Source organism: Brevundimonas diminuta 3F5N, assembly GCF_900163625.1.
In the GTDB taxonomy this organism is placed as follows: domain Bacteria; phylum Pseudomonadota; class Alphaproteobacteria; order Caulobacterales; family Caulobacteraceae; genus Brevundimonas; species Brevundimonas diminuta_A.
Window position 1 is genome coordinate 1 of the sequence record NZ_FUIE01000049.1, and the last position, 112357, is coordinate 112357.

107 protein-coding genes, 5 tRNA genes and 1 other RNA gene (1 of these 113 cut by a window edge) are annotated in these 112357 nt (G+C 66.0%); 60 read left to right on the plus strand and 53 right to left on the minus strand.

All coding sequences use genetic code 11. The annotated features are described in order from the left end of the window. Nucleotides 1-40: 40 nt before the first annotated feature. On the minus strand, nt 41-1963 hold the full coding sequence (mutL, locus tag FM111_RS09160; RefSeq protein ID WP_087140749.1) for a DNA mismatch repair endonuclease MutL: 1923 nt from the start codon (nt 1961-1963) through the stop codon (nt 41-43). A 213-nt stretch (nt 1964-2176) separates the two neighbouring features. Between mutL and FM111_RS09165 the strand changes: the two genes are divergently transcribed. From FM111_RS09165 to FM111_RS09220, 12 genes are all read left to right on the plus strand, one after another. Further along, nucleotides 2177-2890 carry a YceI family protein gene (locus FM111_RS09165; protein WP_087140750.1) on the plus strand — a complete coding sequence of 238 codons (714 nt, stop codon included), beginning with the start codon at nt 2177-2179 and terminating at the stop codon, nt 2888-2890. A gap of 76 nt (nt 2891-2966) precedes the next feature. Next, entirely contained in the window at nt 2967-4271 is a 1305-nt protein-coding gene (locus FM111_RS09170; RefSeq protein ID WP_087140657.1) for a YceI family protein, read from the plus strand. Nucleotides 4272-4356: 85 nt separating this feature from the next. Continuing rightward, entirely contained in the window at nt 4357-5652 is a 1296-nt protein-coding gene (gene serS, locus FM111_RS09175) for a serine--tRNA ligase (protein WP_087140658.1), read from the plus strand. Then, nucleotides 5652-6443 carry a 5'/3'-nucleotidase SurE gene (gene surE, locus FM111_RS09180; RefSeq protein WP_087140659.1) on the plus strand — a complete coding sequence of 264 codons (792 nt, stop codon included), beginning with the start codon at nt 5652-5654 and terminating at the stop codon, nt 6441-6443. The genes serS and surE overlap by 1 nt, the downstream gene beginning before the upstream one ends. Next, nucleotides 6440-7084 carry a protein-L-isoaspartate(D-aspartate) O-methyltransferase gene (locus FM111_RS09185; protein WP_087140660.1) on the plus strand — a complete coding sequence of 215 codons (645 nt, stop codon included), beginning with the start codon at nt 6440-6442 and terminating at the stop codon, nt 7082-7084. Before surE ends, FM111_RS09185 begins: the two co-directional genes overlap by 4 nt. Nucleotides 7085-7212: 128 nt before the next feature. Further along, complete coding sequence (locus FM111_RS09190) at nt 7213-8298, plus strand: peptidoglycan DD-metalloendopeptidase family protein (protein ID WP_087140661.1); 1086 nt, start codon at nt 7213-7215, stop codon at nt 8296-8298. Nucleotides 8299-8444: 146 nt separating this feature from the next. Next, entirely contained in the window at nt 8445-8759 is a 315-nt protein-coding gene (yajC, locus tag FM111_RS09195) for a preprotein translocase subunit YajC (RefSeq protein WP_087140662.1), read from the plus strand. 48 nt (nt 8760-8807) lie between these two features. After that, the gene (gene secD, locus FM111_RS09200) at nt 8808-10406 is read left to right on the plus strand and encodes a protein translocase subunit SecD (RefSeq protein WP_087140663.1); all 1599 of its coding nucleotides are present in this window, start codon (nt 8808-8810) and stop codon (nt 10404-10406) included. Next, nucleotides 10406-11398 carry a protein translocase subunit SecF gene (gene secF, locus FM111_RS09205; protein WP_087140664.1) on the plus strand — a complete coding sequence of 331 codons (993 nt, stop codon included), beginning with the start codon at nt 10406-10408 and terminating at the stop codon, nt 11396-11398. Before secD ends, secF begins: the two co-directional genes overlap by 1 nt. Before the next feature lie 105 nt (nt 11399-11503). Then, nucleotides 11504-12130, plus strand: coding sequence for a squalene/phytoene synthase family protein (locus FM111_RS09210; RefSeq protein WP_087140751.1), 627 nt, complete (start codon nt 11504-11506; stop codon nt 12128-12130). A 50-nt stretch (nt 12131-12180) separates the two neighbouring features. Then, nucleotides 12181-12498 carry an ArsR/SmtB family transcription factor gene (locus FM111_RS09215; protein ID WP_087140665.1) on the plus strand — a complete coding sequence of 106 codons (318 nt, stop codon included), beginning with the start codon at nt 12181-12183 and terminating at the stop codon, nt 12496-12498. Nucleotides 12499-12527: 29 nt separating this feature from the next. Beyond that, a complete protein-coding gene (locus tag FM111_RS09220; RefSeq protein WP_087140666.1) occupies nt 12528-13061 on the plus strand; it encodes a rhodanese family protein in 534 nt (177 codons plus the stop codon). Here the strand turns inward: FM111_RS09220 and FM111_RS09225 are convergent. Next, entirely contained in the window at nt 13058-13549 is a 492-nt protein-coding gene (locus FM111_RS09225) for a MarR family winged helix-turn-helix transcriptional regulator (RefSeq protein ID WP_087140667.1), read from the minus strand. The two genes, FM111_RS09220 and FM111_RS09225, sit on opposite strands and share 4 nt — an antisense overlap. A 64-nt stretch (nt 13550-13613) precedes the next feature. Between FM111_RS09225 and FM111_RS09230 the strand changes: the two genes are divergently transcribed. Next, on the plus strand, nt 13614-14819 hold the full coding sequence (locus tag FM111_RS09230; RefSeq protein ID WP_179205068.1) for an MFS transporter: 1206 nt from the start codon (nt 13614-13616) through the stop codon (nt 14817-14819). On the opposite strand, the gene trmFO is transcribed toward FM111_RS09230, so the two are convergent. Beyond that, nucleotides 14816-16234, minus strand: a complete 1419-nt coding sequence (gene trmFO, locus FM111_RS09235) for a methylenetetrahydrofolate--tRNA-(uracil(54)-C(5))-methyltransferase (FADH(2)-oxidizing) TrmFO (protein ID WP_087140668.1) — start codon at nt 16232-16234, stop codon at nt 14816-14818. The two genes, FM111_RS09230 and trmFO, sit on opposite strands and share 4 nt — an antisense overlap. A gap of 43 nt (nt 16235-16277) precedes the next feature. Here trmFO and FM111_RS09240 point away from each other — a divergent pair, with 43 nt between their 5' ends. Beyond that, nucleotides 16278-17285 carry a hypothetical protein gene (locus tag FM111_RS09240; protein ID WP_143276081.1) on the plus strand — a complete coding sequence of 336 codons (1008 nt, stop codon included), beginning with the start codon at nt 16278-16280 and terminating at the stop codon, nt 17283-17285. Between the two features lie 21 nt (nt 17286-17306). Beyond that, a complete protein-coding gene (locus FM111_RS09245; protein WP_087140670.1) occupies nt 17307-18197 on the plus strand; it encodes a hypothetical protein in 891 nt (296 codons plus the stop codon). Between the two features lie 63 nt (nt 18198-18260). Here FM111_RS09245 and uvrA read toward each other — a convergent pair whose 3' ends face one another. Together uvrA and FM111_RS09255 are read right to left on the minus strand one after the other, a co-directional pair. After that, nucleotides 18261-21200, minus strand: a complete 2940-nt coding sequence (gene uvrA / locus FM111_RS09250; RefSeq protein ID WP_087140671.1) for an excinuclease ABC subunit UvrA — start codon at nt 21198-21200, stop codon at nt 18261-18263. 98 nt (nt 21201-21298) lie between these two features. Then, nucleotides 21299-21826, minus strand: a complete 528-nt coding sequence (locus FM111_RS09255; RefSeq protein WP_143276090.1) for a group III truncated hemoglobin — start codon at nt 21824-21826, stop codon at nt 21299-21301. A 166-nt stretch (nt 21827-21992) separates the two neighbouring features. On the opposite strand from FM111_RS09255, the gene FM111_RS16375 reads away from it, so the two are divergent. Both FM111_RS16375 and FM111_RS09260 read left to right on the plus strand, forming a co-directional pair. After that, entirely contained in the window at nt 21993-22130 is a 138-nt protein-coding gene (locus FM111_RS16375) for a hypothetical protein (protein WP_003165247.1), read from the plus strand. Further along, a complete protein-coding gene (locus FM111_RS09260; protein ID WP_087140672.1) occupies nt 22096-23697 on the plus strand; it encodes an ABC-F family ATP-binding cassette domain-containing protein in 1602 nt (533 codons plus the stop codon). Before FM111_RS16375 ends, FM111_RS09260 begins: the two co-directional genes overlap by 35 nt. On the opposite strand, the gene FM111_RS09265 is transcribed toward FM111_RS09260, so the two are convergent. The 4 genes from FM111_RS09265 to FM111_RS09280 are packed head-to-tail and all read right to left on the minus strand — an operon-like array spanning nt 23670 to nt 27182. After that, the gene (locus FM111_RS09265; RefSeq protein ID WP_087140673.1) at nt 23670-25271 is read right to left on the minus strand and encodes an EAL domain-containing protein; all 1602 of its coding nucleotides are present in this window, start codon (nt 25269-25271) and stop codon (nt 23670-23672) included. The two genes, FM111_RS09260 and FM111_RS09265, sit on opposite strands and share 28 nt — an antisense overlap. Before the next feature lie 47 nt (nt 25272-25318). Then, nucleotides 25319-25759: a flagellar basal-body protein FlbY gene (locus tag FM111_RS09270; protein WP_087140674.1), complete on the minus strand. Its 441-nt coding sequence runs from the start codon at nt 25757-25759 to the stop codon at nt 25319-25321. Then, nucleotides 25756-26064 (minus strand): rod-binding protein, encoded by a 309-nt coding sequence (locus FM111_RS09275; RefSeq protein ID WP_087140675.1) that lies wholly within the window; start codon nt 26062-26064, stop codon nt 25756-25758. Before FM111_RS09275 ends, FM111_RS09270 begins: the two co-directional genes overlap by 4 nt. Further along, a complete protein-coding gene (locus FM111_RS09280; protein WP_087140676.1) occupies nt 26064-27182 on the minus strand; it encodes a flagellar basal body P-ring protein FlgI in 1119 nt (372 codons plus the stop codon). The genes FM111_RS09275 and FM111_RS09280 overlap by 1 nt, the downstream gene beginning before the upstream one ends. Nucleotides 27183-27366: 184 nt before the next feature. Between FM111_RS09280 and FM111_RS09285 the strand changes: the two genes are divergently transcribed. The 4 genes from FM111_RS09285 to gltX all read left to right on the plus strand — a co-directional run bounded on the left by FM111_RS09285 (nt 27367) and on the right by gltX (nt 30451). Next, nucleotides 27367-27795 (plus strand): flagellar assembly protein FliX, encoded by a 429-nt coding sequence (locus FM111_RS09285; RefSeq protein ID WP_087140677.1) that lies wholly within the window; start codon nt 27367-27369, stop codon nt 27793-27795. A 220-nt stretch (nt 27796-28015) separates the two neighbouring features. After that, the gene (gene dksA, locus FM111_RS09290; protein WP_087140678.1) at nt 28016-28417 is read left to right on the plus strand and encodes an RNA polymerase-binding protein DksA; all 402 of its coding nucleotides are present in this window, start codon (nt 28016-28018) and stop codon (nt 28415-28417) included. Between the two features lie 133 nt (nt 28418-28550). Next, entirely contained in the window at nt 28551-28925 is a 375-nt protein-coding gene (locus tag FM111_RS09295) for a DUF4377 domain-containing protein (protein WP_087140679.1), read from the plus strand. 191 nt (nt 28926-29116) lie between these two features. Further along, nucleotides 29117-30451, plus strand: coding sequence for a glutamate--tRNA ligase (gltX, locus tag FM111_RS09300; protein WP_087140680.1), 1335 nt, complete (start codon nt 29117-29119; stop codon nt 30449-30451). Nucleotides 30452-30540: 89 nt separating this feature from the next. Here gltX and FM111_RS09305 read toward each other — a convergent pair whose 3' ends face one another. Both FM111_RS09305 and FM111_RS09310 read right to left on the minus strand, forming a co-directional pair. After that, the gene (locus FM111_RS09305) at nt 30541-30834 is read right to left on the minus strand and encodes a CC_3452 family protein (RefSeq protein ID WP_087140681.1); all 294 of its coding nucleotides are present in this window, start codon (nt 30832-30834) and stop codon (nt 30541-30543) included. A gap of 115 nt (nt 30835-30949) precedes the next feature. Continuing rightward, the gene (locus tag FM111_RS09310; protein ID WP_087140682.1) at nt 30950-31555 is read right to left on the minus strand and encodes an LOG family protein; all 606 of its coding nucleotides are present in this window, start codon (nt 31553-31555) and stop codon (nt 30950-30952) included. Between the two features lie 132 nt (nt 31556-31687). On the opposite strand from FM111_RS09310, the gene FM111_RS09315 reads away from it, so the two are divergent. Next, complete coding sequence (locus FM111_RS09315) at nt 31688-32446, plus strand: hypothetical protein (RefSeq protein WP_087140754.1); 759 nt, start codon at nt 31688-31690, stop codon at nt 32444-32446. Nucleotides 32447-32682: 236 nt separating this feature from the next. Continuing rightward, the gene (locus tag FM111_RS09320; protein WP_087140683.1) at nt 32683-33999 is read left to right on the plus strand and encodes a DUF5690 family protein; all 1317 of its coding nucleotides are present in this window, start codon (nt 32683-32685) and stop codon (nt 33997-33999) included. A gap of 10 nt (nt 34000-34009) precedes the next feature. Here the strand turns inward: FM111_RS09320 and FM111_RS09325 are convergent, their stop codons facing one another. From FM111_RS09325 to FM111_RS09335, 3 genes are all read right to left on the minus strand, one after another. Next, nucleotides 34010-34777, minus strand: a complete 768-nt coding sequence (locus FM111_RS09325; protein ID WP_087140684.1) for a UTRA domain-containing protein — start codon at nt 34775-34777, stop codon at nt 34010-34012. 138 nt (nt 34778-34915) lie between these two features. Beyond that, the gene (locus FM111_RS09330) at nt 34916-37753 is read right to left on the minus strand and encodes a TonB-dependent receptor (RefSeq protein ID WP_087140685.1); all 2838 of its coding nucleotides are present in this window, start codon (nt 37751-37753) and stop codon (nt 34916-34918) included. Between the two features lie 203 nt (nt 37754-37956). Continuing rightward, entirely contained in the window at nt 37957-38487 is a 531-nt protein-coding gene (locus FM111_RS09335) for a phosphonate degradation HD-domain oxygenase (protein ID WP_087140686.1), read from the minus strand. Nucleotides 38488-38639: 152 nt separating this feature from the next. Between FM111_RS09335 and FM111_RS09340 the strand changes: the two genes are divergently transcribed. Beyond that, on the plus strand, nt 38640-40439 hold the full coding sequence (locus FM111_RS09340; protein ID WP_179205069.1) for a metallophosphoesterase: 1800 nt from the start codon (nt 38640-38642) through the stop codon (nt 40437-40439). 71 nt (nt 40440-40510) lie between these two features. On the opposite strand, the gene FM111_RS09345 is transcribed toward FM111_RS09340, so the two are convergent. Both FM111_RS09345 and FM111_RS09350 read right to left on the minus strand, forming a co-directional pair. After that, complete coding sequence (locus FM111_RS09345; RefSeq protein WP_143276082.1) at nt 40511-40723, minus strand: hypothetical protein; 213 nt, start codon at nt 40721-40723, stop codon at nt 40511-40513. A 152-nt stretch (nt 40724-40875) separates the two neighbouring features. Continuing rightward, nucleotides 40876-40950, minus strand: a tRNA-Asn gene (locus tag FM111_RS09350). Between the two features lie 111 nt (nt 40951-41061). Between FM111_RS09350 and FM111_RS09355 the strand changes: the two genes are divergently transcribed. Then, entirely contained in the window at nt 41062-41871 is an 810-nt protein-coding gene (locus tag FM111_RS09355) for a TrmH family RNA methyltransferase (RefSeq protein ID WP_087140689.1), read from the plus strand. Nucleotides 41872-41924: 53 nt separating this feature from the next. Here FM111_RS09355 and FM111_RS09360 read toward each other — a convergent pair. Further along, nucleotides 41925-41998, minus strand: a tRNA-Cys gene (locus FM111_RS09360). 131 nt (nt 41999-42129) lie between these two features. On the opposite strand from FM111_RS09360, the gene FM111_RS09365 reads away from it, so the two are divergent. The 3 genes from FM111_RS09365 to FM111_RS09375 all read left to right on the plus strand — a co-directional run bounded on the left by FM111_RS09365 (nt 42130) and on the right by FM111_RS09375 (nt 45203). Further along, nucleotides 42130-42759 (plus strand): protein-L-isoaspartate O-methyltransferase family protein, encoded by a 630-nt coding sequence (locus FM111_RS09365; RefSeq protein ID WP_087140690.1) that lies wholly within the window; start codon nt 42130-42132, stop codon nt 42757-42759. A gap of 137 nt (nt 42760-42896) precedes the next feature. Then, the gene (locus FM111_RS09370; protein WP_087140691.1) at nt 42897-44471 is read left to right on the plus strand and encodes a TolC family outer membrane protein; all 1575 of its coding nucleotides are present in this window, start codon (nt 42897-42899) and stop codon (nt 44469-44471) included. A gap of 159 nt (nt 44472-44630) precedes the next feature. Further along, nucleotides 44631-45203: a DUF2497 domain-containing protein gene (locus FM111_RS09375; protein ID WP_087140692.1), complete on the plus strand. Its 573-nt coding sequence runs from the start codon at nt 44631-44633 to the stop codon at nt 45201-45203. 34 nt (nt 45204-45237) lie between these two features. Here FM111_RS09375 and recG read toward each other — a convergent pair whose 3' ends face one another. Beyond that, the gene (gene recG, locus FM111_RS09380; RefSeq protein ID WP_087140755.1) at nt 45238-47328 is read right to left on the minus strand and encodes an ATP-dependent DNA helicase RecG; all 2091 of its coding nucleotides are present in this window, start codon (nt 47326-47328) and stop codon (nt 45238-45240) included. Nucleotides 47329-47415: 87 nt separating this feature from the next. On the opposite strand from recG, the gene FM111_RS09385 reads away from it, so the two are divergent. Both FM111_RS09385 and mfd read left to right on the plus strand, forming a co-directional pair. Next, nucleotides 47416-47745 carry an FAD assembly factor SdhE gene (locus tag FM111_RS09385; RefSeq protein WP_087140693.1) on the plus strand — a complete coding sequence of 110 codons (330 nt, stop codon included), beginning with the start codon at nt 47416-47418 and terminating at the stop codon, nt 47743-47745. Continuing rightward, nucleotides 47745-51194, plus strand: coding sequence for a transcription-repair coupling factor (gene mfd, locus FM111_RS09390; protein WP_087140694.1), 3450 nt, complete (start codon nt 47745-47747; stop codon nt 51192-51194). The genes FM111_RS09385 and mfd overlap by 1 nt, the downstream gene beginning before the upstream one ends. A 10-nt stretch (nt 51195-51204) precedes the next feature. Here mfd and FM111_RS09395 read toward each other — a convergent pair whose 3' ends face one another. Next, nucleotides 51205-53481: a spermidine synthase gene (locus tag FM111_RS09395; RefSeq protein WP_087140695.1), complete on the minus strand. Its 2277-nt coding sequence runs from the start codon at nt 53479-53481 to the stop codon at nt 51205-51207. 73 nt (nt 53482-53554) lie between these two features. On the opposite strand from FM111_RS09395, the gene FM111_RS09400 reads away from it, so the two are divergent. Next, nucleotides 53555-54049: a CinA family protein gene (locus tag FM111_RS09400; RefSeq protein WP_179205070.1), complete on the plus strand. Its 495-nt coding sequence runs from the start codon at nt 53555-53557 to the stop codon at nt 54047-54049. Next, nucleotides 54046-54291, plus strand: a complete 246-nt coding sequence (locus FM111_RS09405) for a sulfurtransferase TusA family protein (protein ID WP_087140697.1) — start codon at nt 54046-54048, stop codon at nt 54289-54291. Before FM111_RS09400 ends, FM111_RS09405 begins: the two co-directional genes overlap by 4 nt. On the opposite strand, the gene FM111_RS09410 is transcribed toward FM111_RS09405, so the two are convergent. Next, on the minus strand, nt 54257-55186 hold the full coding sequence (locus FM111_RS09410) for a YihY/virulence factor BrkB family protein (protein ID WP_256968171.1): 930 nt from the start codon (nt 55184-55186) through the stop codon (nt 54257-54259). The two genes, FM111_RS09405 and FM111_RS09410, sit on opposite strands and share 35 nt — an antisense overlap. A 177-nt stretch (nt 55187-55363) precedes the next feature. Here FM111_RS09410 and FM111_RS09415 point away from each other — a divergent pair, with 177 nt between their 5' ends. Further along, nucleotides 55364-56662, plus strand: a complete 1299-nt coding sequence (locus tag FM111_RS09415; RefSeq protein ID WP_087140698.1) for a diguanylate cyclase domain-containing protein — start codon at nt 55364-55366, stop codon at nt 56660-56662. Between the two features lie 4 nt (nt 56663-56666). Here FM111_RS09415 and FM111_RS09420 read toward each other — a convergent pair whose 3' ends face one another. Together FM111_RS09420 and FM111_RS09425 are read right to left on the minus strand one after the other, a co-directional pair. After that, on the minus strand, nt 56667-56855 hold the full coding sequence (locus FM111_RS09420; protein ID WP_087140699.1) for a DUF4169 family protein: 189 nt from the start codon (nt 56853-56855) through the stop codon (nt 56667-56669). Continuing rightward, nucleotides 56855-57448, minus strand: coding sequence for a glutathione S-transferase family protein (locus FM111_RS09425; RefSeq protein WP_087140700.1), 594 nt, complete (start codon nt 57446-57448; stop codon nt 56855-56857). Before FM111_RS09425 ends, FM111_RS09420 begins: the two co-directional genes overlap by 1 nt. Before the next feature lie 85 nt (nt 57449-57533). Between FM111_RS09425 and FM111_RS09430 the strand changes: the two genes are divergently transcribed. Together FM111_RS09430 and FM111_RS09435 are read left to right on the plus strand one after the other, a co-directional pair. Next, nucleotides 57534-57767, plus strand: a complete 234-nt coding sequence (locus FM111_RS09430) for a DUF2171 domain-containing protein (protein ID WP_087140701.1) — start codon at nt 57534-57536, stop codon at nt 57765-57767. 96 nt (nt 57768-57863) lie between these two features. Next, the gene (locus tag FM111_RS09435; protein WP_087140702.1) at nt 57864-58259 is read left to right on the plus strand and encodes a YccF domain-containing protein; all 396 of its coding nucleotides are present in this window, start codon (nt 57864-57866) and stop codon (nt 58257-58259) included. A gap of 95 nt (nt 58260-58354) precedes the next feature. Here FM111_RS09435 and fumC read toward each other — a convergent pair whose 3' ends face one another. Then, the gene (gene fumC / locus FM111_RS09440; RefSeq protein WP_087140703.1) at nt 58355-59746 is read right to left on the minus strand and encodes a class II fumarate hydratase; all 1392 of its coding nucleotides are present in this window, start codon (nt 59744-59746) and stop codon (nt 58355-58357) included. Nucleotides 59747-59851: 105 nt separating this feature from the next. Here fumC and FM111_RS09445 point away from each other — a divergent pair, with 105 nt between their 5' ends. Beyond that, nucleotides 59852-60202, plus strand: a complete 351-nt coding sequence (locus FM111_RS09445) for a RusA family crossover junction endodeoxyribonuclease (RefSeq protein ID WP_087140704.1) — start codon at nt 59852-59854, stop codon at nt 60200-60202. Between the two features lie 64 nt (nt 60203-60266). On the opposite strand, the gene FM111_RS09450 is transcribed toward FM111_RS09445, so the two are convergent. The 4 genes from FM111_RS09450 to miaA all read right to left on the minus strand — a co-directional run bounded on the left by FM111_RS09450 (nt 60267) and on the right by miaA (nt 62707). Further along, nucleotides 60267-60758 (minus strand): hypothetical protein, encoded by a 492-nt coding sequence (locus FM111_RS09450; RefSeq protein WP_087140705.1) that lies wholly within the window; start codon nt 60756-60758, stop codon nt 60267-60269. An 87-nt stretch (nt 60759-60845) separates the two neighbouring features. Beyond that, entirely contained in the window at nt 60846-61343 is a 498-nt protein-coding gene (locus FM111_RS09455) for an SspB family protein (protein WP_046652932.1), read from the minus strand. A gap of 100 nt (nt 61344-61443) precedes the next feature. Next, nucleotides 61444-61812, minus strand: a transfer-messenger RNA (tmRNA) gene (gene ssrA / locus FM111_RS09460). Nucleotides 61813-61825: 13 nt separating this feature from the next. Then, nucleotides 61826-62707 (minus strand): tRNA (adenosine(37)-N6)-dimethylallyltransferase MiaA, encoded by an 882-nt coding sequence (gene miaA / locus FM111_RS09465; RefSeq protein WP_087140706.1) that lies wholly within the window; start codon nt 62705-62707, stop codon nt 61826-61828. A gap of 87 nt (nt 62708-62794) precedes the next feature. Here miaA and FM111_RS09470 point away from each other — a divergent pair, with 87 nt between their 5' ends. Continuing rightward, nucleotides 62795-63862, plus strand: coding sequence for an Mrp/NBP35 family ATP-binding protein (locus FM111_RS09470; RefSeq protein ID WP_087140707.1), 1068 nt, complete (start codon nt 62795-62797; stop codon nt 63860-63862). Nucleotides 63863-63873: 11 nt separating this feature from the next. Next, entirely contained in the window at nt 63874-64302 is a 429-nt protein-coding gene (locus FM111_RS09475; protein ID WP_087140708.1) for a universal stress protein, read from the plus strand. On the opposite strand, the gene FM111_RS09480 is transcribed toward FM111_RS09475, so the two are convergent. Continuing rightward, on the minus strand, nt 64299-64619 hold the full coding sequence (locus FM111_RS09480; RefSeq protein ID WP_087140709.1) for a YbjQ family protein: 321 nt from the start codon (nt 64617-64619) through the stop codon (nt 64299-64301). The two genes, FM111_RS09475 and FM111_RS09480, sit on opposite strands and share 4 nt — an antisense overlap. Nucleotides 64620-64636: 17 nt before the next feature. Further along, a complete protein-coding gene (locus tag FM111_RS09485; RefSeq protein WP_373407970.1) occupies nt 64637-65149 on the minus strand; it encodes a dihydrofolate reductase in 513 nt (170 codons plus the stop codon). A gap of 70 nt (nt 65150-65219) precedes the next feature. Between FM111_RS09485 and FM111_RS09490 the strand changes: the two genes are divergently transcribed. After that, nucleotides 65220-65819 carry a hypothetical protein gene (locus FM111_RS09490; protein WP_143276083.1) on the plus strand — a complete coding sequence of 200 codons (600 nt, stop codon included), beginning with the start codon at nt 65220-65222 and terminating at the stop codon, nt 65817-65819. Here FM111_RS09490 and FM111_RS09495 read toward each other — a convergent pair whose 3' ends face one another. The 6 genes from FM111_RS09495 to FM111_RS09520 all read right to left on the minus strand — a co-directional run bounded on the left by FM111_RS09495 (nt 65820) and on the right by FM111_RS09520 (nt 70009). Next, nucleotides 65820-66491 (minus strand): aquaporin, encoded by a 672-nt coding sequence (locus FM111_RS09495; RefSeq protein WP_087140712.1) that lies wholly within the window; start codon nt 66489-66491, stop codon nt 65820-65822. It lies immediately after the preceding gene. A 91-nt stretch (nt 66492-66582) separates the two neighbouring features. Beyond that, the gene (locus FM111_RS09500; protein ID WP_087140713.1) at nt 66583-66882 is read right to left on the minus strand and encodes a phosphoribosyl-ATP pyrophosphohydrolase; all 300 of its coding nucleotides are present in this window, start codon (nt 66880-66882) and stop codon (nt 66583-66585) included. A 16-nt stretch (nt 66883-66898) separates the two neighbouring features. After that, the gene (locus FM111_RS09505) at nt 66899-67756 is read right to left on the minus strand and encodes a thymidylate synthase (protein WP_087140714.1); all 858 of its coding nucleotides are present in this window, start codon (nt 67754-67756) and stop codon (nt 66899-66901) included. Between the two features lie 124 nt (nt 67757-67880). Further along, on the minus strand, nt 67881-69230 hold the full coding sequence (locus tag FM111_RS09510; protein ID WP_087140715.1) for a hypothetical protein: 1350 nt from the start codon (nt 69228-69230) through the stop codon (nt 67881-67883). Nucleotides 69231-69308: 78 nt separating this feature from the next. Beyond that, nucleotides 69309-69857, minus strand: a complete 549-nt coding sequence (locus tag FM111_RS09515; protein WP_087140716.1) for a DUF924 family protein — start codon at nt 69855-69857, stop codon at nt 69309-69311. A gap of 75 nt (nt 69858-69932) precedes the next feature. Then, nucleotides 69933-70009: transfer RNA gene (locus FM111_RS09520), tRNA-Pro, on the minus strand. A 219-nt stretch (nt 70010-70228) separates the two neighbouring features. On the opposite strand from FM111_RS09520, the gene FM111_RS09525 reads away from it, so the two are divergent. Together FM111_RS09525 and FM111_RS09530 are read left to right on the plus strand one after the other, a co-directional pair. After that, a tRNA-Gln gene (locus FM111_RS09525) sits at nt 70229-70302 on the plus strand. A gap of 313 nt (nt 70303-70615) precedes the next feature. Further along, nucleotides 70616-71962 (plus strand): metal-dependent hydrolase family protein, encoded by a 1347-nt coding sequence (locus tag FM111_RS09530; protein ID WP_256968172.1) that lies wholly within the window; start codon nt 70616-70618, stop codon nt 71960-71962. A 21-nt stretch (nt 71963-71983) separates the two neighbouring features. Here the strand turns inward: FM111_RS09530 and FM111_RS09535 are convergent, their stop codons facing one another. From FM111_RS09535 to FM111_RS09550, 4 genes are read right to left on the minus strand one after another with little or no spacing between them, the layout of a single operon-like run. Continuing rightward, the gene (locus FM111_RS09535) at nt 71984-72994 is read right to left on the minus strand and encodes a DUF2891 domain-containing protein (RefSeq protein ID WP_087140718.1); all 1011 of its coding nucleotides are present in this window, start codon (nt 72992-72994) and stop codon (nt 71984-71986) included. Next, nucleotides 72991-73962: a DUF979 domain-containing protein gene (locus FM111_RS09540; RefSeq protein ID WP_087140719.1), complete on the minus strand. Its 972-nt coding sequence runs from the start codon at nt 73960-73962 to the stop codon at nt 72991-72993. The genes FM111_RS09535 and FM111_RS09540 overlap by 4 nt, the downstream gene beginning before the upstream one ends. Continuing rightward, nucleotides 73959-74693: a DUF969 domain-containing protein gene (locus tag FM111_RS09545; RefSeq protein ID WP_087140720.1), complete on the minus strand. Its 735-nt coding sequence runs from the start codon at nt 74691-74693 to the stop codon at nt 73959-73961. The genes FM111_RS09540 and FM111_RS09545 overlap by 4 nt, the downstream gene beginning before the upstream one ends. A gap of 60 nt (nt 74694-74753) precedes the next feature. Further along, the gene (locus FM111_RS09550) at nt 74754-78395 is read right to left on the minus strand and encodes a hydantoinase B/oxoprolinase family protein (protein ID WP_087140721.1); all 3642 of its coding nucleotides are present in this window, start codon (nt 78393-78395) and stop codon (nt 74754-74756) included. A 186-nt stretch (nt 78396-78581) separates the two neighbouring features. Here FM111_RS09550 and FM111_RS09555 point away from each other — a divergent pair, with 186 nt between their 5' ends. Both FM111_RS09555 and FM111_RS09560 read left to right on the plus strand, forming a co-directional pair. Further along, the gene (locus FM111_RS09555; protein WP_179205072.1) at nt 78582-80789 is read left to right on the plus strand and encodes a TonB-dependent receptor; all 2208 of its coding nucleotides are present in this window, start codon (nt 78582-78584) and stop codon (nt 80787-80789) included. Between the two features lie 98 nt (nt 80790-80887). Beyond that, nucleotides 80888-81622 (plus strand): TetR/AcrR family transcriptional regulator, encoded by a 735-nt coding sequence (locus tag FM111_RS09560; protein ID WP_087140723.1) that lies wholly within the window; start codon nt 80888-80890, stop codon nt 81620-81622. Here FM111_RS09560 and FM111_RS09565 read toward each other — a convergent pair. The 3 genes from FM111_RS09565 to FM111_RS09575 are packed head-to-tail and all read right to left on the minus strand — an operon-like array spanning nt 81619 to nt 85096. Next, the gene (locus FM111_RS09565; protein ID WP_087140724.1) at nt 81619-82989 is read right to left on the minus strand and encodes an MFS transporter; all 1371 of its coding nucleotides are present in this window, start codon (nt 82987-82989) and stop codon (nt 81619-81621) included. The genes FM111_RS09560 and FM111_RS09565 overlap by 4 nt on opposite strands. Further along, nucleotides 82989-84623, minus strand: a complete 1635-nt coding sequence (locus FM111_RS09570) for a class I adenylate-forming enzyme family protein (protein ID WP_087140725.1) — start codon at nt 84621-84623, stop codon at nt 82989-82991. Before FM111_RS09570 ends, FM111_RS09565 begins: the two co-directional genes overlap by 1 nt. Then, complete coding sequence (locus tag FM111_RS09575) at nt 84623-85096, minus strand: MaoC/PaaZ C-terminal domain-containing protein (protein WP_087140757.1); 474 nt, start codon at nt 85094-85096, stop codon at nt 84623-84625. Before FM111_RS09575 ends, FM111_RS09570 begins: the two co-directional genes overlap by 1 nt. Nucleotides 85097-85381: 285 nt before the next feature. On the opposite strand from FM111_RS09575, the gene FM111_RS09580 reads away from it, so the two are divergent. The 8 genes from FM111_RS09580 (at nt 85382) to FM111_RS09610 (ending at nt 95041) form a co-directional block, all read left to right on the plus strand. After that, the gene (locus FM111_RS09580) at nt 85382-86089 is read left to right on the plus strand and encodes an SDR family NAD(P)-dependent oxidoreductase (protein ID WP_087140726.1); all 708 of its coding nucleotides are present in this window, start codon (nt 85382-85384) and stop codon (nt 86087-86089) included. 314 nt (nt 86090-86403) lie between these two features. Then, nucleotides 86404-86490, plus strand: a complete 87-nt coding sequence (locus tag FM111_RS16200; protein ID WP_256968182.1) for a potassium-transporting ATPase subunit F — start codon at nt 86404-86406, stop codon at nt 86488-86490. Between the two features lie 16 nt (nt 86491-86506). Continuing rightward, on the plus strand, nt 86507-88219 hold the full coding sequence (gene kdpA, locus FM111_RS09585) for a potassium-transporting ATPase subunit KdpA (protein WP_087140727.1): 1713 nt from the start codon (nt 86507-86509) through the stop codon (nt 88217-88219). A gap of 13 nt (nt 88220-88232) precedes the next feature. Next, nucleotides 88233-90299: a potassium-transporting ATPase subunit KdpB gene (gene kdpB, locus FM111_RS09590; protein ID WP_087140728.1), complete on the plus strand. Its 2067-nt coding sequence runs from the start codon at nt 88233-88235 to the stop codon at nt 90297-90299. Between the two features lie 30 nt (nt 90300-90329). Beyond that, nucleotides 90330-91088 carry a TorF family putative porin gene (locus FM111_RS09595; RefSeq protein ID WP_087140729.1) on the plus strand — a complete coding sequence of 253 codons (759 nt, stop codon included), beginning with the start codon at nt 90330-90332 and terminating at the stop codon, nt 91086-91088. Then, a complete protein-coding gene (kdpC, locus tag FM111_RS09600; protein WP_087140730.1) occupies nt 91088-91678 on the plus strand; it encodes a potassium-transporting ATPase subunit KdpC in 591 nt (196 codons plus the stop codon). Before FM111_RS09595 ends, kdpC begins: the two co-directional genes overlap by 1 nt. Beyond that, nucleotides 91675-94344: a sensor histidine kinase gene (locus FM111_RS09605; RefSeq protein ID WP_087140731.1), complete on the plus strand. Its 2670-nt coding sequence runs from the start codon at nt 91675-91677 to the stop codon at nt 94342-94344. Before kdpC ends, FM111_RS09605 begins: the two co-directional genes overlap by 4 nt. A 10-nt stretch (nt 94345-94354) precedes the next feature. Continuing rightward, complete coding sequence (locus tag FM111_RS09610; RefSeq protein ID WP_087140732.1) at nt 94355-95041, plus strand: response regulator; 687 nt, start codon at nt 94355-94357, stop codon at nt 95039-95041. 91 nt (nt 95042-95132) lie between these two features. On the opposite strand, the gene FM111_RS09615 is transcribed toward FM111_RS09610, so the two are convergent. The 8 genes from FM111_RS09615 to copC all read right to left on the minus strand — a co-directional run bounded on the left by FM111_RS09615 (nt 95133) and on the right by copC (nt 101531). Next, the gene (locus FM111_RS09615) at nt 95133-95519 is read right to left on the minus strand and encodes a copper resistance CopC family protein (RefSeq protein WP_087140733.1); all 387 of its coding nucleotides are present in this window, start codon (nt 95517-95519) and stop codon (nt 95133-95135) included. Between the two features lie 21 nt (nt 95520-95540). Beyond that, entirely contained in the window at nt 95541-96887 is a 1347-nt protein-coding gene (locus FM111_RS16540; RefSeq protein ID WP_256968173.1) for a copper resistance protein B, read from the minus strand. Further along, nucleotides 96884-98668 (minus strand): copper resistance system multicopper oxidase, encoded by a 1785-nt coding sequence (locus FM111_RS09625; protein WP_087140759.1) that lies wholly within the window; start codon nt 98666-98668, stop codon nt 96884-96886. The genes FM111_RS16540 and FM111_RS09625 overlap by 4 nt, the downstream gene beginning before the upstream one ends. A 143-nt stretch (nt 98669-98811) precedes the next feature. Next, nucleotides 98812-99339, minus strand: coding sequence for an RNA polymerase sigma factor (locus FM111_RS09630; protein ID WP_256968175.1), 528 nt, complete (start codon nt 99337-99339; stop codon nt 98812-98814). A gap of 34 nt (nt 99340-99373) precedes the next feature. Continuing rightward, complete coding sequence (locus FM111_RS09635) at nt 99374-99814, minus strand: Spy/CpxP family protein refolding chaperone (protein ID WP_087140735.1); 441 nt, start codon at nt 99812-99814, stop codon at nt 99374-99376. Beyond that, nucleotides 99811-100092 carry a hypothetical protein gene (locus tag FM111_RS09640; RefSeq protein ID WP_087140736.1) on the minus strand — a complete coding sequence of 94 codons (282 nt, stop codon included), beginning with the start codon at nt 100090-100092 and terminating at the stop codon, nt 99811-99813. The genes FM111_RS09635 and FM111_RS09640 overlap by 4 nt, the downstream gene beginning before the upstream one ends. 169 nt (nt 100093-100261) lie before the next feature. Continuing rightward, entirely contained in the window at nt 100262-101167 is a 906-nt protein-coding gene (copD, locus tag FM111_RS09645) for a copper homeostasis membrane protein CopD (protein WP_087140737.1), read from the minus strand. A 1-nt stretch (nt 101168) separates the two neighbouring features. After that, nucleotides 101169-101531 carry a copper homeostasis periplasmic binding protein CopC gene (gene copC, locus FM111_RS09650; RefSeq protein ID WP_087140760.1) on the minus strand — a complete coding sequence of 121 codons (363 nt, stop codon included), beginning with the start codon at nt 101529-101531 and terminating at the stop codon, nt 101169-101171. A gap of 270 nt (nt 101532-101801) precedes the next feature. On the opposite strand from copC, the gene FM111_RS09655 reads away from it, so the two are divergent. Beyond that, nucleotides 101802-102494 (plus strand): IS6 family transposase, encoded by a 693-nt coding sequence (locus FM111_RS09655; RefSeq protein ID WP_046652995.1) that lies wholly within the window; start codon nt 101802-101804, stop codon nt 102492-102494. A 433-nt stretch (nt 102495-102927) separates the two neighbouring features. Here FM111_RS09655 and FM111_RS16460 read toward each other — a convergent pair whose 3' ends face one another. After that, entirely contained in the window at nt 102928-103635 is a 708-nt protein-coding gene (locus FM111_RS16460) for a hypothetical protein (protein WP_218779196.1), read from the minus strand. Between the two features lie 441 nt (nt 103636-104076). Between FM111_RS16460 and FM111_RS09665 the strand changes: the two genes are divergently transcribed. The 4 genes from FM111_RS09665 (at nt 104077) to FM111_RS09680 (ending at nt 108011) form a co-directional block, all read left to right on the plus strand. Continuing rightward, entirely contained in the window at nt 104077-105399 is a 1323-nt protein-coding gene (locus FM111_RS09665; RefSeq protein ID WP_087140738.1) for a site-specific DNA-methyltransferase, read from the plus strand. Then, nucleotides 105396-105830, plus strand: a complete 435-nt coding sequence (locus FM111_RS09670) for a DUF5681 domain-containing protein (protein WP_087140739.1) — start codon at nt 105396-105398, stop codon at nt 105828-105830. The genes FM111_RS09665 and FM111_RS09670 overlap by 4 nt, the downstream gene beginning before the upstream one ends. A gap of 160 nt (nt 105831-105990) precedes the next feature. Continuing rightward, the gene (locus FM111_RS09675) at nt 105991-106398 is read left to right on the plus strand and encodes a DUF2924 domain-containing protein (protein ID WP_256968177.1); all 408 of its coding nucleotides are present in this window, start codon (nt 105991-105993) and stop codon (nt 106396-106398) included. Beyond that, a complete protein-coding gene (locus tag FM111_RS09680; RefSeq protein WP_087140740.1) occupies nt 106395-108011 on the plus strand; it encodes a recombinase family protein in 1617 nt (538 codons plus the stop codon). Before FM111_RS09675 ends, FM111_RS09680 begins: the two co-directional genes overlap by 4 nt. A 470-nt stretch (nt 108012-108481) precedes the next feature. On the opposite strand, the gene FM111_RS09685 is transcribed toward FM111_RS09680, so the two are convergent. Further along, nucleotides 108482-108571 (minus strand) — tRNA-Ser (locus FM111_RS09685). Nucleotides 108572-108636: 65 nt separating this feature from the next. Further along, nucleotides 108637-109575 carry a DMT family transporter gene (locus tag FM111_RS09690; protein WP_087140741.1) on the minus strand — a complete coding sequence of 313 codons (939 nt, stop codon included), beginning with the start codon at nt 109573-109575 and terminating at the stop codon, nt 108637-108639. 133 nt (nt 109576-109708) lie between these two features. Here FM111_RS09690 and FM111_RS09695 point away from each other — a divergent pair, with 133 nt between their 5' ends. The 4 genes in view from FM111_RS09695 to FM111_RS09710 are tightly spaced (at most 40 nt apart) and all read left to right on the plus strand, a layout consistent with a single transcriptional unit that may run on beyond the window. Continuing rightward, nucleotides 109709-110602 carry a septal ring lytic transglycosylase RlpA family protein gene (locus FM111_RS09695; protein ID WP_087140742.1) on the plus strand — a complete coding sequence of 298 codons (894 nt, stop codon included), beginning with the start codon at nt 109709-109711 and terminating at the stop codon, nt 110600-110602. Nucleotides 110603-110642: 40 nt separating this feature from the next. Then, nucleotides 110643-111269 carry a dTMP kinase gene (gene tmk / locus FM111_RS09700; protein ID WP_087140743.1) on the plus strand — a complete coding sequence of 209 codons (627 nt, stop codon included), beginning with the start codon at nt 110643-110645 and terminating at the stop codon, nt 111267-111269. Continuing rightward, nucleotides 111266-112246, plus strand: a complete 981-nt coding sequence (locus FM111_RS09705; protein WP_087140744.1) for a DNA polymerase III subunit delta' — start codon at nt 111266-111268, stop codon at nt 112244-112246. Before tmk ends, FM111_RS09705 begins: the two co-directional genes overlap by 4 nt. Nucleotide 112247: 1 nt before the next feature. Continuing rightward, nucleotides 112248-112357: the start of a TatD family hydrolase gene (locus FM111_RS09710; protein WP_087140745.1), read on the plus strand. Its footprint extends 676 nt past the window's final position; only the first 110 of its 786 coding nucleotides appear in the window; it begins with the start codon at nt 112248-112250; its stop codon lies off the right edge, out of view.

The following is a 112357-nucleotide window of genomic DNA, read 5'->3' on the forward strand; positions in this document are numbered from 1 at the left end:
ATCTGGATCCCGGCCTTCGCCGGGATGAGCGAGGGGAGGGTCAGCGTCGCCCGAACAGCTTTTCGAGATCGTGCAGCTTCAACTCCACATAAGTCGGGCGGCCGTGGTTGCACTGGCCGGAGTGAGGTGTGGCCTCCATCTGGCGCAGCAGGGCGTTCATCTCAGGCGCCGACAGGACGCGGCCCGAGCGCACCGAGCCGTGGCAGGCCATGGTGCCGCAGACCTCGGCCATCCGTTCCTTCAACGACAGGGCGGCGCCGTGTTCGGACAGGTCGTCGGCGATGTCGCGGATCAGTCCCTGAACGTCGGTGTCGCCCAGAAGGGCCGGGGTTTCGCGCACCAGCACCGCGCCTGCGCCGAAGGCTTCGACGATCAGCCCCATTTCGGCCAGCTCCTCGGCCTTGGCGGCGACGCGCTCGGCTTCGGCGGGGTCCAGTTCGACCACTTCAGGCGTCAGCAGGGCCTGGCGGGTGACGGCGCCGTCGGCCATCTGGGCCTTCATCCGCTCATAGACGAGGCGTTCATGCGCTGCGTGCTGGTCGACGATGACGAGCCCGTCGCGGGTCTGGGCGACAATGTAGTTGGCGTGAAGCTGCGCCCGCGCAGCGCCCAGCGGATAGTCGATCAGGTCGATGGGGGCTGGAGCGCCGGGCGCGATCTGGCCGGCGTGTTCGGCCTGGATTTCGCCCAAGGTGCGGAAGCTGGCGGCGGCGGCTTCGCCGTTCCACGTATGTTCGACGCGCCCGGAGCGTTCGTTGAGGCCGGGCAGGTTCTGGGCGGCGGCGGCCGGTTGCGACCAGCCTTGCCAGCCGCTCCAGCCCGGCGCGGCGTTGCTGAACGATTGCGGGGCGGCGGGGTTGTAGAGGGCCTCGCCCGTATGAGGACGGAACCCCGACAAGGCGTCGGCGGCGACCGTGGTCGAGGCGCGGTGTCCCGCCGCGTGCAGGGCGTGACGCAGGGCGCCGACAATCAGGCCGCGCACCAGCGCCGGATCGCGGAAGCGCACCTCCGCCTTGGCCGGGTGGACGTTCACGTCGACATACAGCGGGTCGATGTCGATGAAGAGGGCCGCCGCCGGGTGCCGGTCGCGCGCCAGGAAGTCGGCGTAGGCGCCGCGCAGGGCCCCTTGCAGCAGGCGGTCCCGCACCGGGCGGCCGTTGACGAACAGGAACTGGTGCGCCGCATTGCCGCGCGAATAGGTCGGCAGGCCCGCATAGCCGGACAGGCGCACGCCGTCGCGTTCCTGATCGATCAGGAGGGCGTTGGCCTCGAAGTCGCGGCCCAGCAGGGCGCCGAGGCGTTTCAACCGTCCTTCGTCGCCGGGATGTTCGGCGGGGAGACGCAGGGTCGTCTTGCCGTCGAGGCTGAGGGTGAAAGCCACGGCCTCGTGCGCCATGGCCTGGCGCTTGATCTCTTCTGAGATGGCCATGGCCTCGGCCCGCTCGGACTTCATGAACTTCAGCCGGGCAGGGGTGGCGTAGAAGAGGTCGCGCACCTCGACCCGCGCGCCGTGCGGGCCGGGGAAGGCGGCGGGCGACAGGGGCCGCTGGGCGCCGCCCTCGACGGAGATGGCCCAGGCGTCGTTCTGGGGCTGGCCCGTCTCGACCCTGGCGCGGGTGGTGATGTTCAACCGGGCGACCGAACCGATGGAGGGCAGGGCCTCGCCCCGGAAGCCCAGGGTGAAGATGCGCAGCAGGTCCACGTCGCCCGCGTCGTCCGGCTCAAGCTTCGACGTCGCGTGGCGCTCGATGGCGACGGGCAGTTCATCGCGCGGGATGCCCTTGCCGTCGTCGGCGATCAGGATGCGGGTCAGGCCGCCGCCGTCCGCCTGAATCTCGATGCTGCGGGCGTCGGCGTCGATGGCGTTCTCGACCAGCTCCTTGATGGCGCTGGCCGGGCGTTCGACCACTTCGCCGGCGGCGATGCGGTTGACGGTTTCGGGGGGGAGACGGCGGATGGTCATGTGAGTCGCGAAGATAGGCGCCGTCGCCCAAGGACGCACCTCAATCCTTTTTTCGTGAGGCCTGAGGCGGATTTCGTGATCAGGGGGGTTGAAGCGCGTGAATGGCAACTTATACTGTTGCAGTCCGACGGCGAGGCCGGATGGACACTCGACCTGTTTCCGGACTGTCTGTCCAGTTTTCGTTTCAACCGTTTGATTGAGGTTTCCTCTCACATGAAGATCAAAGCCGCCCTGATCGCCGTATCGGCCGCCGCCCTGCTGGCCGCCTGCAGCCAGCCCGCTGACACCGCCGGCGCCCCGACGACCGACGCCGCCTCGACCGCCCCGGTGGCGCTGAAGGCCACCTCGGGCGTCTATGTGATGGACCCGACCCACGCTTCGCTGCAGTGGTCGCTGCCGCACAACTCGATCTCGAACTACACGGCGCGCTTCAACAAGTTCGACGCCAAGATCACCCTGGATACCGCCAACCTGGCCAACAGCACGGTTGAGGCGACCATCGATCCGACCTCGGTCGACGCCAACTATCAGGGCGACTACGTCGGCACCCACGCCGCCACCGGCTTCAAGAGCTGGAGCGAGGACATCGCCAAGAACAAGAACTTCCTGAACGCCGGCGCCTTCCCGCAGATCACCTTCAAGTCGACCAAGGTCGAGCTGACGGGCACGCGCACCGCCAAGGTGACGGGCGACCTGACCTTCCTGGGCGTGACCAAGCCGGTGACGCTGGACGCGACGTTCAACGGCGATCTGGAGAAGCACCCGTTCGTGCCGGCGCCGGCCATCGGCTTCTCGGCTGAAGGCAAGTTCAAGCGCACCGATTTCGGCATGGCGCTGGGCCCGGTCGGCGATGAGGTGACGATCCGCTTCGACGCCGAGTTTATCCAGGAAGTCGCCCCGGCGGCCCCGGCGGCTCCCGCCGCCTGATAGGCGAAAGCACGACGAAGGGGCGGGGCCGTTGGGTCCCGCCCTCTTCATGTTCAGACCGAACGCGAGACTTCCCATGACCCGCCGCCCGAGCCGATACAGCGCCGTCGCCATCGCCCTGCACTGGCTGATCGCGATCGCCATCCTGTCGATGATCCCGATGGGCTGGTGGATGAGCGACGCCATCGTTCAGCCCGACAGCCAGGCGCTGGCCTATCGCGTTTTCCAGATTCACAAGTCGATCGGCTTTCTGATCCTGGCGCTGACGGTGCTGCGGATCGTGTGGCGGCTGACGCACCCGGTTCCGGCTCTGCCGGGCGCCATGAAGGGGTGGGAGCAGTTCGCCGCGCGGGCGACGCACGCCGCATTCTACGCCCTGATGCTGGCCCTGCCGCTGACGGGGTGGGTCTATGTCTCGACCGGATGGGCTGTGGTCACGGACACGCCGCTGGCCGTGGCGACCAGCTGGTTCGGCCTGTTCACCATTCCGCACCTGCCCTTCATCGAGCACGCTTCCGAAGCCGCCCGCCGCGCGACGGCCTGGATGGCTATGGGCGCGCACAGCAAGCTGGCCTGGGGCGCGATCGTGCTGGTCGCCCTGCACGTCGGGGCGGCGCTGAAGCACCAGTTCTTCGACCGCGACGGGGTGCTGTCGCACATGATCCCGGTCCTGCCGCATGGCGACGACAGTCACGGCCTTGCGCCCGAGCCGACCCCGGCCCTGCGCGGGGCCGAGCGGCTGGCGGGCGTGGCCTTTGTGGTCGTGATTGGCGCCGCCTTCGGTCTGGCCGCCAGGCCGGCGCCCAAGGTGGAAGGGCAGGCGGTCGCCTCGGCCCCCGCCGCTGCGCCTGCGGCCGACGCCGCCGTGACGCCGGGCACAGCCGCCGCCTGGACCGTGGACAAGGCCGCCTCGACGATCCAGTTCACCGGAACCCATACCGGCAAGGCCTTCACCGGCCGGTTCGAGCAGTGGGATGCGCAAGTCTGGTTCGATCCGGCCGATCTGGCCGGCTCCAAGGCTGTGGTGACGGTCCAGACCGGCACGGCCAAGACCGGCGACGCCACCCAGGAAGGCAGCCTGCCGGGCGCCGAATGGTTCGATACTTCGACCTATCCGACCGCGCGCTTTGAGGCGACGGCGTTCAAGGCGCTGGACGGAAACCGCTATGAGGCGACGGGAATCCTGCGCATCAAGACGACGACGATCCCGGTCGTTCTGCCCTTCACCTTCGACGAGGCGAGCGGCGCGGCCACGGTCGCGGGCAAGCTGGAGCTGGACCGCACGGCGCTGAACATGGGCATGGCGTCCGACGCGGGCGGCGACTGGGTGTCCAAGGCCATCGGCGTCGAGATCAAGGTGAAGGCGACGCGTCAGGGTTAAGAAATCGGGCGCGGGGTTTGCCCGACTCCGCGTGGGGCGCTACAGCCTTCGGCTCTCCTTCCTTGAGCGCCGAAAGAGCGACGCCATGCACGATATCCGAGCCATTCGCGACAATCCCGAAGCCTTCGTTGCGGGCTGGTCGTCGCGCGGCGTGGATGACGCCGCCGATGTCGTCGCGCGCATACTGGCGCTGGACGTTGACCTGCGCGCCGCCCAGACGCGCGGCCAGGACGCCCTGGCCAAGCGCAACGCCGCCTCCAAGGCCATCGGCGCCGCCATGGGCCAGAAGGACATGGCCGAGGCCGACCGCCTGAAGGCCGAGGTCGAGGCCCTCAAGGGCGAAATCGCCGATGCGGGCGACGCCGAGACCGCTAAAGGCGCCGAACTGCGAGACCTGCTGGCCGGATTGAAGAACCTAGCCGCTGCCAATGTGCCGGACGGCGAGGACGAAAACGACAACGTCGAAGTCCTGAAGTGGGGCGTGCCGCGCACGACGGGGCCGGCCAAGGACCACGCCGATCTGGGCGAGGCGCTGGGCCTGCTGGACTTCGAGGCTGCCGCCAAGATGTCCGGTTCGCGCTTCGCCGTGCTGAAGGGCCATCTGGCGCGTCTGGAGCGCGCCATCGGCCAGTTCATGCTGGATATGCAGACGGACAAGCACGGCTATCAGGAGGTCGCACCGCCCTACATGGTCAAGGACGACGCCATGTTCGGCACTGGTCAACTGCCGAAGTTCGAAGAAGACCTGTTCCGCGCCGGTGAGCATCTGCTCATCCCGACCGCCGAAGTCTCGCTGACCAACCTCGTGCGCGAGCAGATCCTGTCCGAGGACGAGGTGGCGACGCCCTTGCGTTTGACGGCGCTGACCCCCTGCTTCCGGGCCGAGGCCGGCTCGGCGGGGCGTGATACGCGCGGCCTGATCCGTCAGCATCAGTTCTCCAAGGTCGAGATGGTCTCCATCTGTCGCCCTGAGGACTCCGAAGCCGAGCATGAGCGCATGACCGGCTGCGCTGAGGCGGTGCTTCAGGCGCTGGAACTGCCCTATCGCAAGGTGCTGCTGTGTAAGGGCGACATGGGCTTCGCGGCACAGAAGACCTATGACCTCGAGGTCTGGCTGCCTTCGCAGAGCACCTATCGCGAGATCAGCTCCTGCTCGAACTGCGGCGACTTCCAGGCCCGGCGCATGGATACCCGATTCAAGCGTGCGGGTGAGAAGAAGACCGAGTTCCTGCATACCCTGAACGGCTCGGGTCTGGCGGTCGGCCGCACCCTGGTCGCGGTGATGGAGAACTATCAGCAGGAGGACGGGACCATCGCGGTTCCGGCTGCCCTGCAGCCCTATATGGGCGGACTCAAGACTGTAGGCGTGGCGTCCAACTGATGCGTATCCTTCTGACCAACGACGACGGCATCGAGGCCGAGGGCCTGGCGTGCCTGGAGAAGATCGCCCGCACCCTGTCGGACGACGTCTGGATCGTCGCGCCCCAGACCGAGCAGTCGGCCAAGGGGCGGGGCATCACCCTGACCGAGCCTCTCCGCGTCAATCAACTGGGCGACAAGCGGTTCGCGGTGACCGGCACCCCGACGGATTGCGTCATCCTGGCCGTCAACGACATCATGCCCGAGAAGCCCGATCTGGTGCTGTCGGGCGTCAATCGCGGCCACAACGTGGGCGAGGACGTCAGCTATTCCGGCACGGTGGCGGGCGCGCTTCAGGGCATGGCCTTCGGCATCCGCTCCATCGCCCTGTCGCAGTCGCTGGAGCGTTTCCATGACGAGGCGATCGCCCATTGGGAGACGGCCGAAGCCTTTGGTCCTGGCATCGTCGCTCGCCTGCTGGAGCAGAAATGGGGGGAGGGCGTGGTCATGAACGTCAACTTCCCGCGCCTGCCGCCCGAACTGGTCAAGACGGTCGAGGTGACGCGCCAGGGCTTCCGCGACATCGGCGAGATGCACGCTATCCGCCGCACGGACCTGCGCGGTCGCGACTACTACTGGATGGCCTTCCGCGGCGCGCCGCAGGAACACGCCGACGGCACCGATCTGCGCGCCATGGACGAGGGCCGCATCTCGGTCACGCCGCTGCACATCGACCTGACGCATATGCAGTCGGTCAACGATCTGAAGAAGGTGCTGGGCGGCGCTCCGCCCAAGGGGCCGCAGGAAAAATGAGTCTCAAGGACGACCGCGCGGGCCGATTGATCCTGTCGCTGCGGCGTCAGGGGGTGACGGACGCGCGGGTGCTGAAGGCGATGGAATCCATCGACCGCGCCGTCTTCGTCCATGAGAAGTTCCTCGATCAGGCGTGGGAGGATCAGGCCCTGCCGATCGACTGCGCCCAGACGATCAGCCAGCCTTTCATCGTCGGCCTGATGACCCAGGCGCTGGACGTCCAGCCGCGCCACCGCGTGCTCGAGATCGGCACCGGCAGCGGCTATCAGTGCGCGGTGCTCAGTCGTATGGCGCGCTTCGTCTATTCGGTCGAACGCTACAAAAGTCTCTTAAATGAGGCTGAAAACCGATTGAAAATACTCGGCATCGACAATGTCTTCACCCGCCATGGCGACGGCGGACAGGGCTGGATGGAACAGGCGCCGTTTGACCGGATCATGGTCACGGCCGCTTCGCCGCACGAGCCGACCGAGCTGCTGAAGCAGTTGAAGCCGGGCGGCGTCCTGGTCGCGCCGGTCGGGCGCACCTCGGTGCAGATGCTGAACCGCTACACCGGCCAGCCGGACGGCAGTTTCCAGCGCGAGAGTCTGTGCGAAGTCCGTTTCGTGCCGCTGGTCGAGGGCACGGCGAAAGAGGGTTGAGGGGCGAAATCTCACCGCTCCATTAACCTTTCCGCCCCACTTTCGCGCGGGTTACCGGGTTGGATTCGGCTACGGGTCGGGGCAAACCGGGCCTTCAAGGTTGAACCAAGGTTAATACGGAGAGACGCATGAGCGGCTTCACAGGCTGGATCAGGGCGGCGGTCGTCGTCGGCGGGGCGCTGGCGGTTACGGCGTGTTCGACCTATCCGAGCGAGCCGCGCTATTCGACCCGGCCGACCACGCCGGGCGCCTATCCGCAGCAGCCGGGTCAACCTCAGGGTCAGCAGCCCGGCGCCTATCCGAACAATCCGTATTACCAAGGGCCGGCGACGCAGCCGCAGCCGCCAGTGCAGCCGCCGATCCAGGAAGGGCCGCGCGCCCCGGCCGGCGATATCGAAGGCGGCGGCCTGCCGCCGGCGGGCGGTCCCGCCTATCCGTCGACGGGCGCGCCGATTTCGGTGACGCCGCCCCCCGCTGCGGGCAATCCTTCGATGCCGGGCGCGACCTATGTGATCCAGCCGGGCGACACCATTTCGGGCGTGGGGCGTCGTTTCCGTACGCCTGTGCAGATTCTGATCGACTTGAACGGCCTGGGGCCGCGCGGCGCGATCTCTGCGGGGCAACGCATCATCCTGCCGGACAGCGCGGTGGATGCAGGTACGGATCCCTACGCCATGGGCCCGTCGCCGGTCGGCGTGCGTACGCCGAACAGCGGGGTGATCCCGCCGCCTCCGCCGCCGCCAAGCGGTAATGCGCCGCTGCCGCCGACCCGTACGCCCGCTGCGGCGGCGCCGGCGCGCACGCCCTCGACGGCGGTTGGTCAACCGCTGGCCCTGCAATGGCCGGTGCGGGGCGATATCCTGCGCCGCTTCGGCCCGGTGGGCATGGGCGAGCGCAACAACGGCATCAACATCGGCGCTTCGGCCGGAACCGAGGTCAAGGCCTCGGCCGACGGCACGGTGGCCTATGTCGGCGACGACATCGTGGGGCAGGGGCTGACGGTCCTGGTCGTTCACCGCGACGGTTGGCGCACGGTTTACGGCCATCTGGGTTCGGCCACGGTGCGCGACGGGGCGCAGGTTCGCGCCGGTCAAGCCATCGGCACGGTCGGTCTGACGGCGGGCGATGGACGCCCGTCGATCCACTATGAAGTGCGTCAGATGCGCGGCGACGACCCGGTCGCCCTGGATCCGCTGACGGTCCTTCCGCGCTGATCGAATGAAAAGTGGTGTCCGGACGGCAGCGTCCGGACAACCTTGTCACTGCGTCGCGTTGCAAATCGGCCCGGCGCGCCCTAGGTTCCGCGCCTTGTTTTTGATGGGCCCCCGATGAAGGCGCGGCCCGCGTCGGGGAGTTTCCAATGACTGCAACCCAAGACGGCGGCCTGATGGCCCTTGTCATTCAGATCGCACCGATCGTCGCGATCTTCATCCTGTTCTATTTCCTGATGATCCGTCCGCAGCAAAAGCGGATGAAGGCTCACCAGGCCCTGATCGCCGGCGTCAAGCGCGGCGACGAGGTCGTTCTGTCGAACGGCATGGTCGGCAAGGTCACGCGCGTCGAGGACGCCGAGGCCATGGTCGAGATCTCGCAGGGCGTGAACGTCCGCGTGGTCAAGTCGATGATCGCCGAAGTGCGCAATCGCACCGCCATCGCTGCGAACGATAAGGGCTGATAGCCTCGCCTCGGCGCGGCGCGCGCCGGCCCTGAAGAGAACCGAGACATGATTCAGCTTTCACGCTGGAAGATCACCCTGGTCGCGCTATCGCTCGTCATCGGGTTGTTCCTGGCCTATCCGAGCGTGCTGTCGCCGGCGCAGCGCGAAGCTCTGCCGAGCTGGCTGCCCAGTAACGGCCTGAACCTGGGCCTGGACCTTCAGGGGGGCTCCTACCTCCTGCTCGAGGTCGATGTGCCCGAGATGCGCGCCAAGCGCATTTCCAACCTGATGGAAGACGTCCGGGTTTCCCTGCGGGAAGACCAGGTCAACATCATGGGCATGCAGCGCGAGGCAGGCGGCGTCGTCGTGACCGTCGCGGAAGGCGCCGCCTATGACACGGCCTTCAACACCCTGCGCACTATGGCTCAACAGGGCGTCGGCCCCACCGGGCAGCCGGACCGCGTGGCGACCAAGCTGGGTGGCGGTCGTATCCGCTACGCCTTCACCGACGCCGCCTTGGCCAGCATGGGCGCGACCGCCGTTGATCAGTCGATCGAGGTCGTACGCCGTCGTCTGGACAGCTCGGGCACCAAGGAAATCGCCATCACCCGTCAGGGTGCGGACCGTATCGTCATCCAGGCGCCGGGCCAGAGCGATCCGGCGGAGCTGGAACGTCTGGTGGGTCGTACGGCTCAACTGACCTTCCAGATGGTCGACACCTCGCCGACGGGGCTGAACGACGCCCTGGCCGGTCGCGTGCCGCCGGACGCCGAACTGCTGGTGGATGACCTGGGCACCCCCTACCTGGTCAAGCGCCGTATCCTGGTCTCGGGCGAGAACCTGACCCGCGCCGGCGTCGGCGCCGATCAGAACAACCGCCCGGCCATCGACTTCCAGTTCGACAGCCAGGGCTCGCGTCGTTTCGGCGAGGCGACGGCCCAGAACCTAGGCAAGCCCTTCGCTATCATCCTGGACGGCAAGGTTATTTCGGCTCCGACCATCCAGTCGCCGATCACCGGCGGGCGCGGTCAGATCACCGGCAGCTTCACCATCGCTTCGGCGTCTGAACTGGTGAACCTGCTGAACGGCGGCGCTCTTCCGGCTCCGCTGAAGGTCGAGGAACGCCGCGTCGTCACCGCCGAGCTGGGCGCAGACGCCGTGGCCGCTGGCGCGCTGTCGACGGCCCTGGGCTTCGTCGTCATCGTGGTGTTCATGATCCTGGCCTACGGTTTCCTCTTCGGCGGCATTTCGGTGATCGGCCTGGTGCTGAACGGCATCCTGATCGTCGCGGCCATGTCGCTGACCCAGGCCACGCTGACGTTACCGGGCATCGCGGGTCTGATCCTGACCTTCGCGGTGGCCGTTGACGCCAACGTGTTGATCTATGAGCGGATGCGTGACGAGGCGCGTCAGGGACGTTCCGTGGTGGCGTCGATGGATGCGGGCTTCAACCGCGCCATGGGCACCATCATCGACGCCAACCTGACCACCCTGGTGGCGGCCATCATCATGTTCATGTTCGGCGCCGGCCCCGTGCGCGGCTTCGCCTGGACCCTGACCATCGGCGTCTTCACCTCCGTCTTCTCTTCGGTGCTGACGGCCCAAGTCCTGCTCGGCTACTGGCTCAAGATCGCCAAGCCGAAGAAACTGCCGATCGCGGAGTGATGTCGATGAACGGTTGGCCTCTTATCAAACTGCTGCCGCACAAGACGAACTTCCAGTTCGTCAAATACGCCAAGGGTTTCGCCGTCCTGTCGGCGATCCTGACGGTGGCGGCGATCATCGGCTGCTTCTACCCCGGCCTGAACCTGGGCATCGACTTCCGGGGCGGCGCCTCGATGGAAGTCGCCAAGCCTGCTGGTCAGGCGCTGGAGCTGGACAAGCTGCGCGGCGCCGTCAGCGGCTTGGACCTGGGCGATGTCCAGGTGCAGGGCATCGCGCGGCGCGACACCAACCTGGATGACGGCTCGACGGCTATCGTTCGCTTCCAGGTGCCGGAAAACGAAGACCAGACGGCCGTTGTCCAGAAGGTCGAGGGCGCGATCAGCGAGGCCGTCGGCGATGTCGCCTATTCGGGCGTCAGCGTCGTGGGCTCGAAGGTTTCGGGCGAGTTGCTGAGCAATGGGGTGATGGCCCTGCTGGTGGCTGTGGTGCTGATGTTCCTCTACATCGCCTTCCGCTTCCCCTGGCAGTTCGGCATCGGCGCCGTGGCGGGCCTGCTGCATGACGTGGCGCTGACGTTCGGCTTGATCGTCGCCCTGCGGATGGAGTTCAGCCTGAACTTGGTCGCTGCCTTGCTGACGGTCATCGGCTATTCGATGAACGACACCGTCGTGGTGTTCGACCGCCTGCGTGAGAATCTGCGCAAGTACAAGGTCATGCCTCTGCGCGAGGTGATCGACCTGTCGATCAACGAGACTCTGTCGCGGACCATCATCACCGGGGTGACCACGGTCATGGTGTTGATCGTTTTGGCTGTGTTCGGCGGCGAGGCCCTGCGCGGCTTCTCGATCACCCTGGCCTTCGGCGTCGTGATCGGCACCTTCTCGTCGATCTATGTGGGCGCGCCGATCATCCTGCTGTGGGGCGTGGACCGTAGCGGCGGGAACAAGGCCGACACGACTCCGGTCAAACTGGGCATGGCCAGCCGCCCGTAAGGACGTCGTCTGCCCTGAACCACGGCCCGTCTTCCGAAAGGGAGGCGGGCCGTGTGCGTTCGGGGGCTTGATGCGGGCGCTTCAATGGTCGAAGGGCCTGTCGTCATGACTGTTGATCTTGATGCTCAGGTTCGCGCCGCCGACCTCGACCGCTGGCTGGCCAGCCGCTTTGTGGCGGACGAACAGGCGCGGGCCGACCTGATCGCCCTCTACGCCTTCGAGACGGAGCTGATGGCCATTCCGACGCGCGTGACCCAGCCGCTTCTGGCCGAGATGCGTTACGCCTGGTGGGGCGAGCAGATGGAGGGCGTCTTCACCGATACGCCGCGCGTCGGCCATCCCGTTCTGGAGGCCCTGACGACGGCGGTGACGCGGCATGGCCTGGAACGCGCGTCGTTCGACGCTCTGATCGAGGCCCATATCGGTCGCGTGCATGGCGAGCCGCACGATCTGGACGCCTTCTATGTCGGCCCCATGCAGGCGGCGGTGCGCGTTCTGGCAGGCGAGGGGCATGAAGCGTCTGCTACCGCCGCCGGACGATTGCGAGGACTGGCTCAGACCGGACGACTGGATGAAGCGCAGGTTGCGCGTGCTGAGACCAATAGAGCGCTTAGGACTTTGCCTGCAGCGGCTTTTCCTGCTGTGGCGGCTGCGGCGCTCACCCGTGCAGATGAGCCGGAGCCTTTCAAAAGGCTGCGCCTGTTCTGGGCCGTCCTGCGTGGACGGGTCTGATTTTATATATTAGGCATTGCTAATTTAGTGCCATAGCATATATCGATGCCATGGTTGACTTCGAACGTATGGGGCTGGAGCGCTTTCAAGCCAACGCGGGCGACGCGTCCCGGCTGCTGAAAGCGTTGTCAAACGAACATCGCCTGATGATCCTGTGTCAGATCGGCGAGGGCGAGCGTCAGGTGTCCGATCTTCAGGTCGGTTTGTCGCAATCGGCGCTGTCGCAGCATCTGGCTCGCCTGCGTGAAGACGGTCTGGTCAGCGCGCGTAAGAGCGGCACCGCCGTCTTTTACCGCATAGCTGATCCCGCCGCCCTGAAGGTGATCGGGGTGCTGGCCGAGATTTTTTGTCCGCCCGAGGCGCGTTGAGCTGCGCCGCCTCCTTGAAGGAATCGTCGATGAATTCGCTGATCTCTCTTTCGCCCGCTGACGTAGCCGCTCGCTTGAAGGCGGGGCGAGCCGTGTTGATCGACGTGCGCGAGCCGGATGAGCACGCGCGCGAACATATCGCGGGCGCCGTCACCGCGCCCCTGTCGGCTTTTGAGGGCGCCGATCTGGGCCTCAAGCCCGGCGGCGACGTGATCTTCATGTGCCGCAGCGGCAACCGCACGGCTGGGAACGGCGACCGATTAGCCGCGCGCATCGACGGCCCGGCGCACGTTCTGGCGGGCGGTCTGGACGCCTGGAAGAAGGCGGGCCTGCCGGTCGTCGCCGATCGCAAGCAGCCGCTGGAGCTGATGCGCCAGGTGCAGATGGCGGCGGGCGGGTTGATCCTGTTGGGCGGGGCGCTAGGCGTTATGGTTCACCCCGGCTTCTGGGGGATCAGCGCCTTCGTCGGCGCGGGCCTGTTCGTGGCGGGCGCCACCGGATTCTGCGGCATGGCGCGGTTGCTGGCGGTCATGCCTTGGAACCGCCGGATGAAGCGCGCCTAGGACTGCAACGCGCCGATCAAACGGGCGAGCAGGGCGCCCAGCGTGGCCTGCTCTTCGCGCGACAGGTCGGCCAGCATGGCCTGGCTTTCGGCCATGTGCAGCGGCATCAGGCCGTCGATGAGGTCGAAGCCCTTGGGCGTCAGCCTGACCAGTGAGGCGCGGCGGTCGCTGGGGTGGGGCGTGCGCTCGATCAGGTCGGATTTCTGCAGCCGGTCCAACCGCGCCGTCATGCCGCCGGACGACATCATCGTCGCCTCATAGAGGGCCGTCGGCGTCAACCCGTCGGGCGAGGGCGCGCGGCGCAGGGTGGCCAGGACGTCGAACTCGCCATGCTGCAAGCCATGGCGGGCGTAGAGCGGCGCTTGCCGCTCGCGCGTCACCAGGATGGAGGCCTCATGCAGACGACCGAGCGTCTCCATGGCCAGAAGGTCGAGGTCGGGGCGCGCGACCGCCCATTGGGCGGCGGCGCGGGAAGCGCGATCGGTCATTGTCTTGACATCAAGATATTTGATATCGAGATACTATCGCCTTCTGCCGCCGGAGTCACTTCGTATGGATCAGTCGAACGCCTCGCCGTCGTCACGCGGCGCGGGTCTGCTGCTGATCGCAGCCATCTTCGCCCTGGCGCTGAACCTTCGCCCGGCGATGGCGGCGGTCGGGCCGCTGCTGGACCTGATCGAAGCGGCGACCGGCATGGATTCGACCACGGCCAGCCTGCTGACCACCCTGCCGGTGGCGATGATCGGCGTCGGCGCTCTGTCGATCCGGCCGTTGAGACGGCGTCTGGGCGAGCGCAAGGGTATCCTGCTGGGCGCGGTGCTCATCGGCCTGGCCTGTCTGGCGCGGGCGGTTTGCGACGGCGCGGCGGGTCTGATCGCCAGCGCGGTCGTGGTGGGTGTCGGGGTAGCCCTGATCCAGGCCCTGGCGCCCGTGGTCATCAAGCGGGCCTTCCCGTCGCGCTTCGGCACGATCATGGGCGTCTATACGACCGGCATCATGGGCGGCGCGGCCGTGGCGGCGGCGACGGCGGCCGGTTTGGCGGAAGCGGTCGGCTGGGCCGGGGCGCTGGCGCTATGGGCGGTCCCGGCTTTCCTGGCGGCGGGTGTCTGGATCATCGCCGCCCGCGACCCAACGGCTGAAGAGGCGAACCGCGCCGCCGTAGCCGAAGGAACCCACCCCGAGGTTCCGTTCTGGAAGCAGCCTAGGGCATGGGCGCTGGTGCCGATCCTGGGACTGGGCACCTCGGCCTATACGCTCGTGCTGGCCTGGCTGCCGCCCTATTACGTCGACATGGGCCAGGCGCGGTCAACGGCGGGCTTTCTGCTCAGCGGCATGACCGGGGCTGAGGTCGCGGCGGGCGTGCTGGTGTCCCTGTTCATCGCGCGCTTCCCCGACCGGCGCGGGCCGATGCTTTTGGCTGTCGCCCTGGCTCTGGTCGGTCTGGCGGGGCTGGTTCTGACGCCGGTCAGCCTGGCGGTTCCGGTCATGCTGCTGCTGGGCCTGGGGATCGGTGCGGTGTTTCCGCTGACCCTGATCCTGGCCATGGACCAGATCGACGATCCGGTGCGATCAGGCGACCTGCTCGCCTTCGTCCAGGGCGGCGGCTACATCATCGCCAGCCTGTCGCCGCTGGCGGCCGGGCTGCTGCGCGACCGCCTGTCGGACCTCAGCCAGGCCTGGATGCTGATGGGACTGGGGCTTGTCGCCATGGCCGTGATGACCCTGGCCTTCAAGCCCGGCGGCGCGAAGTTGCGTTAGGCCGCAGCGTCCCGCCAGGCTTTCAGGGCGTCCATGGCGCGGATGCTCTGCAGGCGCTTCTTGGCGCGACCGCGCTCCTTGGGATGAATGCGCTTGCCGTCTTCATCGACCTTGGGCGCTTCCAGCGGCGGCAGCAGGCCGTAGTTGATGTTCATCGGCTGGAACTTCGACCCTTCCAGGTGGCCGCCGGTGATGTGCTCGACCAGGGCCCCCATGGCGGTTTCTGGCGGCGGCGGGGTCAGGTCGCGACCCAGCGCCTGGGCGGCGGCTAGACGGCCGGTTAGCAGGCCCATGGCCGCGCTCTCGACATAGCCCTCGACCCCTGTCACCTGACCGGCGAAACGCAGGCGCGGAAGGGCCTTCAGCCGCATCTGCTTGTCCAGCAGCTTCGGGCTGTTCAGGAAGGTGTTGCGGTGCAGGCCGCCCAGACGGGCGAACTGGGCGTTCTCCAGGCCGGGGATCATGCGGAACACATCAGTCTGGGCGCCGTACTTCAGCTTGGTCTGGAAGCCGACCATGTTGAACAGGGTGCCGAGCGCGTTGTCCTGACGCAGTTGGACGATGGCGTAGGGCTTGACCGTCGGGTTGTGCTGATTGGTCAGGCCGACGGGCTTCATCGGGCCGTGGCGCAGGGTCTCGCGGCCGCGCTCGGCCATGACCTCGATCGGCAGGCAGCCGTCGAAATAGGGGACGTTCTCCCATTCCTTGAACTCGGCTTTCGGGCCGTCCAATAGGGCGTCGATGAAGGCTTCGTACTGGGCCTTGTCCATCGGGCAGTTGACGTAGGCGGCCGCGTCGCCGCCGGGGCCTTCCTTGTCATAGCGCGACTGGCGCCAGGCCACGTCGAAGTCGATGCTGTCGGCGTGCAGGATCGGCGCGATGGCGTCGAAGAAGCTGAGGCTTTCTTCGCCGGTCGCCTTCAGGATGGCGTCAGCCAGGGCGGGCGAAGTCAACGGGCCGGTGGCGACGATGACGTTGTCCCAGTCTTCCGGCGGGATGCCCGCGATCTCCTCGCGCACGATGGTCACCAGGGGGTGAGCCTCAAGATTGGCCGTCACGGCGTCCGAGAAGCCGATGCGGTCGACCGCCAGGGCGCCGCCCGCCGGCACCTGATTGGCGTCGCCCGAGGCCATGATCAGGCTGCCCAGCGCCCGCATCTCGGCGTGCAGCAGGCCAACGGCGTTGTATTCCCAATCGTCCGATCGGAAGGAGTTGGAGCAGACCAGCTCGGCCAGGCCCGCGGTGTGGTGGGCGTCGGTGCGGACCTGTTCCGGCTCGTCCCGCCGCATCTCGTGCAGGATCACGGGCACGCCCGCCTGGGCGATCTGCCAGGCGGCTTCGGATCCGGCGAGACCGCCACCGATGACGTGCACAGGAGCGGGGGCGGGGCGGGGAGCAGGAGACGCGTTCGACATGGCGGCCTAATAGCCGTCTGGCGTGGTCCTGTCATGCAAACCTGTGTGGCGTGATGCGGGCGGGGTGTCCCGGCCGCGGCTTCCCCCCTATAGAAAACGGCGGAGGCTGTTCATGACCCAAGGATTCTCGATCGGCGATGCGCTGACGGACGGATTTCGTCTGATCGGGCGCAAACCCCTCAACGTGCTAGCTTGGGGCATATTGCTGACCCTGCCGATCCTACTTTCGGTGTTTCTGGTGGTGGACATGATCGCCGCAATTGGCGTCGATGCGATGGCCGCCCAGGAGCCGGGGCCAGAGGCGTTCGCGGTCATGATGCGGATGCAGGCGCTGTCTGGGCTGGTGAATCTGCTGCAGCTGTGCGGCTATGTCCTGATCATCGCGGCGATCTGTCGAGCGGTGCTTTGGCCTGAACGGACGCCGGGGCGCATCTTCGATCTCCGCATCGGCATGGACGAGGCTCGGGTGGCCGTCGCCTGCGTGGCCCTCATGATCGGCTGCTACGGGGTTCTGTTCGTCATCCTGCTGTTGGCCTTCGCGTTTGGCGCTGCCTTGTGGATGGTGTCCGAAGCGGCGGCGGTGAGCCTGGGCGTGATTGTCGGCCTGGCGGGGCTAGTCGGCGTGGCCTGGGCGGCGCTGAGGGCGTCGATGATCATCCCGGCCAGCGTGGGGCTGAAAGACTTCGCCTTTGTCGACGGCTGGCGTTTGACGAAGGGACGGGTCGCGCCGTTGCTGGGGCTGGCCGTGACGACGCTTCTGCTGGCCCTGCTGGTTCAGATCCTGATCATGACGATCATCGCTGTCGTAGCGTTCGCGATCAGCATTCCCTTCTGGCCGCAATTGCTCGCCTGGGCTGAGGGGATGGAGGTCGGCGCGGCGCCGCAGTTCAACGTCGGCGTCGTCATGGCTATGAGCCTAGCCCTGTTTCCCGTGATTGCGGCCTATTACGGCGCGATCACCGTGATCACGACCGCGCCCTGGGTTTCGGCCTGTCGTCAGATGCTGGATGCGAAGGCGGGGGACGAAACTTCCGCCGCTGCGTTAAGCTGAACGGGAATCATGAGGAGCAGCATGAGCTTCAACGCCACCGAATCCGCCTTTGAGGGCTTCCGTCTGGCGCGCCGCGCGCCGTTGGCCATTCTGGCCTGGGCTGCAGCCTATGTGATCTTTTTCGCCGTCTTCTTCGCCGTGGCGGGGGGCAGCTTGATCAATGTCGTCTCCCTGGCCGAACAGCTTGAGCAAAGCGCCGAGCCGTCGATGGAGCAGGTGACGACCATACTGCGGGCCTATGGGACGCTGATGTTCCTGGTCCTGCCTTTGTCGATGCTGTTCAGCGCCGTGCTGAGTACAGGTGTCGCCCGCGCCGTCATTCGCCCGCAGGAAGGGCGTTTCGGCTATCTGCGACTGGGCAGGAACGAACTGCGGATTCTGCTGGCGATGCTGGCGGTCGGTCTGCTCATGCTGGGCGTGACGGTCGGCGGCATGGGCGTGGCGAGCGTGCTGGGCGGATTGGCGGCGGAGACGAATACGCCGCTCCTGATCTTGCCGGCTGTGCTGGTCGGGCTGGCGACGGTCGGCGTGTCCATCTGGTTGGCCGTTCGCCTTAGCCTGGTCGTACCGATCAGCTTCGCCGAAGAGAAGATCGCTCTCAAGGAAAGCTGGGTCATGAGCAAGGGGCGCTTCTGGCCGCTGCTGGGCATGGCGGTGCTGGCCGGCGTGATGTCCATGCTGGTGGGGCTGCTGGGCTCCATCGTCATCGCGCCGCTGAACCTGATCTTCGGCGGTCTGGAGAGCCTGGCGGGAGCGGAGACGACAAATATCGCTACGCTTTTCGTGAAGTTCTGGCCGGCTCTGCTGGTGTGGGGCGTCGTCAACGCCCTGCTGTCGGCGGCGCAGGCGGCCATCATCTATGCGCCGTTCTCTGCGGCCTATCTGGGCATCAAGGGCGTGTCGCGCGTCTGACCCGACGACCGCCGCTGGAATGAAAACGCCGCGCTCCGAGAGGGGCGCGGCGTTCTTTTTAGGTCAGGCGCTCTTGCGGGCCTTGGCGCGTTTGGCGGGCGCGGGTTCGGCGGTCAGGGCGGCGATGCGGCCCTTGCGGCGCTCCTCATGCCGGTCCAGCACTTCCTTCAGATAGCGGCCGGTCCAACTGGCGGGGTTCTCGGCGACCTGTTCCGGGGTGCCGACGGCGACGATCTCACCCCCGCCGTCGCCGCCCTCGGGACCGAAGTCCAGCAGGTGGTCGGCCACCTTGATGACGTCGAGGTTGTGCTCGATCACCACGATGGTGTTGCCGTTCTCGACCAGTTCCTGAAGCACCTCCAGCAGCTTGCGCGTGTCCTCGAAGTGCAGGCCGGTCGTCGGCTCATCGAGGATGTAGAGGGTCTTGCCGGTGGCCCGTTTCGAGAGCTCTTTCGACAGTTTGACCCGCTGGGCCTCGCCGCCGGACAGGGTGGTGGCGGGCTGGCCGACCTTCACGTAGCCCAGACCCACGCGCTCCAGCGTCAGCATCTTGTCGCGGATCGAGGGCACGGCGGTGAAGAAGCGCGCGGCCTCTTCAACCGTCATGTCCAGAACATCGGATATGCTCTTACCCTTGAAGACGATTTCCAGTGTTTCGCGGTTGTAGCGCTTGCCCTTGCAGACGTCGCAGGTGACGTAGACGTCGGGCAGGAAGTGCATCTCGATCTTGATGACGCCGTCGCCCTGACAGGCCTCGCAACGGCCGCCCTTGACGTTGAAGCTGAAGCGGCCGGGGCCATAACCGCGCGCCTTGGCCTCGGGCAGGCCCGCATACCAGTCGCGGATCGGGCCGAAGGCGCCGGTGTAGGTCGCCGGATTCGAACGCGGGGTGCGGCCAATCGGCGACTGGTCGATGTCGATGACCTTGTCGAAATGCTCCAGCCCCTCGATCCGGTCGAAGGGCGCGGGGGCGTCGGACGCATTGTTCAGGCGACGCGCGGCGGCCTTGTACAGGGTCTCGATGGTGAAGGTCGACTTACCGCCGCCCGACACGCCGGTGATGCAGGTGAAGACGCCGACCGGGATCTCGCCCGTGACGTTCTTCAGGTTGTTGCCCGTGGCACCCGAGACCTTGAGCATCCGCTTGCGGTCGACCGGGCGGCGGCCTTCGGGCGGCAGTTCGATCTCTCGCGCGCCGGTCAGATATTGGCCGGTCAGGGAGTTGGGGTTGGCCATGACCTGCGCGGGCGTGCCCTCGGCGCAGACCTGGCCGCCGTGGACGCCAGCGGCCGGGCCCATGTCGATGACGTAGTCGGCCGTCAGGATGGCTTCCTCGTCATGCTCGACGACCAGGACCGAGTTGCCGAGGTCGCGCAGCCCCTTCAGGCTGTCCAGCAGGCGGGTGTTGTCGCGCTGGTGCAGGCCGATCGACGGCTCGTCCAGCACATAGAGGACGCCGGTCAGCCCCGAGCCGATCTGCGACGCCAGACGGATGCGCTGGCTCTCGCCGCCCGACAGGGTGCCGGACGAACGCGACAGGTTCAGATAGTCGAGGCCGACATTGTTCAGGAAGCGCAGCCGGTCGGTGATTTCCTTCAGGATGCGCCGGGCGATCTCGATCTGCTTTTCGGTCAGATCGTCTTCCAGCGTCGAGAACCACAGGAAGGCCTTGGAGATCGACAGGTTGGAGATGTCGGCGATGTCCACGCCGCCGACCTTGACCGCCAGGGCCTCGGGCTTCAGGCGCTTGCCGCCGCAAACCTCGCACGGGGTTTCCGACTGATAACGGCCCAGTTCCTCGCGCACCCAGGCGCTGTCGGTCTCGCGCCAGCGACGCTCAAGGTTCGGCAGCACGCCCTCGAACGGTTTCGAGACCTCGTATTTGCGGGCGTTGTCGTCATAGACGAACTTGATCTTGTCGCCGCCCGAGCCGCGCAGGATGACGCTTTGCGCCTTCTCCGGCAGGTCGCGCCACGCCTTGTCCATCGAGAAGCCGTAGTGCAGGGCTAGCGACTGCAGCGTCTGCGTATAGAGGGGCGAAGGGCCGCGCGCCCACGGCGCCACCGCGCCCTTGTGCAGGGTCTTGTCGCGGTCCGGGATCACCAGATCGGCGTCGAAGGCCAGCTTGACGCCCAGACCGTCACAGGCCGGGCAGGCGCCGAACGGGTTGTTGAACGAGAACAGCCGCGGCTCGATCTCGCTGATGGTGAAGCCCGAGACGGGGCAGGCGAACTTTTCAGAAAAGACGATGCGGCGGGGCTCTTCCCCTTCGGGCGCGCTCGCCCATTCCGCTGTGGCGATGCCCTCAGCCAGACCGAGTGCAGTCTGGATGCTGTCGGCGTATCTCGGTTCAAGACCTGCTTTGGTTACAATGCGGTCCACGACAATATCGATGTCGTGCTTGAACTTCTTGTCGAGCGCGGGGGCGTCCTCGATGGCGTAAAATTCGCCGTCGATCTTCAGCCGCTGGAAGCCCTGCCGCTGCCACTCGGCCATTTCCTTCTTGTATTCGCCCTTTCGGCCGCGAACGACGGGCGCCAGCAGCAGAATGCGCTCGCCGTCGGGCAGGGCGGTCAGCTTGTCGACCATCTGGCTGATGGTCTGGCTCTCGATTGGCAGGCCGGTGGCGGGCGAATAGGGAACACCCACGCGCGCCCACAACAGACGCATGTAGTCGTGGATTTCCGTGACGGTTCCGACGGTCGAGCGCGGGTTCTTCGACGTCGTTTTCTGTTCGATGGAGATGGCCGGGGACAGGCCCTCGATCAGGTCCACGTCTGGCTTGCCCATCAGTTCCAGGAACTGCCGCGCATAGGCGCTGAGCGACTCGACATAGCGGCGCTGGCCCTCGGCGTAGATGGTGTCGAACGCCAGCGAGGATTTGCCCGACCCCGACAGGCCGGTCATGACCACCAGCTGCTCACGCGGAATGTCGAGATCGACGCCCTTGAGGTTATGCTCGCGGGCGCCGCGAACGCGGATGAAGTTGTGCTTTTCGATCATGTGATCCGAGGAACGCGGGAGACCCCGAAAACGGTCCGGGGCGACGACACTATATGGGGATCAATTCGCCCGAAACAGCAAGAACAATATGAGAACTTTTAGCCGGCTTCGGGCGTCCAGGGCGTTTCGGGTCGGCGATAGCGCTCACCGGGACCGACCAGGACGCCGTTGGCGTTGGCGACGCCCAGCTCAAGGCTTTCGGCGATGCGGTGCGCGCGGACGATGAAGTGTTCGGCGGCGACGGGCGGGCATAGTTTGCGGGCGGTCGCCTCGAACAGGTCAAGCCAATGATCGAAGTGGCGCGAGTCGATGGGCAAGGGCAGATGTTTCGGCATCGGCCGTCCCTGATAGGCGCCGGTGGACAGGGCCACAGACGACCAGAACAGTTTCATCTGCTCCAGATGCGGGCCCCAGTCGTCGATGTGGGCGGCGAAGATAGGGCCGATGACGTCGTCTTCGCGCACCTTGGCGTAGAAGCCCTCGACCAGGGCGTCGATCATGGCCTCGTCGATGCCCGTTTCGGCGCGGATGCGGGCGACAGCGGCTTCACGACGGGCGGCGGCCTCGACGCGATCCGGCGCAGGACGGTCGATGCGGAAGGCGACGGGGCGATCGGGCGTGCTCATGATGGCAAGATAGGAAGCGACGGTACAGAAGACCATGACGCCGATTGTCCAAGGCGGGCGCCGTTGCTGCATTGCGAAAGCTGTGCTGCAAATTGGGGGTTGCGTTACGAAACGTCCGTCCCCATCCTTCAATCAGCCAACGCATCAGTGAGGAGGCGCGACGATCATGATCAGCACCCTGGAAATCGGTTTCGCCCTTTCCGTTCCGCTGCTCGTGTTCGCCTATGTCCTCGCACAACCCAAGCCCAAGCCGGTCCGCATCCGCGCTCGTGACGCTCAACAGCGTCGCGGCCCGCACGCCTGACGGCAGAGGCCTCTTCGACAATCTGACGCTCGCCTTCGGGCGCGAACGCACGGCCGTCGTGGGCCGCAACGGCGTGGGCAAGACCACGCTGCTGCGCCTTGTCGCCGGTCTGGCTGAACCCGCCGAGGGCGCCATCTCGCGTGCTGGAACGGTCGGCTGGCTGGCGCAGGCCCAGATGCCGGGGGATGACGAAACAGTGGCGGATACACTGGGCGTTGCAGCGCCGCTAGCGATCCTGCATCGCGTGCTGGCGGGCGAAGGCTCGCTGGACGACATGGCCGAGGCGGACTGGACGCTGGAAGAGCGTCTGCAGGCGGCTCTGGCCGAGGTCGGGTTGGCCGATCTGGCGCTGGATCGCCGCACGGCCGACCTCAGCGGCGGCGAGCAGACGCGGCTGCGGCTGGCGGGCTTGAAGCTGGCCGCGCCGGACCTTCTGGTGCTGGACGAGCCGACCAACCATCTGGACGCCGAGGCCCGCGCCATGATCGCCGATGTGGTGGCCGACTGGCCGGGCGGCGTGGTGCTGGTCAGCCACGACCGCGCCCTTCTGCGCCGCGTGGATCGCATCGTGGAGTTGTCCAGTCTGGGCGCGCGTGTGCATGGCGGCGGCTGGGATCTGTATGTCGAGCGGCGCGACGCTGAACGGGCCGCCGCCGAACGCGATCTGGAACAGGCCGAGCGCGCCATCGGCCGTGTCCAGCGCGAGACCCAGATCGCACAGGAGCGTCAGGCAAGGCGTGATCGGGCGGGCAAGGCGGCGCGCGCCAACAGCTCCGATCCCAAGATTCTGCTCGATGCACAGGCTCAGCGGGCCGAGGAGAGCGGCGCGCGCGGCCAGCGTCTGGCCGAACGCAAACGTCAGACGGTCGAGGCCGATCTGGCCGAGGCGCGCGAACGGGTCGAGCGGGTGCGCCAGATGGCGCTGGCCATGCCGCCGACGGGCCTGCCTGCGGGCCGCATGGTGCTGAACCTGAATGAGGCGGTCGTGAGGGCCGACGAAGGCCGCTGTTTATTGGGGCCGATCTCCCTGCGCCTGACCGGACCGGAGAGGGTGGCTGTGGTCGGTCCCAACGGTGCGGGCAAGACGACCCTGTTGAAGCTGATCGCGGGGTTGACCGAACCATCGGCGGGAACGGTCGAGCGGCCGGTTCGCGCGGCCCTGCTGGATCAGCAGGCGGCCATGCTGAAGCCTGACGAAACACTCGTCGAAGGCTGGCTGCGGTTGAACACGCAGGGGACGCCCAATGCGGCGCGGGCGGCTCTGGCGCGGTTTCTGTTCCGTAATGTGCAGGCGGACCGCAAAACCGGAGACCTGTCCGGCGGCGAGCGGCTGCGCGCGGCCCTGGCCTGCGTCATGACCGGAACCCAGCCGCCGCAACTGCTTGTGCTGGATGAGCCGACCAACCACCTGGACATCGATTCCGTCGAGGCGGTGGAGGCGGCGTTATCAGGCTATGACGGCGCTCTGGTGGTGGTCAGCCACGACACTGATTTTCTGGATAATCTGGGCGTCGAACGGACGATCATGCTGAAGGACGGTCAGCTCCAGCCTTCGACCACGCCCTGACGGCGCCCCCGGATCGCGGAGCTGTTCAGGATGGTGCGGGGCTCGGCCTCGGCCCGACCGAACAACCACCCCTGACCGTGGGTGACGCCCAGATCGCGCAGGGCGTCGGCGACCTGATCCGTCTCGATCATCTCGGCGATGGTCTCAAGGTCTAGCGACCCGCACAGTTCGACCAGATGGGCGAGCAGGGTGCGCGTGCGGGTGTCGATGTCGATATCGCGCACCAGAGCGCCGTCGATCTTCACCGCATCGACGGACAGGCCGCGTAGATAGTCGAACGAGGCCGAACCTGCGCCGAAGTCGTCGATGCAGACCTTGATGCCTGCATTACGCAGAGCGCCCAGACGCCGGTCGGCGGCGGCCAGATCGGCCAGGGCGGCGGTCTCGGTCACTTCGACCATCAGACGCCGGCGATCATCGGGCGCCGAGGCGGTCATTTTCAGCAGGGCGGCGACATAGGCGTCGTTGGCCAGAGATGCGCCCGAGACGTTGACGGCGATCTTCAGCAGGCCGCCGCCCGGCTCGCGTAGGCGCCGCACCGCCTTTTCCGCCACGGCCAGATCGAAGCCGTCGATCAGCGCCAGTTCCTCAGCCATGCGGATGGCGGCGGCGGGACCTGATCCCTTGCCGAAGCGGGCCAGCGCTTCGAAATGGTGCACGGCTCGCGTCTTCAGGTCGACGATGGGCTGGTAGTAGAGGGCGAACTCACGGTCGCGCACGATGCTGCGGAAACGTTCGGCGTCTTTCAGCGTGCGTTGCAGGGAATCGGCGAAGGACATTTCGGGCTGATCCAGTCCGCCGTCCTTCAGGCAGCCCTCGATGGCGAAGCGCATGGCGCGCAGGGCCGAGGCGGCGTCGCCGCCTAGGGCGCTTTGCGTGGCGACGGCGGACAGGGCCAGGCCCTCGGCTTGACCGACTTTCTGCATTTCCGCGGCCAGCTCGCGCGTATCGTCCAGATCGCGGATCAGGGCGTAGCGGTCGGGCGTCAACTGACCCGCGCTGGCGCCGTCATGCGAGGCGGCGTTCAGGGTGGCGCCGATGCGGTTGTGGACCCGCCCCAGCGTGGCGGGATCGACGCCCTGCAGGCCGTTCACGTCGATGAAGGCCAGGGCCAGCCGCTGAAGGGCGCCGGCCTCGCCGCCTGCCAGGCTGACGCGGGCATGGTTGAGGAAGCCTTCGGCGTCTCTGGTCGGGGCGCCGACGGGGAGGGGCGTGTCCTCGACGACGAAGGGCTCGCCTTCATAGGACAGGGCGCAGGACTGCGCCGGCGCGATGTCGGGCAAGGCGAAGGCGCGCAAGGTGGCGCGGCGCATCCGGCCGTCGCCGCAGTCGACCAGCACTTCGGCGGCCGGACTGCGCTGGCCGGGGCGAAGCCCGCCCAGCAGGTTCTGAAGGGCGGCGGCGCTGTTGATCGACAGGCGGTCGCTGAGGGGGTGGCCGACCCAGGCGGCCGTCTGCTGGCCCGCAACGGCGCCGGAGCCCAGGGCGAAGCGCACCACGCCATGCTGATCGACTTCGATCAGGGCGTCGGCGGCGGCGAAAGCCAGGCCCAAGAGGCGCGGGGTCAGGGTCATGCCAAAGCCATAGGACGCGGGCTGTTAAAGAATAGCGACGGTTGGCTTCAGGCTGTGCGGTTCAACGCTACCGCCCGTCCGTCGCCCTGCATGGCCTGACCCGAGGCGCCATAACCCACACCCTGTGCGCGTGCGCCCGCCACTTCGGCGGCGATGGTGCGGACCAGGCCTTCGGAGACCTGGCGCGCCGCTTCCACGGTCACGGCGTGCTCGCCCAGCACCTCTTCAAAGGCCTCGGTGGCCTTGATCAGGGCGCGGCGATCGGCCTCTGGCGCGGCGACGATGGCGGCTGGATTGGCTTTCACCTGGGCGGATTCTCGACGGTAAAGATTGGCCATCTCCTGCGTCTGCGCCATGCCCTCGTTCAGATCCTGAGGGCGGTGGGCGCGCAGGGCTTCCATTTCCAACGACAATCGCTCGGTCAGGTCGTAGGTCAGGCGCGTCAGGTGTTGCACGCGCAGGGTGGCGGTTTCGACATCGGCGGTCATGCGCCTTGCTCCTGCATCTTGATCATCTGGGCCAGAACGCTGTCGGCCAGGCCGACGCCGCCCGCTTTCACGGTCTGCTGGGCCATGGCGTCGACCAGGAAGCCGCGCCAGGCGGCCTCGCCCGCGCCGCCGCCGAAGGGGGCCTCTGTGCTCAGGCCTTCGAACATGGGTTTCATCATCTGCGACAGGAAGCTGGCTTCGAAGGCTTCGGCCGTGCGGCGCATGGCTTTCTGGTTCTCAGACTGGTCCGGGCTGGCGGGGACATTGGCGCGCAGCAGGTCGGGAGAGACGGCGAGGGGGCTCATCAGATCACCTCGATTTCGGCCTGCAGGGCGCCGGCGGCCTTGATGGCCTGAAGAATGCTGATCATGTCGCGCGGGCTGACGCCGAGGGCGTTCAGGCCATTGACCAGGGTGGACAGAGAGGTCGAGCCGCCGACGATCCGCATCTGGCGTCCGGTTTCCTCGGAGATGCTGATGTCCGACTGGGGCACGACGACCGTTTGGCCGCCGCGGCTGAACGGCTCGGGCTGGCTGACCAGCGGAGTCTCCTGGACAGAGACGGTCAGATTGCCCTGCGCAACGGCGACGGTGGAGATGCGGACGGCTTCGCCCATGACGATGACGCCGTTGACCTCGTCGATGATGACCTTGGCCGGGGAATCGATCTGGACCGGCAGGTTCTCGACCCGGCTGAGGAAGCCCGCCATGCCGAAGTTCTGGGGCGCGCGGATGGCGACGACGGTGCCGTTCTCGGCGAAGGCGGTCTGGGGGTAGGTCTGGTTAATGGCGGCGGCGATACGTTGGGCTGTGGTGAAGTCCGGATTGCGCAGGTTCAGGCGCACCACCGGCATGGAGCCGAGGTCGAAACCAGTCTCGCGCTCGACCACGCCGCCGGAAGCGATGCGGCCCGCCGTGGGAACGCCGCGGGTGATCGAGGAGCCGGAGCCGCCCGAGGCAGAGACGGCGCCGGTCTGAACCGAGCCTTGCGACACGGCGTAGATTTCGCCGTCAGCGCCTTGCAGGGCGGTGACCAGCAGCGTGCCGCCCAGCAGGCTCTTCGCGTCGCCCATGGCCGAGACGCTGACGTCCAGCCGCGAACCCGGCGTGGCGAAGGGCGGCAGCTCGGCCGTGACCATGACGGCGGCCACATTCTTGGTGTTCAGGTTGGCGCCGCGGATGTTGACGCCCTGACGCTCCATCATCCCTTCCAGCGACTGGCGGGTGAAGGGCGAGTTGCGGACGCTGTCGCCGGTGCCGTTCAGGCCGACCACCAGGCCGTATCCGACCAGTTGGTTCGAGCGGACGCCTTCGATGGAAACGATGTCCTTGATGCGCGACTGGGCCTCGGCCGCATCCGGCTGGGCGGCGAGAACCAGGGCCGCGATGGCCGGGCCGATAAGGGCGGTAAGCAACTTCTGCATACGACAGACGTCCCTGCGTGAGCGTTCGTGATTAACCATGCGAGGATCATGCCGGACAAAAACACTATTGAATTCAATATCGATCGATCTTTGGCCCTGCGCTCCGCGGCAGGTTTTGCCGGGTCGTTAACCAAGACTTCAGCCCCTGAGGGCATGATGCGAAGCATAGAAGGAGACGTCTTGCATGAAGGTCACCGGACCGTTGGGCGCCGCTTCGACGCCGACCACGCGCCCCGCTGCACGCGCGGCGGGCGGTTTCGCCTTGCCGACGACCGGAGGCGCGGCCTCTGCGGCTCAGGCCGGCGCGACCTCATCCGCATCGGGCGTCGCGAGCGCTGCGGCGCTGATGGCTTTGCAAGGCGTGGAAGACCCGACGGAGCGCCGCCGCCGGGCCATTAGGCGGGGCTCTGGTCTGCTGGATCGACTGGACGAGCTGAAGCTGGCGCTGCTGGGCGGTCAGGACGGGGCGACGGCTCTGGGACGTCTGGCTCGTGATTTGCGCGAAGAGCGCGATGAGGATTCTGAGCCGGGCCTGAAAGCTGTGCTGGACCAGATCGACCTGCGCGCTTCGGTAGAATTGGCAAAAGCGGAAATGAGCCGATCACGCGCCTAAAGACGTTGAAACTTCGGCTGAACCCTGCGTTTCCGGGGCTTTGTGAGGATAATTCGCCACACTAACCCCGCGTAAGCGCAGCTTAGCCATATCACGGACTCGCGAACGCCATTGCCGCGACTCTTGCGCTTGCCTATACGGCCCATGCGCCGCAGGGGGGCGCGATTAGGGAATGAGTGTGAGTGCGATGACCGCATTGGCCTCTGTAGTGTCCGGGGACATGGCTGTGTATCGGCCGACCGACGACGAGCCGTTCATGAACGAACGGCAGGTCGCCTATTTCAAGACCAAGCTTCTGTCCTGGAAAGACGACATTCTTCGCGAGTCGAAGGGCACCGTCACCAATCTGAAAGCCGAGACCGAGAACCACCCCGACCTGGTGGACCGGGCATCGTCGGAATCCGATCGCGCGCTGGAGCTTCGAACTCGTGACCGGCAACGTAAGCTGATCTCCAAGATCGACGACGCGCTGCGCCGGATCGAGGACGGCTCCTACGGTTATTGCGAGGATACCGGCGAGCCGATCGGCCTGGGTCGCCTGGAAGCTCGGCCGACAGCCACCTTGTCGGTGGAGGCTCAGGAGCGGCATGAACGTCGTGAGCGAGTTCACCGCGACGACTGATTGGCGATGCAAACTTTCGTCAAATGACGAAAAGTTCGGGTTTGCTCCAAGTTTGAGCCATGTTGCGCCTGCAATAGGCGGGCGACGGCGGTTGATCTGCCGCTGTCGTCCATAACTTGCGCAAGGATATTTCATGACCCGTACGTTTGCTTCTCTTTCGGCTGTCGCTTTGTTGGCGCTCGGCGCCTGCGCCCAGACCCCTGCTGTCGAACCCGCGCCGCTGGTTCCCGCAGGCCAGGGCGACGTCGTGGAGAAGGTTGTGTACGTGGCCTCTGAGGTGCGCCCATGCACGGCGGGCGTGGCGCGGACCACTTGCCTGCAGGTGCGGGAGACCGAGAGCCAGCCTTGGGAACTGCACTATTTCGGCTATGAAGGCTTTGAGCATAAGCCGGGTGTTGAATACCGCCTGCGCGTTCGTGGCACGCCGGTCGCCAATCCGCCGGCCGACGCCTCGTCTGTGCGCTGGTCGCTGATCGAAATCCTCGACCAGAAGCCTGCTCAGCGCTGATCAGGTTTCCACACGCGCCTCTCTTGACTTCGAGGGGGCCGTGATCGACCTAGACCCCTATCGGAACGGCGTCACGCCCGCGCGGGTGCGACGCCTTTTCGACGTTTTCAGAGACTGGACGCTCTGCCCGGATCATCATGGTTCGCGGCGGGCCGCCCGGCCGCCTTCGCTTTCAGGCTCGCAGGATCCTCATGTCCGTCAAGGTTCGTTTCGCTCCGTCTCCCACGGGTAAGCTGCACGTCGGCAATGTCCGCACGGCTCTGGTGAACTGGCTGTTCGCCAAGGGGCAGGGCGGCTCCTTCGTGCTGCGGATCGACGACACCGACCTGGTCCGTTCGACGCAGGAGTCGGAAGACAACATCGAGATCGACCTGAAGTGGCTCGGCCTGACCTGGGACGAACGCTACAACCAGTCCAAGCGGTTCGACCGCTATGAAGAGGCTGCCGCCAAGCTGAAGGCTGAAGGTCGCCTCTACCCCTGCTATGAGACCGCCGACGAATTGGACCGCCGCCGCAAGGTGCAGCTGTCGCGCGGCCTGCCGCCCATCTACGACCGCGCCGCCCTGTCGCTGACTGAGGCCGAAAAGGCCGCCCTGGAGGCCGAAGGCCGCCGCCCGCACTGGCGCTTCAAGCTGGAAGGCAAGCGCGTCGCCTGGGAAGACCTGGCGCGCGGCCATGCCGAGGTGGACACCGCCTCCATGTCCGACCCGGTGCTGATCCGCGAGGACGGCCTGTTCCTCTATACGCTGCCGTCGGTCGTCGACGACATCGACATGGAGATCACTCACATCATCCGGGGCGAGGACCACGTCACCAACACCGGCGCACAGATCGAGATTTTCGAAGCGTTGGGGGCCAAGGTTCCGGGCTTCGCCCACATGCCGCTGCTGGTCGACGCCGACGGCACGGCCCTGTCCAAGCGTCTCGGCTCGCTGGCCATCATGGACATGCGCGCCGATGGTTATGAGCCGATCGCCATCACCAGCCACCTGGGCAAGATCGGCACTTCGGACAATCTGGAGGTCGCCGCCTCGCTGCAGGACCTGGGCGAGGCCTTCGCCTTCTCCAAGATGGGCCGCTCGCCCGCCCGTTACGACACGGCCGATCTGGATCGTCTGAACGCGCAGGCGGTTCACGCTATCGACTACGCCGCCGCCAAGCCGCGCCTTGAGGCTCTGGGCGTCGACCTGGGCGAGACCTTCTGGAACACCGTGAAGGGCAACCTCAGCAAGTTTGGCGATGTCGTTGAAATGGCGAAGATCGTCATGGGGCCAGTGGCGCCGGTGATCGAAGACGCCGCCTTCGCCGCCGCGGCTCTGGACCTGTTGCCTGAGACCATCGACGCCGAGGCGTGGTCGGCCTGGACGGCGGCGGTGAAGGACAAGACCGGCGCCAAGGGCAAGGGCCTGTTCATGCCGCTGCGCCTGATCCTGACGGGGCAGGCGCATGGGCCGGATATGGCCGCGATGATCCCGCTCATCGGCCGCGAACGCATGGTTCAGCGACTGAAGGGCGAAACCGCCTGACGGCTCGCCCAGCGCAAACAAGCCAGCGCAAACAAGAAAGGCCGCCTTCATCGTGAAGGCGGCCTTTTTCGTTCAGGACTGAATCTGGATCAGCTTGCGTTGCAGGCGGCGACCTCTTCAGCGCTCAGGGCCTGGCCCTTGTAGGAGAAGCTGGTCACCGGACCCAGCTTGGCCACCACGCGGCGGCAGGCGCGCGTCGCGGGTTGGTTGGAGCCGCCGGTGGCGGTGCAGGCGTCGCCCTCGCAGCGCCAGGTGGCGCCGTCGACGATCACACGGCCGGTCGGGGCCTTGGCGGCGTCAGCCAGGGTGGCGCTGGTGGCCGGGGCCTGGGCGAAGGCAGGAGCGGCCGCGAACAAGGCGACGGCGGCGAGAAGAGCACGCATGAACAGTCTCCGATAAGGGTGGGGCGCACGCCCAGCATCGCCATAGGCCGTTTTTTAAGAAAACTGTCAATCCAGCTTCTCGCCTGACGGACCGGCGTTACTGACGCACGTTTACTTACCGACGATCATGTTGCAAGTGCGGCGTGTCCTGAGCTGATTTCATGGCCTCGATCGCACCCTCGACCGAATCGACGCTGACATAGGCCTCCAGGAAGCTGGCCGGCGTCATGCCCTTTTCGACCGTGTGTTCGATCAAGGTGAAGAATCCGTCCCAGAAGCCGTCCAGATTCAAGAAGATGACGGGCTTGGCGTGCAGATCCAGCCGCTTCCATGACAGCAGCTCCACGACCTCTTCCAGCGTGCCGACACCGCCGGGTGCGACAACGAAGACGTCGGATTCGTCGTACATGAGCTGTTTACGCTCGTGCATGGAGGTGACGACGATCGTCTCCACGTCATCGAACAGGCGCTCGCGGCTGCGCAGGAAGGCGGGCATGATGCCGACGACGCGGCCGCCTGCTTCATGTGCCGCGCGAGCCGAGGCGCCCATCAGGCCTACGCCGCCGCCGCCATAGACGAAGCGCCACCCCGCTTCGGCCGTCGCCTTGCCGAACTCCGAAGCCGCCTGGATGTAGCGCGGATCGGTCCCATCGGAAGAACCGCAGAATAGGCAGACGGATTGGCCCTCGAACGGGGCGATATTGACGGAGGGCAGGGACATGGGACCTTTGGTGACCTCAGGCGGGCAAGTGAAGACAGGCGGGGAGCGCCAAGCGGGTTGCGCCGAAGGGGCTGGGCCAAGCGAACGGAGCCGTCTATCTGGACACACAGCCTTATAGCGATGCGGGACAGGATGGAACGAAGGATCGGCCTGCGATTGAGTTTGAGCCTGGCGCTGGGATTGGCGACGGCGCTTTCGGCATGCGGCGCCCCCAAGAGCGATGCGGAAGCTGATGCGGCCGAAGTGCAGGACGGCGACTGGATGGCGACGCCGCGCATCACCAGCGTTCTTTCTCAGGCGTCTGGCGGCGTCTTGGTGCGGGGAGAAGCCGCGCCAGGCGCGCGCGTGATCCTCGGCGGGACGGACGGCTCGGTTGTGGCCGCTGCTGCGGATGCGCGAGGACGGTTTGAACTGCATGTCAGTCCGGCGGCGGTCGGGCAAATTCTGACGCCTGAGATCCAGATCGGCCAGGCGACGACGCCGGGCCCAGAGCGCCTGCTGGTGGTTGGAGGGACCGGAGGCCTGGCCGCTCTTCTGACGGACGGCGGCGCCAGCCTGCGTCTGACGCCGGGGCCGACCTTGGACGCCCTGGACGGTGACGGGCGCGGTCTGATTGCCTCCGGCCGCGCCGACCCTGGCAAAAAAGTCGCCGTGCGGGCCGGTGGAGGGACGGCTCATGGCGTGGCGGATTCCCATGGTCGTTGGGGCGTTGTCGTCCCTGTTGTAGGAGATCGGGCGAGCGACATCGAGGTAGAGGGACGCGTCTTCCACTATCCCGGCCCTGGCGTGTCCGCTGACCGAGCCGAGCGGGCAGGAGAGGGGTGGCGGGTCACGCGTCAGTTGTCGAGCGCGGCGCGTCAGACGACTTGGTTTCCCGATCCAGATGCCTGAATTTCGGAGCGGATCGTCGTTAATGCGGCATTAACCAAACCAGTTGATCAAGAGAGGGTCTTCCTTCTTCGAGGACACCCACCATCACCAAACGACTTTCAGCCCGATGCTCAGTGCGTCGGGCTTTTTTCTTATGCCGGGCCCGATACGTGACGCACGATCGTGAGCGGCGCTGTCACCGAGTTGCAGTAAATTTGGTCTAGACCAATATCTCGTACGAGAAGGTTGGTCCGGACGTGAAATCTCTAACGCAAAAATTGAAGGATGCGGGTCCGATCGGTTTCTCGATCTTCGCGGGCCTGGCGGGGTTTTGCGCCTACTTCTCCATGTACGCCTTCCGCAAGCCGTTCTCAGCGGCGACGTTCGAAGGGGTAGAGGGCTGGGCCTTCGTGCTGGACTACAAGGTCGCCCTCGTGATCGCCCAGGTCATCGGTTACGCCCTGTCCAAGTGGATCGGCGTCAAGGTGATCGCCGAGGCGGACGGTCAGGGACGCGGCCGCGCCATCCTTATGCTGATCGGCGCCTCATGGCTGGCGCTAGTGGCGTTCGCCCTGATCCCGGCACCGTGGAATGTGGCGGCCCTGTTCTTCAACGGCCTGCCGCTGGGCCTGATCTGGGGGCTGGTGTTCGCCTATATGGAAGGGAGGCGGGTCTCCGACGTGTTGGGCGCCGTGCTGTGCGCCAGCTTCATCCTGTCGTCGGGCGTGGTGAAGGCGGTCGGCAAGCTGCTGCTTCAGGCGGCCGTCAGCGATCTGTGGATGCCGGCGGCGGCGGGCATGGTCTTCATGCCCCTGTTGCTGGTTTCGGTCTGGGGACTGGCGCAACTGCCCGGCCCTAACGCAGATGACGAACGCGAGCGCATTCGCCGCGCACCGATGAACAAGGATGATCGGCGCCACTTTCTGGCCGACTACGGGCTGGGACTGGCCGCGCTGATCGCCGCCTATGTCCTGTTCACCGCCTTCCGGGATTTCCGCGACAACTTCTCGGCAGAGGTTTGGGAGGCGGTCGGATATGGCGATGCGGCGGGCGTCTTCGCCGCCAGCGAACTGCCGGTGGCGGTCATCGTGCTGATCGTGCTGGGCAGTCTGATCCTGATCCGCGACAACCGGCGTGCGCTGATGGTGATGCATGGCGTGGTGATCGCGGGCGCCGCCCTGATCGGCCTGTCGACCCTGGCCTTTCAGGCAGAGTTGGTGTCGGCGCTGACATGGATGATCCTGAGCGGCGCGGGCCTCTACATGGCCTACACCCCCTTCAACGCCATGCTGTTCGACCGGATGCTGGCGGCGACGCGCAGAGTCGGGACGGCAGGCTTCCTGATCTATGTGGCCGATGCGTCAGGCTATATCGGCAGCGTCATCCTGTTGCTCTATCGTAGCTTCGCGGCGCCACAACTGGATTGGCTGCAGTTCTTCATCGGCGCAGCATATGCCTCAGCAGCGGCCAGCCTGGTTCTGACCCTGGCGTCGGCGGTCTATTTCGGGCGGAAGCTGGGACGAAAGCATCAGGTCCAGATGGCGCAGGCCGCACCAGACGCGGCGGCCTCCTGACCACCTGGCGTCAGGGCGTGACGTCCAGATCGACCTTCACGCGCAGGGCGTCGTGGCGCCAGTATTCGTGGTCGTATTCGACGATACGGCCGGCCGCGTCGAAGCTGGCGCGGATGACCAGAAGGCCCGGCGTGCCTGATTTGACGCCCAGAGCCTCGGCCTCTTCCTGGATCAGGGCGCAAGGCTGCATCTCGACCCGGTTGCGCGTCACCGCCAGCCGATAACGGCTCTTGAGGATCTGCGTCAGCGAGCCGTCCAGATCGTGCGCCAGCAGATCCGGCGCCCGCTCCGCCTCGACATAGATGCGCTCGACCAGCACAGGCCGCCCGTCGATCAGACGCCGCCGCCGGATCAGATGCACCGGCGCGCCCAGCGGCAGGCCCATGGCCTTGGCGACCCCGTCCTGCGCCTCGACCGAGGCGGTCGACAGGGTCTCGGTCGCGGGCTGGCGGCCCTGTTCGGCGACATAGGTCATGAAGCCCGCCCATCGGGTCGGATCATAGGTCACGGGCTCGGGCGAGACATACCAGCCGCTGCGGTCGCGGCGGAAGATCATCCCCTCAGACTCCAACTGGAACAGGGCTTCGCGGATCGTGCCGCGTGCGACGCCCAGCCCATCCTGAAGCTGGCGTTCCGACGGCAGCTTGGCGCCCGGCTTCAGTGCGCCGCTGTGGATCTGGCGGGCGATATGGTCGCGGGCCACCAGATAGCGGCCCCGATCGCCCGCAGGCGTTTCGGTCGGTGCGTTCCACCAGGCAGGCGCAGGGGCGGCGGACATAAAGGCTCGTCGGCTGAGAAGTCGTTGACGCCTTATCGCGTCTTCGCGCCCCGGCGTCGATCCTTTGCGCCGCCCGTAACGAAAACGGCGGCGACCCTTTCGGATCGCCGCCGCCAGAACATCGGACTGCCGATAACCTCAGTAGCTGTAGCTCATGCGGAACAGGAAGGTCCGGCCCGGCTCCATGTAGTCCTTCATGTAGCTGGGGCTTTCGCCCTTGGTCGTATAGTAGCGGTGGCCGTCCAGAATGTTCTGCACGTCGAAATCGACCGCCAGTTGTTCGTTGACGTGATAGCGCGAGTGGAAGTCCAGCGTCTTGGTCGGCTGCACCCATTTGTCGACGGCGTTGTCGCGCAGATCCTCAATATACTCGCCCTGATAGTTGTAGGACAGGCGCGCCTCGAAACCATATTTCTGATAGGTCAGAGAGGCGTTGTACATCAGGTCCGGCGCGCCGACGAAGGAGATCGGACGGCCCTTGCGGTAGTCTAGGCCCGTCTCGCCCTCGCTGGTCTGCAAGGTCAGATTGCCCTCGAAACCGAAGCCGTCCAGCGGCGCGGCCAGGCCGTCGAAGCTCTTGATGAAGTTGAACTCGACCCCGGCGATCTCGGCGGTGTCGCCGTTCTTGGGCTGGGTGATTTCGATGAAGCCCTCGGTCGTGGTGGCGTCGACCTGGCTGCCGTTGGTGAAGATGAAGTTGTCAATCTTCTTGTAGAAGACGCCCGCCGACAAGACGCTGCTGCGGTCGGGATAGAACTCGGCCGACAGGTCCAGGTTCAGCGCTTCCGCCGGTTTCAGGTCCGGATTGCCGCGGCTGATGGCCAGGATCTCGTTGGTCACCGGATCGCGCGTTACCGATTGCCCACCCGAGATGTAGCCGTACTCGGGCCGCGAGAAGCTGGTCCACAGGGCGGCGCGATAGACCCACTGCTCGTTCGGACGATAGGTCGCCGTCACGCTGGGCAGGAAGACGCCGTAGTCTGCGTCGCTGGTGTCAAACCCGCTGGCGTCGCCGTCGTCCGACCAGAAGGTGTTCTTGATGTCAGTCTGTTCGTACCGGCCGCCCGCGATGACCTGCAGGTCGCCCCAGCGCAACTGCGCCAGGGCATAGGCGGCGTAGATGCTTTCCTGGCCCTGCTTATCGTCCTGGCTCAGGCGCTCATAGGACATGGTCGCCGGATTGGCGGCCTCGGCCGCGTGGATGGCGGCGATCACGCGGTCGCGGTTGAAGACGGCGCCATAGTAGTAGCGGCCGCCCAGGATGCGATCCACCTCGCGTTCGATCAGGCCAGACGCCGCCATGGACAGACCGTCCAGCGCCGTGCCGGCGAAGTCGCCGTCCCAGATCGGGGTGCTGTCGTATTCACGCTCGGATTTCAGGTATTTGGCGCCGAAGCGGACCTGTTCCAGCGGGCCGCGATCGACCTGGTAGCGAGCGTCGATCTTGAAGGCGAGGCGGTCGTCCTTCTGGCGCGAACGGCTGTGGCCCAGACCGTCCAGCGGCAGCAGCGACGGGTCGCGTTCAACATGGGCGGCGAAGGCCGGCAGTTGCGGCATGGGGAATCGGCCGTCGTAGGACGACCACAGAAGGCCGGTCCCGTTCAGCGGCCAGGCGCAGGCGTCGCAGTTATAGCCGATGGAGTAGTTGTCGGGGTTTTCGCGTTCGCCGAAGCTGTAGCTCAGGTCATAGCTCAGCTCGAGCGCGTTCAGGCGACTGACGCCGCCCAGGTTGACGGTGGCCAGGGTCTGGTTCTCGTCGGAAATGTCCATGTTGCGCGAGAACTGGAAGGCCTGAGGATCCCACACGCCCGAGCGGCCGTGCAGGGACCAGTAGGATTTACGCGTCCGGTCCGCATCGGTGATGCGGCCGTCGCCGTCGGCGTCGACGATCTGACCGGTCGTGTAGCCGTAGATGGCGCCCAGGGTCGCGTCCTGGCCGATGATCATCTTTTCCGGCGCCGACAGGCTGCGGTCTTCGTCGTTCACCTGCACCAGGCGCGTGGTCGGGCGGCTGCGATAGTCGGTCCAGTCATTGGTCGAGGCGCGCTCGAAGCGGTTGTACTGGCCGCGCAGATAGAGGTCATGATCGCCGCCGCGATAGTCGAAGGAGACGTTACCGCCATAACGCTCCTGCTCGTTGCGGCGGTAGTCCAGGTCAATGCCCGGCAGATACATGGAGCGTTCGTCGATCGCCTCTTCGGCGTTCTTGCGCCAGATGTAGGGCTCCCATTCGCCGTCGTTCTCGGTCTCTTCGGTGACGCCGTTCGAGCGGCCGTAGTTGACCGAGGCGAAGACGCCGAAGCGTTCGTCCTTCAGTCGACGGCCGAAGTCGGCCTGCAGCAGATAGTTATCCGAGGCCTCGCCCTGATCCTTGGCGCGGTCGTTGAAACCGTAGCTGGCGAACAGGCGCGCGACCGGGGCGTTGAAGTCGAAGGCGTTGGGCGTGCGGAAGTCGATCGAGCCGCCGATGGCGTCGCCGTCCATGTCGGGCGTCAGCGTCTTGGACACCGAGATCGCCTGCAGGCCGTTGGGCGGCAGGACGGTCATCGACATCTTGCGGCTGTCGGTGTCGGTCAGGGCCACGCGCACGCCGTTGATCGAATAGGCGTTGAAGGTGCCGGCGAAGCCCCGGACGGTGACGTATTCGCCCTCGCCTGTCGTCTGGTTGACGATTACGTTGACCCCCGGCAGGCGGGCCAGGGCGTCGGCGACGTTGGCGTCGGGCAGCTTGCCCATGTCATCGGCCGACAGGACGTTGACCACGCCGTCGGCGCGGCGCTGGGCCGAGATGGCGTTGGCGGTGCCCAGACGCTGACCGGTCACCACGACTTCACCGACGACGGTCGGCTGGGCTTGATCTTCTTCAGAAGAGGCGGCGACGGCTGCGCCCGAAACGGCCCAGGCCAGGGCCAGGGCGCTGACGCCCGCGATGCGGTTCGCCGTGCGTGGTGCAACGGCGGCGGAATATAATGACATTGGTGATCCCCACCCAGAGTCCAGAAATCTTGGCTGGGGGAGGGCGCTGCTCGGGCCGTCCCCCGTCCGCATCGGCGGACGAGGGCGGGGTAGCCTCAAGCCAAACTGGTGTAAACCAGTTGCTTTGATCTACACAAAACATTCACGCTCTGAATGTTTGCATATATGAGTATTGTTATCCGACTTCGGATATATGCGTGTTTCTATTTCATCGCCGCCTGGATGATGTCGATATAATGCGAGACATCAGGCGTAATAACGCCGGGCTGCTTGCCCAGGTCGTCGTAGCGGCGCAAGCGAAGGGCCTCCTTGAAAAACGGGTGCGCCTCAAAGGCCGTGCATTCCGCCTCGTCGAACGGGCCGCCTTGAAGGTTCAGGCTTAGCGCCGATGCGCCGCTCAGGCCCTCAAGATAGCCTGGTTCAACGGCGCACAGATAGCGTTTGGCGGCGACATGCAAGGCGATCGGGGCCGTCACCGCTTCAGGAAACCATTGAGATAGAAAGACTTCACCCAGCTTTTCATGAGCGGCGTCATAGCCGTGATCCTCGGCCGCATCGCCCGCGCCTTCAAGGAACTGCCCCACGTCATGCAGCAGGGCCGCTGCGATCATAGCCGGGGTGTCTCCGGCGTCTTCCGCCAGCTTGGCGCATTGCAACATATGCTCGCGCTGATTGACGTGCTCGCCATATCGGCTCTCGCCATGGCGGTCGAAGAGGTCGGTAATCTGCTTCACAGGCGTAGCCCTCGCCGTCGACCAGAGGTCGCAAACGGCTGTTCAGTTGTTGTGGGGTGTTTCTGCGCTCGCCTAGTCATCAAACAGTCATGGCGAACCCTTATTGGTCTAGACCACAAAATCGTCTCCAGCAAGACCACGGACAGATTGTCATGAACCGCACGCTCCTCGCCGCCCTGCTGGCTTCAGCCTGCCTGATCCCGACTGGCGTTCAGGCGATGCAAAGCCAGGCCTGGGATTTCACGCCGCGCTACGAACTGCCGCGTGGCGCCGGGTCGCAGCGTGCAGACACGCCGCCGCCGATAGCGAGTCTGACCCCGTCCGCGACCTCCATGCGGTTCAACGGCATGACGCCGACGGAAAGCCGAATCCTGGAAACGACTTTTGATTCTAGACGCGATTTCACCGTCGAGATGTGGATTCTGGATCATGTGAATCACCCGGTCGCCGCTGTCCTGACGCCGGGCGACGCGAACGGCGCGACGCCCTGGCTGCTGTCCTATCGCGACGGCCGGGCCTCGTTCGGCCCGGCGGGCGCGGCCATGGTCGACGCCCCCGACTACAAAGACGTCTGGCGTCACGTCGTGGGGGTGCGTCAGGGCGACGCCTGGCGCCTTTACGTCAACGGCGCCCTCGCTGGATCGACGTCGGCGCGCATGACCGGCGCCTCGGAGAGCTCATTGGCGCTGACGGCCTATCTGGAAGCCGAGCCTTATATGTCGCTGCCGGACCTGGTGCGCGGCGCAGCCGTGCATGACCGCGCCCTCAGCGCCGCAGAGGTTGAGGCCGCCTTCGCCGCCCGCGCCGCCCTGGTCGATCAGGGCCGCCTGAACGCGGAGAGCTTCCACTTCACCCAGCCGCCTTATCTGAACGCCCCGACGACGCAGGACATCCAGCTGTCGTGGGAGACGGATCGTCCAGCCCGCTTCACGGTCGCCTGGGGCGAGGCGGAGGCTCAGATGCGTCGCATCGAGGTTCCCGCCGCCGAAGAGGGCCGCCTGGGCGGCGCGACGCTGGACGGTTTGAAGGCCGACACGCCCTATTTCTACCGCGTCACGGCCTCGACCGAGGATGGGCGGACGCTGGACTCCGGTCTGTTGTCGTTCCGCTCGGCGCCGCTGCCCGGCGCGCCCTTCGTCATCGCCGTTTCGGCCGACACAGAGGCGCGCCCCCATATCAACAACCGCATGAGCCAGCTGATCTGGGAGGAGCGGCCGAATCTGCTGCTGCTGGCCGGCGACCTGACCGACGGCGGCGACATCGAGCGCCGCTATCAGTGGACGCACGAGTACTTCCTGGGCATGGGCGGTCTGTTCGGGCGCGTGCCGATCATCACCGCCCCCGGCAACGGCGAGGGCGAGCAGCACTGGTTCCGCCGCTATCATCGTCAGCCAGGCGACGAGGCCTATTTCAGCCACCGCTACGGGGATGTCGAGTTCTTCGTCCTCGACAGCAATCTGGAGGATAGCGAGGAACGGAAGCCTGGCTTCCGGGCGCGACAGGCCGCCTGGCTGGATCAGGCCCTGGCCCGTTCCACTGCCCGTTGGAAGATCGCCATGCACCACCATGACGTCTTCACCAGTGATGAAGACGATCACGGCGATAGCTGGGCCGCTCGCTCAACCTACGGCAGCGAGACGATGCAGCGCGAGTTCACCTCGATCTTCGAGCGTCATGGAGTCGATCTGGTCATCTACGGCCACTTGCACGCCTATGAGCGCACCTGGCCGATGACGCAGGGCTCGGTCGATCTCGAAAACGGCGTCACCTATGTTCAGGTCGGCGGCATGGGCGGCAATCTGGAAGACTTTGCGCCGAACAAGCCGGCCTTCAGCGCCAAGACCGCCCGGACGCACCACTATGTCATGTTGCGCGGGGCAGGCGATCGGATCGAGGTCGAGATGATCGATATCGAAGGCCGGTCGCGCGACCGCTTCAGCTTGACGAAGTAGTCTGCGTTTCAGTCTGGTCGGGTGAGGCGTCGATCCGGGGCGGCGTTAGCGAGGGAGGGCTATCAAGGCTCTCACCTTGGGCTGACGAACTGGCCGAACTCGATCTGAGCTATCTGCACGTCGCCCACGGGGGAGATGACGACCTGTTGAGGCGTATCCGCGAGATCTGCCCTAAGGCCCTGCTGGTCAACCGGATCAATCGGCTGCTCGAAGCCGCCGTGTCGGATATGGAAGCGGCCTGGCGCCGGTCGAGCGCTGCGCGTCGTGGTGGCTGCCTTGACCACGGCAAGGACTCTCAAACGCATAACGGCTTGAGATGCGGTGCAAAAAGCCATGCAAGCGAACGTGAGTTCGTGAACGTCCGTCGTGGCTGCTAGGTGGGAGGCCTGACGAGCTAAAAACAGCTTATCGATCTTTTGGGCTAAATGCCCCCGAGTGGCTCCGCGGGTAGGATTCGAACCTACGACCAGCCGATTAACAGTCGGCTGCTCTACCACTGAGCTACCGCGGAACATCCCCTCGGGGGAGGCCGGCGTATAGCAGCGCCTTTTCGATTCATGCAACGGGTAAAAGGCAGAAATCGCCAAATTTTTTCGCAAAGCCCTGCGCTACAAGGCTCCGCATGACTCCAATCCATGTGAACGACCCCGAGGACCCACGCATCGCTGCCTTTCGCGATGTGAGGGAGCGCGATCTGACCGGTCGGCAGGGGCTTTTCATCGCTGAGGGCGAGGTGGTGTTGCGCGTGCTGGCGTCCGAGGCCTCGCGCTGCACGCCGGCGTCCGTTCTGATCGCTGAGAAGCGCCTGGAGAACCTGCGAGAACTGCTGGAGCGTCTGCCGGGCGACGTGCCGGTTCATGTGGCGTCGCAGGCCGTCTTGAACGCTGTGGCGGGCTTTGACCTGCATCGCGGCATTCTCGCCCTGGGGTGCAAGCCTGAGCCCCTCGAACCGGAAGCCCTGCTGGACAGCTTGCCGGAGCGGGCCGTGGCGGTCGTGGCGAGCGGAATCGGCAATCACGACAACATGGGCGGGTTGTTCCGCAACGCCGCCGCCTTTGGAGCTGGAGCGGTGCTGCTGGATCAGACCTGCTGCGATCCCTTTTACCGCAAGGCGATCAGGGTCTCGGTCGGCGCCGTGCTGCGGACGCCCATGGCGACGGGCCTGGACGTTGAAGCCATGATCGAGCTGTTGCGGGGCAGGGGCTTTGAGGTGCTGGCGCTGACGCCGGCGGCGGAACAGACGTTGGCGGAGCTGAAGCCGGGGAAGCGCACGGCGCTCCTGTTGGGCAGCGAAGGGCCAGGGCTGCCGCGAGAGATCATCGCGCGCTGTCGTCCGGTCGGCATCCGGATGGCGGGCGGATTCGATTCGCTGAACGTCGCCACGACCAGCGCTGTCGCCCTGCATCATCTGACGACGGCGGGAGCGGGGTAGATCAGAAACAAGAAAGCCGCCCCGGAGGGCGGCTTTCTCGATGTTCATCGCGATGGAGGCCTGACCGGGAATCGAACCCGGGTGCAAGGATTTGCAGTCCTCTGCGTCACCACTCCGCCATCAGGCCGTGACCTCGTATTTCAGAGGCCCCGCCATCGCGAGGGCCGTCAGCTATCAGATCGGATTGTCCGCTGCAACGCACGGACCTATAAGCGCGTCACATTTCTTCGCCTAAGCCGACCTGAAGGACTTCGGATTATGGATTTCGCCGCCGCCCGCAAGGTGATGCTGGACTCGCAGGTCCGCGTGAACGACGTCACCGACCGCCAACTGCACGCCGCCATCGGCGCTGTGGAGCGCGAGCGATTCTGCGCTGCCGACCGCGCCTTCTCGGCCTACGCCGATGTCGAGCCGGAAATCACAGGCGACCGCCGTCTGATGCTGCCGCGCGACGTGGCCAAGCTGCTGCAGGGGCTGGACGCCCGCGCTGGCGAAAAGGCGCTGGCTATCGCGGGGCCGTACGCCGCCGCCGTCCTGGCGCACATGGGCCTGTCGGTGACGGCCCAGGAATCGGACGCGGCCGTATTTGACGTGGTCGGCGCCGCCCTGGCTGACGCTGGGGTCGAGACCGTTGTGGCGCCGCTGAGCCAGCCGCAGGGCGAAGGCTACGATCTGATCATCAGCGAAGGCGCGGTCATCGCGCGCCCCGAATCGTGGATTGCAGCTCTGCGTCAGGGCGGCCGTCTTGCCGTGGTGGAGCGCGACGGCGCCAGCGGCGCGGCGGTCCTTTATGTGCGCGGTCGTGAAGGCGTCTCGCGACGCGAGCTGTTCGACGCTGCGCCGGAGTTACTGGCGGAAATGGTCCCGGCGCCTGCGTTTGCGCTTTAAGGTCATTCGCGGCGACGGAAGGGGCGTCGCTCTGCGTGAAAAAAACTTAACTGGCGTCGGGCGGGCCTAGCCTCCAACTACGCGGATACAAGGCACTACAGGCGCGCCGGATGGGGGCGTCAGGCAGGGACAGGTTCATGTTGAAACGCTCGCGCGCGCTCGCTTCGGTCGCACTGGTCGCATTGACGATGGGGGCGACGCCGGTCTTCGCCGAGTCGTTGCAGGAAGCCATCGGTCTGGCCTACCGCACCAACCCGACCCTGTTGGCGCAGCGGGCGAATCAACGGGCTCTGGATGAGAGCATCGTCCAGGCGCGCGCTGGACTGCGTCCGACCGTCAACGCTTCGGCGGGTGTCGATTACAGCCGGACGCGCACTGATCGTGTGACGACGACGATCCCTGGCCAGACCTTCTCGATCGACACCAATGGCGATGGCGTGCCTGACGCCACCGGCACGTTGCCGGGCAACAGCAGCACCAGCGGCGGCACGATCGAAAGCGACGGCGCCAGCGCCAGCGTCAGCCTGACGCAGAACATCTGGACGGCCGGACGCGTGTCGCACGGCATTTCTGCGGCCGAGGCCAATGTCCTGGCCGGTCGCGAGAACCTGCGTCAGGTTGAACAGCAGGTCATGGTGACGGTCATTCAGGCCTACGCCGATGTCACCCGCGATCTGGAAGTCCTGCGCATCCGCCAGGAGAACCTGAAGGTGTTGCGTCGCCAGTTGGACGAATCGAACGCTCGATTCGAGGTCGGCGAGATCACCCGCACTGACGTCGCCCAGTCCGAAGCCCGTCTGGCGCAGTCCGAATCCGATCTGGCCGGCGCTCAGGCGCAACTGTCGGTGTCGCGCGCGGCTTACGCCGCCGTGGTGGGGCAGGCGCCGTCCAACCTGCAGACTCTGCCGACGCTGCCGGGCCTGCCGACTGATTTCGACAGCGCCATGGACGTCGGCCTTGCCGAGAATCCCGGCGTGCTGTCGGCCGTTCACGCACAGCGCGCGGCCGAGGCCAATGTGGCGGCCGCGCGGGCGGAATATCTGCCTTCGGCGCGTCTGAACGCCTCCTACGGCGGGACGGCCAACGACTTGTCGGGCTTTGACCTCGGGGATCGCACCAGCTTTACGGCCGGCGCCACCGTCTCGGTGCCCTTGTTCACGGGCGGCTTGAACCGTTCGCGCGTAGCCCAGGCTCTGGAGCGCGCCAACGCCGCCCAGATCAACGTCGAGGGTGAACGTCGCACGGTTCTGCAATCGGTCAGTTCGGCCTATGCCCAGAGCACTTCGGCGCGTTCCAGCGTTCAGGCGGGCGAACAGGCGGTGCGCGCCGCTTCGGTCGCCGCCGAGGGCGTGCGCCAGGAAGCGCAAGTCGGCCTGCGCACCACCCTGGACGTGCTGAACCAGGAGCTCGAACTGCGAAGCGCAGAAGTCGCCCTGACCAGCGCTCGTCGCAATGAGTATGTGGCTCAGGCCCAGCTTCTGGCGGCTATGGGCCGACTGGGCGGTCCCAACCTGGATCCGACGATCGAGGCCTATGATCCGTCCGACAACTATCGTGCGGTGCGTAATCGCGGCGCCCTGCCGTGGGATGGCGTGATCGAGGCCATCGACCGTGTGGCCGCCCCGGCGACGACGCCTGCCGTCGACGTCGAAGACGCCCCGGTCGACCGCCAGTTGAAGGGCGAAGTCGTTCGCACTGCTCCCCAGGGCTGAAGACTGAACGACAAAACGTCCGTTGATTCCGACGGGCGTTGATGCGACGACAGGATTCAAGGGGGAGGCGAGTCTGACAACTCGGTCCCCATCGTCGCCTGCCTAGTCCGCATCGGTTGGCGAATGTCCCCGTTCGAGCGCCCAGGTTGAGGTTCCGACATGACCGAACAAGCCGCCCAGGAACCGACGATGGAAGAGATTCTGGCGTCGATCCGCCGGATTATCTCTGAAGACGACGCTCCGGCCGAAACCGCTCCCGCAGCGGAAACGGATCCCGAGCCCGCGCCGGAGCCAGAACCCGTCGTTGCTGCACCTGAGCCCGTGCCGGCGGAAGACGAAGTGCTGGAACTGACCGAGCCGTATGAGGCGCCGGCCGCTGAAGCCATCGGCGATCTGGACGTTGCGGACGCCGCGCCGTTCCCGATCGAGCCCACGCCGACAGCGCCGCAGCCTGTAGTCGATGCGGCAAAGGTCGAGACCCTGGTCGGTGAAACGGCCGCCGCCAGCGCCGCCTCGGCCTTTGCCGGACTGGCCGCCAGCTTCCAGAAGCCTGAACCTGCGCCTGTGGCGTCGGCTGCCGACATGAACTTCATGAGCGGCAATACGGTCGAGGCCATGGTCCGTGAGATGCTGCGCCCGATGTTGAAGGACTGGCTGGACGCCAATCTGCCGACCATCGTCGAGGCGCAGGTCCGCAAGGAAGTCGAACGCATCGCCCGCAACGCAGGCTGATCGCTTCAAAATCTCGCTGAGTTTACGACGCCCCTCAGTCCGCTGTGGGGCGTTCGTTTTTCCAGTCGAACAAGGCTTCCAGCAGGCGCACGGCCTGACCGCGCTCGCTGGCCAGTTCTGGATCTCGCCCCAACAGCAGGCGTGCATCGTCCGCCGCCGCCAGCAGCAGCGAGCGATGGCGGATCGGGTCTGCGAAGCGATAGGCCGGGAAGCCGCTTTGTTTCAGACCCAGCGGATCGCCGCCGCCCCGCAGGCGGAAGTCCTCTTCGGCGATGACGAAGCCGTCCTCGGTGCGGCGCAGGGTCTCCAGCCGCTCCTTCGCCGTTTCGCCCAGCGCGCCGTCCTCGCCGCCGTACAGCAGGATGCAGGAACTGGCCTTGGCGCCGCGTCCCACGCGCCCGCGCAACTGGTGAAGCTGGGCCAGACCGAAGCAATCGGCGTGTTCGATCACCATGATGGAGGCGTTGGGCACGTCGACGCCGACCTCGACCACGGTCGTGGCGACCAGAACGGGCAGGCGGCCCTGCGCGAACTCGGCCATCACGGCTTCGCGCTCGGCGCCCGGCATCTGGCCGTGGGCCAGGCCGACCTCGGTTCCCAGGTACTTGCGCAGGTCATTCGCCCGATCCTCGGCGGCGGCCAGGTCGATGGCTTCGGATTCGGCCACCAGAGGGCAGATCCAATAGGCTTGCGCGCCGGCCTCGACCGCCGCCTTCAGCCGCTTCGCCACCTCGCCGATACGCGCCAGCGGCAGGACAGCCGTGGTCACGGGCGTGCGGCCGGACGGCTTCTCCATCAGACGGCTGACCTCCAGTTCGCCGTATTGCGTCAGTTCCAACGTGCGCGGGATCGGCGTCGCCGACATGGTCAGCAGATGGACGCCGCCCAGAGCGGGATCGCCCTTGGCCTGTAGTCGTTGGCGCTCACGCACGCCGAAGCGATGCTGCTCATCGATGACGGCCAGGGCCAGACGGTCGAATTGCACCGCATCCTGGAACAGGGCGTGCGTGCCGATGGCGACCTGGGCGTCGCCCGAGGCCAAGGCAGCCAGTTTGCCACGCCGCTCAGCCGCCGTGTCGCGTCCGGTCAACAGCAGGCTGGACACGCCCGCCTGATCCAGCAGGGGCGACAGCTTGTCGTAGTGCTGTCGCGCCAGAATCTCGGTCGGCGCCATCAGGGCGGCCTGGAAGCCGCTGGAGGCCGCATCGGCCAGCGCCAGCGCCGCGACGGCGGTCTTGCCCGAGCCGACATCGCCTTGAAGCAGCCGGCCCATCTGTTCGCCGGACGCCAGATCGGCGCGGATTTCCGCGACTGCCTGTTCCTGCGCGCCGGTCAGGGTGAAGGGCAGGGCGCCCAGCAGCCGGGCAGAGGCCTCGCCGGGCGTGATGCGGGCGGCGGGCGTGATCTGGCGCGCGCGGCGACGGCGCGCCAGGGCCAGTTGGTGGGCGAACAGTTCGTCATAGGCCAGGCGCTGGCGCACCGGCGTGTCGGGCGTGAGGTCCGATTCGTTCGCGGGGGCGTGCAAGGCCTCCAGAGCCACGCGCCAACCGACCCAGCGCCGCGCCGCCAGCCAGTTCGGCTCCTGCCATTCCGGCAGTTCGGGCGCGAGGGCCAGCGCGCCCTGCGCCAGCTTGCGGATCTGGCGCGAGGTCAGCCCCTGCGTCGCCGGATAGACAGGCTCGGACAACGGAATTTCATCCGCCTTTTCGACGGGCAGGATGTAGTCCGGATGGGCGATCTGGACTTCGCTGTTGAAGCGCTCGACCTTGCCGGTCACCAGTCGTCGCGATCCGCGCGGGGCCAGGCTCTCGATATGGCGCGGCGAACCGGCGAACCAGATCAGGTGAATGAAGCCCGTGTCATCGATGGCGCGCACCTTGATGGGGGCGCCGTGTTTGTGCGGGGGGATCAGACGGTCGATCGTCACCTCGAAGACGCCGATCTCGCCGTCGACGGCCTCCATCGCCGTGGTGCGCCGACGTTGGATCACGCCGCTGGGCGACAGGAACAGCACGTCGCGCACCAGCGGACCCGCCACCTTCTGCACCAGAGGGGCGCTGCGCGGCCCCACGCCTTTCAGCGTGGTGACGTCCGCGAACAGGGGAAAGAGAATCTCGGGCCTCATCATTGGACAGCATAGCTGGCGAAGCGGCGTCTGGAACGCTATCTGATCGGCCTCTTACCGAAGTGAACGGACAGGCAAGGAAACCGCGTGGCCGATATCGACGCACGTCCCGAGGACGCCCTGAATTCTGACGACCGCAAGACGCGCCTGGGCCGCATCGTCTTTCGCGCCTGGCGCCGGGGCTTCCGCGAGGCGGACATGGTGCTGGGCCCGTTCGCCGATCAGGTTGCGCCGACGCTGAACGACAATGAACTGACCGAGTTCGAGCGTTTGCTGGATGAAGAGGACCAGTACCTCTACGCTTGGATCATCGAGCGTGAACCAACCCCGCCCGAGTTCGAAGGGCCCATGCTGGCCCGTATCCGCGCCTTCATGCGCGAACATGTTGCGGCCGAAGTGGCCAAGGGCATCGGTTGATGGACGCGGCGCTGGCGCGGATCGACGCGGAACTGGGCGGCGCGCCGGAGGGGCTGGACGCCCTGATCGTCGCCGAGCGGATCAAGACCCAGGGCGGCGTCGCCCTGTTCGTCGCGCGTGACTATCAGCGCACAGGAAACTTTATCCAGGCATTCCGTTTCTTCGCCAAGGATGTTGAAGTTCTTGAGTATCCGTCATGGGACTGTCTGCCCTATGACCGGTTGAGCCCGACGGCCTCGGTCGCGGCGCAGCGTATGGCGACGCTGACGCGGCTGGCCGCGCGTGATCCGTCGGACCGGACGCCGCTGCTGGTGATCGCCACCGTGGCCGCCGCCGCTCAACGCACGCCGCCGCGCAGCGCTGTAACCGGCGCCGGCTTCGCGGCCAGGGTCGGCGCCGATCTCGATACGGCGGCTCTGGAGCGTTACGTAACGGCCAATGGCTATGTGCGCGCGTCGACCGTGTCCGAACGCGGCGAGTACGCCATTCGCGGCGGGGTGATCGACGTCTTTCCGCCGGGATTCGAGGAGCCGGTGCGCCTCGACATGTTCGGCTCCGAGCTGGAATCGATCCGCGCCTTCGATCCTGAGACCCAGCGCTCGACGCGTCAGTTGAAGGCTGTCTCTCTATCGCCGGTGTCCGAAGTGCTGATGGATGCAGATTCCATCTCGCGTTTCCGTAGCGGCTATCTGAACCTGTTCGGCGCGCCGGGTGATGAACCCATGTACGCCGCCGTCAGCGAGGGCGCACGCCGTCAGGGCGTCGAACACTGGCTGCCGTTGTTCTACGACCGACTGGATACGCTGTTCGACTACCTGCCGGACACGGCGCCGGTCTTTCTGGACAGTCAGGCGGAGCAAGCGCGCGGCGAGCGCTGGAACCTGACCGTCGACGCCTATGAGGCGCGTAAGGAGGCGGCGCGCGGCAAGGGCGGGGCGGCCTATCGCGCCCTGCCGCCCGCGCGGCTCTATCTGGACGACGGCGACTGGAACAGCGCGCTGGTCGGGCGCGCCGTGCGCCGCCTGTCGCCGCTGGCCGCCGGTTCGGGCGAGGATGCAGGCGGCCGCCTGGGCCGCAGCTTCGCTGCTGAGCGATCGCAGGACAGCGTCAACCTATTCGCCGCCGTGGCCCAACACGCCGAGGCGCTGAAGGCGCAGGGCAAGCGCGTCCTGTTCGCCTCATGGTCCGAAGGCTCGGCCGAGCGTCTGGCCGCCATGCTGGGCGATCACGGCCTGACGCACGTCGTGGCGGTGCGCGACTGGGATGATGTGCGGGGGGCGCCCGACGGCATCTACCTGCGCGCGGTGCTGCCGGTCGAGCATGGCTTCGCCACCGACGATCTGGCCGTCATTTCCGAGACCGACATTCTGGGCGACCGGTTGGCGCGACCCAAGCGCAAGCGGCGGGCGTCCAACTTCCTGGCCGAGGCATCGGCCCTGACGGCGGGCGATCTGGTCGTTCACCTGGATCACGGCATCGGGCGCTATGAGGGGCTGCGGACGCTGGAGATTCAGGAGGCGCCGCACGACTGCCTCGAACTCCTCTATGCCGGTGAGAGCAAGCTCTACCTGCCGGTTGAAAACATTGACCTTCTGACCCGCTACGGTACGGACGCCGAAGGGGTTCAACTGGACCGACTGGGCGGTGCCGGCTGGCAGGCGCGCAAGGCCAAGGCCAAGGAGCGCCTGCGCGCCATGGCCGAGGGGTTGATCGCGCTGGCGGCCAAGCGGGCGTTGCGCGTGTCCGACGCCATCGTGCCGCCCGCGGGCCTGTTCGACGAGTTCTGCGCCCGCTTCCCCTATGAGGAGACGGACGATCAGCTGAACGCCATCGGCGACGTGCTGGAAGACCTGGGCAAGGGCACGCCGATGGATCGCCTGATCTGCGGCGATGTCGGTTTCGGCAAGACGGAGGTCGCCCTGCGCGCCGCCTTCGTCGTGGCCATGACAGGCCAACAGGTCGCCATCGTCTGCCCGACGACCCTGTTGGCGCGCCAGCACTTCAAGACCTTCAGCGAACGCTTTGCAGGCTGGCCGATCAAGGTGCGTCACCTGTCGCGCATGGTCACGGCCAAGGACGCGAACGAGACGCGCGCGGGCCTGAAGGACGGCAGTTTCGAGATCGTCGTCGGCACCCATGCCGTGCTGGCCGATCAGGTCGGCTTCAAGGATTTGGGCCTCGTCATCGTGGACGAGGAGCAGCACTTCGGCGTCAAGCACAAGGAGAAGCTGAAGTCCCTGCGGGCCGATGTTCACCTGCTGACGCTGACCGCCACGCCGATCCCGCGTACGCTGCAGATGGCGCTGTCGGGCATCCGCGAGATGTCCATCATCGCCACGCCGCCGGTCGATCGTCTGGCGGTGCGGACCTATGTCACGCCGTGGGATCCGGTGCTGGTGCGCGAGGCCCTGCTGCGCGAGAAGTATCGCGGCGGTCAGGCCTATTACGTCGCGCCGCGCCTAAAGGATCTACCCGACATCGAGCGGTTCCTGCGCGAGCAGGTGCCCGAAGTGAAGTTCGTCGTCGGCCACGGCCAGATGAGTCCGACCCAACTGGAAGCCGTCATGAGCGCCTTCTACGATGGCGAATATGACGTCCTGGTCTCGACCACCATCGTCGAGAGCGGCATCGACATTCCAACGGCCAACACGCTTGTCGTGCATCGCGCCGACATGTTCGGTCTGGCTCAGCTGCACCAGATCAGAGGCCGGATCGGCCGGTCCAAGGCGCGGGCCTTCGCCTATCTGACGACCGATCCGACCAAGCCGCTGAGCCTGTCGGCGGAGCGGCGTCTGCAGGTGTTGCAGTCGCTGGACAATCTGGGCGCAGGCTTCCAACTGGCCAGCCACGATCTGGACCAGCGCGGCGGCGGCAACCTGCTGGGCGACGAACAGTCGGGGCATATCCGCGAGGTGGGCGTCGAACTGTATCAGCAGATGTTGGAGGACGCCGTCGCCGAACTACGCGAGCAGGGCGAGGCGGCCCCGGATCGCGGCTGGTCGCCCTCGATCAACGTTGGCGCAGCTGTCCTGATTCCGGAGGAATACGTCCCGGACCTGAACGTGCGTCTGAGCCTGTATCGTCGCCTGTCCGACGCCGAGAAGATGGAGGATCGCGAGGCCATGGCCGCCGAGCTGATCGATCGCTTCGGCCCTCTGCCGGACGAAGCGCAGCAGCTTCTGCGGATCGTGGGCGTCAAGGCCAACTGCCGCACGGCCATGATCGAAAAGATCGACATCGGGCCCAAGGGCGCGGTGCTGACCCTGCGCAACAACACCTTCCCCAATCCGATGGGGCTGGTCGGCCTGATCCAGAAGAATCATGGCTTCTGGAAGATCCGCCCGGATCAGAAGATCGTCGTGAAGGGCGACTGGCCGACGCCGGAGGACCGCCTGAAGGTGGCCGAGCGCATCACCGCCGATCTGGCGCGGGTGGCGGGGGCGGCCTAGCCCCCGCACCTCAGTCGACGCGAGCCTTCATGCTGCGTATCAGGGCGTCGAACAGGTTGACGTAGTCATCGGTCCACGGCCGCACCTCGGTCGGCTCCAGCTTGCGCCAGCGGCCGTCGGCCTTGAAGTCGGCCAGTCCCTCGGCGGTCGGCGAGATGACCAGAGCTTCGGTCGAAGCCTCGGCCATCAGCGCGGCCTCGGGGTTCTCGACGTAGACCTGATGCAGTTCGGCCGCGCCCAATTCGCGTGCGGCGGCGACGGCGGGCAGGGTGATCTCCAGGTTACGGTTGGACAAGTGCAGCACCACGACGCCTGTCGGCTTCAACAGCTTCAGATAGCCTTCGATCGCTTCGCGGGTCAGCAGATGGGTCGGCACAGCGTCGGACGAGAAGGCGTCGATGACCAGCAGGTCATACGTGCCGCGAGGCTCCTTGTTCAGCGTCAGCCGCGCATCGCCCAGCACCGTGCGGATAGGCCCGTCGGCGCAATCCGAGATGAAGGTGAACCAGTTCGGATCGCGTGAAATGCGGTCGACCATGGGGTCGATCTCGAAGAAGGTCATTTGGTCAGAGGCGCGCTTGTAGGCCGCCATGGCGCCCGAACCCTGACCCACGACGCCGATGACGGCGGCTGGGCTGCGAGCCTGGATCAGCTCCGCCGCCTGGCCCAAGGGCGTGGTGCGGGCGTAGTACATGGTCGGGGCGCAGGCGAAGTTCGGATGGCGCGCCTGGGCGCCGTGCAGGGTGGTGCCGTGCATCAACACATGGATGTCGCCGCCCATCTTGGGATCGGGCGTGACCGCCACGCGCATGACGCCGAAGAAGCTGCGCTCGGACAGGCTCCAGTCATAGCCGCGGCCGATGTAATGGGCGGACAGGGTCATGGCTGCGACCACAGCCGTGAACATCAGCACTCGATCCCGAACCACGAAGGCGAGGATGGCGGCGACGCCCAGGATGATCTGAGCCGTCGCGGTCAGGCCGAACTCGCTGAAGGCCGTTCTCAGAGACGGGTTGTAGCGCAGCATCTCGAACAGCAGGGGGACGAAGAGGGCGATCACCAAACCGGCGGCCATCAGCCAGAATTCATGCTTGGCTGGACGATCGCCCAGCCAGGGACGGGCCAGGCAGACCAGCACCATGACGAGCGGATACTCCAGCACCGTCTCGAACACGACCGGCGCGATCAGGGCGGTGAAGGCGCCGCCCAACACGCCGCCCAGCGACAGCAACAGGTAGAATTCGGTCAATCGGTCCGGCGCCGGACGCCGCGCCGCCATCTGTTGGTGGCACATCAGGGCGGTGACGAAGAAGCCCAGAAGGTGCAGGCCCAGCAACGCCAGCCACTGACCCGTCGTCATTCCGACCAGGGCGGCGATCAGCACCGTGAGGAAGGCCTGCAGCATCAGGGTGATGTGCAGCGGAATCCACGGCTTCGCCTGGAAGGCGATGACGAAGGTCAGCAGATAGAGGGCTAGGGGCGCGACCCAGAGGAAGGGAGCGGAGGCCACGTCCGTCGAAAGGTGAGCGGTGACGCCCAGCATCAGGCTGGATGGAGCCGCCGCGAGCAGAACCAGTACGATCTTCCGACGCCAGGGAATGGGCGGGCTGCGGTCAGCGGCTTTCTTGGGCTGGGCGATGCTCGCAGCGCGCGGCATGAGGATCGTGAGGCCCACCAGCATGACCGCGAAGACGCCGTAACCCACCGTCCAGCCCCATCTTTGTCCCGACAGGGAGGCCAGCGGTTCGATCAGGGCGGGATAGGCCAACAGGGCCAGGAAGCTTCCCAGGTTGGAGGCGGCGTAGAGGACATAGGGGTTCGCGCCGTCGGGTCGCCCTGCACGAACACGCGCATACCAGGCCTGCAACAGGGGGGCCGTGGCCGACAGGACCGCGAACGGGGCGCCGACCGACAGCGCCAGGGCGCCGAGCAGCCAGCCGATCGGCGCGGCCGGATCAGGATCGCCAAGCGCCTGGGTGATGCTGAGCGGCAGGAAGACGGCCGCCGCCGCCAGCAACACCAGATGGATCGTCGCCTGCACCCGTATCGACGGAATGCGTTGGAGCAGGTGGGCGTAGAGATAGCCCGCCAGCAGCGCCGCCTGGAAGAAGACCATGGCGGTGTTCCACACCGACGGCGATCCGCCCAGCAGCGGCAACACCAGCTTGGTCGTCATCGGCTGAACGACGAACACCAGGCTGGCCGAGGTGAAGACCGCGACGGCGAAGGCCGCAGGTGTTATCGCATCGACGCTGCGATGCGCCGGCGTCAGAGTTTGATCGGTCATTCGCTGCTTTCGACGTCGGGCGGCTGATTCCGTCCGGTGAGGCTATGACGACTCGTGGACGGAGCGAATTCCTATGTTGCCGCAGGACATCGAGGCGATCGCCGAGGCCGTGATTCGTCGAGCGGAAGCTGCTGGCCTGATGATCTCCACGGCTGAAAGCTGTACCGGCGGTCTGGTGTCGGGCGCGTTGACGGCGATTGCAGGATCGTCCGCCGTGCTGGATCGCGGGTTCGTCACCTACAGCAATGAGGCCAAGGTCGAGATGCTGGGCGTGGACAGCGACCTGTTGGCGAGCTTCGGCGCCGTGTCCGAACCGACGGCCCGCGCCATGGCGGAAGGCGCCGTGACACGCTCGCGGGCCTCAATCGCCGTGTCTGTGACGGGCATCGCCGGGCCTGGAGGAGGCTCGCCGCAGAAACCTGTGGGACTGGTGCATTTCGCCGCGCATGGCCCGAATGGCCGGACCGTGCATCTGGAGAAACGCTTCGGCGACATCGGACGCGATGCGATCCGGTTGGAAAGCGTGCGGATGGCCCTGGGGCTGCTGATGGACGCCGTGTCGGAATGAGCGAGGCTATGATGACAGTGGATGCGCGCGGGCACAAATGCCCGGTCCCCAGTCTGCGTCTTCGCAAGGCGCTGGAAGGGCGGGCGCCGGGCGTCCAACTGACCCTGCTGGCCACGGACGCCATGGCGCGGATTGATGTGCCGTTCCTGATGCAGGAACTGGGCGGCCGCGTGGTTCAGATCGACGAGACGGACGGCGTCCTGAGCATCACTGTCGAGACTGGCGCCGCTCCGACAGGTTGACGACCGTGTCGGGCAGGGCGGTCGGTTCGGGCGGAACCGCGCGTGTCTCCCACTCAATTTCCAGCTCTGTGGCGAAGGCGCCGCCGTAGAAGACGGCGTTGACGTTCCACGACAGCCAGATCAGCAGCACCACCACGGCGCCGACTGAGCCATAGGTCGCGCCCAGGTGAACAATCTGCTCGACATAGATGGTGCACAGCCAGGAGAAGAAGGTGGACATGACGGTGGCCACCAGTCCGCCGATGATGGCGGCCTTCCAGGCTACGCGTTTGGCGTGGGCCATGGCGTAGCGATAGAGCATGGTCAGCCCCAGCCACAGGCCCAGCGCAGGCCACAGGCCGTCCAGCGGCAGGGCCAGCCAGCCGACGGGCTGATCGGCATAGGCGTGCTCCATCAGGCGTGAAGTCACCACGGCGCCCGAGACGATAGTGAACAGCACGAAGGCCGCCAGGGCGACCAGGAAGGCCAGCATGTTGAACTTGAAGAAGCCGAGCGGGTTGGTCTCGTCGTGGATCAGGTTCAATCCGGCCAGCAGGGCCTTGAATCCACGGTGCGCCGCATAGGCGCCGATCACCAGGGCGATGGCGCTCTGAGCCGAGACCGTGCGGGCCGAGGCGTTCGCCAGACGGTCGATTTCATTCAGGAACAGAGTGCGCGCGGCCGAAGGGATGACATCCGCCAGGGCGGCGGCCTGCTCGCTGACCTGTCCGATAGTCAGAACGGCCTTGTAGAAGCCGATCAGGATGGCGATGGCCGGGAACAATGCCAGCAGGGCGAAGAAGGACACGCCGCCCGTATAGAGCATGACGTCGCGACCCCAGCTACGGCTGAAAGCCCGCGTCATCAGGCGTAGCCAGAGCCGGGGTTGGGCCGTGATCGGCTTGGAAAAGGTCAAACGGCAGTCTCGATCGTCAACGAAGGGGGCGGATTAACCCCATTCGCAGCAAGGTGAGAAGTCCCAATGTCGTCATCGGATGATCTGCCTTGCCCATTGCGGGCCTCGTCGGCGCCGGTATCATGGCGGCTCTGGAGCGGTCGCGGGGGCGAGCCGTCCAGGCCAAGGAGACAGTGTTTGGAATCGGATCCGCGCGTTCTGGTCGTCTCCGACGCCGACGATCAGCTTGGCTCGCTTTGCGAAGGATTGGACCGACTGGGGTGGCGCACCGTCACCGCGCGCTCGCTTGAAGCCGCGCTTCTGGCGGTGTCGGACCTGCCGGTGGATGCGGCCGTGGTTGAGTTGAAGAGCCTTGCTGAAGGCGGGCTGGAGCGCCTGCGCCGTGCCGCCGCTCCGCGCTATCTGTCGATACTGGGCCTGGGCGCCGCATCAGAGCGCGGAGGCGAGGAATGCGACCTGGTTGTGTCGACGCATCCCCATCCGCTGCAGACGGCCTTCCGATTGGAGCAGCTGACGCGCGCTGCGGTGGCAGAGGAAGAATTCAGGCTGCGTCAGGCGACGTTTGCGGCTCATGGCGTTGACCTGCCCGAGCCGACGATGGGCGACACGCCTTTACAGGTGCTGACGGCGGGCGCGGCGGATCGCCGTTTCCTGGCCCTGTCCAACGCCCTGGCGGCGGCGGGCGCAGAGGCTGTGGCGGCGCCGACCCCCTATACGGCTTTCGATTATCTGCATGAGCGCGCCTTCGACGCCGCCGTGCTGTGGGGGGATCGGGACCATGCGCCGGCCTTGTCGATCGCGGCGGGCATGCGTCGCAACACGCGCCTCTATCATATCCCCCTGACCCTCTATCTGCGCGAGAAGGTCGAGCCTGACCTGGCGGCCCTGTTCGAACGAGGCTTCGCTGACGTCGCCGCCGCAGAGACTTCAGAGGAGGAAGCTGCTGAACGGGTGTTGGCCCTGGCGCGTAATCATCGCCGTCGGCAGGGCTTGAGGCGGGCTCTGGACGCCGTGCGTGGTTGCGACCTGATGGATCCCGAGACCGGACTGTTCAGTCGCGACCTGTTCGCGGCGCATCTGGCGCGCCTCGCCAAGGGCGCGCGTGAACGGAGCCGACGCCTGTCCGTGTGCGTCCTGCGCGTGCCGGATAGTGAAACCATGGCGGCGGTTCGCACGGGCGGGTGGCTGGAGCGGGCCATGCCTCAGATCGGCGCCATGGTGTCGCGTCTGGTGCGGGTGGAGGACACGGCCGCACGTCTGTCGTCGGAAACCTTCGCCCTGGCCTTGCCCGCGACGGATCACGCTGCAGCGCGCCTGACGGCGGAACGGATCGCGGCGGTGATCGCCTGCACCGCCTTTGACGCGGGGCCGAACCGCTCGCCTTTCGTGGTTGAGCTCGATGTCGGCGTCGCCGAGATGCAGCCGGATGAAACTCCGACCGCCTTGCTGGAGCGCGCTTCGGCCCAGGTATCATGACGTTCTAGGCGTCGGTGTCGTCGTCCAGCTTGTGGCCGTCCAGGCGCATGGCGTCACGCTCGCGTTCGACCTTGGCCGCGTCACGTTCGGCGCGGGTGCGGCCGAAGGTCAGGCGGTTGGCTTCGGCCGTGCGCTTGGCGGCGGTTTTGTCACGGGCCTTTCGCGCCTTGTTCAGGTTGACGATCTCACCCATCAGACATGACCGTCCGGGCTGTCCTTGGCCCAGGCGCGCTTCAGCGCTGGGCGCGCGCCGATGCGCTGGACATAGGCGTCATACGGTTCGCCCGCGGGCATGGCCGCGCGGAACCATTGCAGCAAACTGCCGAACAGGATGTCGAGGGCGGAGAAGTCGCCCAGGATGAAGCCGCCGTCTTGGATCGCCGCGCGCCAGCGCCGGTCCAACTCGGTATAGGCGGCCTTCTGCGTCTCGTTCCAACTGGCGGGCGGACCGGAGGTCAGCACCGTCTCCAGCACATTGTTGTAGAGGCCCAGCCACGACAGATATTCCGCCCGGCGCGGGTCGGCCGGTCCCGGCGCCAGGCCCGCATCAGGGTGGCGGTCGGTCAGGAACAGGAAGATCAGCACTGATTCGATCAGCACCTGCCCGTCGACTTCGAGCGCCGGGGCCTGTTTCAACGGATGAGGGTTGGCCGGATCGGTTCGGCCCTGGCCCTCACGCCGCAGAATATCGACGTAGTGGACGCGATAGTCCGCGCCCAGCTCCTCCAGCAACCACAGAAGGCGGGTCGAGCGTGACTGCGGCGCGTGATGAACGATCATCGACATTGTGAACTTCCTCGCCTGGCTTTGCGGTGAACCCTCTAACGGCCGGGCCGTTCCGAGGCGGTCCCCATAGTAACGGAGAGCGTCAATGATAAACGCCTCGATGATCAAGGAACATCAGGAAGTCGTCGGTTCGGACGGCGGTCATGTCGGTCGCGTGGACCATGTGATGGGCGACCAGATCGAACTGGCCAAGCTGGATCTGGGTTCAGGCCTCAAGCACCACATGATCCCCGTCACCTGGGTCACGCGCGTGGATGAGCACGTGCATCTGAACATGACGAAGGACGAGGCCAAGGCGCGCTGGACCGAGAAACACTAAAGCGCCGCCTTACCGCGATTTCACCGGAGGCCCTGCTGCAATCAGCGGGGCCTTTCGCCATATAGAGGGTGTGATTGACGCGAAGGGGCGACAGACTTGATCCGACTGATCCTGAACTTGCTGTGGTTCTTCCTGGGCGGTTTCGCTTCGGGCCTGGCCTGGCTGTTTGGCGGGCTGCTGCTGGCGCTGACGGTCGTGGGCCTGCCGTGGGCGTTTTCGGCATGGCGCATCGCCAGCTATTCCTTCTGGCCGTTCGGGCGCGAGATCGTCTGGCGCGATCCGAACCCGGCTGACCTGGGCGCGGGTTGCCTGGGCGTCGGGCTGAACGTGATCTGGCTGGTGCTGGCGGGATGGTACATCGCCCTGGCGCATCTTCTGATCGCCGTCCCGCAGTTCGTCAGCCTGATTGGCATTCCGTTCGCGCTGAAGAACGTCGAACTGGCCAAGCTGTCGCTGGCCCCAGTGGGGCGGACGATCCGGGACCGGGGCTGACGGCGGCGTCCGTCAGACTCGCGCAAAAGCAGGCATGAAAAACGCCGGCTGGGGCGAACCCGGCCGGCGTCTTCATGTCTGGCGCTAAGCGCGGCTTACTGCGGCGAGATCATCTTCTCGGGGCGGACCCACTCGTCGAACTCTTCGTTCGTCAGATAGCCGCCGCCGACGGCTTCCTCGCGCAGGGTGGTGCCGTTCTTGTGCGCCGTCTTGGCGATCTTGGCGCAGGTGTCGTAGCCCAGCTTGGCGTTCAGGGCCGTGACCAGCATCAGGCTGTTTTCCAGGCCGTGCTTGATGTTGTCCTCGCGCGGCTCGATGCCGACGACGCAGTTGTCGGTGAAGCTGATGGCCGCATCGGCGACCAGACGGACCGATTGCAGGAAGTTGTAGGCCATCACCGGGTTATAGACGTTCAACTCGAAATGGCCTTGCGAGCCGGCGAACGACAAGGCGGCGTTGTTGCCGAACACCTGGACGCAGACCTGTGTCAGGGCTTCGCTCTGGGTCGGGTTGACCTTGCCCGGCATGATGGACGAGCCCGGCTCGTTTTCCGGCAGCGACAGCTCGCCTAGTCCAGCGCGCGGGCCCGAACCCAGGAAGCGGATGTCGTTGGCGATCTTGAACAGCGAGGCGGCGACCGTATTGATCGCGCCGTGGGTGAAGACCATGGCGTCGTGAGCGGCCAGGGCCTCGAACTTGTTCGGCGCCGTGGTGAAGGGCAGGCCGGTGATGCCTGCGATCTGGGCCGCGACCTTTTCAGCAAAGCCGATCGGGGCGTTAAGGCCGGTGCCGACGGCGGTGCCGCCCTGGGCCAGCTCCATCAGGCGCGGCAGGGTCTGCTCGATGCGCTCGATGCCCATGGCGACCTGGTGGGCGTAGCCGCCGAATTCCTGGCCCAGCGTCAGGGGCGTGGCGTCCTGGGTGTGGGTGCGGCCGATCTTGATGATGTGCGCCCAGGCCTTGGCCTTGGCGTCCAGCGCAGCGTGCAGGTGCTTCAAGGCGGGGATCAGGTCGTTGACCACCTGCTCGGCGCAGGCGACGTGCATGGCCGTCGGATAGGTGTCGTTCGACGACTGGCTCATGTTGACGTGGTCGTTGGGGTGGACCGGCTTCTTGGAGCCCATCTCGCCGCCCAGCATCTCGATGGCGCGGTTCGAGATCACCTCATTGGCGTTCATGTTCGACTGGGTGCCCGAACCCGTCTGCCAGACGACCAGCGGGAAGTGGTCGTTCAGCTTGCCTTCGATCACTTCATTGGCGGCGGCGATGATGGCGTCGGCCAGCTTGGCGTCCAGCTTGCCCAGATCGCGGTTGGTCTCGGCGGCGGCGCGCTTGACGATGCCCAGAGCACGCACGACCGGCAGGGGCTGTTTCTCCCAACCGATCTTGAAGTTCCCGAGCGAGCGCTGGGCTTGCGCGCCCCAGTAGCGATCAGCGGCGACCTCGATGGGGCCGAAGGTGTCGGTTTCGATACGAACGTTGCTCATGTGCGCGGGACTCGTCTCTCAGGCGTGGCGGGAAGATGCCGGGCGGTGTAGCACGCAGACGCGGCGGGGCAAGGCGAGCCGCACATCACGAAAGGCGGACGGCGCGTGGACGGCTGGATCGGAACCGGAAAGGTCAGGGCGCGCGAGCAGGGCGATGCGGTCGAGATCGCCATCGACGGCCTGACCACCCAGGCCAAATACTACAAGCCGCTGGTCTATGAGTTCATGCGCAAGGAATGGGCGTCGCGACCATCGTGGGGCGACTACGTCGTCGAGATCGTGATGGAGCATGTCGGCGACCCGCCTTGGATGGACCTGGATAATCTGGCCAAGGCTCTCCTGGACGCCATCAAGGGCTATCTGTTCCACGACGACAGTCAGGTCGCCCGCCTGCTGGTCGAACGCCGCGAAGGCGAACGGGAGCGGATTACTATTCGCGTGTTTCCTAGAAAGTAGGGCCACGAAAATAGGGGCCGCGCTGGGCGCGATCCCTATCCTTTGACCGATCAGACGAGGCGGATCAGCCTGCCGCGTTCGAGATCAACGTCTGCACGTCCTTCGGCTTGGCGATGTTCGAGCCGGCGGTCTTGTAGGTGGTCAGCTTGCCGCCTTCCCACAGGCCGACTTCCAGCGCCTTGCCGGCCGGATCGATCAGCAGATAGGCCGCGTTGACGCCGCCCTCATGCTGCTTGTTGCCCGAAGTGAACAGGACGGCGCCGTCTTTCTGCAGCGGCGCTTGAGTCTGCATGTTGGTCGCCAGAACGTCGAACTTGTCGCCCATCAGCGTCTTCAGATCAGCCGTGATCGCGCTGTCTTCCAGTAGCTTGGTCTCGTTCGGATATTTGCCGATCTGAGCGTTCAGCGCGCTCCAGTCCGCAGCGGCGGTTTCGGTTGCGGCAGGCGCGGCTTCAGTCGAGGCGGCCGGGGTTTCCGCCGGCGGCGTCGCTTCAGGCTGGCTGCAGGCGGCCAGCGTCAGGGAAACGGCGGCGACGGACATCAGGGACAGGCGCATGAAAACAACCTCGCTTAGGTAAGGAAGGGGAGGTTACGGCAACGCTTGTCTGCACCCAAAGGTTGCGTGACCTTTGGTGTGAGGGCGTTATTTCTTGCGGAACTGGTCCAGCGAAACGACCTTCGGCCCGTCGTCGTCCGAGGGCGGAGGCGGGGCGGCGTCCGGGTCGCGCGCAGGCGGCGACAGGGGCGCGATCTCTGCCTCGACGATTTCAGGCTCGTCGAACTGCAGCAGGAACTGCACGCTGGGGTCGTAGAAGCGGACTACGGCGCTGTAGGGCACGGTCAGCACCTTGGGCGCGCCGCCGAACTTCAGCATGACCGAGAACAGGTCCGGCTCGACCGCCAGATCCCAATACTGATGCTGCAGCACGACCGTCATTTCGTCCGGGTATTTGGCCAGGACGTCCGGCGGGACGCTGACGCCGGCGCCGCGGGTCTTGAAGGTGATGTAGAAGTGGTGGGCGCCAGGAATGCCCTCGGGCTCGGCCGCGCGCTCAAGCGCCAGGCGGATCACGCCGCGCAGGGCGTCCTGGGCGAGTTGCTCATAATGCATCTCGTCAACAGGGGGAGTTTGATCCGTCATCGGCGCCTCAAAAAAGGGGAACGCGCGACTGTTACCCGCCCAAGGCGAGCGACGGAAGACGCAGAGTCGCCTGCGGCAAAGGAATTTCGATGTCGGGAGAAGCGCCGGGATTCTGTTGCCAGGCTCCCGACAGGCCCCGCCTAAGGATCTGAACCCCTAGGACTTAAGTGTTCGAAATCAACCGAACCGCATTACGCGGCGAGGCGGACTTCTCCAGCGAAGTTATCGTTCGCAGTTAGATAAAGGCCCGATACGGTGGGCCAGGACGAGCGAAAGCAATCCTCTTTACACGTCCGTCGATGCTAGTCGGCCCCATGCTGCCTCCGCCGATAACGCGGGGAAGAAGTTGGTGGAGCCGCCGGGAATCGCACCCGGGTCCGGTCCGCTTATTACAGGCGCGTTTATCGCCATAGCTCGGGCGAACCCGAGCAGGATCAATATAGTATGGGCGGCGCGGCCTTCCAAGGGGCTGGCGAAGAAGTTCAGGCGAAACCGGGGTGACGGGGCCAGTCCCGCTGCTGGTTGCGGAACCAGGTCAGCTGGCGCTTGGCGTAGTTGCGGGTGGACTGCTTCACGGCCGCGACGGCGTCGGGCAAGGGCAGTTCACCGGCCAGATGCGCCGCCAGTTCGCGCACGCCGACAGCCTTCATCGCGGGCAGGTCCGGGTCGAGATCGCGGGCGACGAGGGCGCGCGCCTCGTCCAGCGCGCCGTGCGCCATCATCATGTCCACACGCGCATCGCATGAGGCGTAGAGGCGCTCGCGCGGCGGCTCCACGACCAGGGCGTCATAGCTGCCGGGCGCCAGCAGGGGCTGGGTGTCGGCCTTCCAGTCGCTGATCGCGCGGCCGCTGGCGCGATGCACGCTGAGGGCGCGGACCAGACGCTGGCGATCACCGGGGAAGACGGCGGCCTCGGCGGCGCGGTCGACCTCAGCCAGATGGCGGCGGAATGCGGCTTCGCCGCCGGTGTCATATTCCGCCTGTACTGCATCGCGCATTTCGACCGATACGGGAGGAATCTCGGCCAACCCCTTGGTCAAGGCGTTAAAATAGAGACCGGTGCCGCCGACCAGCAAGGCAGGTCGCCTCTCGGCGGCCAGTTCAGCCAGAAGGTCCATGACGGCTCGGCTCCAGCGGCCGACAGACCAGGCGTCGGCGGCGTCGGCCACGCCATAGAGACGGTGCGGGATTTCAGCCTCATCCTCGACCGAGGGGCGGGCGCTCAGCACGCGCAGGTCGGCGTAGAGCTGCTGGCTGTCGGCGTTGATGACGACGGCGCCCGTCGCGTGCGCGGTTTCCATCGCCAGGCGCGACTTGCCCGAGGCGGTTGGGCCGGCGATCAAGGTGATGATGGGCTGGGACAAAGGATCAACTCGCGAACGGGAGCTTAGGGCGATAGAACGCCCATCATCGGCCCGGCAAGTCCGTCGGGCCATGAAGGAGTCTCAATCGTGACCGACCGCGCCGCCGTTCTCGCCGCCCTCGACGCCGTGACCGACCCGAAGTCGGGCCAGGGCCTGGCGGCGGCCGGGCTGGTGCAGGGGCTGGTCGTGGCCGATGGTCGCGCGGGCTTCGTCATGGAAGTCCCGCACAATGAAACCGCGCGCTACGCCCCCGTGCGCGACGCGGCGGAAGCAGTGCTGAAAGCGATGCCGGGTATGGAGCGGGTGTCGGTCGTCCTGACCGCCGAAGCCGTGACCGCCGCGCCGCGCCGTACGGCGGGCCTGTCGAAGGCCGCGACAGATCAGGGACGGCCCAAGGCGCCTGTTCCGACGGATCGCCCCGCCCATGTGAAGCGCGTCCTGGCGGTCGCCAGCGGCAAGGGCGGCGTCGGAAAGTCGACGGTCTCGGTTAACCTGGCGGCGGCTCTGGCGGCGCGCGGTCTGTCGATCGGGGTGCTGGACGCCGATGTTTACGGCCCGTCGCTGCCGACCATGCTGGGGATTTCGGGCCAGCCCGCCTATGAGGACGGCGCCATGGTCCCGCACCTCGCGCATGGGCTGAAGGCCATGTCGGTGGGCCTGCTGACCAAGGCCGAGGACGCCATGATCTGGCGTGGGCCAATGGCGTCACAGGCCATCACCCAGATGCTGACCCAGACGCGCTGGGGGACGGAGGAGCAACCGCTGGACGTTCTGGTCATCGACCTGCCGCCCGGCACCGGCGACGTGCAACTGACCCTGATTCAGAAAACGCCGCTGGACGGGGCGGTGATCGTTTCGACGCCGCAGGAAGTGGCCCTGGCCGACGCCCGCCGGGCGCACACCCTGTTCGCCAAGGTCGGCGTGCCGACCCTGGGCCTGATCGAGAACATGAGCGGCGAGGTGTTCGGGACTGGCGGCGCCGAGGCCGAGGCCGCGCGCCTGGACGCGCCCTATCTGGGCGACCTGCCGCTGGACGGGGCGCTGCGCCGCGCGGGCGATGCGGGGCGGCCATTGGTCGCCGTTGACCCGCAGCACCCGGCGTCTGACCGTTTCCATCAGATCGCCGCGCAGGTCGCTGCGGCGCTGGGCCTCTGAGGGCGGGGACTATGGCTGAACAGGAAACGCCCGTGGTCGTCTGCGGCATTGATGGCAGCGCTCATGCCGAAACGGCCGTGCGTCTGGCGGCGCACCTGGCCAAGGCGAAGGGCGGCAAGCTGGCGCTGGTGGCGGTCAATCCGCTCAGTTCGGCCAGCGGCCACCCCGACATTCGCGCCTGGAAGGTCGAGGAGCAGGAGGCCATCCTGACCCGCTCGATGGCCGAGGCCCGCCGTCACTGCAAATCGGTCGAGGCCGTGACGACCGAGGGGCACGACGTCGCCGACGCCCTGATCGCCGCCGCCGCGCAACTGGGAGCGGACCACATCGTCGTGGGCACAGGCGACCGCAAGGGGGTGGTGAACTGGCTGATGGGCTCGACAGCCAAGGCCGTGGCCGCCCGCGCGCCGGTCAGCGTGACGATCGCGCGTCAGGCTTAAGCCGGCTCGACCACCACGGCGGTGCCGTAGGCCAGCACCTCGGTCACGCCGGGCATGATCTCATTGGCGTCGTAGCGCATGGCCAGGATGGCGTTGGCGCCGATCTCCTGCGCATGGGCGATCAGGTCGTCATAGGCTTCCTGCCGCGCGGCTTCGGCGAGTTTGACATAGGCGCCGACCTTGCCGCCGATCATCGACTGCACCCCGCCGATGGCGTCGGAGATGACGTTGCGCGAACGCACGGTGATTCCGCGCACCACGCCCAGTTGGCGCACGATGCGATGACCGGCCAGGTCATTGGTGGTGGCGACGATCATACGGCTCTTCCTTAGATTCAACGACGGTCCAGAACGGTGAAGGCGAAGGCGTGGTCGTCCTTCTCGCCCGCCTCATGCGGCTCGAACGCGGTGCGGACGAAGGCGGTTTCGTCAAAGGGCGGGAAGACCGCATCGCCTGTAGGCTCGGCCTCGACCTCGGTGATGTAAAGACGCCTGGCGCGGGGCAGGGCGGCGGCGAAAACCGCTGTGCCGCCGATGACGCAGACTTCGTCCACGCCGTCCTCCGCCGCCTGTTCGCGCGCGATGGACAGCGCTTCGTCCAGAGTGGTGCAGACCACAGCGCCTCTGGCCAGGCCCGCCTCAGCGTAGGATTCATCCTTGGTCAGGACGATGTTCAGGCGGCCGGGCAGGGGTTTCAACGGCAGGCTCTCCCAGGTCTTCCGACCCATGATGCAGGGCTTGCCCACGGTCACGGCCTTGAAACGTTGCAGATCTGACCGCAGCCGCCATGGTAGGTCGCCGTCCCGACCGATGACCCCGTTGCGGGCGCGGGCGACGACGAGGGCGATGGAGGGAACAGCCAAGCTGGTTTTCCGTTGTTGCTGGAACTTCACCAAACAAATGCCCTCGGAGCCTCTTGTGAACAAGTACGCCAAGCCCCTGATCGTCGGTTTCATCGTTCTGTTGGTCGTCTCCTTCTGTATTGGCTTCCTGGGGGGAGCGGTCGGGGCGGATTTGGGGATGCTGCCGATGATGGCGGGTCTCTTCGCTGGCGCCTTCACGGCTTACATCATGGCCAATCTGGCGGGTAACCGGGCCGGTGTAGCGGCATCCGAAGCTGATCGCGCCGCGGCAGCCAGCCTGACGCCGCCTCCCGGCAAGGCTCTTGTCATCATCTATCGCGAGGGATTCGTGGCGATGGCGGCGGGCATGAACTTGGCGCTGGACAATCGTGAGTTCGCTCAGATCAAGGGCGGCAAGTTCACCGCCTTGGCGGTCGATCCGGGCGAGCATGAGCTATCGGCCGGCTTCGGTGGTCTGGCCGGGCCGCAGAACAACGCTGCGACCGTCAGCTTCGTGGCGCGCGAGGGTCAGGCCTTCGCCTATCGGGCCACGGTGTCGATGGGCGCGGTCAAGAACAGCGTCGTGCTCGTGCCCGCGCCCGAAGACAAGGATGCGCTCAGCGCAAGACTGGCGCGCATGCCGATGACGGCGCCGGACAGCGCCGCCTCGACCTGATCAGGCGTCCGGCTCTAGCAGCTTCGAGCGGAACAGAAGGCCGCCGATCACCGCTCCGATCGCCGGGGCGAGGAAGAAGACCCAGACCTGGCTCAGCGCCTGGCCTCCGGCCAGCAGCGCTGGGCCGAAGCTGCGGGCCGGGTTGACCGACACCCCCGTCACCTGGATGCCGACGATGTGGATGACGGCCAGGGTGATGCCTATGGCGATCCCGGCGAAGGCGCCATGCCCCTTGGCCCCCGTCACGCCCAGGATGGCGATCAGGAAGATGGCGGTGGCGACGATCTCGAAGATCAGGGCGGCGTGCAGGCCGTACCCGCCTGGCGAGCCGGCGTCGAAGCCGTTCTGGCCCAGACTGGCGAAGCCCGTCTTGGCGATCATGCCCAGGATGGCCGCGCCGATGATCGCGCCGATGAACTGGGCGATCCAGTAGACGATCATGTCCTTGGCGCTCATGCGTCCGGCGACAAAGGCGCCCAGGCTGACGGCCGGATTGACGTGGCAGCCCGACACCGGCCCGATGCCATAGGCCATGGCGACGATGGCGAAGCCGAAGGCCAGGGCGATGCCCAACTGCCCGACGTGATCAAACCCGCCCAACACGGCGGCCCCACACCCGAAAAGCACCAGAACCAACGTGCCGACCAGTTCGGCGGCGAACTTCTTGACCATGAAACCCTCCCGTTTCCAGTCACCGCCTCATGGCGGATCACGGGGAGGGTGCGCTTAAACAGTCGATTTCGCCAGTCGTTGTTACGTGGGTTTACGCATCGGTCTTCAGCCAGCTCAGCCATTTGCGTTGCATCGCGGCGTTCAGATCCACGTCGGCGCGGTCGCAGTAGATCAGCAGCATGCCCAATACGTCCGCAGCCTCGTCGGCCAGGGCCTGCGGGTCGGCGGCGCCGCGGGCGCGGCTGGTCAGACGTAGATGCTCGGCGGTCAGCTCGCCTAGTTCTTCCTGCAGCTTCAACAGGGCCCAGTCGCGGTCGCGGTCGATAGAATGTTCGCGCGCATAGATGTCGGAGATGCGGAGGACATCCGCCTGAAGATCGGTGAGTTTCATCGGGGTGATGTCAGCCTTAGACGGCGACGGCGGCCTTGATATGCGGCCAGGACTGGTAGTCGTTCAGCACGAAGTCCGACAGCTCGAAGCCAAACAGGTTGTCCTTGTCCGCGACCGTCAGGGTCGGCAGGGGCAGGGGGGCGCGGCTTAGTTGAAGCTCGGCCTGCTCAATATGGTTCAGATACAGGTGGGCGTCGCCGAAGGTGTGGACGAAGTCGCCCGGCTCCAGCCCAACGACCTTGGCCAGCATGTGCGTCAACAGGGCGTAGGAGGCGATGTTGAACGGCACGCCCAGGAAGACGTCGGCTGAGCGTTGATACAGCTGGCAGCTCAGCTTTCCGTCGGCGACGAAGAACTGGAACAGGCAGTGACAGGGCGGTAGAGCCATGTCGTCCACGTCGGCCGGGTTCCAGGCGCTGACGATGTGGCGGCGGCTGTTGGGGTTAGTCTTAAGGCCGTGCACCAGCTTCTGGATCTGGTCGATGCTCGAGCCGTTCGGGGCGGCCCACGAGCGCCACTGCTTGCCATAGACGGGGCCGAGGTCGCCGTTCGCGTCGGCCCATTCGTCCCAGATACTGACGCCGTTGTCCTTCAACCAGGCGATGTTGGTCTCGCCGCGCAGGAACCAGAGCAGCTCGATGAAGATCGACCGCGTGTGCAGCTTCTTCGTCGTCAGCAGGGGGAAGCCCTTGGACAGATCAAAGCGCATCTGGCGGCCGAACACGCCCAGGGTGCCTGTGCCGGTTCTATCGTCACGCCGAACGCCGTTGTCGAGGATGTCCCGCAGCAGGTTCAGATACTGCCATTCAGGATGGTCGGCGGGCGCGGCCGCCGTGCGGGCTTCGAGATCGGCGATGGCGACGGCGGCGTTCATGGGAAGTGAACATGAGGCTGATTCAACCGTGTCGTCACCTGCAACGAATCATTGTGCACAGAAAAGAGAAACGCCCGCCGATCAGATCGGCGGGCGCCCCCTTATTCAAGCGCCGTGATGGCGATCAGTACGTCGGCGCCAGGCGCTCGTTCTGCACCCAGCCGATGTTGTCGTCGGCGTCCAGAACCTCGACCCAGTCGCCGCGCGCCTTGCCGGTGGGGAACACCACGTCGCGGGCGGCCAAGGGACGGATGGTGTCGCCGTCAGGCGCAGTGCGGAGGATCGTCGGCAGCGCCAGGCTGCGGCTCGACATCGACGGGCGCTCAGCATAGCGACGGCGGTCGTCTTCCTCGCGGCGGATTTCATCGCGAATACGGCGGCGCTCGGCTTCGCGTTCGCGCTCGGCCCGTTCCAGTTCGCGGCGCTCATCTGCGGCCTGACGGCGCGCGTCAGCTTCACGGCCGGCGGTTTCGGCGGCGATCGCCTCGCGGTTGGCGCGGGTGACGTCCGGAAGCTGGGAGCCGGTGCCGCCCAGGCTGGTCACCAGATCGGCATAGCCGCGCACCATCGCCAGGGCGATGACCTTGCCTTCGTCTTGGCTTTCATAGCCCGCGCCGACGCGGCCGCCGAAATGATTGTCGCGGATGCGCAGGCCGCGCAGATCGTCCTTGTTCGCCACGGCGCGCGTGTTGCCGACCGTTTCGGCCAGAGGCACGCTGGCAAGCGAGAAGACGACCTGGGCGTCTTCCTTACCGCGACCGATGTCCTTCTTGAGATCGCGAATCCGTTCGACCGTATTGGCGTTCAGGGCAGGGGCCGGTCCTTGAGCGGGTTGCCCGCCCTGGCCGCCGAGGACGTTGCCAGCCATGTTCGCGGCGGCGTTCAGAGCCTGCATCTGCAAGGGGTTTAGCCCCGCCTCGGCGCCAAGCCCGCCCAGACCGCTCAGACCGCCCAGACCGCCGAAACCTCCGAGGCCGCCGCCGCCGAGACCGCCGCCCATATCTCCGCCCGTCGCCGCAGCGATGCCTGCGGTGAGCAGGGCGCGTCCGCCGACGGCGGCCAAGGAGCCGAGCAGGCCGGACCCGCGGTCGTTGTCGGTCGGCTCTATCGGGTTGGCCAGTTCAGCGACCAGGACAAAATCGGCCGTGCGGACGCGGGCGGCGCCGCCGAGGCTGCGCTCACGCTCCACCAGATCCATGCCGCGTCCACGTTCGATCAGGGTGAAGCAGCCGGATTCGCGGATCACGGTGCGCAGCAGTTCGGTCGGCGCGCCCAGGCCCATCTGGTCGAAGAGAACGCCTTGCGTTTCGGCGATCGCCACAGTGCCCAGGTTCTGGGTGCAACGCGGCGTCTCATTGATGACTTGAGCCGCTTCCGCATTGTTGCGGCGGCCGAAAATTTGCGCGTCCGCCGGCGTAGCGGAGGCTGCGATGAGAGCGGACGTTGCCGTCAGGGCGAGGGCGAAGCGATTCATGATGTCTGCGGCTGACTGTTGAGGTTCAACCGGCCTTAGCTTTGCTGTGGCGGCAAAGCAATCAAAGGTATTTGAAGATTATCCTGAAAAACCGCCGGAATTTAAAAACTCGACCTCATGAGGCGTGGTGCTGCGATACAGGCAGGCGTTTCTGTGCGGAAAGCGACCGAAGCGGGCGATGATGTCGCGGTGGATAACGGCGAACTTATAGGTTTCCGGTTCGCTCTCCGCATTGAGGAGAGTCAGAAGCTGTTCCTGATCCGTCAGCGCTTCAGAGTGCATCAGGGGCATTAAGATGAAGGCGCGCAGTTCCAGAGCGACGTTTTGGTGGTGACCTCGCCGGATCGCTTCCTTCGCAAAGCCGAGCGCCAGGGGATCGGTTGCGAACATATGGGCCGTGTCGCGAAAGGCGTTTCGCGGCAACTGATCCAGCAGGATGATCAGGGCCAGGGCGGCATCAGGCGTTTCGATCCAGTGATCCAGTTCTCGGCGTGCGGCGGCGTAATGAGTGTCGCAGCAGCGGTCGGAGAATGTGCGGTCGAAGGCGACGTCCTTGGCGAACCATTTGTCCGGCCCGGCGTCAGACCAGAAATCCAGCACTTCAGTAGGGGAGAGGAGTGGCGTCATGCCGCAAGCCTAGCAGCGGCGCGCGAAAAAACACGGCCTGAGCCGCGTCGCTTGCATTCACAATCAAGGGAAAGATGGTCGGAGTGATAGGATTCGAACCTACGACCCCCGCGTCCCGAACGCGGTGCTCTACCAGACTGAGCCACACTCCGACTTTCGCAAATCAAACGTCCCGTGGGCCGCCATCTGCGTCGAGGAGGGGGCTTATAGCCATGCCGACCGACCCTCGCAAGCGGGTAAATGAGGCTCCCGAAAAAAGTCTCGGGTCGATGAAAATTCTTTCGTTTTCAGGTGTTGCATCACCCGAAACCTTGGCGTAGATGACCGCCCTCGCCGCGACGCACAGCGCTCGGCGGGGAACACCGGACCGCTGGGGAATGGTGTAATGGTAACACTACGGTTTTTGGTACCGTCATTCTAGGTTCGAGTCCTAGTTCCCCAGCCATCGGTTTTTGCTGAAGAAATCGCCCTTCGGGGCGTCTCCCTGAACATCACGACTGCAAGCTCCGTGGCGAAGAACAAACGTCTTCACCAGCGACTTGCCGCGATCGATGAAATCCCCCGATCATTTCCGGAATCAAAATAGCGTAGCCGTTCTTATCGCGTTGGCATGCGGCCATGGCCGCTCGATTGGTGAGGATGCGCTCTTGAAGACCTGGTTCGGCGGAATCGCACAGCAGCGGCCCTTGCCGCATGACGCGACCTGCGCCTGTCACTCGCCCCAAGCGCGGAATCTGCTGGCCCGAATGGAAGCGGGCATGTCGCGACGCTCGATCCTGGCCGGTGCGGCCGCGGGCTTCGCCGCAGCTGGGCTTGGCGTCGCTTCGCCGGCGTTCGCACAAGAGTCGGCCAAGCCGCGCCTGCTCGCCAATGTGCGTATCTTCGACGGAACGAGCGCGCGTCTGATCGAGGGCCGAAACCTCCTCATCGTCGGCGACATGATCCAGGCGCTGGTGCCGGCGGGCGAGATTGTCACGGACGCCGATGTGGTGGATTGCGGCGGGCGTGTCCTGATGCCGGGCATGATCGACGCTCACTGGCACGCCATGCTGGCCGGCATTTCCCAGATGGCGGCGATGACCGCAGATATTCCCTATCTGCACCTCGTGGCGGCCCAGGAGGCCGAGCGCACGGTGATGCGGGGCTTCACGACCGTTCGCGACATGGGCGGCCCCAGCTTTGCGTTGAAGCGCGCGATTGATGAAGGGCGTTTCGCCGGGCCGCGCATCTATCCGTCGGGCTCAATGATCTCCCAGACCTCGGGGCATGGCGATTTCCGGATGCGGGCCGACTTGCCCCGAACGTCCCAAAGCACGCTTAGCGTCGCCGAACAGGCGGGAATCGCCGCCATCGCCGACGGCGAGGCCGAGGTTCTGCGCCGCGTGCGCGAACAACTGATGCTCGGCGCCAGCCAGATCAAGATTCACGCGGGCGGCGGCGTCGCTTCGACCTATGATCCAGTCGACGCCCTGCAATATACGGAAGCCGAGATGAAGGCGGCGGTGGCCGCCGCTACGGACTGGGGCGTCTATGTCTGCGCCCACACCTATACGCCCGCAGGCATCCAGCGGGCGTTCGCCTGCGGGGTGAAGTCCATCGAGCATGGACAGATGGCGGACGAGGAGACCGTGCGACGCATGGCGGATGCGGGCGCATGGTGGAGCATCCAGCCCTTCCTGGCGGACGAGGACGCGAATGTTTACCCCTCGCCTGAGCAGCGCGCCCAACAGCAGATCATCGCTGAAGGCACGGCTCGCGCGGTCGAATGGGGCCGCAAGCACAAGGTCAACATGGCTCTGGGCACCGATATCCTGTTCAGCCCCAAGGGGACGACGACGCAGGGCAAGCAGTTGGCCAAATTCGCGCGCTGGTATGGCGCGGCCGAAGTGCTGCGGATGCTGACGGGCGGCAACGCAGAGATCCTGAAGCTATCCGGGCCGCGCAATCCCTATCCGGCGAAGCTGGGGCGCATCGAGGCCGGCGCCTACGCCGATCTTCTGGTGGTCGAGGGCGATCCGCTGGCGGACATCTCGGTAATCGCCGACCCGGAGCGCACGATGAAGCTGATCATGAAAGCCGGGCGCATTCACAAGAACACGCTCTAGGAAGCCCGCCCGTCAGCGCCGTCAGGCGGAAAGCAGCGCCAGCAAGGCGAAGCTGGCCAGCCAGTGCTCGCCCATATAGTCGCCGGTGACGTGGGGCAGGGCGGCGTCCAGATGGATGGCCGCCGCCTTTTCTCCGACGGTGCGGCGCGGATCATCGGCGGGCAGACCCGCCACGACTTCGCGCCAGCACCAGCCGCGGCTCAGATTCAGGCCGTCCAGATGGGCGATCTTGCCGTCGGTGCGGTCGCTGACGCGAGCGGGCGCCATCAGGGTCGCAGGCCGCCCCTCGGCCAGGGCGGGCAGGAAGGCGTCGAACCAGGCGCGGAAGGCTTCAGGCGACAGCACGCGCCGCATCAGGGCGGCTTCCATGAGGGCGGGCGACAGGAACTCGTCCTGCGACGGCTCCCACGCCTGGCAGTCGCGATCCTCGGCATGCCAGCGCAAGGCGGCGTCGCGGCAAAGGGAGGCCAGGTCGGCGTCGTGGGCGTCGGCGTAATCCAGCGTCAGCCGAAGGGCGAAGGCGGTGTTGTAGTGCGTGCCCGTGCGCACCGGATAGTCGGCCAGCGGCAGGAAGGCTTTGAACCGTTCGACGAAGACGTGGGCCAGAGGACGCAGGGTCGCGGCCCAGCGGCGGCCTTCATCGGTGTCGTGGCGTGCCAGTTCAGCGGCCAGCATCAACAGCCAGGCCCAACCGTAGGGGCGCTCGAAACCGCGCGCCTCTGGACGCTCCAGATAGGCGACCTCTCCGGCGATGTTTTTCGGCGTGAACAACTCGTCGGCGAGGGCGCGAATGCGGGGCGCCTCAACCATGTCGGAGTGCAAGCGATAGAGGGTGAACAGGGTCCACCAGCCATGCACGCAGGAATGCCAGTCAAAGCTGCCGAAGAAGATCGGATGCATGTCGCGCGGCGTGCGGGCGTCCTGCGGTCCCGTCAGCACATGCATGATGTGGTTGGGATATTCCCGCGTCACATGGCCCAGCGCCGTTGCGGCGAAACGAGAGGCGAGGGCGGGGTCGAAGCTTTGCGTCATGATCCGAACCGGAAAGCGAGGAAGTACATCAGCAGCATATTGGCGAACAGCATGACGACCGCCGTCGGCAACTGGGCGCGGATGACGCCATTCAGCGGCGAGTTGCGGTCGGGCAGCTCCAGCAGATTGGCGGGCACCACGTTGAAGTTGGCGGCCATGGGCGTCATCAGCGTCCCGCAGAATCCGGCCAGCATGCCGATGGCGCAGACGATGGCCGGATCGCCGCCGAACTGATGCACCACGATAGGCAAGCCGATGGCGGCGGTCATGACGGGGAAGGCGGCGAAGGCGTTGCCCATGATGACGGTGAACAGGGCCATCCCCGCGCAATAGGCGAACACCGCCATGAAGGCCGAGGTCATGGGAATGACCTGCGCGATCAGATCGCCGACCACCTGTCCCACATCAGCGGCCAGGAAGACCGCGCCCAGCGAGGCCAGCATCTGCGGCAGCAGCGCCGCCCATCCGATGGAGTCCATCAGCCGACGGCCTTCCTGAACCGGCGCCATGACGGGCGGGCGGAACCAGGCCATGGCGGCGAACAGGGCGATGACGCAGCCCAACCCCAGTGAGATCAGCGTGGTCTGGACCGGCGAGATCAGCCATGCGCCTGCTGCTGTGTGCTTGGCCAGCAGGGTGCCGCCCACTGCGACCAGCGGAACCATCAGCGCGGGGACGAACAAGGCGTTCTTCCAGCGGGCCGCGCTGGCCTGGCGTTGCTCGGGCGAGGTGGTGGCGGGCTTGCCGACGCCCAGCTTGCCGGAAGCTCCGATAATCACCAGGGCGATAACCAGCATCCCGTTGCCGAACCCGCCCAACCAACTGCCGAACAGCATGGACAGGGCGATCAGCCCCCAGAACAGGGCGCTGCGGAACCGCGTCGGGTTCTGCGGATCACGCAGGCTGAGAATGGAGAAGGCCGCGAACATCAGCCCGGTCGCGATATAGGCGTGCTCAAGCGTGATCATTGGCCGGCCTCGACGTCGGTCGAGGCGTTCGGAACCGCCATATCCTTCTGCACCTGACGGTCGAACATCAACAGGCGCGCGCCGTGGACCAGGAAGGCGACGATGGCTGTGGGGATGGCCCACAGGGAAACATGCAGCGCTTCGACCCGGATACCTGCCTGCTCCAGAAAGCCGACGATCAGGACGATGGAGCCGATGGCGATGAAGATGTCTTCGCCGAAGAACAGGCCGATGTTGTCCGTGCCAGCCGCCATGCCGCGAATGCGGAAACGGGCCTTGTCGGTCAGGGGGCCGTGCTCGCTCTCGGCGGCGCCTTCGGCCATGGGCGCGATCAGGGGGCGCACCATCTGTGGGTGACCGCCCAGAGAGGTCAGGCCGAGCGCCGACGTCGCCTGCCGCACCAGCAGATAGATCAGCATCAGCCGCCCGGCAGTCGCCGCCTTGACCTTGGTCACCAGGTCGCGCGCCCGCTCCTGCAGGCCTGCGCGCTCCAACAGGCCGATTACTGGCAGGACCAGCCAGGTGATGTGGAAATAGCGGTTGTCGTTGAAGGCCTGACCGAAGCGCGAGATCGTGTCGATTCCAGCTTGGAACAGGCTGTGAGCATCAGCGCCGGGGCCGACCGCCGCCAGCACGCCGGTGGCGATGGCGGCGATCAGGATGACCACCAGCGGATTGATCCGCGCAACAAAGCCCGCGACCACGATCGCAATGCCGATCAACACAAGCATGGGCTCAGATCCTCCCCAGAATCTGTCTTGAAATTCGTCCCCGCCGAATGGTCGCGCGGATCATCCGTCTGCGGAAGCGTCTTTCGCGCCGAAGCCGCCGCCGCCGGGCGTTTCGATGACGAAGACGTCGCCCGGCTCCATGGCAGCTTCGGCTGTGGGGCCCAGGGGCTCGATCCGCCCGTCGGCGCGCTCGACCCGGTTGACGCCGACCGCGCCCGGTCCGCCGCCGCCGGCGCCGAAGGGCGGCACGCGGCGATGGTTGGACAAGATGGCCGCCGTCATCGGCTCCAGAAAGCGCATCCGCCGTACGGCGCCGTCGCCGCCGCGATGCAGGCCTTCGCCACCCGAACCGCGCCGGATGGAAAACTCTTCCAAAAGCACGGGAAAGCGTGTTTCCAGCACCTCGGGATCGGTCAGGCGGCTGTTGGTCATGTGGGTCTGGACGGCGGCGGTTCCGTCGAAATCCGGCCCCGCGCCTGAACCGCCGGCGATCGTCTCGTAATACTGCCGTGCGTCGTCGCCGAAGGTGAAGTTGTTCATGGTCCCCTGGCTAGAGGCCAGAACGCCCAGCGCGCCGTATAGCGTATCGACCACGGCTTGGCTGGTCTCGACATTGCCCGCCACCACGGCTGCGGGGTAGCGCGGGTTCAGCATCGAGCCTTCCGGCACGACCAGTTCGATCGGCTTGAGACAGCCCTCGTTCAGCGGAATCGCGTCGTCCACCAGGGTGCGGAAGACATAAAGGGTCGCCGCCCGCGCGATCGATAGCGGGGCGTTGAAGTTGCTAGGCAGCTGGTCGCTGGTTCCGGTGAAATCGACAACGGCGCTGCGGGCCTCGGCGTCTACGTCGATGCGGACACGGATGACGGCGCCGTCGTCCATCTCATAGGCGAAGGCGCCGGGCTTCAGGGCGGCGACGGCGCGACGCACGGCCTCTTCGGCATTGTCCTGAACGTGGCCCATGTAGGCCGTGACGACGTCGCGACCGAACTCGACGGTCATGCGGATCAGTTCCTGGGCGCCGCGCGTGCAGGCGGCGACCTGGGCCTTCAGGTCCGACAGGTTCTGATCGACGTTGCGCGAGGGCCAGGGACCGGAAGCGAACAGGGCGCGTGCCTCGGCTTCACAGAGCCTTCCGGCGTCCACCAACAGGAAGTCGTCGATCAGCACCCCTTCATCGTCCACGCTGCGCGAGTTGGCGGGCATGGAGCCGGGCGTGATGCCGCCCACGTCGGCGTGGTGGCCGCGCGCTGCGACGAAGAAGGCGGGCGTATCGTCGCCATCCAGAAACACCGGCAGGATGACGGTGATGTCGGGCAGGTGGGTGCCCCCGTTATAGGGCGCGTTCAGCATGTAGACGTCGCCCGCCTTCATGCCCCGGCCATCGCGTCCCTCGCCGCGTGAAGCGATCACGGTGCGTATGCTCTCGCCCATCGAGCCCAGATGCACCGGGATATGCGGCGCATTGGCGATCAGCGATCCGCCCGCGTCGAAGACGGCGCAGGAGAAGTCCAGCCGCTCCTTGATGTTCACCGAATAGGCGGTGGCGCGCAGGGCCTCGCCCATCTGTTCGGCGCAGGCCATGAAGCGGCTGTTGAACACCTCCAGCATGATCGGATCGACGTCCGTGCCGATGGCGGTGCGGGCGGGCAGGGCGACAACCCGCTTCAGCAGCAGGTTGGCCGCCGCATCGACCGAGGCGCGCCAGCCAGGTTCGACGACCGTGGTGCCTGTATCCTCCAGCAGGACCGCCGGGCCGTCGACATGGGCGCCGGGCTTCAGCGCCCCGCGCCGATAGACGGGCGTCTGGCGATCCTCACCCGCCATGCGGACGGTCAGGGCGGCGACAGGCTCGGGCGCCGAGGCATCGCCATCGGCGGCCTGCGTCGTCTCCGGCGTCTGGTCCGAGCGGCCGACGGCTTCGACTTCCAGCGTTTCGACCACCAGGGCCTTGTCCTCGGCGAAAAAGCCGAAGCGGCGACGGTGCGTCTTCTCAAAGGCGGCGGCCATGTCGACGGCCGGGCCGAACGGCACAGTCAGGGGGGTGTCGGACCCTGCGAACTTGATCTCGGCGCGGGCGATGGTCGAGACGACAGCGGCGTCGAAGCCTTGCGCCGACAGGTCAGCGCGAGCCGCGCCGGTCAGTTCTGCGATCCGTTCATCGAGTACGTTGCCTGTTGCCGGTGCGAGGGGCATGGCGACAGTCGTCTGGCGAATGGCCCGCACCTCGGCCAGGCCCATGCCATAGGCCGACAGGACGCCTGCGAACGGATGCAGCAGCACCTGGGTCATGCCCAGCGCATCGGCCACCAGGCAGGCGTGCTGCCCGCCCGCGCCGCCGAAGCAGTTCAGCACATATTTGGTGACATCATAGCCGCGCTGGATGGAGATGGAGCGGATCGCCTCGGCCATGTTCTGCACGGCGATGGTGACGAAGCCTTCGGCCAGTTCGCCGGGGGTGACAGGGCGGCCGGTGGCGGCCTCGACCTCGGCGGCCATGTCCTCGAACTTCGCGCGCACCGCCTGCGCGTCCAGCGGCAGATCAGCGGCAGGGCCGAAGACGGCGGGGAAGAAGTCGGGGCTCAGCTTGCCCATCATGACGTTGCAGTCCGTCACCGTCAGCGGCCCGCCGCGCCGATAGGCGGCCGGCCCCGGAGAGGCGCCGGCTGATTCCGGCCCGACTCTTAGTCGTCCGCCATCGAAACGGCAGACAGAGCCGCCGCCCGCCGCCACGGTGTGGATGCTCAACATCGGCGCGCGTAGCCGCACCCCGGCCACCACGGCGTCGGATGTCCGTTCATAGTCTCCGGCGAAGTGGGACACGTCAGTTGAAGTGCCGCCCATGTCGAAGCCGATGACGCGGTCGAAGCCTGCAGCCTTTGCGGTCTCGGCCATGGCCACCACGCCGCCCGCCGGACCTGACAGGATAGCGTCCTTGCCGCGGAAGGCGTCGGCGGCGGTCAGTCCGCCCGAAGACTGCATGAACTGCAACGGCGTCGCAGCGCCCAGATCGCCGCCGACCCGGTCCACATAGGCGCGCAAAATCGGGGACAGATAGGCGTCCGCGACCGTCGTGTCTCCGCGCCCGATCAGCTTGATCAGGGCGCCGACTTCATGACTGACAGAGACCTGGTCAAAGCCGATCTCGCGTGCGATTTCCGCCAGCCGCCGCTCATGTTCGGTGAAGCGCCAGCCGTGGACCAGAACGATGGCCAAGGCGCGGAAGCCCGCCGCATGGGCCGCATTCAGATCGGTGCGCGCCTTCGCCTCGTCCAGCGGCCGGTCAACGGCCCCGTCGGCGGTCAGTCGCTCGTCGATCTCGACCACGCGGTCATAGAGTTGATCGTTCAGGCGGATGTGACGGGTGAACAGTTCGGGTCGGGCCTGCCAGCCGATCCTCAAGGCGTCGCCGAATCCTGCCGTGATCGCCAGCGCTGTGGGCTCGCCCTTGCGTTCCAATAGGGCATTGGTGGCGACTGTCGTGCCCATGCGAACTTCGCCGACCAATCCCTCCGCCAGCGGGCCGGGGGCGGCCTGTAGTATCCGGCGAATGCTTTCGACGGCGGCGTCGGCATACTGCTCAGGGTTCACCGACAGCAGTTTGCCTGTGCGGAGCGAACCATCGGGCGCACGCGCGACCACATCGGTGAAGGTGCCGCCGCGGTCGATCCAGAATCGCCAGCTCAGGTTCGTGTTTGTCATAAACCCGTGTTTATGGCCGATATCCGTGTCGGCGCCAGCACTCACATCAGTCAATGCAAGGGCAGATTGACAGGAATGGTTGAATGAGGCGTATATGAATATGGCCTCATATTTAATTCCAAAAACACAAGGGGCATAAGGGGAAGAAGCGTGAGGAAGAGCAATCTATTCGGAGCCGTATGCACTGTGGCGCTCGCCGTAGCGGCGAACGCTCAAGCCCAGTCGGAACCCGCCCCGGACGTCGCAACCGTCGAGGATATCGTGGTGACGGCGCGTCACCGCGCCCAGAACCTACAGGATGTGCCGATCTCCATCACCGCCTATTCGGGCGATAATCTGGATCGGATGAACGTCAACAACGTGCTGGAGTTGAGCGGCCTGGCGCCAGGCCTTCAGGTGCACGGCGGGGACTCCTCTGTGGCGCCCAAGGTCTATATCCGCGGCGTCGGTTCGAACGACTTCAACCCGACCAATCCCAGCCCGACCGCCGTCTATGTGGATGGCGTGATCCGCGGCTCGTCGATCATGCAGCTGGATTCCTTCTTCGACCTGTCGCAGGTCGAGGTGCTGCGCGGGCCGCAGGGCACGCTGTTCGGCCGCAACACCACGGGCGGCGCCCTGAACATCACCAGCCGTCGCCCGACCGATTACTACACCGCTGACCTGACAGCCCGTTACGGCTCACGCGAACGGATGGAGCTGGAAGGCGGCGTCGGCGGGCCGGTGATCGAGGACGTCCTGGCCTTCCGCGCGGCGGCCAACTACGTCCGCGACGACGGCTATACGAAGAACCGCCTGACCGGCCGCAATGTCAACGACAGCGACCGCTGGGCAGCACGGATGTCGTTGCTCTATACGCCCAACGATCGTGTCGAGGTGCTGGCGCACGTCGGCGGCGGCAACAGCCGCAACGGCGCCCTGCAGGGGCAGGCGAGGGGGCTGATCCCCAACACCGCCGAGGCCACGGGGGCAGACGGTTGGTGCCTGCCCAGCTTCTACGGCACCTCGGCCTGCACCGACGCCCTGGGCTATGTCGACACCGACGGCGATCCCTACGCCGGCGACTATTCGATGGAAGGTCGCGACCGGCTGAAGCTGTTCAACGCCGATGTCACCACCACGGTTGATCTGGGCGACCTCTCGCTGGTGTCGGTCACCGGCTTCGTCAACGCCCGCCACCGCGACGATGAGAACACGGACTCCGGCCCGAACAACCTGATCAAGGGCTTCTACCGCGTCGATCAGGACCAGTTCACCCAGGAGTTCCGCCTGCAATCCAACAGCGGCGGCCGCTTCGACTGGGTCGCGGGCGTCTTCTATATGAACGACAGTCTGAAGTCGGACAGCGCCTTCGAGATCGGCCTGGACCTGCTGAATATGCTGCCGGACCCGATGGCCGGCGTCGCCATGGGCGTGGGCACCGTCTCTTACCCTCACAGCCTGAAGACCGAGAGCTACGCCGTCTTCGGCGAGGTCGACTACAAGCTGACCGAGCGCCTGTCGCTGGTCGCGGGCCTGCGCTGGTCGCGCGACGACAAGACCATGGACTATCACAGCCGCTTCACCGAGGCGGGCGTGACCCTGGTCGACTTCCACGGCTCCAAGTCGTTCGAGAGCATCTCGGGCAGAGCCGTGCTGAACTATGACATCAGCGACAACTCGCGCGCCTATGTCAGCTACAACCGCGGCTACAAGAGCGGCGGCTTTGCGGGCGGCATGATCACTGACGTTCAGGACCTGGGTCCGTATGACGACGAAGTGCTGAACGCCTATGAGGTCGGCTTCAAGAGCGAGCTGTTCGGACGTCGTGCGCGCCTGAACGCGGCGGCCTTCTACTACGACTATCAAGACCTGCAGGTTTACAGCTACGTCGTGCGCGGCCCGACCAGCGTGCCGATCCTCGACAACGCCTCGGACGCCGTCATCAAGGGCGCCGAAATCGAACTGACCGTTGCGCCGATGAAGGGGCTGGACATCTCGCTGGGCGCCGCCGTGCTGGACAGCGAATACAAGAACTACATCTCGGTCGGGGAAGACTTCTCGGGCAACCGCCTGCCGACCGCGCCTGAGTTCACCTTCAACGGGGCTGTGTCCTATCAGCACAGCCTGGGCGACCAGGGGGATCTGCTGATGACCCTGTCGGGCTCCTATCGCTCGAAGTTCTACTTCAGCTCGGGCAATGTCGAGCGTCTCAGCCAGGACGGCTACTGGACCGTCAATGGCGAACTGGGCTGGGCTCTGCCGGACGGCAAGACCGAGATCGGCCTGTGGGCGCGCAACCTGACGGACGAAGTCTATCAGCGCGGCATCGTCAACCTTGAGGCGCTGGGCATGGACCGAGTGTCGATGGGCGAGCCTCGCTCGGCTGGCGTCTATCTGCGTTTGCGTTACTAAGGGACGCTTGGCGGCGTTCGGCCTGATCGGACGCCGCCGGTTCTTGATCGAAACGACGGGCTGGGGCGTGATCCGACCTCGTCGCAGACGAGGCGTTGATGCAACTGCAGAGCTATTCCACCTATCTGGCCGCTGAGCTGCGGGACAACCCTCCGCGTCTGAAGGGGCAACGCACGCGCGCGCGCCTTCTGCTTGCCGCAGCTCAGGTGCTCGAGGAGCGCGGCTATCACGCCATGCGCGTGGGCGACATCACGACGCAGGCCGAAGTCGCCGAAGGCTCCTTCTACGTCTACTTCAAGGACAAGACCGAGATTTCCGTCGAGGCGCTGACGCGCTTCTTCGATGACTATGTCGCCAAGGCGATGACGCCCGCGACGGGCGATACGCCATTCGCCAGAATCCGTTCGACCAATCGCCTGTGGTTCCGCGTCTGCCGGGCGAATCCCGGCCTGATGAAGTGCGTCTTCCAGGTCGGCGACTATGTTCCCGAGTTCCTGCAGATCAGCCAGAAGATCAACCGCCGCTGGGCCGAAGTCGTGGCCGAGAGCATCCAGCGTCGTCGCGCCGAGGACGACCCGGACGCCGTGCGCCTGGCCGGCTACATGCTGGTCGCCATGGCGGATGAAATCGCCCGCAAGATGATCGTCTTACCGGATGAATCCTTCATCGAGGTCTTGGCGCGCATGGGCGCCGCCGCTGACGACACCCTGTCGGACGCCGTCAGCGTGGTCTGGCACCAACTGGCTTACGGCGACGCTCCAACAAGCGACGACCTGCCGGAAGCGGCCTTGAGGTTGGCCGGCTTCCTGTCGCGGTCGCGGCCCGCCGCCTAGAGCGGTTGGCCCTGGCGGCGACGTAGTCGATCCAGCTTGAACAGCAGCGGCGCGCTGCACGCCAGCATGAGCGCCGGGCCTGTCGCGAACAGCAGGGGAATGGCGGCCAGAGCCGAATCCGGCTGCGCCTGCCCCCCAGAGACATAGCCTGCAAGGCCCAACAGCACCCCGGCGGCCGCGCCGCCCAGAGCAAGGCCCAGTTTTTCGCCTGAAACCCAGACGGCCGTCAGAAGACCGAGGTTGGCTTCGGCCTCTTTCTGGTCGCGGGCCGCAACCACGCTGGGCATCAAGGCGAAGGGCAAGACATAGCACCCCGCCTGGCCCAGCCCCGCCAGTGCGGCCACGGCGGTGGCGAGGGCCACATCGCCCGGACCGCACCACACATAACCAAGAGTGGCCAGGGCATAGGCGGCGGCGGCGGCGATGGCGGCGCGCGTCGCCCCCCAACGGTCGGCGAACTTGACCCACAGAGGCATGGCCGCGACCTGAACGATCGCGCCCGCCAGGAAAAGCTGCGCCAGTACGCCCGATGACGCCTGGATCTGATAGGTGACGGCATAAGGCATCATCGCCGACTGAGCGCCCATGGCGACCGTCTGGAAGGCGTAGCCGATCCACAGGAAACGATAGGCCGGATTGCCCAGAGTGGCGCGCACCCCGGCCGCCAGCGCCTTGGCCGGTTTCAGCGGCGCGCCGAAATCGCGGCTGCGGTCCTGCAGCTTCCAGACCGCGCGCAACGACCCCAGCAAGGCGCCGCCCGCCATCAGCGCCAGCAACATCCCCATGACGGCATAGCCTGGACGACCGCCGCCCGCCATTTCGACCAGCAGGGGCGACATGCCGCCTGCCACCATGAGGCCGAACGCCAGGAAGCCGACACGCCACGCCACGACGCGGGTCCGGTCCTGCTGGCGCCGTGAAATTTCTCCCGGCATGGCGGCGTAGGGAATGGAGAACAGGGCGTAGGCCGTCGTCGCCGCCATATAGGCCGCCATAACCCAGACCACGGCGCCGAAGCCGGTCAGGTGCGTCGGCGGGGCGAACATGGCCGCGAACCCTAGTGGAAACAGGGCCGCGCCTGCCGCCATCAAGGGCCAGCGTCGCCCCATCCGCCCACGCAGCCGATCCGACCACAGGCCCACGACAGGGTCGAACACCACTTCCCATATCTTCGGTAACAGAAGGACAATGCCCGCCGTCGCCGCCGGCACCGCCAGGGTGTCCGTCAGGAAGTAGAGCAGCAAAAGCTGCGGCGTGATCAGGAAACAGGCCAGGCCGATATTGGCCAGGCCATATCCGGCCAGCAGGCGAGGGCGCAGAGGCGTCGCCGGGTCCACGGTGTTCGGCGTCTTGACGGCGGCGTCCATTAGTCCTCCACGGCCAGACGGCGCAGCGCCATCTTGTCCACCTTGCCGACCGGCAGACGCGGAAGGTCCGGCTCGATCACGAAACGCTTGGGAATCTTGTAGTTGGCCAGCCGCTCGCGGCAATGGGCCTGAAGCTGAGCGGCGTCGACATCGGCGCGGGCGATGACGAAGGCGACGCCTACCTCGCCCCATACAGGATCGGGAATCCCCACGACAGCGGCTTCGGTAATGGCGGGATGGGCTTCCAGCGCGATCTCGATCTCGCGCGGATAGACGTTGTAGCCGCCGGATTTGTACATTTCTTTCAACCGTCCGGTGATGCGCAGGCGGCCGTCGTCCAGCCAGGCGCCGACATCGCCGGTGCGGAACCAGCCATCCTTGGTGAAGGCGTTGGCCGTGGCGTCAGGCCGGTTCCAATAGCCGAGGAACAGGGGCGCGCCCTTGGCCTCGATCTCGCCGTCGGCGCCTGCTTGTTCGACCAGCGATCCGTCTTCGGCGCGCAGGCGGACTTCATAGTGACGGGTCGGCCGACCGACCGAGGCCGTGGCGAAGACGACATCGGCGTCCCCCTGAACGGTCATGTCGCCGGTGGCGGCGATGGGGCCGCAGGATTCCGTGAGGCCGTAGTTGGTGCCCATGCAAGTCGCGACGGGGATCAGGGCCTTGATCGTCGGCGCGGGCATGGCCGCGCCGCCCCAGAAGACGCGCCGCACAGCCGACAGGTCCGTCTGGGCGAAGGCGGAGTGCGCCACCGTCATCTCGAAGACGGACGGAACCGTACCCCACAGGGTGACGCCTTCCGACGCCATCGTACTCAGCCCCGTTTCGACGTCGAACTGTTCCAGGAAGGCCAGCTTGCCGCCATTGACCAGAACCATGGCGGCGATGTCGCCGACGCAGCCGATGTGGTTGATCGGCAGGTAATTCAACATGCACAGCGGCTCGCCGCGCAAGGGTTCGCCCTGTTCCAGAGCCGGCAGGATCAGCCCTTCATGATGCAGGACAGCACCCTTCGGCTTGCCCGTGCTGCCCGAGGTGTAGACAATCAGGCACGGATCACGCGTCGCGACAGACCGCTTACGCTCCGCCAGGGCTTCGTCGGACACGGTCTCGCCCTGGGCGACATAGACGCTCAACGGCAGATGAGCGCGCGCGTCCAATTCGTCTTCGCCGATCAGGACGAGGTCAGCCGAAACTTCCGCCGCCAGGGCTTCCAGATCCTCGACGTAATCTCGTCCAGCCACACGGCGACGCCCGATGATCAGGCGCGGCGTGCAGTCGCTGACGACATAGGCCAGTTCTTCATAGCGGTAGCGGGGGTTCAATCCGACCCAGATGGCCCCAACCGCGGCCGTAGCCAGGAAGACGGTCAGAAAGTCAGGCGAGGGTGGGGCCAGCATGGCGACGCGATCGCCCTTGCCGACGCCGGCGGCGATCATGGCGCGGGCCAGCGCGTCCACATCGTGCGCCAGATCCCCATAGGTCTGGACTCGGCCGTCCAGCGTCGTCGCCGGCGCATCAGGCGTCTGCTCGCCATACCAGGCGGCGTAGTCAGAAATCAGCGTCAGCAGCGGCGAATCTCCTACCGCCGACATCGTCCTGGAAGGCATCAACCGCTGCTGAACGCTGGACATCAGGCCCTCGCTTCGACGCTGTCAGGCACCCAGACGCTGAGCCAGGTCGCCACCAGGGCAGGGCGCTCGCCGCCCTCGATTTCGATCACGGCGTCCATGGAGCGGCGCACTCGTCCAGCCTCATCCGTATGCTCCGGCCCCTTGACGAAGCGCCCCCGTACGCGGCTGCCCGTCGGCACCGGCGCGACCAGACGCATACGGTCGAATCCATAGTTCAGGAAGTAGCCGCCTTCAGGCTTGAAATTGCCGCCCGCGCCTTCAATCGCTTTCGCCGCCAAATGGGTCAGCAGGGACACTGTCAGAAAGCCAAAAGCAATCGTGCCGCCATAAGGGGTGTTGTCCTTGGCCCATTCGGGATCGTTGTGAAAGGGATCGCTGTCCAGGGTCGCGCGACCGAAGTCGTCAATCATGGCCTGCGTGACCTCGACCCACCCCGAGACCATCTCTGAAGCGTGTTCAACCGCCTGAACCATCACCGAACCCTAAAATTGAAGATGACCTCATATTCACAGTTTCGCGCAGGGGGGCAAGAGGGTTAGCCGCATTCCTGAGCGAGGCGGCAGACGAAGCTTATGTGCGTGAGAACGAAAATCGTAACTGTGGCGCTTATCATCTACCGAACCTATCTTGGTCGGTGGATCGAAGCCGATCGATAGCATCTTTGGCTTTCAAGCCGTCTCGCTTGGGATCGAAAGCAAACGATTCCAGTTTCGTGTCACAGGGTGACGCATCAATCTCCATGCGAAGAGATCAACCGGATGAATGAAAAGAAGAAAGTCTGCGCCGTCATCGGCGTTGGGCCCGGCAACGGCGCCGCTCTGGCGCGACGCTTCGCGGCTGACGGCTATGCCTTGGCCTTGATGGCGCGATCGACGAAAAACACTGAAGCCCTGGCGGAAGAACTGGCCGACGCTCGTTCCTTCGCCTGCGACGTGGGCGATGCGGCATCGGTCGCCGGCGCCTTCGCGGCGGTTCGGGCTGAGATGGGTGAAGTCGATGTGGTGGTCTTCAACGCAGGCTCCGGCGTCTTTGGCGCGCTCGACGATGTGAGCGCCGCCGACTTCGAGGCGTCCTGGCGCGTGAACAGCCTCGGCCTTTTCCTGGTCGCGAAGGAGGTCACGCCGGCCATGAAGGCGGCGGGCGAGGGCGCCATCATCGTTATCGGCGCCACGGCGTCGCGACGCGGCACGGCGCGAACCACGGCCTTCGCTCCAGCCAAGGCGGCGCAGCGCAGCCTGTGCGAAGCCCTGGCGCGACAGCTCGGTCCGGACGGCATCCACGTGGCGCTGATCATCCTCGACGGCGTCGTCGATTTGCCGCGCACTCGTGAAGTCATGAAGGACAAGTCAGACGACTTCTTCATCAAGCCCTCGGGCGTGGCTGACCTTGCGTCGATGCTTGTCCGCCAAGACAGGTCGGCCTGGACCTTCGAGGCGGAAGCCCGCCCCTTCGGCGAAACCTGGTGACACTTTGAATCGGAGACCAGACCTGGTGCGCTCAGGTCTGGTCAACCCGCCTGATCGCCACTCAATGGCGGTGGCCCGATGAAGACGGTTTCGCTATGCGCCCAGTACTGAACAACCCTTCGGCCTTGATTGCTTTATGCGCGCCTTATGCGGCGGGCGGCTTTCCGAATGGCCCGCTTACGCCCTGAAAGCGTCTCTTCCGGCTCTAACTGAGCTGGAGATGTCGGCATGACCGATGTGATTTATGTGGCGATAGGCGTCGGGGCCTTCGTGGCCTTCGCGGCGCTGGCCATTGCGCTGAAGAGGTTGTGACCATGTGGCTGAACGTCCTTTGGGGCGCCGGCGCACTCGTCATCGCCGGCTATATGGTCGCAGCCCTGCTGCGCCCGGAACGGTTCTGAGCGGAGCCGTCATTTCATGAACATTCAAGGATGGGCGGAAATCGCCCTGACCCTGGGGTTGGCCGTCGTGCTCGGCTGGCCGATCGGGGTCTATATGTCGCGTGTCTGGAACGGCGAGCGTACCTGGCTGGACCCGGTGCTGAAGCCGGTGGAGGGCCTCTTCTATCGCGCCGCCGGGGTGGACCCGACGCGCAAGCAGGGCTGGCTGGCCTACGCCGGCGCCCTGTTGGCCTTCAACCTGGCGGGCTTCCTGCTGCTGTACGGCATGCTGCGCCTGCAGGGTTTCCTGCCGATGAACCCGCAGGGGTTCGGCGGCCTCAGCCCGCACCTGGCCTTCAACACCGCCGTCAGCTTCGTCACCAACACCAACTGGCAGAGCTATGGTGGTGAAACCACCGTCTCGACCTTCAGTCAGATGGTCGGCCTCACGGTGCAGAACTTCGTCTCGGCCGCCACCGGCGCGACCATCGCCGCCGCCCTGGCGCGCGCCTTCATCGCCAATCGTGGCGAAGGGCTAGGCAACTTCTGGGCCGATCTGACGCGCACCAGCCTCTATGTCCTGCTGCCCATCGCCTTCATCGTGGCCGTGGTTCTGGCCGGTCTGGGCGTGGTCCAGTCGCTGGCGGCCTCGGCCCAGGCGACGACGCTGGAAGGTGGTCAGCAGACCATCAGCCTGTTCCCGACCGCCAGCCAGCTGGCCATCAAGCAACTGGGCATCAACGGCGGCGGCGTGTTCAACGTCAACTCGTCCCACCCGCTGGAGAACCCGACGCCGCTAACCAATCTGATCACGGCGATCAGCATCAACGTCTTGGGCTGGGCGGCCTTCTTCGCCTTCGGCCGCAGCGTCATGGCCAAGAAGGACGTGCGCGCCCTGGTGGTCGCGGCGGTCCTGCTGCTGGGCGCGGCGGGTTCGGCCCTTTACGTCATCGAAAGCCAGCCGGCGCCCGCCCTGGTCGCGGCCAGCGTGGATACGTCCGTCGGCAATATGGAAGGCAAGGAGGTCCGCTTCGGCGTGCCGTCGTCCGTCGCCTGGGCGACCCAGACGACCGGTGCCTCGAACGGCTCGGTCAACTCCATGCACGCCAGCTACATGCCGCTGGGCGGGGCTGTGACCATGTTCCTGATGCAACTGGGCGAGATCCTGCCCGGCGGGATCGGGTCGGGCATCGCGGTCATGGTCCTGATGGCCATGCTGGCGGTCTTCGTCGCGGGCCTCATGGTCGGCCGCACGCCCGAATACCTGGGCAAGAAGATCGAGGCGCGCGAAATCCAGTTCGCCATGCTGGTGGTGCTTGTCGTGCCCCTGTCCGTGCTGGGCTTCTCCGCCGTCGCGTTGGTCCTGCCCGAAGCCCTGGCCGGTCTGCTGAACAAGGGACCGCATGGTCTGTCCGAGATTCTCTACGCCTATACTTCGGCGACAGGGAACAACGGCTCGGCCTTCGCGGGCCTGACCGCCAACGCCCCGTGGTGGAACACCACCCTGGGCCTGGCCATGCTGCTGGGCCGGTTCGTGCCCGCCGTCGCGGTTCTGGCCGTGGCCGGCGCACTGGTCGTCAAGCCCCGGCTGGCGCCCTCGGTCGGCACCCTGCCCACGCACGGCCCGCTGTTCATCGGCCTGCTGGTCGGGGTGATCCTGATCCTCGGCGGCCTGCAGTTCTTCCCCGCACTCTCCCTGGGTCCGATCGTGGAGCATTTCGACATGCTCCAGGTCACGGCCCGGTTCTGATCGGATATCCGTCATGACCCAAGTCACGCTCGATCCGTCGAGCTCCCGATCTGTTGCGCCCATCGCGGGCGGGCTGACCGGGGCCATGCTCGGCCGGGCGCTCGGCGACGCTGTCGTCAAGCTGAACCCGACCAAGCTTCTCAACAACCCGGTGATCTTCGCCACCTGGATCGTCGCGGCCCTGGCCACCGTTTCGGCGGTCGCCGCCGTGGCGACGGGGCAGGCGGCGGGCTTCGCCATCCAACTGGCCCTGTGGCTGTGGGCCACAGTGTTGTTCGCCAACGTGGCGGAAAGCATCGCCGAGGGGCGCGGCAAGGCGGCGGCGGACAGCCTGCGCGCCTCACGCGTCACCACCAAGGCCAAGCTGATCGTCGACCCCGCGACGGGCACGGTCGTCCCGACCCCGGCGCATGAGCTGGAGATCGGCGCGATCGTCCTGGTCGAGGCCGGGGACGTCATCCCTTCGGACGGCGAGATCATCGAGGGTGTCGCCTCGGTCAACGAGGCCGCCATCACCGGCGAGAGCGCGCCCGTCATCCGCGAAAGCGGCGGCGACCGTTCGGCCGTCACCGGCGGCACCACGGTCGTCTCCGACTGGATCAAGGTGCGCATCACCTCGGCCCCCGGCGCGACCTTCCTCGACCGCATGATCGCCATGGTCGAGGGCGCGGACCGTCGCAAGACGCCGAACGAACTGGCTCTGTCGGTCTTGCTGGCCGGTCTGAGCCTGATCTTCCTGATCGCCGTCGCGGCCCTGCTGGGCCTGGGCGCCTATTCAGGGATCAAGCTGGATCCCATCGTACTGGGCGCTCTGTTCATCACCCTGATCCCCACCACGATCGGGGGCCTGCTGTCCGCCGTCGGCATCGCCGGCATGGACCGGTTGCTGAAGGTGAATGTTCTGGCCACATCGGGCCGCGCGGTGGAGGCGGCAGGCGACGTCGACACCCTGTTGCTCGACAAGACCGGCACCATCACCTTCGGCAACCGCATGGCGACCGAGGTCATCCCCGTGCCGGGCGTCCGTCCCGAAGCGGCGATGCGCGCGGCGGTCATGGCCTCTCTGGCCGATGAGACGCCGGAAGGCCGATCCATCGTCGAACTGGGCCGCAACGCCGGGGTGACGGGCGACATGCCCGCCGGAGCCAAGACCATTCCCTTCACCGCCGTGACCCGCCAGTCGGGCCTCGAAGCCGACGGCCGCTCGTGGCGCAAGGGGGCGGTGGACGCCGTGCTGCATGCGCTGGGCGTGGCCGAAAGCGCCGCCCCGGCCGAGTTCCGCGCCGCCGTGGATCGCATCGCCCGTTCGGGCGGCACGCCCCTGGCCGTGGTCGAGAACGAAGCTCTGGTCGGCGTCATCCACCTGAAGGACGTGGTCAAGCCAGGCGTGAAGGCGCGTTTCGCCGACCTGCGCCGCATGGGCCTGCGCACCGTCATGATCACCGGCGACAACCCTGTGACGGCGGCGGCGATCGCGTCCGAGGCCGGGGTCGACGACTTCCTGTCCGAGGCCACGCCGGAGGACAAGATGCGCCTGATCAAGGCGGAACAGGCCAAGGGTCGTCTGGTCGCCATGTGCGGCGACGGCGCCAACGACGCGCCCGCTCTGGCTCAGGCTGACGTCGGCGTGGCGATGCAGACCGGCGCCCAGGCCGCGCGCGAGGCGGGCAACATGGTCGATCTGGACTCAGACCCGACCAAGGTCATCGAGATTGTCGAGGTCGGCAAGCAACTGCTGATCACGCGCGGCGCCCTGACCACCTTCTCCATCGCCAATGACGTGGCCAAGTATTTCGCCATCATCCCGGCGATGTTCGTGGTCGGCCTGCCGTCGCTGGCGGCTCTGAACGTCATGCAACTATCCAGCCCGGAAAGCGCCATCCTGTCGGCGGTCATCTTCAACGCCCTGGTCATCGTCGCCCTGATCCCGCTGGCGCTGCGCGGGGTGAAATACCGCGCCGTGGGGGCGGGTAAGCTCCTGGGCCGCAACCTGCTGATCTACGGCCTGGGCGGCCTGATCGCGCCCTTCGTCGGCATCAAGCTCATCGACATCGTCATCTCCGCCCTCGGCCTGGCCTGAAGCCGGCCCTGAGGCGCAAGGAAAACTATCATGCGTAAACGTAAGAAACTCGACGGTTCGGACCTCAACAACGCCCTGGTGGGCGGGGCCTGCCTGGTCGCCGTCATCACCCTGGGCCTGTGCACGGCGCCCACGGACGCCAAGGCCCAGGATGCTGCGAATGACGCCCGCCCCGAGGTCGCCTTCAACGCCGCCATTGGATCTGACTACGTCTTCCGGGGCGTCAGCCAGAACGAAGGCGACCCGGCGATCTCGGCCGGGGTCGATGTGACGCAAGGCCTGTTCTACGCCGGGGCTTGGGCCGGGAATGTCTCCTTCGCCGGCGACGCGGACACCGACGCCGAGATCGACCTCTACGCGGGCGTTCGCCCTGCGTTCGGCGGCTTCGACTGGGACTTTGGCGTGGTCAGCTACTTCTACGCCGGTCAGCCCGACGGCGCCGACTATGGCTATGTGGAGCTGAAGGCCGCCGCCTCGCGTGCGGTCGGCCCGGCCACGCTGGGCGCGGTGATCTATTATTCGCCAGACTTCTTCGGCGCGTCCGAGGACGAAGCGACCTATGCCGAGGTTAATGCGGCGATCAGCCCGGCTGACAAGTGGACGCTCTCTGCGGCCGTGGGGCGTCAGTGGGTGTCGTCGGACTTCGACTACACGACCTGGAACCTGGGCGCGGCCTATCAGCTGACGGAGCGGCTGGGCCTGGACGTCCGCTATTTCGACACCGACGAGCACGACTTCGGCTCCGCCTATGACAGCCGCGTCGTCGCTAGCCTGAAGGCGAACTTCTGATGCTGAATCATATCCGCCCGGCGGTCGTCATGATCGCCCTGTTCACCGGCGTTCTGGGCGTCGGCTATCCGTTGGCCGTGACCGGCGTGGCCCAGGCGGCCTTCTCGGATCAGGCGAACGGCAGCCTGGTCCACGATAAGGAGGGGCGGGTGGTCGGCTCAGCCCTGGTCGGCCAGACGTTCGCTGCGCCGGGGTATCTGCATCCCCGGCCGTCGGCGGCGGGCGAAGGCTACGACGCCTCCGCCTCGTCCGGCTCCAATTTCGGCCCGCTGAACCCCGATCTGATCGCGCGGGTGAAGACGGACGCCGACGCCTTGCGAAGTGAGACGGGGACGAAAATCATCCCCGCCGACGCCGTGACGGCCTCCGCTTCGGGCCTCGACCCGCATATCTCTCCGGCCTACGCTGAGCTTCAGGCCGTCCGCATCGCCAAGGCGCGCGGCGTAGGGGAGACGCAGGTGCGCGAAGTGATCCGTCAGCATGTCGAAGGCCGCACGTTCGGCGTTCTGGGACAGCCGCGCGTCAATGTCCTGCTGACCAACCGGGCGCTGGACGCCCACTTCGGCCGCCTGACGACCGAGGGCGGATGACGCCGCTCGTTCTCTCGACGGACCAGACCCCGGCCGCCCCGCGAAAGCGTGGGCGGCTGAAGGTTTTTCTCGGCATGTCGCCGGGCGTGGGCAAGACCTATGAGATGCTGCGCGCCGCGCGCAGACGAAAGGCTGAGGGCGAGGACATCGTCGTCGGCGTGGTCGAGACCCACGGCCGCAAGGAGACGATGAGCCTGCTGCGCGGGCTTGAAGTCATGGCCCGCAGGCCTATCGCCTATCGCGAACGGACCTTGCTGGAGTTCGACATCGACGCGGCCATCGCGCGCCGCCCCGCCCTGCTTCTGGTTGATGAATACGCCCACTCCAACGCGCCTGGTTCGCGCCACCCGAAGCGGTGGCAAGACGTGGAGGAGATCCTGGAGACCGGGATCGACGTCTGGACCACGCTAAACGTCCAGCATCTGGAAAGCCTGTCGGACGTGGTTCTGCGCATCACGGGTGTTCGGCAACGCGAGAGCGTGCCCGACAGCGCCCTGTCGCGCGCCGACGACATCGAGCTGGTGGACATCACGCCCGAGGAACTGCGCAAGCGCCTGGCCGAGGGCAAGGTTTATGTGCCGGAGACGGCGCGACTGGCCTCGGACAACTTCTTCAAGGTCGAGAATCTGACGGCCCTGCGCGAACTGGCCCTGCGCCGAGCGGCTCAGACGGTGGACGACCAACTGACCGCCCGTCTGCGCGAACAGGGGGCTGCCGGCCCCTGGGCGGCGGGGGAGCGCATCCTGGTGCTGGTGGCGGGCGACGCCATGGCCGGCCCCCTGGTTCGGACGGGGCGGCGCATGTCCGACATGATGATGGACGCGCCCTGGACTGTGGCCCACGTCGATCGGCCGTCTGGCGCGCGGCACGGCGTCGGCTCTGCGGGCAAGCTGTCCGATGCGCTGAAACTGGCCGAGCAGCTGGGCGGACGCACCGTTGTCCTCAGCGGCGACGACGTGGTGCGCGCCATCATGGATCACGCCCACAACAACCATGTCACCCAGATCGTGCTGGCCAAGGGGCGCGACAGCCGCCTGTCGGAATGGCTGGGCCGGTCTCTGGCCGCTGAACTGCTGCGTCAGGCGCGCGGCGTCGCCGTCCACGTCGTCACCGACGAGGTCGAGCCGCAACCGAAGGCGCCGAAAGAGGGGCGTCTGAACCTGACCGGAGGGTGGCGTGGCTACGCCGTCGGCGCGGCCTGCGTCATTGCGGCGACGGGGTTGGCCCTCCTGCTGGACCGGACGTTCGAGCGGGTGGACCTGGGCGTCATCTATCTGACGGCGGTGCTGGCGGCGGGCGCCCTTTACGGGCTGCGACCCGCCCTGGCGGCGGCGACGGTCGCCTTCCTGACCTACAACTTCCTGTTCCTGCAACCGAAGTTCAGCTTCGCCATCGGCTCGCCGACGGACGTGCTGACCTTGATCGTGTTCTGGGGCGTGGCCCTGACGACCGGCGCTCTGGCGGGCCGTGTGCGCGAGCAGGCCAGGGCGGCCCAGCGCCGCGCCTCGGCCGTGTCCGCCCTGCTGGCCGCCAGCCAGCGCCTGACCGGCATCGGCGACCGGGGCGAGGCGGCGCGCATCCTGGCCGAGCAGACGGCGGCGGCCGCCGGCGCCGGCGCCGTGGTGCTGCTGCCTGTCGAAGGCGAGCTGACCCTGACGGCCGGTGCGCCAGGCAAGCCTGAACTGGACGCCGAGGCCATGGCCGCCGCGCGCTGGGCCTGGGAGAAGGGCGAGCCCGCCGGTCACGGCACCGGCACCCTGCCTCAGGCGCGCTGGACCTTCCGGCCTCTTCAGGGCGTACGCGACCGCGCAGGCGTGGCGGGGATCGAGGCGGCGGCGCTATCGCCAGGGTCAGACGAGGAAAAGCTGGCTCTGGCCCTGTTGGACCAGGGCGCGGTGGCGGTCGAGCGAGCAGAACTGGCCGGGCAGGCGGTCGAGACCGAGACCCTGCGCCGCACCGACCGCTTCCGCGGCGCGCTGATGAACTCGGTCAGCCATGATCTGAGGACGCCGCTGTCGACGGTGCTGGGCGCCTCGACCACCCTGATCGACCTGGGCGACAAGCTGAAGCCCGCTGTGCGCGCCGACCTTCTGCTTTCGATCCGCGAGGAGGCCGAGCGTCTCAGCCGCTACGTCGGCGACCTGCTGGACATGACCCGGCTGGAGGGCGGCGGCCTGAACATCCGTTCCGACTGGGTCGACGTGCGCGACGTGCTGAACGCGGCGGGCAAGCGGGTGGCGCGGCGTCTGGGCGAACGCAAGCTGGCCCGCGACTTCCCGGCCCAACTCAGCCTGGTCATGGTCGATCAAGGGCTGCTGGAGCAGGCGCTGGTCAACATTCTGGAGAACGCCATCGCCTACAGCCCCGATGGATCGACGGTCGAATTGGCCGCCTATGAAGATCGGGGCGCGGTCGTCATCTCCATCGAGGACGAGGGCAAGGGCATCCCGACCCCCGAACTGGAGCGCGTCTTCGACAAGTTCCGCCGCATGGAGGAGCCGTCGGACCGCACCAAGGGCGCAGGGCTCGGCCTGGCCATCGCCAAGGGCTTCGTCGAGGCCATGAACGGGCGTATCGCCGCCGCCAGCCCCATTCAGGATGGAAAGGGCACGCGTATCCTGATCAGCCTGCCCAAGGCCGTCGTCACCCACCCGAGCCTGCTTTAGAGTCCGCTACATGGCCGCCGTCCGACCTCAGATTCTCGTCATCGACGACGAGCCCCAGATCCACCGCTTCCTGTCCCCGGCGCTGGACGCCGCCGGCTATGAGCCGCGCCGCGCCGACAGCGGTCAGGAGGGCCTGCGCGGCATCGCCCTGTGGAGCCCCGACGCCGTGGTGCTGGATCTCGGCCTGCCCGACATGGACGGCAAGGACGTGCTGGCCCGCGCCCGCGAATTCTACGCCGGTCCCATCATCATCCTGTCAGCGCGCGACAAGGAGGCCGAGAAGATCGCGGCCCTCGACCTGGGCGCCAACGACTATGTCGAAAAGCCCTTCGGCGTCGGCGAACTGCTGGCCCGATTGCGCGCCAACCTGCGTCAGGCGCCGCGCGCCGAGGCGGCGGGGCCTCTGACGGCGGGTGAGGTGGTTATCGACCTGGAGCGGCGCCACATCACTCGTGCAGGCGAGGCTGTCCGCGTGACGCCCAAGGAATACGATGTGCTGGCCCATCTGGTGCGCAACGCCGGCAAGGTCGTCGGCCACCGCGACCTGTTGACCGCCGTCTGGGGCAAGGCCCACGCCGAAGACACCCAATATCTGCGCGTCGTCATCGGCCAACTGCGTCAGAAACTGGAGGTTGATCCGGCTCAGCCGCGCTTGATCCTGACGGAGCCCGGCGTGGGGTATCGCCTGGCGGACTAACCCCGCGTCTGTGGCGGGTATGGCCCCTACAGTTTCACTCGGTTCAGGCGGCGATGCGCACCGCCGCCTGAACCGCTTGTGTCGAAGCCTCCTAGTGGACCATGAAGCGGGCGGAGCCGCTCATCCGGTGGCCGTCCGGTCCTTCAGCAGTCCAGGCGGCCGCATAGCTTCCCGGCGCCAGACGCGGCAGGGGCGCGCTGACGGTTCGTGCAGCGGGAGCGGACGGCGCCGTGACGGTAATCGGCGCTCGTCCCTGGGCCGTCAGGGTGACGGTTTTGAGCGTCATCGGGTGCGGAAAAGTCACGCTGAAGCGCTCGGGCGAGCCGTGCGTCATGGCGCCGTCGGCTGGGCTGGTGACGATGCCCGAAGCCTTCGCCTGCGAGCCGCCATGTCGGGCATGACCGGCGTGCGGGTCTTGAGCAGCGACTACGCCGGCCACGGAGGCCAGCACAGCGGTGAGAACCAGAGTTTTCAGCATGACCAATCTTCCTTTCAGATCTTAAAACCAGGCCTTGATGCCGACGACGAAGCGCGTGTCTTCGGGATCCTGGCCTCTGGCCTTGGCGTAGTCGGCGGTGTCGCCCAGCGAACGGGTCCACTCGACGCCGACGTAGGGGGCGAACTCCTTGCGGATTTCATAGCGCAGACGAAGACCGGCGGTGACCGAGGTCAGGCCCGAGCCGATCTCAAGCTCCGGGATGTCGCTGGCCGACAGAGCCACTTCGATCGCCGGTTGCAGGATCCATTTCTGGGTGATGCGCTGATCGTACTCGGCCTCGGCGCGGGCGGTCAGATCGCCCTCGGTCGAGAGGAAGGCGGCGGCGCTCATCTCGAACCAGTAGGGCGCCACGCCCTGAATGCCGACCGTCAGGTGAGTGGTGTCGTCGCCGTCAGGACGGAAGTCCTGGCGCACGCCCGCCTGCACGTCCCAGAAAGGGGCGATGGCGCGGCTGTAGAGGGCCTGAACCTCGACCTCGTGCAGCTTGCCGTCGATCTCGCCTTCGCCCTCGGTCTTCCACCAGAAGCGGTTGATGTCGCCGCCGGTCCAGCCTTGGGCGCCCCAGCTGTAGCCGTCTGCGCCGTCGCCGAAGCTGGCCTCGATGGAGTCGATCAGTACGGCCGTCGAGCGGATGTCGCCGTTCTCAGCCAGAAGCTGTTTGCGCGAGGCGGCCATGACGGCCGGATCGAACAACAGGTCGGCGGCGTGAGCCGGAGCCGAGCGAGCGGCGGCGGGAGGCGGGGTTTCGACCATGCGGCCGCCGACGGCGTCCACGCTGGTCGGAATGTTCGGCCCGCCGCGCGCGGCGCTCATGTCATGACCGGCGTGCGGGTCGGCCTGAGCCGGAGCCATGGCGTGGCCCGCGTGGGGATCTGCCGCAGCAGCGTCGTGTCCAGCGTGGCCGCTCATATCGTGCCCAGCGTGTGGGTCGGCCTGAGTCGCCTGAGCCGGAGCCATATCGTGGCCTGCATGGGGATCGGCCGGAGCGGCGGCGTGGCCGGCATGGCTGCTCATGTGGTGTCCAGCATGCGAGCCGGCGGGGGCCGCCTGGGCTGGAGCCATATTGTGACCCGCATGGGGATCGGCCGGAGCAGCGCCGTGTCCAGCGTGGCCGCTCATATCATGACCGGCGTGCGGGTCAGCCTGAGCGCCGGCAGCGGCGCCATGCATCGGGCAGGTCTTACCGTCGCGCATCATGGGGCAGTCATGCGCGGGCTTGGCGGTCGGCGTCGTCGCCTGGGCGGCGGGAGCATGTCCCGCATGACCCGCATGGCTCTGGGCCAAGGCGGGGCCGCCTGCGGCCAACATCAGGGGGGCGAGCGCCAGGGAGAGGGAAAGGGACTTCACGAGGCGGCTCCAGCCAGCGGGCGAACGGTGACGACGTTGAACATGCCCGCGTGCATGTGCATCAGAAGGTGGCAGTGGAAGGCCCAGTCGCCGGGCGCGTCGGCGGTCAGGTCGAAGGTGACCTTGCCGCCGGGGGCGACGTTGACCGTGTGCTTCAGCGGCTGGTTGCCGTCGTGGCCGTTGACCAGCTCGAAGAAGTGGCCGTGCAGGTGGATGGGGTGGGCCATCATGGTGTCGTTGACCAGGGTCACGCGCACTCGCTCATTCAGTTCGAAGCGGATCGGCTCGACCACTTCCGAGAATTTGCGACCGTCGAAGCCCCACATGAACCGCTCCATATTGCCGGTCAGGTGGATCTCCATGGTGCGTGAGGGCGTGCGAGTGTCCTTGTTCGGCGTCAGCGAGCGCAGGTCGGCATAGACCAGGACGCGGTGATCGACGTCATCCAGGCCCTGAGGCCGATCGGCCAGACGGTTGGACGGGGCGGGGGCGATGGCGTCCACGCCAACGCCGACAGCCATGTCGGCAGGAGCGTTGTTCGGATCGCGCATGCTCATGCCCGAATGGTCCATCGGCGCAGCCGCGGCAGCGCCCGCAGCGGCGCCGTGACCCATGGCCGCGTGGTCGGCGCCCGCAACGCTGTGCGCGCTGTGATCCATGCCGCCCATGCCCATGTCCTTCATGGTCAGGTTGGGAACCTTGCGCAGCGGCGGAACCTCGGCCGTCATGCCCATGCGCGGCGCCAGGGTGGCGCGTCCCATGCCTGAGCGATCAATGGCTTCGGAGACGATGGTGTAGGCGCGGTCCTCAAGCGGGCGGACGATGACGTCATAGGTCTCGGCGACCGAAATCTGGAACTCATCGACCTCGACCGGGCGAACGTTCTCGCCGTCGGCCTGAACTACGGTCATCGGCAGGCCGGGGATGCGGACGTTGAAGATCGACATGGCCGAAGCGTTGATGATGCGCAGACGCACGCGCTCGCCGGGCCGGAACAGGCCGGTCCAGTTCTCTTCCGGGCCATGGCCGTTGACCAGATAGGTGTAGGTCGTGCCGTTGACGTCCAGGATGTCGCGCGGGTCCATGCGCATCCCGCCCCACATCCGGCGCTCTTCCAGGTTCAGGCGATCCGAACCGTCCAGCAGGCCGGCCAGGGTCGTCTTCTGCATGTTGAAGTAGCCGGGGCTCTTCTTCAGCTTGTACAGGATTTCATGCGGATGCAGGAAGCTCCAGTCCGACAGGACCAGGACGTGTTCACGGTCATAGGCGACCGGATCAGCGCCCGCCGGGTCGATGACGATGGGGCCGTAGTGGCCCATGGCCTCCTGAAGGCCCGAGTGGCTGTGATACCAATAGGTGCCCGACTGCTTGATCGGGAACTCATAGACAAAGGTCTCGCGCGGCTTGATGCCGGGGAAGCTGACGCCCGGCACGCCGTCCATCTGGAACGGCAGCAGCAGACCGTGCCAGTGGATCGAGGTATCCTCGTCCAGATTGTTGGTCACCGACAGACGCACGTTCTGACCCTCGCGCATCCGCAGCAGCGGCGCGGGCAGCAGGCCGTTGACCATGAAGGCGTGGCCGGTGCGGCCGCCGACGGTGAAGCTGGCGTCGCCCACGCTCAGGTCGATGTTCGGCCCGGTCAGGGTCGGCAGGTCGGCGCGTAGGCCCGGCGATCCGGTCTGCGCCCATGCGGGCAGCAGGCCTTGGAGGCCCAGAATGCCGCCGCCCAGGGCGGCGCCTCGCAACAGGGTTCGACGGTCAAGTGATGTTGTCGCCATGAAGTCCAAGTCTCAAGAAGCCGTTTGCCTTAGAAAGGCGTGCGGGGAGGGGTCTGTTCAGGATACGCAGGCGACGCGGTCGCCCCTTGCATCACCGTTGCGGCAGGGCGCCGCAGCTTCGGACAGGGCGCGGCGACGGCGTCTTAGCGCCCCAGGGCCTGATTCAGTTTCTGTCGAGCACGCGCGATACGGGTCTCGACCGCCTTGGGCGTGACGCCCAGAACTTCAGCGATCTCGGCATGGGAGCGGCCTTCAAGCGACGCCAGCAGGAGCGGCGCCTTGAGCGTGTCGGGCAGATTGGCCAGGGCCTGGTTCATTTCGGCCATGCGGCGGCGGTCGTCCAGTTGAGTTTCGGCTTCGGGCGCGTCTTCGCCTACGGCCATGGCTTCGGGCGTGTCCAGCCCCATGACGCCGCGCACGATGCGACGCACGGTGCGCTTGCGGCCCCAGTCGCGGCATTTGTTGATGGCGATCGAGCGCAACCAGGTTTCAAAGGACCGCGCCGGATCATAGCGTCGGATCGCCAGCCAGGCCGAAACATAAGTCTCCTGCAGCAGGTCGTAAGCCTCATCCGTGTCGCCGACATAGCGGCGGATAAAGCGATAGAGGTCGCCGCTGGTCGCCGCCATCAGGGCGGTGAAGGCTGTGCGGTCGCCGCGCGAGGCGCGCACCTCGTCTGTGTCCCCCCCGGCCGCCACCTCAGCTTTACCGGGGCTCTTGCGTAAGGGCGCCGGCGATTTCCTTGTCGAAGATGCGAGCCTGTTCTGGCGTCAGAACCGCGCGCATCTCGAACACATGGGCGATGGTGGCCTTTTGCAAGGCGCCCATGGCGTCATGGAAGTGATCGACGGCGGCGCGAACCTCGGGGCTGTCGCCCTGACTGGCGGCGATGGCGTTGGCCAGTTCACGGTTGGCGGCACGCACGTCGGCTTCCAGCGTTTCACGTCGCAGGGTGAAATGTTCTTCGATTCCATCCAGGCGGGCGTCCTGATCTGCGGTCAGGTCCAACTTCTGATGCACGATATCGTGCACGCTGGGGGTCTCGTGCTGCTTCATCATCCAGCCTGCGGCCAGCCAGGCGGCGGCGCCGCTGGCCAGGGCGGCCAGCACCACGGTCAGGGCGATGGACTTCCAGTTGGCGATCATCCGCCGACCTCGAAGCGGGTCATCGGCGACAGACCAGCAGAGACGCTGAAGACCTGGATGTCGGAGTGGTTGGGCTTGAACGCCTGGCCCAGCATGCCGCCGTTCGTCACGCCGACCAGCAGGGCCACAGCCATGACCGCCAGGCGCACCTGCCCCGAACGGCGTTGCTCCTGACGCTCTTCGATCCGGCGCCAGACCTGGTTCTCCAGCCCCGCCAACCGCAAGGTTTCATCAGCTGGAAACGGTGTCGCCAGGATGCGGTCGATGTCTTTTGTCATTCTGCACCTTTCGCGGGCCCTGTCCTTCATACGCGAGACGACGCGCCTTCCCTTGGAAAGGCGTCTGAAAGGCGTACGCATCCAGGGCGTATGGTTCCAATCGTTGTAATCCCTACGCCATGTCGGGGCTGTGACGAAAGCGGTTGAGCATCACGGCCCCGACTTGACGTCAGAGCGAGGCGGGCGGCGGCTGAACGCCCATGACCGCCACGATGGCCAGGATCGTTAGCGCCAGGGCGAACTCGACCACCAGACTCTTCTTCAGGTGCAGCATGGCCTGGCCGGCATCATGAGCCATCAACGGCGCCAGACGGAAGCGGTTGGTCGCCGCCAGACAAACCATCAGCCCGAACAACGCCAGTTTGATCGTCAGCAGCACGCCGTAGGGGCTGTCGCCCAGGCTCAGCGCCTTCGACAGGCCGACCAGATAGGCGCTGTTGATCAGGCCCGTTACAATCAGGGCGCCGACCGCCGCCGTACCGACCCCGGCGAAGCCGGTCAGACTGCGCGCCATCCCGGCGTCCCAGGCGGGATCGCCCGACGGTCGGCGAACGATCAGGACAGCAAAGGCCGCAAGGGCGCCGACCCAGACGGAGGCCGCCACGGCATGCACGATGTCCGAGGCCAGATGGAGCATATGCCCCGGCCCTTGCGTCGCCGCGCCGTGGCCGGTCCAGGAGAAACTGGCCGAGACGGCCACGCCCAGCAGCGTCAGCAGACTCCACATCAGGCGCTCTGGCCGCAGCAGCAAGGCCGCGCCCAGAGCCAGGGCGGCCGCCAGAGTCCGCACGACCAGCGCCTTGCCCAATCCCATGCCTGTGACCATGAAGGCCAGGGCTTCAGGCTTGAACGCTTCGCTCAGCGAGCCCGCCATCACGGCGGTCTGAGCCACCAGGGCGACGGGCGCGGCCAGTATCAGGACCGCCGCCGCCCAGGCCGTCGCCGGACGCGGCCAGCTCAGGCCCAGCGGCTCGACGGCGCGCGCGCTGTAGAGCATGAAGGCAGGCATGCCGAGCAGCACCGCCCCGGCAGCGTATTGCACGCCGCGCAGGACGATGATCCAGACCTCGACCATCTCAGCGAACTGTGAAGTCGTAGCTGCCGGTCATGCGGTGTCCGTCAGTGGAGGCGATGCGCCAGTTGACGATATAGGAGCCGGCGGCCAGCGGGCGCGCCAGGGTTCCGGTGATGGTCTTGCCGTCCTGGCTGACCTGGGTCCGGACCGTCGCCTTGGCGCCGGCGGCGTTGACCACGTCGAAACTGGAAAAAGCCGGGGCTACGCGATCGCTGAAGGTCAGGGTCACCACACGCGGCGACGCCACGGACGACTTGGCCGCCGGCGTGGCGCTGACCAGGCGAGCGTGCGCCGCCGCCGGGGCAGCTGACAACAGGACAGCGGCAGAGACGGCGATGAAGGGAAGGGGGGACAAGGTGGACATGATCGTCTCCAGATGGAGGCCGTTGAGGCCCTGAAGACAGTTACGGACGAAACCCACGACACCCTCAGGCATCGCATCAATGCCGAGCAAAATTCGACGAGGCGGAGACGACGCCTTGTTTGAGGGCGACTGGCACCATCATCCGTCGTCAGCAGACGAGGCCCCCTGGCATACCTGGGGCAAGCGGGAGGCGTGTGGCGGTGCTGTCAGTCTAACGATAAAGGTGCTCCACTTCGAAGGCTGCAAGCCATTGGTGGTGTGGGCGATTTTATGAAGCCTCTATCTTTTAAGCGACATCGTTTTCCAGCTGAGGTGATACGTCATGCCGTGTGGCTGTACTTTCGTTTCAGCTTGAGCTTCCGCGACGTCGAGGAACTGATGGCGCAACGCGGAATTGACGTCAGCTACGAAACGATCCGGTGCTGGACGATCAAGTTCGGGCCTCTGATTGCACGGCGGCTCAAGAAGAGGAGAGTGCCTCCGACAGGCCGTTGGCATCTCGATGAAATGGTCTGCAAGATCGGAGGACGGCGCATGTATCTGTGGCGCGCAGTCGACGACGAAGGCGAGGTTTTAGACGTCGTTGTCCAGCGCCGGCGGGACACAGAGGCGGCCTTGAAGCTGATCAAACGTCTTTTACGTAACCAACCTGTCGAGCCGGAAACCATCACAACGGATGGGTTGGCCTCGTACGGCGCGGCACTCGATCAGTTGGAACTGCGCCATCTGCATCGCCCTGGCAGGCTTCGTGACAACAACCGCGTTGAGAACTCGCATCTGCCGATCCGACGACGGGAACGACAGCAGCAGAGGTTCAAATCCCAAGCCTCAGCCCAGAGATTTCTCACAACCCACGCAGCGATCTACAATACCTTCAACATCCAACGCCATTTTATCAGCAGATCCATACTTCGTCGTTTTCGCGTCGATGCAGATACCGCTTGGGTGGCGGCTGTCGCTTGAAAATGACCAGGGTAGGGTGGTTCTCAACCGGGTTCAGTTAACCTGACAGCACCGGCGAGGGCGAGGATAGCGGATTTTGATTCCATATTTCTAATAATATGGAACTAAATACTTGACCGCAAGTCCGCGTCAGTGACGGCTCGTTGTTGGCGGGGCGTCGGAAAATTCGTCCCATCAGCTTGAGCAAGTTGAAGCGTAGCCGAAGCGCAAAAGTAGCCTTGGACGGTCGTTTATGGTAAGGGTTGCGCACGGGTCAGCACAACGCATTTGGCACCCCGTCACTTAGTGGCATGTGGGGTGGAACTGAATTGTCGTCTAGCTGCAGGCACCGGCAAAAGGTGCGATTTTGCACTGTTTATATTGAGAGTTTCAGCACGGCGATGCTCCTTCCCACCCTTTATATGGAAAGCGGCGCATTGCGGATGCTACGGCGTCATCGCGCCATGGTAGCAAGAGCAGACTCCGCAGCGCGGCGAGGCGCTCGGTCCTTGATGCCGTTGAACTTACGCCACCGATAAAACTCCGTTCGGACGTTGCCTTCGTTGAGGCCCTGCGCCCGGGCTTCTTCCAGAGCTTCCGCAAAGGCGGCGGGTTCTCCCTGAGACTCGCTGATTTGATCAAAGATCGCCCAAGCTTGTCCGCACAGACTTTGCGACTTTGGTCGACGTACTCCGTTTTGTTCGTCGGGGGCTTGCGGCGAGGAGAGCGGGAGCGTTGCATTTGGATCGCCTAGTCGATCCCATGCATCGCGGTATTCATCGCGGTCGTAGGCGCGCGGATCCAGCCAACGACCGCCCGCACCATTCTTGTCGACGACGGCGAGCGCCTTTACCTCTTCTTTTCTGATGATGAAGCACGTGGGCGAAGCGGTGCAGGCGTTGATGGTGATGACCCACCAATCGGAGCGAAGGGCGTCACCATCCTTGCCGAGCGGGACGGCGGAGCGCCGGCTTAAGGCCTTGGATTGTAATCCAAAGAAGACAGTTTCGTCGCCGTTGGTGACGTAGAGGTCAGAGCCTCTAGCGTTGCGGATGGTTGGCAGAACGTGCCACCCGCGCCGAGACAACTGCCAAGCGGCGAAGTTCAGACCGGCGTTGCCGACCATGGCGTTTTGATATTGAGAGCGTTTACGAACCACCACCACACCGTCTCCAGCTTGGGTGAGGGGCGGTCCCGGCGGTCAGCCGGGCGTTCGTAACCCTGAGCGTAGCACAAGGCGCTGCCGCCTTTGGGCAGAGCCTTGGACATGCGCGACAGCCGCCCGGCCAAGTGAAACTTGACCGGCCTACGCTTTTTCGGGGTTACGACGCCCCACGGTCGGAAGTGGCCGAACCGCTCTTTGTCAGTGCCATACTGTCCCGGCGCAATGCAATCGGATTACGGGACTATTGCGCTGCTTACCGCTCCGCTTGCGAAAAGAGCCGGGCGGACGTATCCAAAGGTCATCCGCACACCTCCCGTGACCGTTGTTCGGCCATGAAACCTCTCCGGATCTCGGCGGGGTTCGACGTGTGGTTCTCCTCCGTGATCGATCAATTTTTTGATCAACGCCTCTCGCACGTCGAGGCACGGAGACAGGGCCATGCACCCCCTGCAGGTCACCTATCTTAATATCGAACTGTTGCGCCCCAACGTCAGCAATCCCCGGACGCATAGCCGTCGGCAAAAGGAACAACTGGCTCGGGCTATCCAACGCTTCGGGTTCACCGTTCCCATCGTGGTGGACGAGGAGGGCGTCATCCTGGCGGGCCACGCCCGCGTCGAGGCCGCCCGCATGCTCGGTATGAGCGAAGTGCCGACCATCCAACTCGCCGACATGAGCGAAGCGGATAAGCGGGCCTACGTCATCGCTGACAATAAGCTGGCGCAAAACGCCGGCTGGGATCCGGCGCTGCTGAAGGCCGAGTTCGAGTTCCTAACCACGCTCGACTTTGATTTCGACATCGCCGTCACCGGTTTTGAACTGCCCGAAATCGAAGGCCTCCTTTTCGGCGGTGGCGACAAGGAGCCAAAACCTGCGCCTGATGATGCGCCGACGCCCGCGTCGGGAGAGCCGCCCTGCACCCGGCTGGGCGATGTCTGGGACATCGGACCTCATCGCCTCATCTGCGGCGACGCTCTCGCCGCGGATACCTATGTCAGCCTGCTCGGCGAGGAAAAGGCGGGCATGGTGTTCGCAGATGCCCCCTACAACGTCCCCATCGCCGGCCATGTGTCTGGCTTGGGCAAGGCGCAGCATCGCGAGTTCGCCATGGCGTCGGGCGAGATGTCGCCGGAGGCGTTCGCGCAGTTCCTCTTTGGCGTTTTCACCCATCTCACAAAGGTGACCAGGGATGGCTCCATCCACTTCCATTGCATGGACTGGCGGCACATGAGCGAGATGCTCAGGGCCGGAGGGGCCGCTTACACGGAACTCAAAAACCTTTGCGTCTGGGCGAAGACGAACGGCGGAATGGGCTCGCTCTACCGCTCGGCTCATGAACTCGTCTTCGTTTACAAGGCGGGTCGGGCTCCGCACGTCAATAATGTCGAACTGGGGAAGAACGGCCGCTACCGCACCAATATCTGGACCTATGCTGGGGCCAATAGTTTCCGCTCTGGTCGAGACGAGGACCTAGCCGACCACCCCACGGTCAAGCCCATCGCCCTGGTGATGGACGCCATCCTCGACTGTTCCCGCCGCGGCGACATCGTCCTGGACCCCTTCGCGGGCTCGGGCACCACCCTCTTGGCCGCCCACCGGACCGGGCGCAGGGGCTATGGCGTCGAGATCGACCCGATCTACTGCGACGTCGTCATCCGGCGTCTGCGCGAACGTACCGGCTTGGTGGCCACGCTCGCTGGCCGATCTTTCGATCAGGTTGCGGTCGAGCGCGCCGCCGCCTCTTTGGAGGATGCGGCATGAGCGTTCATGACGAGGATGACGATCGGGTCGGCTATCGCCGGCCGCCCAAGCACACCCGGTTCAAAAAGGGCCAGTCCGGCAACCCTCGTGGGCGGCCTCTGAAGAGGCCGAGCGCCGACACTCCCGGCGAGATCGGCCGGGTTATTCGCGAAGTGAGCCGCATGGAAGTGAGAGGGCCTCAGGGCGAGGAGGTGCCCGTGCTGATGGCGATCGCCATGGCTTTGGCCAGGAGTGCTTTGAAGGGCAGTGCCGCCGCCGCCAAAGTCTTTTTGGAGGCGCTGGCTCCAGCCCTTGAAGAGAACGTCGCCCGTCATCCGGAGCTTAAGCTGATCGATGAGGCGGACCTGGTCACGATCAACCGCCGGCGTCGCTCTAAGGCCAAGCTGGGACGGACCCTGAAAGACCTGGCCAAGCAATCCCGGAAGAGCTGACGCCGACAAGGGCTTATTCCAGAGGGCGCGGAGGGTCTCCGCGCCCTTTTTCTTGGCCGCTTTCGACTGGACTGTCCGCTCGGGCGGAGCGTTGGTGCTTCCAGCCTGCTCCTCTCAGGCTGCGGCCGGGGGCGGACGGATTCTAATCTGAGAGGACGCCATGACCGACCCCCACGTGCCCCTGGACCGCTTGGCGGAGCTGGGACTGGACCAGCTTCGGAGCCGATGGCGATCGCGATATGGAGCGCCGCCGTCGATCCGCTCACGTGAACTCCTGGCTCTGATGTTGGCCTGGCGGCTTCAGGCCGAGCGCGACGGGGGCATGGAGACCAGCGTCCGGCGCGCCATGCGACGACCAGGCGCATCGCGCGGGCTAGCCGCCTTGCCGCCGGGCGCGCGGCTATCCCGAGAATGGAAAGGGATGCGGCACGACGTCATTGTCGAGGGAGACGGCCGCCTGCGCTGGGAGGGCGGCCTTTTCAACAGCCTGTCGGAAGTCGCCCGCGCCATCACTGGCACGCGCTGGAACGGACCCCGCTTCTTCGGCCTGCGGGAGGAGGGACGATGAGCCCGCCTCGCATCCGCTGCGCCATCTACACGCGCAAAAGCACCGAAGAGGGGCTGGACCAGGCCTTCAACAGCCTAGACGCCCAGCGCGAGGCCTGCGAAGCCTACATCAAGAGCCAGGCGGCTGAGGGCTGGGTGTTGGTCCCGACGGCCTACGACGACGGCGGCTTCTCAGGCGGCAATATGGACCGGCCTGCCCTGCAGCGCCTGCTGGCTCAGGTGGAGGCGGGCCTCATCGACACCATCGTCGTCTACAAGATCGACCGTCTCACCCGGGCTCTGTCCGACTTCGCCCGGATCGTCGAGCGCCTCGACCGCCGAGGCGCATCCTTCGTCTCCGTGACCCAGGCGTTCAACACCACTACCTCCATGGGGCGGCTGACCCTCAACGTCCTCCTGTCCTTCGCCCAGTTCGAACGAGAGGTCACCGGGGAACGCATCCGCGACAAGATCGCCGCCTCCAAGAAGAAGGGCATGTGGATGGGGGGCGTGCCGCCCCTGGGGTACGATCTTCCGACCGATCCGATGAGCAGGGCCCTGGTGGTCAACGAAGCGGAGGCCGAACAGGTACGCCTCCTTTTTCGCCTCTACCTGGAACTGGGCTCGGTGGCGGCTTTGGCGCAACAGCTCCAAGCCGAGGGCTGGCTGACCCGAGTGCGGATCAGCCGCAAGGGCAACCACTCCGGCGGCGTCCCCTACAGCCGCGGGGCCCTATTCCACCTGCTTAAGAACCGCATCTACCTCGGTGAGATCGTCCACGGCGACGCCGCCATGCCGGGGCGTCATCCGGCCATCATCGACCTGGGCCTGTTCGAGGCGGTCCAGCAAAGGCTGAAGGCCAACGCCGTGAGCCACCGGGACCGGCCGCTGCGGTCTGCGGATCTGCCGCTCAAGGGGCTTGTCCACGATGCGGACGGCCATCGCATGAGCCCATCTTTCGGCTACGGACGAGGCGGCAAGGTCTATCGATATTACGTCTCGGCGCCGCTGCAGCAGGGCGGCAGGCTCTCTTGCCGATACGGCGCCCTGCGCCGGGTGAGGGCGGAGGCTCTGCACGAGGTCGTGGAGGCGGCGTTGGTCTCTCGCTATGGTCATGGGAGCGGTCTGCCGCTGGCGGCGCTGCTGGCGCCAGTGACGCGTGTCGACCTATTGGACGAAGAGGTCCGGATTACATTTCGTGCCGATCGCCTTCTCACTGCCGCCCGCAGGGGGTTGGAGCCGGTGACCGGCGACGCCGCCGCTCTGGCGCTCTCTATACCGGTGCGGTGCCAGGCGCGGGGCGGGCGGGTCGATCAAGTCGGGCCCGATGGTCGTCCGCTGGCGCATCGCCGTCGGCGGGATCCGGTTCTCATCAAGGGACTACGTCGGGCGCACCAGTTGGCCTCTGGCCTAGGCTGGAACGCGAGCGATGGCGCCCTGCGCCAGGTCAACGTCGCCGCACCAGCAAGCGCCTATGACCGCAAGCTGGTCCGGCTAGCCTTTCTGGCTCCCGATCTGCAGCGCGCCATTCTGGAGGGGCGTCAGGCCCCAGGGCTGACCCTCAGCCGCCTCTTGGACGAGCCCATATCGCCGGATTGGGATCGCCAGCGGCGGGTGTTCGGAACATCTGCTTAGTCGCGCCAATTAATCATTGGCTACGGGAAGATTACTATCCGTTATTACAAAATTATCATCCCGCTGCGGGACTTTTATCGCCTCGTAAGCGGCCGAAATCGTTTTTAAGGCCCTGTTCTGCGCGTTTTAGCGTCCTGTTGTGTGGGATTTAATTCCCTGTTCCTGGCAAATGAAATCCCTGTTCCGAGTTGCAGGGAGTTGGGCCGTCCCCCGTGGAACACTCTGAAACGCCAGAGGAAATAGGGCAAACTGGCCCCCTAGTGACGCTCTTTCGAAAAAGACGGAACAGGGACATCGCCAAACTCCACCAACTCCAGACCTCGCAGAGACTGAGGGCCCAATAGCCGTCGGGACCGGGCGCAGAAGGCCGGAAACCAAGGCGAACCAGGGCGGCTTGGCGAGGATTAAAGCGGCGATTACGGAGGGTTGGCCCTCGGCCCCGCAGCTAGAGACAAGCTATGCGGGGTGTGTGGCGGACAGGGTGGGATTCGAACCCACGGTAGGCTTCCACCTACGGCGGTTTTCAAGACCGCTGCCTTAAACCACTCGGCCACCTGTCCCACGCGAGTCGGGTCGCGTTCGCCTGTGCATAGCGGCAAGGCGGGCGTGACCCAAGCGGAAAGCGTCAGGCGCGGCCAGCCTTCGACAAGTTGCCCGATCGCGTGACCAGCCAGATGCCGGCGCAGACCAGAATCAGTGCGATCAAATAGCTCCAGCGCAACATGGACTCGCCCAGGAAAAGCGCCGACAGCGACACGCCAAAGACCGGGATCAGGAAGTTGAAGGCCGCGATCATCCCCACGGGGTTGTGCTTCAGCAGCAGGCTCCACACCGCAAAGGCGACCGAGGATAGCAGCGCCAGGTAGAGCAACAGCGCGCTCGACGTGAGGTCGAAACCTTGCAGTTCTCCGCCCATCCCCATGCCAGCGACCGTCAGCATCACGCCGCCGATAAAAAGTTGCCAGCCAGTCATCACCATGGGGTCGAGGCTGCGCGATAGCCGCTTGCCATAGATGGAGGCCGCCGCCAGGACGAAAGCCGCGATCACGATGAAACCTTCGCCCAGCAGGGTGAAATCAAAGCCGAGCGCGCCGCCGCCCAGGTTGACTACGACCACGCCCATGAAGCCGATCAGGCAGCCCAGCGCCTTGCGGCCGCTCAGCCGGTCGTCCGCATAGATAAAATGGGCCAACACAACGCTGAAGAAGACGCTGGTCGCGTTCATGATCGAGGATTTGACGCCCGATGCATGCGCCAGGCCGATATAGAAGAAGACGTATTGGATGGCCGTCTGGGTCAGCCCCAACAGGGCGACCTGTCCCGCCTGACGACGGCTCATCGCCAGAACAGGCTTCTTCATCGCCATGGCGACGATCAGCAGGATCGCCCCGGCCAAGGCGAAACGCCATCCCGCAAACAGCAGCTGGCTGGCGATATCGGTCGGCGCGACCTTGAGCATGGCATAGCCGTTCTTGACGGCGGGAAAAGCGCTGCCCCACAGCGCACAGCACAGGGTGGCGAGAAGGAAGACCCCTGTGCGGGTCTTGTACAGGGAGGGGGTCAAGGCGCTCGGTTCTGACGTTCAGCCGGGGAGGGGCTTTGTCGCAAGGCCATACGCGCAAACGGGACGTTAACCAAACCGGAAACCTCCGCCGTTAATTTCGCCAAAATCCATAATCGGCCGGAGTAAAAGCATCATGTGGGCGAGACTGCTGAAGGGCGCGATGATCGCCGCCGCCTTCTCGACCCTGGCGGCGTGCGCCAGCTTGGGCGGCAAGGGCGATGCGCCTGTCGGCGCACCCGTCGTGACCGATCCGGCTCCGATCGTTTCGGGCACCATGCGTCCCTATCAGATCCGCGGCCGCTGGTATCATCCGAAGGAACAGCCCAACTATGACGAAGTAGGGCAGGCGTCCTGGTACGGCAGCTACCATCACGGTCGTTCAACCTCGACCGGCGAGCGGTTCGACATGAACGGCCTGACCGCCGCCCATAAGACCTTGCCCCTGCCTAGCCTGGTCGAGGTGACGAACCGCGCCAATGGGCGCCGCGTCATACTGCGCGTCAATGATCGCGGACCCTTTGTCGATAACCGCATCATCGATCTGTCGCGTGGCGCCGCCGATGAGCTAGGCCTCCTGCAGCAAGGCGTGGGGGACGTACGCGTTCGCTATGTCGGCCCCGCGCCGCGTCAGGGCGGAGGAACGGTCCTTCGCCGAGCAGACGCCGACAGCGCGCGCCAGCCTCGACCAACTCAGCCTCCGGTTCAGACGCAGTCGCAAGGACCGCGCCCCTATTACGAGAACGCAGCGGCTCCGCCCCAACCTGCCCCGCAGCCCGCCTACGCGACAGCGCAGCCGCCGGCATCGAACGCCTATTGGGTCCAGGCCGGCGCCTATTCTAACCGGCGAGGGGCGGACCAGGTCGCACGGCGCCTCGGGGACAAGGCTGTGGTTCAAAATATCGACAAGGACGGTCGACCGTTGTTCCGCGTGGTGGTCGGTCCGTGGCCTGATGCAGGGGCCGCCGAAAGAGCCCGTCAGGCCGTTGTGGCGCGCGGCTTTGTCGATGCCTTGTTGATAGGCGACTGAACGGGCTTGCTTCCCGCGCCTCGCTCGCCATTGTGCGCGGGTGCAGCGAGGCAGATTCATCACTTTCGAAGGCGGCGAGGGCGCCGGCAAAACGACCCAGGCGCGCCTGCTGGTCGAACGCTTGCGCGCGCGCGGCCTCGACGTGCTCCAGACGCGCGAACCTGGCGGATCGCCGGGAGCCGAGGAGATCCGCAACATCGCAGTGTCGGGAGAGGCGGATCGCTGGTCCGCGCGCACCGAGACCCTGTTGATGTATGCGGCGCGCTCGGACCATCTGGAGCGGACGATCTTGCCCGCGCTCGAGGCTGGGCGCTGGGTGGTCTGCGATCGCTTCGCCGATTCCAGCCGCGTCTATCAAGGCGCGGGCGGCGGAACGCCGGAAAGCCTGATCGAGGCGCTGGACGACGCCGTGGTCAACGGCGACCAGCCGGACCTGACCCTGGTGTTCGACCTGCCGGTCGAGGTTGGTCTTGATCGAGCTTTCGGTCGCGGTCTGTTCGAGACCCGCTTCGAATCCAAAGGCCTCGCCTTCCATCAGAAACTGCGCGACGTCTTCCTTCAGGTGGCCGAGCGTCATCCCGAGCGCTGCGTCGTTCTTGACGCAACGGGCGAGGTCGACGACGTCTCGGCTCGGCTGTGGGCCGTGGTGGAGGAGCGGCTGCTTTGAGCGAGCATCCGCGCGACCGTTTCGACCTGATCGCCGATATACAGGCAGAAGAAGCCTTTCTGGACGCGCTGAATCGGGGGCGGTTGCACCACGCCTGGCTGCTGTGCGGGGTCGAGGGATCAGGCAAGGCCAGCTTCGCCTATCGCGCCGCCCGACGGCTGCTGGGAGCTGCGCCGGACCCGTCGCGCGGACCGCTGGGCGCCGCGCCGCATGATCCCGTCAGCCGTCTGGTGTCCGCCCAGGCCCACCCGGATCTGCTGGTGCTGGAGCGCGCAGTCGAGGGCGGCAAGCTGAAGCGCGCCATCTCGGTCGACCAGGCCCGCGACCTGCCGGAGTTCTTCGCAAAGAGCCCGTCCCAGGCTCGGCACCGCGTCGCCATCATTGATGCGGCGGACGATCTGAATATCAACGCCGCCAACGCCTTGCTGAAAATTCTTGAGGAACCGCCTGAAAGCGGCGTGCTCTTCCTGGTCACCCATGCGCCCGGCCGGTTGTTAGCCACCATCCGCTCTCGCTGTCGGCGGCTGACCTTCCCGGTTTGGTCCGAGGCGCGTCTGACCGACCTGGTGCGTCAGCGCACGGGCGTGTCCGACGATGAAGCCTTAGCCGCGGCGGCCATGGCTGGGGGCTCGCCTGGCGCGGCTCTGGATCTGGCGTCGGGCGCCATGACCGAGGTCGACCGTCTCGCCCGCGCCTGGGTTGATGGACCAGAGATTGATCGCGCGGAACAACTGGCTGTCGCCGACGGCTTCCGTGGCGCCGAGGGGCAGGCGCGGTTCGAGGCCCTGATGGATCGCCTGATCGCAGCGGTGAAACGCCGAGCCGTCGACTCTGGCGGCCGTGAAGGCGCCCGCTGGGCCGAGCTGTGGGGGCGGCTGTCCGACCTGCCCGATCGCGCCATCGGGCTGAATCTTGATAAGGGAGACGTCCTGGCCGGAGCCTTGGCCGACATCGCCCGCACGAAAGCCGCCGCCTGATATGCTCATTGACAGTCACGTCAACCTGCACGCCCCCCAGTTCGACGAGGATCGCGAGGCGGTGATCGACCGTGCGCGCCAGGCGGGCGTGCGGCTGATGGTCGAGATTTC

Excerpts from the sequence above, each read along its gene's own strand:
- FM111_RS09215 (WP_087140665.1), top strand. The coding sequence starts at position 12,181 with ATGGTTGACTTCGAACGTATGGGGCTGGAGCGCTTTCAAGCCAACGCG.
- FM111_RS09500 (WP_087140713.1), bottom strand. The coding sequence starts at position 66,882 with ATGAAACTCACCGATCTTCAGGCGGATGTCCTCCGCATCTCCGACATC.
- FM111_RS09545 (WP_087140720.1), bottom strand. The coding sequence starts at position 74,693 with ATGCTTGTGTTGATCGGCATTGCGATCGTGGTCGCGGGCTTTGTTGCG.
- FM111_RS09285 (WP_087140677.1), top strand. The coding sequence starts at position 27,367 with ATGAAGGTCACCGGACCGTTGGGCGCCGCTTCGACGCCGACCACGCGC.
- FM111_RS09210 (WP_087140751.1), top strand. The coding sequence starts at position 11,504 with ATGACTGTTGATCTTGATGCTCAGGTTCGCGCCGCCGACCTCGACCGC.
- FM111_RS09395 (WP_087140695.1), bottom strand. The coding sequence starts at position 53,481 with ATGACCGATCAAACTCTGACGCCGGCGCATCGCAGCGTCGATGCGATA.
- FM111_RS09575 (WP_087140757.1), bottom strand. The coding sequence starts at position 85,096 with ATGGTTCAGGCGGTTGAACACGCTTCAGAGATGGTCTCGGGGTGGGTC.
- FM111_RS09230 (WP_179205068.1), top strand. The coding sequence starts at position 13,614 with ATGGATCAGTCGAACGCCTCGCCGTCGTCACGCGGCGCGGGTCTGCTG.
- FM111_RS09540 (WP_087140719.1), bottom strand. The coding sequence starts at position 73,962 with ATGATCACGCTTGAGCACGCCTATATCGCGACCGGGCTGATGTTCGCG.
- FM111_RS09275 (WP_087140675.1), bottom strand. The coding sequence starts at position 26,064 with ATGAGCCCCCTCGCCGTCTCTCCCGACCTGCTGCGCGCCAATGTCCCC.
- surE (WP_087140659.1), top strand. The coding sequence starts at position 5,652 with ATGCGTATCCTTCTGACCAACGACGACGGCATCGAGGCCGAGGGCCTG.
- FM111_RS09675 (WP_256968177.1), top strand. The coding sequence starts at position 105,991 with ATGACCGACCCCCACGTGCCCCTGGACCGCTTGGCGGAGCTGGGACTG.
- FM111_RS16200 (WP_256968182.1), top strand. The coding sequence starts at position 86,404 with ATGTGGCTGAACGTCCTTTGGGGCGCCGGCGCACTCGTCATCGCCGGC.
- dksA (WP_087140678.1), top strand. The coding sequence starts at position 28,016 with ATGGCTGTGTATCGGCCGACCGACGACGAGCCGTTCATGAACGAACGG.
- secF (WP_087140664.1), top strand. The coding sequence starts at position 10,406 with ATGTCGATGAACGGTTGGCCTCTTATCAAACTGCTGCCGCACAAGACG.
- FM111_RS09405 (WP_087140697.1), top strand. The coding sequence starts at position 54,046 with ATGAGCGAGGCTATGATGACAGTGGATGCGCGCGGGCACAAATGCCCG.
- FM111_RS09430 (WP_087140701.1), top strand. The coding sequence starts at position 57,534 with ATGATAAACGCCTCGATGATCAAGGAACATCAGGAAGTCGTCGGTTCG.
- FM111_RS09450 (WP_087140705.1), bottom strand. The coding sequence starts at position 60,758 with ATGCGCCTGTCCCTGATGTCCGTCGCCGCCGTTTCCCTGACGCTGGCC.
- FM111_RS09400 (WP_179205070.1), top strand. The coding sequence starts at position 53,555 with ATGTTGCCGCAGGACATCGAGGCGATCGCCGAGGCCGTGATTCGTCGA.
- kdpC (WP_087140730.1), top strand. The coding sequence starts at position 91,088 with ATGCTGAATCATATCCGCCCGGCGGTCGTCATGATCGCCCTGTTCACC.
- FM111_RS09280 (WP_087140676.1), bottom strand. The coding sequence starts at position 27,182 with ATGCAGAAGTTGCTTACCGCCCTTATCGGCCCGGCCATCGCGGCCCTG.
- FM111_RS09170 (WP_087140657.1), top strand. The coding sequence starts at position 2,967 with ATGACCCGCCGCCCGAGCCGATACAGCGCCGTCGCCATCGCCCTGCAC.
- FM111_RS09370 (WP_087140691.1), top strand. The coding sequence starts at position 42,897 with ATGTTGAAACGCTCGCGCGCGCTCGCTTCGGTCGCACTGGTCGCATTG.
- recG (WP_087140755.1), bottom strand. The coding sequence starts at position 47,328 with ATGAGGCCCGAGATTCTCTTTCCCCTGTTCGCGGACGTCACCACGCTG.
- FM111_RS09665 (WP_087140738.1), top strand. The coding sequence starts at position 104,077 with ATGCACCCCCTGCAGGTCACCTATCTTAATATCGAACTGTTGCGCCCC.
- FM111_RS09670 (WP_087140739.1), top strand. The coding sequence starts at position 105,396 with ATGAGCGTTCATGACGAGGATGACGATCGGGTCGGCTATCGCCGGCCG.
- FM111_RS09515 (WP_087140716.1), bottom strand. The coding sequence starts at position 69,857 with ATGACGCCACTCCTCTCCCCTACTGAAGTGCTGGATTTCTGGTCTGAC.
- copC (WP_087140760.1), bottom strand. The coding sequence starts at position 101,531 with ATGTCCACCTTGTCCCCCCTTCCCTTCATCGCCGTCTCTGCCGCTGTC.
- FM111_RS09530 (WP_256968172.1), top strand. The coding sequence starts at position 70,616 with ATGTCGCGACGCTCGATCCTGGCCGGTGCGGCCGCGGGCTTCGCCGCA.
- FM111_RS09165 (WP_087140750.1), top strand. The coding sequence starts at position 2,177 with ATGAAGATCAAAGCCGCCCTGATCGCCGTATCGGCCGCCGCCCTGCTG.
- yajC (WP_087140662.1), top strand. The coding sequence starts at position 8,445 with ATGACTGCAACCCAAGACGGCGGCCTGATGGCCCTTGTCATTCAGATC.
- FM111_RS09550 (WP_087140721.1), bottom strand. The coding sequence starts at position 78,395 with ATGACAAACACGAACCTGAGCTGGCGATTCTGGATCGACCGCGGCGGC.
- fumC (WP_087140703.1), bottom strand. The coding sequence starts at position 59,746 with ATGAGCAACGTTCGTATCGAAACCGACACCTTCGGCCCCATCGAGGTC.
- FM111_RS09480 (WP_087140709.1), bottom strand. The coding sequence starts at position 64,619 with ATGATCGTCGCCACCACCAATGACCTGGCCGGTCATCGCATCGTGCGC.
- FM111_RS09570 (WP_087140725.1), bottom strand. The coding sequence starts at position 84,623 with ATGTCCAGCGTTCAGCAGCGGTTGATGCCTTCCAGGACGATGTCGGCG.
- secD (WP_087140663.1), top strand. The coding sequence starts at position 8,808 with ATGATTCAGCTTTCACGCTGGAAGATCACCCTGGTCGCGCTATCGCTC.
- FM111_RS09615 (WP_087140733.1), bottom strand. The coding sequence starts at position 95,519 with ATGCTGAAAACTCTGGTTCTCACCGCTGTGCTGGCCTCCGTGGCCGGC.
- FM111_RS09635 (WP_087140735.1), bottom strand. The coding sequence starts at position 99,814 with ATGATCGCCAACTGGAAGTCCATCGCCCTGACCGTGGTGCTGGCCGCC.
- FM111_RS09355 (WP_087140689.1), top strand. The coding sequence starts at position 41,062 with ATGACTCCAATCCATGTGAACGACCCCGAGGACCCACGCATCGCTGCC.
- copD (WP_087140737.1), bottom strand. The coding sequence starts at position 101,167 with ATGGTCGAGGTCTGGATCATCGTCCTGCGCGGCGTGCAATACGCTGCC.
- trmFO (WP_087140668.1), bottom strand. The coding sequence starts at position 16,234 with ATGTCGAACGCGTCTCCTGCTCCCCGCCCCGCCCCCGCTCCTGTGCAC.
- mfd (WP_087140694.1), top strand. The coding sequence starts at position 47,745 with ATGGACGCGGCGCTGGCGCGGATCGACGCGGAACTGGGCGGCGCGCCG.
- FM111_RS09455 (WP_046652932.1), bottom strand. The coding sequence starts at position 61,343 with ATGACGGATCAAACTCCCCCTGTTGACGAGATGCATTATGAGCAACTC.
- FM111_RS09565 (WP_087140724.1), bottom strand. The coding sequence starts at position 82,989 with ATGGACGCCGCCGTCAAGACGCCGAACACCGTGGACCCGGCGACGCCT.
- FM111_RS09505 (WP_087140714.1), bottom strand. The coding sequence starts at position 67,756 with ATGAACGCCGCCGTCGCCATCGCCGATCTCGAAGCCCGCACGGCGGCC.
- FM111_RS09510 (WP_087140715.1), bottom strand. The coding sequence starts at position 69,230 with ATGAATCGCTTCGCCCTCGCCCTGACGGCAACGTCCGCTCTCATCGCA.
- FM111_RS09495 (WP_087140712.1), bottom strand. The coding sequence starts at position 66,491 with ATGGTCAAGAAGTTCGCCGCCGAACTGGTCGGCACGTTGGTTCTGGTG.
- FM111_RS09535 (WP_087140718.1), bottom strand. The coding sequence starts at position 72,994 with ATGACGCAAAGCTTCGACCCCGCCCTCGCCTCTCGTTTCGCCGCAACG.
- FM111_RS09325 (WP_087140684.1), bottom strand. The coding sequence starts at position 34,777 with ATGTCCGCCGCCCCTGCGCCTGCCTGGTGGAACGCACCGACCGAAACG.
- FM111_RS16375 (WP_003165247.1), top strand. The coding sequence starts at position 21,993 with ATGATCAGCACCCTGGAAATCGGTTTCGCCCTTTCCGTTCCGCTGCTC.
- FM111_RS09475 (WP_087140708.1), top strand. The coding sequence starts at position 63,874 with ATGGCTGAACAGGAAACGCCCGTGGTCGTCTGCGGCATTGATGGCAGC.
- FM111_RS09190 (WP_087140661.1), top strand. The coding sequence starts at position 7,213 with ATGAGCGGCTTCACAGGCTGGATCAGGGCGGCGGTCGTCGTCGGCGGG.
- FM111_RS09595 (WP_087140729.1), top strand. The coding sequence starts at position 90,330 with ATGCGTAAACGTAAGAAACTCGACGGTTCGGACCTCAACAACGCCCTG.
- FM111_RS09255 (WP_143276090.1), bottom strand. The coding sequence starts at position 21,826 with ATGAGCACGCCCGATCGCCCCGTCGCCTTCCGCATCGACCGTCCTGCG.
- FM111_RS09375 (WP_087140692.1), top strand. The coding sequence starts at position 44,631 with ATGACCGAACAAGCCGCCCAGGAACCGACGATGGAAGAGATTCTGGCG.
- mutL (WP_087140749.1), bottom strand. The coding sequence starts at position 1,963 with ATGACCATCCGCCGTCTCCCCCCCGAAACCGTCAACCGCATCGCCGCC.
- FM111_RS09185 (WP_087140660.1), top strand. The coding sequence starts at position 6,440 with ATGAGTCTCAAGGACGACCGCGCGGGCCGATTGATCCTGTCGCTGCGG.
- FM111_RS09610 (WP_087140732.1), top strand. The coding sequence starts at position 94,355 with ATGGCCGCCGTCCGACCTCAGATTCTCGTCATCGACGACGAGCCCCAG.
- FM111_RS09655 (WP_046652995.1), top strand. The coding sequence starts at position 101,802 with ATGAAGCCTCTATCTTTTAAGCGACATCGTTTTCCAGCTGAGGTGATA.
- FM111_RS09425 (WP_087140700.1), bottom strand. The coding sequence starts at position 57,448 with ATGTCGATGATCGTTCATCACGCGCCGCAGTCACGCTCGACCCGCCTT.
- FM111_RS09310 (WP_087140682.1), bottom strand. The coding sequence starts at position 31,555 with ATGTCCCTGCCCTCCGTCAATATCGCCCCGTTCGAGGGCCAATCCGTC.
- FM111_RS09365 (WP_087140690.1), top strand. The coding sequence starts at position 42,130 with ATGGATTTCGCCGCCGCCCGCAAGGTGATGCTGGACTCGCAGGTCCGC.
- kdpB (WP_087140728.1), top strand. The coding sequence starts at position 88,233 with ATGACCCAAGTCACGCTCGATCCGTCGAGCTCCCGATCTGTTGCGCCC.
- FM111_RS09340 (WP_179205069.1), top strand. The coding sequence starts at position 38,640 with ATGAACCGCACGCTCCTCGCCGCCCTGCTGGCTTCAGCCTGCCTGATC.
- FM111_RS09315 (WP_087140754.1), top strand. The coding sequence starts at position 31,688 with ATGGAACGAAGGATCGGCCTGCGATTGAGTTTGAGCCTGGCGCTGGGA.
- serS (WP_087140658.1), top strand. The coding sequence starts at position 4,357 with ATGCACGATATCCGAGCCATTCGCGACAATCCCGAAGCCTTCGTTGCG.
- FM111_RS09245 (WP_087140670.1), top strand. The coding sequence starts at position 17,307 with ATGAGCTTCAACGCCACCGAATCCGCCTTTGAGGGCTTCCGTCTGGCG.
- FM111_RS09270 (WP_087140674.1), bottom strand. The coding sequence starts at position 25,759 with ATGACCGCCGATGTCGAAACCGCCACCCTGCGCGTGCAACACCTGACG.
- FM111_RS09295 (WP_087140679.1), top strand. The coding sequence starts at position 28,551 with ATGACCCGTACGTTTGCTTCTCTTTCGGCTGTCGCTTTGTTGGCGCTC.
- FM111_RS09605 (WP_087140731.1), top strand. The coding sequence starts at position 91,675 with ATGACGCCGCTCGTTCTCTCGACGGACCAGACCCCGGCCGCCCCGCGA.
- FM111_RS09640 (WP_087140736.1), bottom strand. The coding sequence starts at position 100,092 with ATGACAAAAGACATCGACCGCATCCTGGCGACACCGTTTCCAGCTGAT.
- FM111_RS09680 (WP_087140740.1), top strand. The coding sequence starts at position 106,395 with ATGAGCCCGCCTCGCATCCGCTGCGCCATCTACACGCGCAAAAGCACC.
- FM111_RS09225 (WP_087140667.1), bottom strand. The coding sequence starts at position 13,549 with ATGACCGATCGCGCTTCCCGCGCCGCCGCCCAATGGGCGGTCGCGCGC.
- FM111_RS09560 (WP_087140723.1), top strand. The coding sequence starts at position 80,888 with ATGCAACTGCAGAGCTATTCCACCTATCTGGCCGCTGAGCTGCGGGAC.
- kdpA (WP_087140727.1), top strand. The coding sequence starts at position 86,507 with ATGAACATTCAAGGATGGGCGGAAATCGCCCTGACCCTGGGGTTGGCC.
- FM111_RS09420 (WP_087140699.1), bottom strand. The coding sequence starts at position 56,855 with ATGGGTGAGATCGTCAACCTGAACAAGGCGCGAAAGGCCCGTGACAAA.
- uvrA (WP_087140671.1), bottom strand. The coding sequence starts at position 21,200 with ATGATCGAAAAGCACAACTTCATCCGCGTTCGCGGCGCCCGCGAGCAT.
- FM111_RS09625 (WP_087140759.1), bottom strand. The coding sequence starts at position 98,668 with ATGGCGACAACATCACTTGACCGTCGAACCCTGTTGCGAGGCGCCGCC.
- FM111_RS09695 (WP_087140742.1), top strand. The coding sequence starts at position 109,709 with ATGTGGGCGAGACTGCTGAAGGGCGCGATGATCGCCGCCGCCTTCTCG.
- gltX (WP_087140680.1), top strand. The coding sequence starts at position 29,117 with ATGTCCGTCAAGGTTCGTTTCGCTCCGTCTCCCACGGGTAAGCTGCAC.
- FM111_RS09265 (WP_087140673.1), bottom strand. The coding sequence starts at position 25,271 with ATGACCCTGACCCCGCGCCTCTTGGGCCTGGCTTTCGCCGCCGCCGAC.
- FM111_RS09220 (WP_087140666.1), top strand. The coding sequence starts at position 12,528 with ATGAATTCGCTGATCTCTCTTTCGCCCGCTGACGTAGCCGCTCGCTTG.
- FM111_RS09580 (WP_087140726.1), top strand. The coding sequence starts at position 85,382 with ATGAATGAAAAGAAGAAAGTCTGCGCCGTCATCGGCGTTGGGCCCGGC.
- FM111_RS09330 (WP_087140685.1), bottom strand. The coding sequence starts at position 37,753 with ATGTCATTATATTCCGCCGCCGTTGCACCACGCACGGCGAACCGCATC.
- FM111_RS09305 (WP_087140681.1), bottom strand. The coding sequence starts at position 30,834 with ATGCGTGCTCTTCTCGCCGCCGTCGCCTTGTTCGCGGCCGCTCCTGCC.